The sequence below is a fragment of the Streptomyces sp. NPDC088124 genome, assembly GCF_040685895.1.
Taxonomy (GTDB): Bacteria; Actinomycetota; Actinomycetes; order Streptomycetales; family Streptomycetaceae; genus Streptomyces.
On the sequence record NZ_JBFBJB010000003.1, the window covers coordinates 55,358 to 167,756 of the forward strand.

Consider the following 112,399-nt stretch of genomic DNA (forward strand, 5'->3'; position numbering starts at 1 on the left):
TACGGGACATGCTCATCCGCTCCGGCCGGCTGACCGAGAGCGACCTGCCCCTGCCGGATCCGCAGCGGCTCCCGGGCGACCCGGGGTCCGGCCCGCACGAGGTGCGCCGGCTCACCATCGAGGAGGCCGCGATCGGGCTCGGTGTACCGGAGGAGCAGCGGGAGATGTTCATCAGGATCGCCGGGCAGTTCCTGCCGCCCCCGGCGGCCCGTGGCACGGACCGTACGCCGCTCGCCTCCGAGTGACCCGGGGGCGGGTCGGCCGGGCGCGGGGCCGGGGTCCGGGGCGTCCCGATCCGCTCTCCCTCCGGGCTACGGTCGGGTAGTAGGGTGATTCGGCCCGCGCGCGAGGCGAAAGAGGGACGGTGCGGTGGCCGAGGGGGAGGGAAAGACCCGGCAGCGGCGTGCCGACAGGCGGGGGCGCGGCAAAGCCGACCGCGTGAAGCCGCCGGGCCCGCCGAGTCCCGTGAATCCGCCGGCCTCAGCGAACCCGCCGAAACCTCCGGCCTCTGCGAATCCGCCGAATCCGTCGGTCACCGCTCATCCGCCGAGCCGTGGGGGCGCGCCGAATCCGTCGGCACCCTCGGCGCCGCTGGAGTCTCCCGAGTCCGGGGAGTCCTCGGAGCGTGCCCGGTCGGCCGACCCGGAGGCGGCGCTTCGGCGCCTGCTGGCCCGGCTCCACCAGCGCCTGGAGCGCCATCCGCCGGAAGATCTCCTGGTCCTGGCGCGTGACGAACTGGAGGAGCGGGAGATCAAGGCGTACGCGGACGGCTGGCGCGATGCCGTGGCCACGTACGAGTCCGCGCGGGAGCGGGCCGGCGCCCGGCCGGGGCCGCCGCGGCTGAGGCTGGTCCACCGGGAGAGCGCGGACCGGGGGGCGCCCCCGGACCCGGTGGCGGCGCAAGCCCCGGACCCGGCGGAGCCCCCGGACCAGGACCCGGCGGCGACTGCGGACCAGAACCATGCGGCGCCCCCGGACCGGAACCACGCGGCGACCCCGGACGCGGCTTCGCCCCCGGCGCCGCGCGGTGACGCTTCCCGGCCCGCCGCCGGTCTCGTACCGAAGAACCCCAGTTCGCGCGTGCCCACCATTCCCCGCCTCGGCCCTCCCCGTAGCCTGGGGAAGCGGGTGCGGCACGGGCCGGCCGGCGAGCCGCCCCGCTCCCGGGGCCGCCCCGGGGAGCGTGACCCCGAGGAGCCGTCCCCGAGCCGTCCGGATGGCTGAATCAGGCCTGGTCGTGAGGACCGTCCCGCGCGTGCCCCGTGCGTGGGCATTTGTTTTGACCGGAGTCGATGAGGTAGGTACGCTCAGACCTTGTGCCTGGGGTGTGCCTGGGCTCCTGTGCGTGTCCTCAGCCGCACGAGGAGTTCGAGTACGGGCCACCGCAATCTGCGCCTTCCTCGTTCTCGGCGAGGGCTTTGCAGTATTCGACACACCCGACCGCGTGGGTCGGTGGTGTTCCAGGTTAGTTCCACTGACGGCACACAGAAACCGGAGAAGTAGTGCCTACGATCCAGCAGCTGGTCCGGAAGGGCCGGCAGGACAAGGTCGAGAAGAACAAGACGCCCGCTCTTGAGGGATCCCCTCAGCGCCGCGGCGTCTGCACGCGTGTCTTCACGACCACCCCGAAGAAGCCGAACTCGGCGCTCCGTAAGGTCGCGCGTGTGCGTCTGACCTCCGGCATCGAGGTCACGGCCTACATTCCGGGTGAGGGACACAACCTGCAGGAGCACTCGATCGTGCTCGTGCGTGGTGGCCGTGTGAAGGACCTGCCGGGTGTTCGGTACAAGATCATCCGCGGTTCCCTCGACACCCAGGGTGTCAAGAACCGCAAGCAGGCCCGCAGCCGCTACGGCGCCAAGAAGGAGAAGTAAGAATGCCTCGTAAGGGCCCCGCCCCGAAGCGCCCGGTCATCATCGACCCGGTCTACGGTTCTCCTCTTGTCACGTCGCTGATCAACAAGCTTCTGCTCAACGGCAAGCGTTCCACTGCCGAGCGGATCGTGTACGGCGCCATGGAAGGCCTCCGCGAGAAGACCGGCAACGACCCGGTCATCACGCTGAAGCGCGCGCTTGAGAACGTCAAGCCCACGCTTGAGGTCAAGTCCCGCCGTGTCGGTGGCGCCACCTACCAGGTGCCGATCGAGGTCAAGCCCGGTCGCGCCGCCACCCTCGCCCTGCGCTGGGTCGTGGGTTACTCCCGCGCCCGTCGCGAGAAGACGATGACCGAACGCCTCATGAACGAGCTGCTCGACGCCTCCAACGGTCTCGGCGCCTCGGTCAAGAAGCGTGAGGACACGCACAAGATGGCCGAGTCCAACAAGGCCTTCGCGCACTACCGCTGGTAGTCGCACCCACATCGAGACCGAGAGAAGACTGAGCCTTATGGCCACCACTTCGCTTGACCTGGCCAAGGTCCGCAACATCGGGATCATGGCCCACATCGACGCGGGCAAGACGACGACCACCGAGCGCATCCTGTTCTACACCGGTGTGAGCTACAAGATCGGTGAGGTCCACGACGGCGCTGCCACGATGGACTGGATGGAGCAGGAGCAGGAGCGCGGCATCACCATCACGTCCGCCGCGACGACCTGTCACTGGCCGCTCGACGACGTCGACCACACCATCAACATCATCGACACCCCGGGTCACGTGGACTTCACGGTCGAGGTGGAGCGTTCGCTCCGCGTCCTCGACGGTGCCGTCACCGTGTTCGACGGTGTCGCCGGTGTGGAACCGCAGTCCGAGACCGTTTGGCGCCAGGCCGACCGCTACGGCGTGCCGCGCATCTGCTTCGTCAACAAGCTCGACCGGACCGGCGCGGAGTTCCACCGCTGCGTCGAGATGATCGAGGACCGCCTCGGCGCGGTCCCGATCGTCATGCAGCTTCCGATCGGTGCCGAGATGGACTTCAAGGGCGTCGTCGACCTCGTGACGATGAAGGCCTTTGTCTGGTCCGCCGAGGCCGCCAAGGGCGAGATGTACGACGTCGTCGACATCCCCGCGACGCACACCGAGGCGGCCGAGGAGTGGCGCGGCAAGCTGCTCGAGGTCGTCTCGGAGAACGACGACGAGCTGATGGAGCTGTACCTGGAGGGCGTCGAGCCCACCGTGGAGCAGCTCTACGCGGCGATCCGTCGTATCACCATCGCCTCCGGCAAGTCCGACGGCACCACCATCACCCCGGTCTTCTGCGGCACCGCGTTCAAGAACAAGGGCGTCCAGCCCCTGCTCGACGCGGTCGTGCGCTACCTCCCGACCCCCCTGGACGTCGAGGCCATCGAGGGCCACGACGTGAAGGACCCGGAGAAGGTCGTCGCGCGCAAGCCCTCCGTGGACGAGCCGCTGTCGGCGCTGGCGTTCAAGATCATGAGCGACCCGCACCTCGGCAAGCTCACCTTCGTCCGTGTGTACTCCGGCAAGCTGGAGTCCGGCACCGCGGTGCTGAACTCGGTGAAGGGCCGCAAGGAGCGCATCGGCAAGATCTACCGCATGCACGCGAACAAGCGTGAGGAGATCGAGTCGGTGGGCGCCGGCGACATCGTCGCCGTCATGGGCCTGAAGCAGACCACCACCGGTGAGACGCTGTGCGACGAGAAGAGCCCGGTGATCCTGGAGTCCATGGACTTCCCGGCGCCGGTGATCGAGGTCGCGATCGAGCCCAAGTCCAAGGGTGACCAGGAGAAGCTGGGTGTGGCCATCCAGCGGCTCGCGGAGGAGGACCCCTCCTTCCAGGTGCACAGCAACGAGGAGACCGGCCAGACCGTCATCGGCGGTATGGGCGAGCTCCACCTTGAGGTGCTGGTCGACCGCATGCGGCGCGAGTTCCGCGTCGAGGCGAATGTCGGCAAGCCGCAGGTCGCCTACCGTGAGACGATCCGCAAGACCGTCGAGCGCGTGGACTACACGCACAAGAAGCAGACCGGTGGCACCGGGCAGTTCGCCAAGGTGCAGATCATGATCGAGCCCATCACGGACGGCGACGTCCCGTACGAGTTCGTGAACAAGGTCACCGGTGGGCGTATCCCGAAGGAGTACATCCCTTCGGTGGACGCCGGTGCTCAGGAGGCCATGCAGTTCGGCATCCTGGCCGGTTACGAGATGACCGGCGTGCGCCTCACGCTCCTCGACGGTGGCTACCACGAGGTCGACTCCTCCGAGCTGGCCTTCAAGATCGCCGGTTCGCAGGCGTTCAAGGAAGCCGCCCGCAAGGCGTCTCCCGTACTCCTCGAGCCGATGATGTCCGTCGAGGTCACCACGCCCGAGGACTACATGGGTGACGTGATCGGCGACATCAACTCCCGCCGTGGGCAGATCCAGTCCATGGAGGACCGGGCGAACGCCAAGGTCGTCAAGGGTCTGGTGCCGCTTTCGGAGATGTTCGGCTACGTCGGAGACCTCCGCAGCAAGACCTCGGGTCGCGCAAGCTACTCGATGCAGTTCGACTCCTACGCCGAGGTTCCCCGGAACGTCGCCGAGGAGATCATCGCGAAGGCCAAGGGCGAGTAACTCGACCGAGTTGACGCTTTAGGCTTGTCACCGGCAAGCCCTGGGGCCTTCCCGCCGTACCGCTGAGTACGGAGGGGGAGCCCCGGGCCCCGGCATCCCAGCAAAGATCACCTGGCGCCGATGAGTAAGGCGTACAGAACCACTCCAGGAGGACCCCAGTGGCGAAGGCGAAGTTCGAGCGGACTAAGCCGCACGTCAACATCGGCACCATCGGTCACATCGACCACGGTAAGACGACCCTCACGGCCGCCATTACCAAGGTGCTGCACGACGCGTACCCGGACCTGAACGAGGCCTCGGCCTTCGACCAGATCGACAAGGCTCCTGAGGAGCGCCAGCGCGGTATCACGATCTCCATCGCGCACGTCGAGTACCAGACGGAGTCGCGTCACTACGCGCACGTCGACTGCCCCGGTCACGCGGACTACATCAAGAACATGATCACGGGTGCGGCGCAGATGGACGGCGCCATCCTCGTGGTCGCCGCCACCGACGGCCCGATGCCGCAGACCAAGGAGCACGTGCTCCTGGCCCGCCAGGTCGGCGTGCCGTACATCGTTGTCGCGCTGAACAAGGCCGACATGGTGGACGACGAGGAGATCCTTGAGCTCGTCGAGCTCGAGGTCCGTGAGCTGCTCTCCGAGTACGAGTTCCCGGGCGACGACCTGCCGGTCGTCAAGGTCTCCGCGCTCAAGGCCCTTGAGGGCGACGCCGAGTGGGGCAAGACCGTCCTCGAGCTGATGAAGGCCGTCGACGAGTCCATCCCGCAGCCCGAGCGTGACGTCGACAAGCCGTTCCTGATGCCGATCGAGGACGTCTTCACGATCACCGGTCGTGGCACCGTCGTCACCGGTCGTATCGAGCGTGGTGTCCTCAAGGTCAACGAGACCGTCGACATCGTCGGTATCAAGACCGAGAAGACCACCACCACGGTCACGGGCATCGAGATGTTCCGCAAGCTGCTCGACGAGGGCCAGGCCGGTGAGAACGTCGGTCTGCTCCTCCGTGGCATCAAGCGTGAGGACGTCGAGCGCGGCCAGGTCATCATCAAGCCGGGTTCGGTCACGCCGCACACCAGCTTCGAGGCCCAGGCCTACATCCTGTCGAAGGACGAGGGTGGCCGTCACACCCCCTTCTTCAACAACTACCGCCCGCAGTTCTACTTCCGTACCACGGACGTGACCGGCGTCGTGACCCTCCCCGAGGGCACCGAGATGGTCATGCCGGGCGACAACACCGTCATGACGGTCGAGCTGATCCAGCCCGTCGCCATGGAGGAGGGCCTCAAGTTCGCCATCCGTGAGGGTGGCCGGACCGTCGGCGCCGGCCAGGTCACCAAGATCAACAAGTAATTGCTGATCTGATCCGATCGGACTTGATCCGGTCCGATCTGACCTGGTAGCTCCTCGGAGCAACCTACGGAAGGGCCCGTACGACTTCGGTCGTACGGGCCCTTTCCGTTGCACGCTCCGCCGCGGGGCACCGAGTTGATGTTCCGGGCCGTTGTCAGTGGGCCCCGGTACGGTTCTGGGAAATGCCGCCGGCCGCGCGTCGTACGGGCCGGTACCGCACGACGCTAGGAATGCTCATGGAACCGGTCTTCGCCGACTTCTCCACCCGCCCGGCCAGGCTGTCGAACGCCGTCGTCGGTCACCACCGGTGCGGCATCGCCTCCTCGCATCTCGCGCTCGGCGCCGGCGGGTACATCAAGCTGGACTTCACGGTGGACGAGCGGGAGGACATCGCCGAGGCGGTCGTCACGGTCACCACGCTCGGCGGCGACGCGCCGATGGACGTCCGGCTCAACGGCAAGGTACTCAGCGGCGAGGAGTCCGGCGGCCCGTCGGCCGCTTCGGCGGGCCCGGGTCACGGCGCGCCCCAGGAGACCGTGCTCACCCTTCCGGGCGATCTGCTGGTGCCCGGCGACAACATCCTGGAGATACGCAGCCCGCGGGACGCGGAGGCGCTGCTCCGGCTGCGTGGCGTCACCGTGGACCCGGCGCACGACAGGGGCCGGGCCGAGCGGGCGCTGGCGGCCAGGACGGCCGGCCGCTCGGTCCTCGCGTTCAGCACCGAGCGCCGCGCCCGCGGCGCCGTCGCGTGGCAGCCCGCTCCCCGGCTCCTGTTCCACCTCGACGGCGGAGAGCGGGCCGTCCCCGCGCATCTCGGCTGGCGCGGCGCCGACGGCTCGGAGGCGGCGATCGGGCTCCGCACCGACCTGTCGGGGTTCGAGGGGCACTGGCGGGCCGCCGACGGGGCGCCGGCCGAGTACCGCGGCACGCTCATGGAGCGCTCCGCCTACCCCGAGGGCACGGCCGGCACCCCGCTCCACCTCTTCTCGACCGAGGAGGCCCGGGGCGAGAGCTGGGCCCCTTCCGGGGAGCTGAGGCTGCTGCTCGACGCCGGTGGGGCGCCCTTGGAGCGCGTGTCCTGGACCGACCGGCGCGGCAACACCGCGTCCATCACGCTGAGTTCCGCGGCCCCCGCCCCGGAAGCGGTCACCACCGGCGAGCTGCGCGACGTCACCCGTATGGTCACCGACGTACGGGCGAGCGAGGAGTTCGAAGCGGGCGGAGAGGTCGCGGAGAACCTGCTCCGCGGCTCCCGCGGCAAGTGGCTTGCGCACGAGGAGACCGCCGAGATCGAGTTCGTCCTCGACGCGCCCGCCGCGGTCTCGGCCTACCGGCTGACCTCGGCGAACGATGCTTCGGAGCGGGACCCGCAGGACTGGGAGCTGGCCGGCTCGTACGACGGGCACACCTGGTCGGACCTGGACTCCCGCCGTGGTGAGCGTTTCCGGGGGCGCCACAGGACGAACGAATACCACTTCACCAACACCACCCCGTACACCCGCTACCGCCTCTCCATCAGCCGTAACGCGGGCGGCGACGAGACACAGCTCTCCCGGGTCGAATTCCTCGCGGGCGAGACCACCACGCACCCGACCCCCGACGCCGCGGACTTCACGGGCTACCGCACGCCCGCCGGGGGCGAGCCCACCGGATACCGGGGTACGACCGTCCCCGGCCCGTGGTCGGACGCGGAGCCGATGGACGGTCATGTGGAGGAGCTGCTGGCCGGTGAACTGGGCGAGACGGCCCGCACCCTGGACGATGCGGCCCGGCTCATCGGCAAGCTGGCGGCCTACATGAGGAATTCCGGGTGAGGAGCCCAGGACTGACGCCGCCGCACACCGTAGGGCGGGGCAGAGCCGTGAGGCCCCGTCATGGGCCGCTTCCGCGCCGACGGGCCCGGCATTCCTGTCGGGTCCGTCGGCGCGGACCGGCGTGCGCGCGGGCGGGCGGGGTCAGGACTCCGGCTTGATCCACTCGCTGCCGCCCAGCGGATAGACGTACTCCGGTCGGCCGACGCGGGCGCTCGTGCGGAAGGGGGTGCCGTCGTTGTTGATCTGCACCGTGCCGCGGCGGTCGCCGCTGGACCACTCCAGGCTGAGGTCCCAGCGGACGTCGTGCGCCTGGACGCCCGCGGTGATGTAGAAGACCTCCGGGTCCGTCTCGCTGACCTTGTACGGGAAGTCGCGCTGGCCGCTCTTGGGGACGACCGTGGGGCTGCCCCGGTCGAGGTCGATGCTGAACGACTTGGTCTCGACGCCCCCGCCGCAGCCGTTCCCCATCTCGTAGTCGTTCCAGGCGAGCGGGGCGCGCTTGGAGACGACGCGTACGTGCAGTGACTGCAGGACGACCGTGTCCTGCCCGGTGCCCTGAATGGTCAGGGCGACCCACTGTTCCCCCGAGGAGACCGCGCCGTAGGCGGCGGCCCAGCGCGGCGCGGTCTGCTCGTCCGCGGGCGGGCCGACCTGCTCGGGTTCCTTGTCCACGAGGAAGTGCTGGCTGCACGGGTTCTCGTAGTAGTACGGGCGGACGGCGACGTTCAGCGGTACGGCGGTGCTGTCACCGCCGGCCCCCGCCCCGCCCGGCTTGCCGTCGGCCTGTTCGCCGGGGCCCTTCGAGGTGCTGGGCGTGGTCCTGGCGGACTCGCTGGGGGAGGCGGACGGTTCGTGGCTCGTATCGCTGGGAGAAGGGGAGGCGGAGTCTTCCGCCGAGGGGTCCGCGGTGGCCGCCACGCCCGTGCTCACCTCGCCACCGGGTGTCTCCTTGCCGCCCGCGTGCCTCTCGCCCCCGCCGGAGGGCAGGGTGAAGGCGAGCGCCACGGCTCCCACCACCGCGGCCACGACGAGGGAGGCGATCAGCGCGTTACGGCGCCGCCTCGGCGGCGCGGGCTCGCGCGGCCCGTCGACGAGGACCGGCTCACCGTCCTTGTCCTGTTGGTGAGTTGGCGCCGCGCCACCCGAATCGGCGCCGACCGGGCCACCATCGGCGGGCTCACCGCGCACGGGTCCGACGCCGGCGGGGCCGCCCCCGGCCGGCTCACCGTGCCGGCCGTGGCCGTGGCCGTGGCCGTGGCTCTGGCTCTGGCTCTGGTGGCCCTGGTGGTCGTGGGGCGACGTCGCGTCGGCCGAGTCCGCCGATCCCGCCGCCTGGGCCGGTTCTGTCTCCGGGCCCCTCTCCGGGGCGGGATCCGCGGTGATGCCGCCCGCGTTCCTCTCCCCGGCCGGCGCGGTCCGGTCCGGCCTGCCCTTCCGTGCCGCGTCCGCCAGGATCCAGTGCCGGTGCAGCTCCACCAGCTCCTGCGGCGTCGCCCGGCACACCCGTGCGAGGCGCTCGACCGGCGCGTAGTCGTTGGGCACCGCGGTGCCGTTGCAGTAGCGGTGCAGCGTCGACGTACTCATGTGCAGCCGCTTGGCCAGCGCCCCGTAGCTCAGCCCGGAGCGGTCCTTCAGCTCCCGCAGTCGCGCCGCGAACTCGTCCGCCGCCCCTGCCCCTGTTGTTTCCGGCACCCGTCCCACCCATCTCCCCGGTTCTGTCATCTCCCCCGCGTCCCATCCCCGCGTTCCAGGGTCACTTCGTTTCCCCTGGTCAGAGCCCGTTCCAGCATTCCAGCGTCCCGAACTCCGTGCCATGCGTGGCGGTTGGGACGGACGACCGCGCAAGCTGCAGTCATCCAAGCAGCACACCCACCCGTACATCCAAGGGGCGCTACCGCATGTCCAGTATCCGGAACTCCCGCACCCGTTTCCTCACCACCGCCGCGGGCGTCGCGCTCGCGGCGCTCTCCGTGACCGCGTTCAGCGCGGGAACGGGCGTGGCCGACACCGGGGCCCCGAAGGCCGTGTCCGCGAAGGCTTCCGCCTCCGCCGCGACGGTCACCTGCGAGGGCTCGGTCACCAAGACCACGGCGAAGCCGCTGAGCCGCCCGCTGAACCACCTGCTCCTCACCGTCACCAACACGGGCAGCAAGACCTGTTTCCTGTACGGCTACCCGGCCGTCCAGTTCGGCGAGGCCCAGTCCGTACCGCCGGTCATCAAGGAGTCGAAGCCGCAGGCCGTCGTGACCCTTGAGCCCGGTGAGTCCGGCTACGCCTCGGTGAGCCTGTCCGCCGCCGACGGCAGCGGCAAGAACGGTTACACGGCGAAGTCCCTGAACGTCTACTTCCAGGGCCGCTCGGGCTTCGAGAGCGGCGGCAAGGGGGCCAAGCCCGCGCTGCCCGCCAAGGGTGTGTACGTCGACGACTCCCTCCAGGTCACCTACTGGCAGCAGTCGATGGACGACGCCATCATCTGGTGATGTGCCGTTGACGATGTCCGGCCGCTGACAGGGCCGGGGCCGGGGCGCGTACGCCCGGCCCCGGCCCCGTCCTTGTCCTTATCCTTGTGCGCCTTGCGGTTCCTGCGGTCAGACCCAGTCCCAGCTCACGTTGATCCGGCCCGCGTTGAGGTCACCGATGCGGGAGAAGGCGGCGGGGCTGAGGTCCACGTCGTTCGTGGCGCAGCCGATGCACTTGTCCACGACCTTCACGGTGACCGAGCCGAGCGGTCCGTTGACGCGGATCTGCCGTCCGCACTGGGGCGAGTTGTTGGGGTTGGGGTAGTTGCCGTACAGCGCGGTCGAGATCGCCACGACCAGCTCGCCGTCGTTGTTGGACCAACCGCAGGCGCCGAGGCCGGTGTTGTACCAGGTCGCCTGGCCGGTGGCCCGCGCCCCGCTCGGCGCGGCGGCGGCCGGCGCGGTTGTCGCGCCGACCACGCCCAGTGCGAGCAGCGAGGAAGCCCCGGCCAGCAGGGCCGTGGTGCGGCCCGCGCGGAGGCGGCTGCGGGTGTTGTTCCGGGGTGTGGCTGTGGTGGGGGACATGCGATCACCCTTCGAACCGTAGGCAACGTGACTCTTGGTCTAGACCAAGAGTCCTGGGCGGGTGACCGCTTTCCCAGACCTTTTCCGGCTCACCCGCCGCACCTTCCGGCCACCCCGGTCCCACCCGCACCCGTATCGCCCCGGCCCCGCATGCTCGCTCAGCCGATCGTCTGGCGGGTCTTCCACCAGGAGGAGGGCGCGATGACGTCGGTGCCGGTGCCGCTCAGCGCCGTTCTGCTGCCCGGGTGGAGCCGGACGGAGCCGTTGGCGTGGACCGCCCAGATGTCGGGGATGCCGTCGCCCGTGACGTCCGGGGTACCCATGAGGTGAGGGATCGCGGTGCTGGACCAGCCGGACGCCGCGTACTCGGTGTCCTTGCCGGCTCCCGAATTCGCGGCCGCGGCGAGGGAGGCGAGGTCGACCCCGCCGGACACGGACTTGACGCCGGTACGGAGCAGCAGTCGGCCGGTCGCGTCGGAGCGGTAGACCAGGTCGGTGATGCCGTCGCCGGTGACGTCCAGGGCGATGACGGTGTCCCGGTCGGCCCAGGAGGCGCCGGAGAGGCGGGTGGCCTTCTCGATGGTCGCCCCGTTGTAGCCGGTGAGGACCCACAGCGCGTCCCCGACGGTGACGAAGAAGTCGGCTTTGCCGTCGCCCGTGGCGTCGCCCGCGGAGACGAGCTGGGTGAAGGTGGCGGGGTCGGGGGCGTCCGACGGGAGCAGGATCTCGCGGCGCTTGTCGATGTTCACGGCGCCGTAGCCGTCGCCGGGGTAGACCCAGAGCTTTCCGCCGACCCGCGCGACGACGTCCTGGAGGCCGTCGCCGCCGTAGATGTCGCCGTTGTGGGTGATGAGGGCCTTGTCGAAGTGCCCGGTGGGCGCGGCGACGAAGGCCGGCAGGTCATCGCCGTTGGGGTCCTTGGCGGGGTTGGCGCGGTACGCGCTCGGCATGGAGTAGCCCAGTTTCCCCGTGGCCCTGGTGAGGTCGGTGTTGGTCTGGGAGATGTACAGGCTGAGGTTCCCCTTCTCCGTGACGGTCAGGAGATCGGGCAGTCCGTCGCCGGTCATGTCGCCGGGGGCGTCGGCCGTGTCGCGAGGGCTGACGTAGAAGAAGTACTTGGCCGGCGTCGAGACGTTGCCCGCGCCGTCGACGGTCCGTACGTACAGTACGTTCGGCCCCGCGGCCGGCGGCCTGGCGTTCGCGAGCGTCGCGCTGGTGGTGGTCGCCGTACCGGCGGTACGGGCCAGGCTGAACGGGTAACTCGCCGAGTTGAAGCCGTACTCGTACCGTATGACGTCCTTGTCGAGGGCGCGCACGGTGAAGGAGCCGGGTGTGCCGAACTTCTTCGTGGACCAGAGCGAGTCCTCCGGCTGGTTGCCGAACCCGTTCTCGTTCTCGTCCGCGTTGGGGAAGTCGGCGGAGGAGACCTTGGGCGGCTTGGGCGCGGCGGTGTCCAGGACGAACCGGCAGGGGGTCTTCTTCGGGGAGTAGTCGGAGGACGAGCCCCTGGCGTCGAAGGCTTTCGCCCGCCAGGAGTACAGGGTGTTGTTCGTCAGCTTGCCGGTGTCGAAGCCGGAGGTGGTGACGCGGGCGCTGCCGGTGTCCTTGCCGACGGAGACCTTGCCCGTCGACTTGAGGAGGTCGCCGGTGGTCTCCCACTTTCCGGTCGGCCAGAGGTCGAAGTCCAGGTGGGTGAGGTTCTTGTCCTTGTCCGTGGCCGACGCGACGAAGGAGATCTCGCCCGCGCCCATCCGCGCGTAGGGCTCCGTGGTGGTGCATTTGGACTCGGGGTTGAGGTCGAGACCGGTGGGCGCGCCGGGGCGACGGTTGTAGTCGAGGACGAGTGAGGGGCCGTTCTCGCCGTTGGCGGCGAACTTCTTCCACGCGTACTGGGACTTCTCGCTCACCGCGCGCATGCCGAAGGTGATGGAGTCCCAGCCCTTGTCCGCCGCGCTCTGCGCGGACTTCCTGACGTCGAAGGTCTCGTAGGCGTCGCGGCAGTGGGACTTCCAGCCGTGCGCGAAGCTCTTGGTGGCGACCTTGTTGCCGTTGTGGAGCTTGGGGGCGTTCTTCCAGTTGGTCTTGGAGTCGATCTCGCCGGTGAGATGGACGCTCACGGCGCGTTCGCTGCACGACCAGGAGTACGTCTCCAGGACCCGCAGCCTGGCCTTGGTGATGACCGCGCCCTTCAGGGACTTGTCGAAGTCGATGTTGAAGAAGGAGCGGGAGGTGCCCCAGGTGTCGGACTCGAAGCCGACGCGGGCCTCGTGCGTACCGCCCTTGTTGAAGCCCTTGCCGTTGTAGAAGGTGGCGTTCGGGTAGCGGTTGTAGACGGTGGTCCAGTTCTGGGTGTGCTTGGTGACCGACGGGTCGATGAAGACCGGGAAGACCGTGGACGGGTCGGACAGCAGCTCGGCGTCCGGGGTGATGTGCCAGTTGGCGCCGGAGAGGTCCGCGTCGACCAGGGCTCCGTGGGAGTCCGGGGACGGCCCGTCGAGCCCCGGGAGGGAGAGGGTGGCGTCGGGGCCGGAGTGGGTGGGACCGGCCGTCGGCTCCGCCGGGGCGGGCGGGAGCGGCGACTCCGGGGTGTCCGGTACGGGTTCGTCACTCGCGGGGGGCAGGACTTCCTCGTACGGGTCGGACTGCTCGTCGGTCTCGCTGTCCGGTTCGCCGCCGGTGTCCGTACCGTCGCCGGGCGGGCTCTCGTCGTCGGAGGGGGACTCGTCCGGCTCGGGCGTCGGGTCGGCGGGGAGTTCCTCGGGCGCGGTGGGCTGGGCGGTGGCGCCGACCCCGCCGTCGGTGACGGCCGTGGCGCCCGCGCTGTCCCACATCACGGGCGTGGGCGACATGGCCACCTCGTCCCCGTAGGCGTTCTCGGCGACGACGATGCCGGAGAGCGGGTCGAGGCGGAAGGTGAGGGTGGGGGAGGTGAGACCGTAGGCGATCCGGGCGACGCGGGGGTCGGCCGCGGCGGTGCGGTTCTTCACCACGAGGAGCTGGGCGAACCCGTTGTCGTCCGCGGTGAGCACCAGGTCCGCGCCCGGGATGATCTCGGGGTACAGCGCCCGGTTGGCGTCGATGACCGGTTCGGGGACGGGGCCCGGCCAGGAGAGCTGGATGTCGTGGCCCTGCGAGCGGAGGGTGACCAGGGGGCTCCCGGGCTCGTCCGCGGCGGCAGCGGTCACGGCGGCGTTCACGGCGGCGGGGCCCTGGAGGAACGAGACGCGGCGCGCGGCAGGCGTACGGTCCGTACGGTGTGAGGAGCGCGACGCCCGTTCCTTTCCGTCGCCCTTGGATCCGGCGGAGAAGACCACTCCGGTGTTGCTGGCTCTCGGCTCCCAGCCCCGTTCCGTCCTGCGCAGGGACAGGTCGATCGGCTTCCACTCCCCGCCGACCTTGGCGCGGATCGGCGACACATGGATCTCGCGGGACATCAGGCCGTCACCACGCGCCCAGGTGGTGGAGTTGGCCGTACGGAGCGAGGTGACCTCCACCGGATTTCCGGTCCTCGACGCCCGGGTGATGGCTTCGCTCTCGCTCACCGCGGAAGTGGTCTTAGCCGCACGGGACTTGGCGTGGGCGTCGGGCTCCGTATCGGCCCAGCGCAACCCGGCGTAGGTCAGTCCGCTCGCGGCCACGCCGGCCGCGCAGACCATGGCGATGGCGCGCCGGCCGGGCAGGCGGTAGCGCTGGCCGGGCAGGCGGTACCGGCGTTGCGACATGAGCGAGTTCCCCCCTCGGTCCCGGCGTGCGGCGGATCGCCGACCGGAGCTACGAAGCCACTCGTACGGATCCGGATCGTCCGGGCACACGGAGTGAGCGAGCGAGCAGAGCATGACGCATTGGTGATCAGCTGTCACCCCAAAGTGATGATGATCACTTTCTGCACGTTTTCTCTGGTCAATCTTCTCAACTCCCCTACAGAATCGGCGCGTTCTGCATCCGGCCTGCATCCGGACCGCACTCCATCCGCACTCCATGTGGCGTCTCTGGGGGATCTGGCGTGTCTCGTCTGTCTGAAACTCGCCGTCGGCGACGTCGTGTTCGTCGCACTCTCGTGCCCGGGCTCGGCCTCGCCCTGCTGGTGGCGCTGCTGCCCGCACAGGCGGCGCTGGCGATCCCGCCCGACCCGGCAAAGGCGGGGCGCGAGGAACTGACCCTGGAGAAGCTCGATCAGGACCAGGCGGTGTCCGGCAAGACGGTCAACAGGAACCTGGACAGCCTGAAGACCGAGACCCCGGAGGACCTTCAGCAGGCACCCTCGGGCACGACCACCGTGCCGCCCGCCGACACCGGCTCGGTCACCTTCGGCTCCGGCTCGGGTGCCTCCGGCGCGGGTGCCAAGGCGGCTTCCGCCCCTGCCACCGCCGTGAACCTCGTGTCGGACGTGACCCCCGTGGCGGACCTGCCCGTCAGCCTGGGGCAGGCGCCGGGGGAAGCCGCGCCGACCGGCACCTGGGAGGTCACGGTCGCCGGCCGGACGGAGACGGTCGCGCGGGGACTCGACGGCGCGCTGCTCACCGTACGGCCCCCGGCCTCCGGAGCGGTGCCGGTCGCCGTGCGGTTCGACTACGAGAAGTTCAAGAATCTGTACGGCGCCGACTGGGCCTCGCGGCTGCGCCTCGTCCAGTTCCCCGCGTGCTACCCGACCACCCCTGACCTGGAGGAGTGTCAGGCGTACGAGGAGTTGGAGACGGTCAACGACACCGCCACCGGAACGGTCACCGCCACGGTCGACACAGAGGCAGGTACGGCGGCAGAGGGGGCGGCGCCGGAAGGGGCGGCGGATACGGCCGCGGACCAGTCGGCGGCTGACCGGACGGCATCCGCATCAGCCGCATCCGCAGCCAGTGGTGGCGTCGTGCTCGGCCTCACCGACTCCGGCGCGGGCACGGGCGGTTCCTTCACCGCGAGCCCGCTGGCCTCCAGCGGAACCTGGGCCGCGGGCGGCTCGTCCGGTTCCTTCTCCTGGTCGTATCCGCTGACCGTGCCCCCGACCCCGGCGGGCCCCTCGCCCAACATCTCCCTCGCGTACGACTCGCAGGAGGTGGACGGCAAGACGGCCGTCTCCTCGCCGCAGACCTCATGGATCGGCGAAGGCTGGGAGTACGAGCCCGGCCATATCGAGCGGCGCTACCGCTCCTGCAAGGACGACACCAAGACGCTGAAGGCCGGCACCCCCAACAACACCGCCAAGAAGGACCGGACGTCCGACCTGTGCTGGGTGTCGTACAACGCCGTGATGTCGCTGAACGGCCGCACCACTGAGCTGGTCAGGGAGGGCGACACCAACACGTACCGCCCGCAGAACGACGACGGCACGCGCGTCGAGCTGAAGACCGGCGCCGCCAACGGCGCCTACGACGGCGAGTACTGGGTGGTCACCACCCCGGACGGCACGACGTACTCCTACGGACTGAACGCGGTCGGCGGCGGCCATGCCACCACCAACTCCGTCTCCACCGTGCCCGTCTACAGCAACCACCCCGACGAGCCCTGCCACTCCGCCACCTTCGCGGGCTCCCGCTGCGGCGCGGGCAGTCAGATGGCGTGGCAGTGGGGCATGGACAAGGTCGTCGACGTCCACGGCAACGCGATGGTCGTCAACTGGAAGCAGGAGGCCAACTACTACGCCGTCAACAAGAAGACCAAGTCTCCGGAGAGATACGACCGGGCCGCCTATCCCGTCTCCATCGAGTACGGGATGCGCACCGCCGACCTGACCAAGCCGTCCGCCACCGTCGAGTTCGGCGTCCAGCAGCGCTGCCTGAAGTCGGCCACCGCCTGCGACCCGGCGAACTTCGCCAAGACCGACGACCCCGGCGCGTACCGCCCCTGGTGGGACACGCCCGGCAACCTCAACTGCAAGTCCACGTCGAAGCTCTGCCCCGCCTTCCCGTCCTTCTGGACCCAGCTCCGCCTCGACACGGTGACCACCAAGGCCGTCCGCGCCGACCAGAACGGCACCCGGACGGGACTTGGCAAGGTCGACACGTACACCCTCCACCAGTCCTTCCCCGAGGACTGGTACGACACGTCCCCCGGCCTGTGGCTCAACTCGATCACCCGCAGAGGCTTCGCCCCCGGCGACACCACCGGCACCCTCCAGTCGAAGGACGGCGTCAGCTTCGGCGAGTACCGGGTGGGCTCCTCCTCCCCGCTGCGCGCCCGCCTGAGGGACCGCCAGCTCCCCAACCGGGTGCCGACCGGACCGGGCGACCAGACCCCCGGCTTCACCCGTCCGCGCATCGGTACGGTCGCCACCGAGAACGGCGGCGACATCCAGGTCGAGTACACCGGCGGCTGCGCGGCCGAGCCCGCCACCGACAAGGGCAGGAACAACACCACCTGCTACCCGGTGCGTTGGTCCCCGGACGGGGAGGAGAAGACCCCGGCCAAGGCGTGGTTCAACAAGTACGTCGTCTCCTCCGTCACCGAGACCGACCGGGTCACCACGCACGGCAAGCCCGTCGTGACCGCGTACAAGTACACCTCCCCCGCCTGGCAGAAGGCCGACAACGAGTTTCTGCGGCCGGCGCTGCGCACGTACAGCGTGTGGCGCGGCTACCGGCAGGTCGCCGTCACCAAGGGCAGCAAGTCCACCTCCCAGCAGGGCGATCCGCAGTCCCAGTCGTACACCGTCACCCGTTTCTTCCAGGGCGCGGGCGGCCAGGTGAAGGACTCCCAGGACACCGTCGTCCTGCTCGCCGACGACGCACCGCAGTACGCGGGCATGACCGCCGAGACGCTCACCTACACGAACTCCGACAGCGAGCCCCTCACCCGCGCCCTGACCTTCCCCAAGTCGAAGGGAACGGCCTCCAGACCCCGCCAGGCCGAGGACGGCACCGACATCGATCCGCTGCTCGCCCACCGCACCTGGGTGGCGCGCACCGACACGATCCAGACGGTCCGTACAAGCTGGCGGGCGGTACGGACCGAGACGACCGTCGACGACACGTACGGGCTGCCCACCCAGCTGGAGATGTCGGTCGTCAAGCCCAACGGCACCGGCGAGACCCTCAGCGACCAGGTCTGCCTGCGGACCTCCTACGTCCACAACACGGCCGACTGGATCATCGGCAAGGCCAAGGAGACCCGCTCCACCGCCACGCCCTGCTCCCGCTTCGACACCGCCGACCCCGCTACCGAGCTGCTGAGTTCGGCCCGTACCTCCTTCGACGGCCAGGCGTGGGGAGCCGCCCCGACCAAGGGGCTGGAGACAACGATCGCGGAGCTCAACGGCGCGGGCTCGGCGCACTCCGTGACCACCACCACGTCGTACGACCCGCTCGGCCGCGTCCGGAAGGTCAGCACGCCGCTCACCGGCACCTCGGAGACGGTCTACACCCCGGGCGACAGCGGCGGCCCCGTCACCGCCGTCAAGCAGATCAACGCGAAGGGCCACGCCTCCACCACCGCCTACGACCCGGGGCGCGCCCTCGCCCTGACGGCCACCGACCAGAACGGGCGGGTCACCAGAACCGCGTACGACGCGCTCGGCCGCCTGGTCAAGGGCTGGTCGCCGGGCCGCTCCTCGGGCGACCAGTCCCCGGACACCCAGATCTCCTACCGCGCCGCCGTCGCCACGCCCGACGAGACACGCCCCGCGGCTGTCACCGTCAAGTCCCTCAAGGACGACGGGAGTTACGCGAACGAGGTCACCCTCTACGACGGCCTGGGGCGGACGGTGCAGACGCAGACCGAGGCCCACGGCGCCGGCCGGATCATCACCGACACCAAGTACAACGACCACGGCCTGGTCCTGGAGCAGACTGGCGGCTACCTCGCCCAGGGCGAGCCGGAGACTAAACTCTTCGCCCGCGTCTCGGAATCCCTCGTACCGAACAAGACCAAGACGCGGTACGACGGCCTCGAACGCCCGGTGCGCGCCTCCGTCTACCACGGCGCCGACTTCAAGTACGCGACGTACACCACCTACGGTGACGACTACGTCTATGTCGACCCGCCGGGCCAGACCGCCCCGACCACCCAGAGCTCCACCGACGCGCTGGGGCGGGTCACCTCGGTCCAGCACTACACCAAGGCCGGCGGCACCGGCACCAGCCGGACGACGAAGTACACGTACGACGCGCGGGGCAACCACACCAAGGTCACCGACCCGGCCGGCAACGCCTGGGAGTACACGTACGACGTCCGCGGGCGCCTGACCAGCTCCACGGACCCCGACACCGGTACCTCCACCTTCGCGTACGACGACGCCGACCGCAGGACGCGGGCCACCGACGCGCTCGGCAAGAGCGTCCACACCCAGTACGACGAACTCGACCGCGTGGTCGCCGTCCGTGCGGGCTCGGCGACCTCGGCGCCGGTCAAGGAGTTCACGTACGACACCCTGCCCGGCGCGACCGGCCTGCCCGTCGCCTCGATCCGGCACGACTCCACCGGCGACTACATCGACCGCGTCACCGGCTACGACACGGACTACCAGGTCACCGGGCGGGAGACGGTCATCCCGTCCCACGCGACGACCGCCGGGCTGTCCGGAACGTACGCCTACTCCTACGCCTACACGCCCACCGGAAAGCCACTGTCGGTCACCCTCCCCGCGAAGGGCGGCCTGGCCGCCGAGAAGGTCGTCATGCGGTACGACGACGACGGTCTGCCGGAATCCACCTCGGGGATCTCCTGGTACACCTCCGACATCACCTACTCCCCGTACGGCGAGCCGCTGCGCTCGGTCAGCGGGTCGCAGCCCTCGCGTGTCTGGACCACCAACTTCGTGGACCAGCACACCGGGAGCCTCCAGCGCACGGTCACCGACCGCGAGACCGCGGGCACCTACCGGGTCGCGGACAGCTACTACGCGTACGACGCCTCGGGCACCATCACCTCCAACGCCCGCAAGCTCACCGACGCGTCCGGCTCCACCTGGGACAACCAGTGCTACACCTACGACGCACTGGGCGAGTTGGTCCACGCCTGGACATCGAGCCTCACCCCCGGCACCTCGGGCACCGGCTGCCGCTCGTCCGGCGGCACCGACTGGGGCTACCGCGCCGACGGAGAACCGTCCAGCGGCCCCGTCGCGGACGCGCCCACCACGGCGACCGACACCACAACTCCCAGCGCCGGCCTGACCACCTCACTGGCCGCGGCGGCGCCCGCGGCGACGACGGTCTCGACGGGCACCACGGCGTACCGCCAGTCCTTCACGTACGACTGGCTGGGCAACCGGGCCACGCTGACGGACCACGACCCGGCCGACGCGACATCGAGCGTCACGTACACCTCCCGGTACGGCCGCCAGGTCACCGGCAAGGGCCTGGTCCAGCCGCACACGCTCACCTCGGTGTCCGCCACGGCGGGCGGCAAGGGCAGCGCCTACACCTACGACGACGTCGGCAACACCACGGTCCGCGACCTCCCCGCCACCACCCAGAACCTGGCCTGGACGGCGGAGAACAAGCTCGACACGATCACCGACGACGGCGTGAAGACGCGGTACGTGTACGACGCGGCGGGCAACCGGATCCTGGAGAACTCACCCACCGGCTCCACTCTCTACCTCGGCGAGACCGAGCTGACCACGGACGCCACCGGCAAGATCACCCGCGCCTCCCGCGCGTACTCCCAGCCGGGCGCCCCGACGGTCGTTCGCACCACGGTCAACGGTGCCACCACGGGCCACACCCTCAACGCGCTGATCTCCGACCACCTCGGCACCGCCAATACGACGGTCGAACTGGGCGCGTCCCAGACGGTCACGCGCCGCGCCTTCAAACCGTACGGCGAGGCCCGCGGCCCGAAGCCGGCCCTCTGGCCGAACAAACGCGGCTACCTGGGCACCGGCATCGACGACGCGGCCACGGGCCTGACCCACCTCGGCGCCCGCGAATACGACCAGGCGGCGGGCCGCTTCCTCTCGGCTGACCCGGTCATCGACGTGACCGAGCCGCTCCAGATGAACGGCTACGCGTACGCGGGGAACAGCCCGGTCAGTTCGAGCGACCCTACGGGGCTGTGCCCGGCGGAGATCTGCGGCGCGGGGAAGGCGAACCCGGGCAGCGGCGCGGGCCAGGCGGAGGCGGCCAAAGCCGCGAAACGCCAGGAGAAGGAAGGCTCCAACCCGTACAAGGGCGCGACGGTCACGTACACGATCACCAAGACGGTCACGGTGACCAAGCCCGCCCCCTGCGACTTCATCTGCAAGGCCAAGGGCTTCTGGAAGAAGTACAAGACCGAGATCATCACCATCACCACCGAAGTGGTGGTGGGCGTGGCCTGCGGCTCGGTAGCGGTCGGCGCGGGCGTGGTGACGGGTGGAGTCGGCGCCGTGGCGGTGGGAGCGTCCTGCGGAGCCATCGCGGGCGGCGTGGCCGGAGCGGTCGGCAATGCGCTGGACTCCGAGGCGGACAAGAGCCTGGGCGGCTTCGCGAAGGCGGCCGGCAAGGGAGCCGTGGTCGGGGGAGTCACCGGGGCGGCCGGCGGAGCGATCGGCAAGGCGGTCGCCAAGGGTGCCAAGGCGGTCGCTTCCAAGGTCGTCAAACGGGGAAGCGGGGGCGGCAGCCCAAAGGGCAGCGGCGGCGGAGCGACGGGTGGCGGTGGCGGCGGTGGTTGCAAGTCGCCGAACAGCTTCCTCCCGAAGACGGAGGTCCTGCTGGCGGACGGCACCCGAAAGAAGATCGCCGACGTAAAGGTCGGAGACCGGGTTCTCGCCACGGACCCGAAGACCGGCGAGACGGTCGCGAAGCCGGTCACTGCCGAGATCATCGGCAAGGGCACCAAGAATCTGGTCAGGGTCACCATCGACCTGGACGGCAAGAAGGGCGACAGAACCGCCTCCGTCACGGCAACGGGCAAACACCCCTTCTGGGTCCCGGAACTCGACGAGTGGATCAACGCCAGGGACCTCCACCCGGGCCAGTGGCTCCGCACCAGCAGCAGCGTCCACGTCCAGATCACCGCGATCAAAACCTGGACCCAGCCCGCCACGGTCCACAACCTCACCGTCGCCGACATCCACACGTACTATGTGCTGGCTGGGGCCGCGCCGGTTCTCGTTCACAACTGCAACGAAGTCCCCGACACCCTCTATCACTACACGACCGAGGATGGGATGAACGGAATTCGCGAAAGTGGCGAGCTTTGGCCGTCCACAAAGGCAGCAAGGCCGACTGACGCAAAATACGGTGATGGCCAATACTTCACAGATGTCAAGCCGGGAACCAAGCGTCCTGGTCAGCTCGCCAGGGCCTTGCACGGAACTCCGTGGGGCGGGCAGAGGTACAGCCACTACGTTGCGATCGATGTTCGTGGACTCAATGTGGTGAAAGCTCCGGATCGCGAGGGTGTCTTCGTTCTCAACGGCGGTGTACTCGACGTGTCGAGCAGGATCGTAGGTCATGGTAGGGGGCCGATAGGGCCATGAGGTACCTCAAGGTGGTATGGCATCACGACTTTCCTGACGAGCCTGTGACCCTCTTCAGCGAAATCGATGACGAGCGATACGAAGTGCGTAAGGTCGATGTTTATCGGGATGGCCGATATGACTTTGCTGATTCGGTCACTTCGAAGGGGACGACGATGCTTGGGGAGATAGCTACGCCGAGCATCGAGGAGCTTGCCGCACTAGATGAATTCACTCCGTCTGAAATAGAAGTCGGAGAATTCGAGGCCGTCTGGCGGCGTGCCACGCGAAATTAGTCCCCGATTTCGTTTTCGACGAAATTGAGCCCCTCCCGGAAGTTGTTCTCGGGAGGGGCTCTTGGGGTGTCTGACGGCAACGGTGACGGCAACGTCAGCGGACGGTGGCTGTGGTGGGTGGGTCGTCGGGGCCGTCGTTGCCCCGGCCGAGGGCTTCTCCGAGGGTGTCGATGGCCTGGCGTTGGAGGCGGAGCCGGACGTGGGCGTAGACGCCGGCAGTGACGCCGATGTGGGCGTGGCCGAGGAGTTCCTTGATGACGACGAGGTCGACGCCCTGTTCCAGGAGCAGGGTGGCGGTCGAGTGCCGGAGATCGTGGAAGCGGATCGTCCGGAGCCCGGCCTTGTTGAGGAGGCGGCGGAAGCGGCGGGTGAGGTTGCCAGGGTCGAGCGGCCTGCCCTTCGGGGTGGTGAAGACGAGCCCGTTGTCCGTCCAGCCCGTTCCGGCCGCCTGGCGCTCTTCCTGCTGTCGTTCCCGGTGGATCTTGAGGGAGCTGATGCACTCGGTGGGGAGGGCGATGCGACGTTCGGAGGCGAGCGTCTTGGTGTTCAGGACGGTCAGGCCCTGGCTGCGGGTGCGCTGGAGGGAGCGGTGGATGGTGGCGGTGCCGCCGTCGAGGTCGAGGTCTTCCCAGTGGAGGCCGAGAAGTTCGCCTTTGCGGAGTCCGGTGCGCAGGGCGAGTTCGTACAGGGCGTGAAGCCGGTCGTCGGCGGCGGTCCGGAGGAATTGACGGGCTTCGGCGGCGGTGAGCGGCTGGAAGCGCCGGGAGCGGGGCGTGGTGGTCTTGACGTTGCGGGCGACGTTGCGCGGGAGTTCGTCCTCGCGGACGGCGTGTTCCAGGGCGGACTTGAGGACGGCGTGGACGTACGTCACGGTCAGCGGGGACAGCCGCTTGTCGCAGCACTGGCCGATGGCGCAGCAGGACCTCCGAACAGTGTCCCGGTTCTGGGCGCAGCACTGGCAGGTGGTGCGGAGTCCGTCGAGGAAGGTGCGGACGTCGCGGGTGGTGAGCCGGGCGAGCTTCTTGGTGCCGAGGCCGGGGTTGAGGTGGAGGCGGATGGAGGCGGCATAGCGGGTGTGGGTGTTCTCCCGCAGGTGGTGCACGGCGACGCCGTCGAGCCAGTACGCGAGGTAGGCGCTCACGGTGCTGTCGGCCGCCGCAATGGGGAGGCCAGGCGTACCAGATCAGGCAGGTTGGTTCGACTGAATACCATGCCACCGGTGGTGGAACGCAGGTTTGGGCCGACGGTCTCGATATCAATAATTCCGAACTGTTGGACGCCAAGTACGTTGGCAGTTCAGGTCGGAGTCCTTTCGTGCCAGGCGGGAAGGTGCCTGGATTTATCCAGGCGAAGATTGACGCCAAGATGGGCGACGAATTTTCGCGATATGCGACGGTTATCAACGATCCGGGGAATCCGTTGACCGGGTTGCGAGTCGTTACCAACGAGCCGGGCGCCGTACCGTACTTTACAGACCTGATGCAGCAATATGGTGTACCCGGATCTGTAGTCTTGAGCCCATAGGAAAGGAGTGGGTCAGTGACGTATCTAGCCATCTTTGAGGGTCGGAGTCGCGGGGTTCGGCGCTCGGATCTGATTGCTGCCTTGGAGCGCGACTGGCCGACCGCTGTGATCCATGAACGCCAAGGATCGCAGGAGTCGAGGGATGTGGTTTGGAGCTATTCGGAGGGCAGTCAGGAGCTGGAGGGCTACTCCCATGCGGACGGAACTTGCATCTACCTCGATTCCCCTCTCGGCTTGGCCGCGCGGTTTTCTATCTGGTTCCGTGAATTGATTCCGGAAGATATTGATTTGGTTTTTTGTGATGATGAATATAACTTCAGTGGAAATATTGAGACAGGTATGAGAGTTGATAAAGTTGCCGTCATCGCTGCTGATTTCTAATCTTTCTTGACAAAGGTGCGGTGGGAAGTGGCATCGCATTTCTTCGCGAATTCAGAGATCCCGCGGCAGTTGTCGACGGCAACGTCAGCGGACGACGCCCCGGTCCCAGCCATCGGCTGTACCGGTTGCTCTGCGTGCCGGTGGTTCCAGTACGGCCGCAGTCGAAGGCCACGGGACGAGAGACGTCCAACCGACCACGGGCATCGTCTCGTTGTAGTGGGGCGCGAACTCCGCGGTGATGATGGGCGGCATCCGATAGCCCTGGCCGCGTACGTGTTCCGTGAACGCCTCGGGGAGCGCGACGTGATGGGTCTCGACATAGTGTGGGAAGTCCTGGCGCCAGAGCCAGGTGCCGTCCGTGAGCAGTGATGAGCAGCCCGCGGAGTGCCGGTGAGGGAGCCCGGTGATGACGTCGTGGCCGAATTCCATGACGTCGATGAGGTAGTGGCCGGCATCCAGGTAGGCCGCCAGGTCCGGCTCGTCCGGCTCGCCTGTGGGGCGGATCGCGTCGTGCAGGGAGCCGTTCGGTTGGCCGGGGTCGTCGTCGAGTTCGTCGTAGAAGCCCAGCAATCCCAGCACCGTGTCTCTCTTTCGTTGGCGGGCCTTCTCGTGCTGTCGGAAGGCAAGTTGGCAGAGGGGGACCGTAGTTCATGTAAGGGACCGTGGAGGGTCGCGGGGGGGCTGTGGTGGTCGCCCGCAGGGGTGATGGTTCGAGGTTTGCGTCACGCTGCGTGGCCGGATGTGCGTAGGGTCGCGCGTAATAGCGCGCCTACGGATGGTTGTCAGCCTGTTTGGTGAGGTGTGTCCGTCCGGTGTCCCTTCGTGGGCGACCGCGTGCTGAGCCGGTGCGGTGACTGACGTCGATCTCGGAGGTGCGCGCGGTGGGTGCGGGCAGGAGCGGTATGGACGGAGTGGACCGGGCGGACGGGCCCGAGTGGGGGCCGGACTTCGAGGACGACGACTCGGGGGCCGTCGTCGCGGCGCTCGGGCGGCAGATCAAGCTCTGGCGGACGGCGGCCGGGCTGAGTCAGGCCGAGTTCGGTGCGGCGATCGGCTACGGCGAGAACCAGGTCTACAAGGTGGAGGCCGGCAGCCGCATCCCACGGCCGGAGTTCCTGGATCGGGCGGACGAAGTGCTGGGCGCGGGCGGTCGGATCGCCGCGATGAAGGAGGACATGGCGGAGGCGCGCTACCCGAAGAAGGTCCGGGGCGTGAAGAAGCTGGAGGATGAGGCCGTCGAGCTGCTGGCCTACAACAACTCCGTCATCGAAGGGCTGTTGCAGACCGAGGAGTACGCGGAGGCCGTGTTCGGCAACCGACGGCCGCCCTTCTCCGAGGAGGAGGTGGAGCGGAGGATGGCCGGGCGTACGGCGCGGAAGCAGATCCTCGGCTCACCGACCGCGCAGCCCGTCTTCAGCTTTGTTCAGTGCGAGGCCACGCTCCGCCGCGAGATCGGGGGCAGAATGGTGCTGCGACGCCAGCTCGAACACCTTTTGGGGGTGGGGCGGTTGCGTAATGTGGATCTCCAAGTGCTGCCGTTGAGCTGCGCGGAGAACTCTGGTCTCGGAGGGTCGTTCCGGCTGCTCAGGCTGAAGGACGGGACGACGATCGCGCTGAACGAGATCCAGCTCCTCAGCCGCGTGATCTCCAACCCCAGGGAGGTCCAGCTCCTGGACATCCGCTACGGGGTGCTCCGGGCGCAGGCACTTACTCCTCGGGATTCGCTGGCCTTCATCGAAAAACTGCTGGGAGAGACATGACCCTCAAGCCTTCCGCCGGAGACGCCGCAAACCTGGCGTGGTTCAAGAGCAGCTACAGCACGGACGACGGCCCATCGTGCGTCGAGGTCGCCGCCACCCCGCGCACGGTCCATGTCCGTGACTCCAAGGACGTACGGCTGCCCTCCCTCGGCTTCGCCGCCGCCGCGTGGGCCGACTTCGTCCCGTATGCCTCCGAGAGCTGAAACTGGGCGCTGCCCGGCCTTCTCCGCTCTCTCTGCTGGGGTGATGCCCCCCGAGGGGGGTTACGGGGCCGTGTACTCCTCATCCAGGCGCTCGCGGTAGAAGTGGATCCGCTCCCGGCAGTCCCTGATGATCTCGTCCCATGTTCGGACCCACATGCGGTACGTGGGATGGGAGACCGCGCACCCCGGAGCCCGGTCCCGCTGGTGGGTCAATTGCGTGATCGTGTCGTCCAGCTCCTTACCGATGAGCCAGAAGTCCCAGGTCACGGGGGTGTCTCTGAACCTCGGGTCCTCCCTCACGGCGCGCGCGTAGGTGCATGCCCGCGCGAAGTCGGCCATGTCCAGCGTGAGGTCCACTCGTTTGACCTCGGCTATCAGGTGGTGCCGTTCGCCGTGCCGCAGCAGGGCCGCTCGCGACAGCATGCGGCCGGCGGCGTCGCCGTGACCGTCCGTCCTCGGGGGCGCGGGCGCTGGCGCGCGTACCGGCAGGCCCAGCAGAGGGGAGTGCCGGTACGCGGTCTCCGTCAGGGCCCGGTCGCTCACATGCAGCCCGTACTCCTCGCCGAGGACCCAGCACTCGCCTTCGAGGATGTGGCGCAGAGTGATGTGCCGCTCGGCTCCACCCTTGACCTGGGGATCGAATGCCAGGCGCTCAAGGGCCGCCAGGATGTGGAGACGCCGCGCAGGGTCGGTTGACGCCTCGGTGGGGGTCGAGTGATGGCGGACACGCCCGGCGGGGCCCTCCCGCTCCTGTTCGGCGGGAGCGGAGAACTCCTGTGGTGGCTTCGGCATGGGCGCCCCGGGCCTTTCGTGCGCCGAGCGGGTACGAGGTGAGCGTAGCGCCCTGGCGGCACTCTCCGTGGCGGAACGGTCGCCGATGGTCGCCGGGTGTGCGGTGAGGGAATGGTCCGACCGGTGTCGATCGGCGCCGAAGATTCGGCGATCGCGGCGTGGGGTACGCTTTCCGGCCCGATTGGCCAGGGTCAAGGGCCCTGTGGCACACTGTTCAGGTTGCTCGGTTGAGTGCCAATGCTGCGCGCCTCCCGCCGGGAGGACCGGAAGCGAGTCCCACAGTACTCGTCGTCTCCAACTGCCTTACGGGGCAGCGCTGGGGCCGGACGTACGGGAATCTTCCGGGAAGTGTCAGCGGGGTACCGGCCAGGCTCCCGGTGGCGGAACGCGATGTACCCGCGGTTCTCCCCGGCTCGCGGACGTTGGGCCCGCACCCCTTGCAGGGAAAATCCTTCGGGAGATTTTCATGGACGGGGCGGCGACACGCCCGACCGCGTGGGTCGGAGAAGAGCCCGGAACCACCGGGTCCCAGAGCGTTACGAGAGACAGGACTACGAAGCAGCCATGGCGGGACAGAAGATCCGCATCCGGCTCAAGGCCTACGACCACGAGGTCATCGACTCCTCGGCGAAGAAGATCGTCGAGACGGTGACGCGTACTGGTGCGTCGGTCGCGGGCCCGGTGCCGCTGCCCACTGAGAAGAACGTGTACTGCGTCATCAAGTCGCCGCACAAGTACAAGGACTCGCGCGAGCACTTCGAGATGCGCACGCACAAGCGCCTGATCGACATCCTCGACCCGACGCCCAAGACCGTTGACTCGCTGATGCGCCTGGACCTTCCGGCCGGCGTTGACATCGAGATCAAGCTCTGAGAGGCGCGGAAGAGATGGCAAAGCAGATCAAGGGTGTCCTGGGCGAGAAGCTCGGCATGACCCAGGTCTGGGACGAGAACAACCGTGTCGTCCCGGTGACCGTGGTCAAGGCCGGACCCTGCGTCGTTACCCAGGTCCGTACGAATGACTCCGACGGCTACGAGTCGGTCCAGATCGCCTTCGGCGAGATCGACCCGCGCAAGGTGAACAAGCCCCTCAAGGGCCACTTCGCCAAGGCCGACGTGACCCCCCGCCGCCACCTGGTGGAGCTGCGGACCTCCGACGCGAGCGAGTACACGCTCGGCCAGGAGATCACCGCCGCCACGTTCGAGTCCGGCGTCAAGGTCGACGTCACGGGCAAGAGCAAGGGCAAGGGCTTCGCCGGTGTCATGAAGCGTCACAACTTCAAGGGCCTCGGCGCCGGTCACGGCACCCAGCGCAAGCACCGCTCTCCCGGTTCCATCGGTGGCTGCGCCACCCCGGGCCGTGTGTTCAAGGGCCTCCGCATGGCGGGCCGCATGGGCAACGAGCGGGTCACCACCCAGAACCTGACCGTTCACGCCGTTGACGCGGAGAAGGGCCTGCTCCTGATCAAGGGTGCGGTTCCTGGTCCGAACGGCGGCCTCGTCCTGGTCCGTACCGCGGCCAAGGGGGCCTGAGGTAACTGATGAGCACCGTTGACATCCTTTCGCCGGCAGGCGACAAGGCCGGGACCGTCGAACTCCCCGCGGAGATCTTCGACGCCAAGGTCAGCATCCCGCTGATCCACCAGGTCGTTGTCGCCCAGCTGGCCGCTGCCCGACAGGGCACGCACAAGACCAAGACCCGCGGCGAGGTCCGTGGCGGTGGCAAGAAGCCGTACCGCCAGAAGGGCACCGGCCGCGCCCGTCAGGGTTCGACCCGCGCTCCGCAGTTCGCCGGTGGTGGCGTCGTCCACGGCCCCGTGCCGCGTGACTACTCGCAGCGGACCCCGAAGAAGATGAAGGCCGCCGCCCTGCGCGGTGCCCTCACCGACCGGGCCCGTCACTCCCGTATCCACGTCGTCTCCGGCGTGGTGGACGGGACGGTCTCCACCAAGGCCGCGAAGACGCTGCTCGGCAAGATCTCCGAGCGCAAGAACGTGCTCCTGATCGCCGAGCGCTCCGACGAGGCCGCGTGGCTCTCCGCCCGCAACCTGCCCCAGGTGCACATCCTGGCGCCGGGCCAGCTGAACACGTACGACGTGATCGTCTCCGACGACGTGGTCTTCACCCAGGCCGCTTTCGAGTCCTTCGTGTCTGGCCCCAAGGCCGACAACAACGAAGGGGACGAAGCCTGATGGCCGAGATCACCAGCAAGTCCTTCCACGACCACCGCGACATTCTTGTCAAGCCGGTTGTGTCCGAGAAGAGCTACGCGCTGCTCGACGAGAACAAGTACACGTTCATCGTGGCGCCCACGGCCAACAAGACCCAGATCAAGCAGGCCGTGGAAGCGGTCTTCTCGGTCAAGGTCGCCGGGGTCAACACGATCAACCGCCAGGGCAAGCGCAAGCGCACCCGCACCGGTTTCGGTAAGCGCGCCAACACCAAGCGCGCCATCGTGACCCTCGCTGAGGGCGACCGTATCGACATCTTCGGCGGACCGACCTCCTGACGGAGGTCGAGACGTCCAGGATCCGGAATTCTTCCGAGGACTGAGAGACAATGGGTATCCGCAAGTACAAGCCGACGACCCCGGGCCGTCGTGGCTCCAGCGTCGCCGACTTTGTCGAGATCACGCGGTCCACGCCGGAGAAGTCGCTGGTCCGCCCGCTGCACAGCAAGGGCGGCCGTAACAACGCCGGTCGTGTGACCGTTCGCCACCAGGGTGGTGGCCACAAGCGCGCCTACCGCGTGATCGACTTCCGTCGTCACGACAAGGACGGCGTGCCTGCCAAGGTCGCGCACATCGAGTACGACCCGAACCGCACCGCGCGCATCGCGCTGCTCCACTACGCGGACGGCGAGAAGCGCTACATCATCGCCCCCCGTGGCCTGGCGCAGGGCGCCCGTGTCGAGAACGGTCCGGCCGCCGACATCAAGCCCGGCAACAACCTGGCGCTGCGCAACATCCCGGTCGGTACGACCATCCACGCCATCGAGCTGCGGCCCGGCGGCGGCGCGAAGTTCGCCCGCTCCGCGGGTGCCTCCGTGCAGCTGCTGGCGAAGGAGGGCTCCATGGCCCACCTGCGCATGCCGTCCGGCGAGATCCGGCTGGTCGACGTCCGCTGCCGCGCCACCATCGGCGAGGTCGGCAACGCCGAGCAGTCGAACATCAACTGGGGCAAGGCCGGCCGTATGCGCTGGAAGGGCGTTCGCCCGACCGTCCGCGGTGTCGCGATGAACCCGGTCGACCACCCGCACGGTGGTGGTGAGGGCAAGACCTCCGGTGGTCGCCACCCGGTCAGCCCGTGGGGTCAGAAGGAGGGTCGTACTCGCTCGCCGAAGAAGGCATCGAGCAAGTACATCGTCCGCCGCCGCAAGACGAACAAGAAGCGCTAGGAGCGGGTTTAGATGCCGCGCAGTCTCAAGAAGGGGCCCTTCGTCGACGGACACCTCATCAAGAAGGTGGACGTACAGAACGAGGCAGGCACCAAGAACGTCATCAAGACCTGGTCCCGTCGCTCGATGATCGTCCCGGCCATGCTGGGTCACACCATCGCGGTGCACAACGGCAAGATCCACGTCCCGGTGTTCGTCACCGAGTCGATGGTCGGCCACAAGCTCGGCGAGTTCTCGCCGACTCGCACCTTCCGCGGCCACGTCAAGGACGACCGGAAGTCGAAGCGCCGCTAACGCGGGGTGACTGACTATGACTTACACCGAAGGGACAACCATGGAAGCCAGGGCCCAGGCGCGGTACATCCGCGTCACGCCCATGAAGGCCCGCCGCGTGGTGGACCTCATCCGTGGCATGGATGCCACGGAGGCTCAGGCGGTCCTGCGCTTCGCCCCGCAGGCCGCGAGCGTGCCCGTCGGCAAGGTGCTGGACAGCGCCATTGCCAACGCCGCGCACAACTACGACCACACCGACGCCAACTCGCTGGTCATCAGCGAGGCGTACGTGGACGAGGGTCCGACCCTGAAGCGGTTCCGGCCGCGCGCCCAGGGCCGTGCCTACCGGATCCGTAAGCGGACCAGCCACATCACCGTGGTCGTCAGCAGCAAGGAAGGAACCCGGTAATGGGCCAGAAGGTTAACCCGCATGGGTTCCGGCTCGGTATCACCACGGACTTCAAGTCCCGCTGGTATGCCGACAAGCTGTACAAGGACTACGTCAAGGAAGACGTCGCCATTCGTCGCATGATGACGAAGGGCATGGAGCGGGCCGGCATCTCCAAGGTGGAGATCGAGCGCACCCGCGACCGCGTCCGGGTCGACATCCACACCGCGCGTCCGGGCATCGTCATCGGCCGCCGCGGCGCCGAGGCCGACCGCATCCGCGGCGAGCTGGAGAAGCTGACCGGCAAGCAGGTCCAGCTGAACATCCTCGAGGTCAAGAACCCCGAGGTGGACGCTCAGCTCGTGGCCCAGGCCGTGGCCGAGCAGCTCTCCTCGCGTGTCTCCTTCCGTCGCGCCATGCGCAAGAGCATGCAGTCGACGATGAAGGCCGGCGCCAAGGGCATCAAGATCCAGTGCGGTGGCCGTCTCGGCGGCGCCGAGATGTCCCGCTCGGAGTTCTACCGCGAGGGCCGCGTGCCCCTGCACACGCTCCGCGCCAACGTGGACTACGGCTTCTTCGAGGCCAAGACGACCTTCGGCCGTATCGGTGTGAAGGTCTGGATCTACAAGGGCGACGTCAAGAACATCGCCGAGGTCCGCGCCGAGAACGCCGCGGCGCGCGCCGGCAACCGTCCCGCCCGCGGTGGCGGCAACGACCGTCCCGCCGGCCGTGGTGGCCGCGGTGGCGAGCGTGGCGGACGTGGCCGCAAGCCGCAGCAGAGCCCGGCTGCCGAGGCCCCCAAGGCCGACGCCACCGCCGCTCCTGCCGCCGAGGCGACGACCTCTTCTAACGGCGGAACGGAGGCCTGACCGAAATGCTGATCCCCCGTAGGGTCAAGCACCGCAAGCAGCACCACCCGAAGCGCAGCGGAATGTCCAAGGGTGGCACGCAGGTTGCGTTCGGCGAGTACGGCATCCAGGCGCTGACCCCCGCGTACGTGACGAACCGGCAGATCGAGTCCGCTCGTATCGCCATGACCCGTCACATCAAGCGTGGCGGCAAGGTCTGGATCAACATCTACCCGGACCGTCCGCTCACGAAGAAGCCCGCCGAGACCCGCATGGGTTCCGGTAAGGGTTCCCCCGAGTGGTGGATCGCCAACGTCAAGCCCGGTCGGGTGATGTTCGAGCTGTCCTACCCGAACGAGAAGATTGCGCGTGAGGCGCTTACCCGCGCTGCTCACAAGCTTCCGATGAAGTGCCGGATCGTTCGGCGCGAGGCAGGTGAGGCGTGATGGCGGCCGTGACCAAGGCGTCCGAACTGCGCGAGCTGGGCAACGAGGAGCTTGTCGACAAGCTCCGCGAGGCCAAGGAAGAGCTGTTCAACCTCCGCTTCCAGGCGGCGACCGGCCAGCTCGAAAACCACGGGCGGCTGAAGCTCGTGCGCAAGGACATCGCGCGGATCTACACCCTGATGCGTGAGCGCGAGCTGGGCATCGAGACGGTGGAGAACGCCTGATGACTGAGAACAACGTGACCGAGACCAACGCCACGACCGACCGCGGCTTCCGCAAGACCCGCGAGGGCCTGGTCGTCAGCGACAAGATGGACAAGACCGTCGTCGTCGCCGTCGAGGACCGCGTCAAGCACGCCCTGTACGGCAAGGTCATCCGCCGTACGAACAAGCTCAAGGCCCACGACGAGCAGAACGCCGCCGGCATCGGCGACCGCGTCCTCCTGATGGAGACCCGGCCGCTGTCCGCCACGAAGCGGTGGCGCATCGTCGAGATCCTCGAGAAGGCCAAGTAAAAACCCTCCGAGGGGGTTTCCTCTCGGAACAGTTCCGCCAGGCTCCGGGGGCCGTTCGGTGAACGGCCCCCGGGGAACCGGCAGACGATCAGGAGATAGACGTGATCCAGCAGGAGTCGCGACTGCGCGTCGCCGACAACACGGGTGCGAAGGAAATTCTCACCATCCGTGTTCTCGGTGGCTCGGGTCGCCGCTACGCGGGCATCGGTGACGTCATCGTCGCCACCGTCAAGGACGCGATCCCCGGTGGCAACGTGAAGAAGGGTGACGTCGTCAAGGCGGTCATCGTTCGCACCGTCAAGGAGCGTCGTCGTCAGGACGGCTCGTACATCCGCTTCGACGAGAACGCCGCTGTCATTCTGAAGAACGACGGCGACCCTCGTGGCACCCGTATCTTCGGCCCGGTGGGCCGTGAGCTGCGCGAGAAGAAGTTCATGAAGATCATCTCGCTCGCGCCGGAGGTGCTGTAAGCATGAAGATCAAGAAGGGCGACCTGGTTCAGGTCATCACCGGCAAGGACAAGGGCAAGCAGGGCAAGGTCATCGTGGCCTACCCCACGCAGGACCGTGTTCTCGTCGAGGGTGTCAACCGGGTCAAGAAGCACACCAAGGCCGGCCAGACGGCTCGCGGTTCGCAGACCGGTGGCATTGTGACCACCGAGGCCCCCATCCACGTGAGCAACGTTCAGCTCGTCGTGGAGAAGGACGGCAAGAAGGTCGTTACCCGCGTCGGCTACCGCTTTGACGACGAGGGCAACAAGATCCGCGTTGCCAAGCGGACCGGTGAGGACATCTGATGACTGCGACCACTACCGCGCCGCGTCTGAAGCTGCGCTACCGCGAGGAGATCGCCGGCAAGCTGCGTGAGGAGTTCTCGTACGAGAACGTCATGCAGATCCCCGGCCTCGTCAAGATCGTGGTCAACATGGGTGTGGGCGACGCCGCCCGCGACTCCAAGCTGATCGAGGGTGCCATCAAGGACCTCACCACGATCACCGGCCAGAAGCCGTCCGTCACCAAGGCCCGCAAGTCGATCGCGCAGTTCAAGCTGCGCGAGGGGCAGCCGATCGGCTGCCACGTCACCCTCCGCGGTGACCGCATGTGGGAGTTCCTGGACCGTACGCTGTCGCTCGCGCTGCCGCGTATCCGTGACTTCCGCGGCCTGTCGCCCAAGCAGTTCGACGGCCGTGGCAACTACACCTTCGGTCTCACGGAGCAGGTCATGTTCCACGAGATCGACCAGGACAAGATCGACCGGGTCCGGGGCATGGACATCACCGTGGTGACCACGGCGACCAACGACGACGAGGGTCGTGCCCTCCTTCGTCACCTCGGCTTCCCGTTCAAGGAGAACTGACCGTGGCGAAGAAGGCTCTGATCGCTAAGGCCGCCCGCAAGCCGAAGTTCGGCGTACGCGGCTACACCCGCTGCCAGCGCTGCGGCCGGCCCCACTCCGTCTACCGCAAGTTCGGCCTGTGCCGCGTGTGCCTTCGTGAGATGGCCCACCGTGGCGAGCTGCCGGGCGTGACCAAGAGTTCCTGGTAGTCCTGAATCCAGTTCGTCGGCCGAAGGCCGCCCTTGAGGGGCGGCGGTCGGGCGACGGGTGGGCAGAACTGCTCGAACTCTCGGTAAGCAATTTGGTTGGCGGGAGCCCTCCCTCACATGCCGTAGGCTTGTGGGGTTGGGCGCCTGCCGTCCATGACTGACTTACTACGCCGTAGGTCCCCGCACCGCACCCGTCCCGGCTCTGACCGGGGAGAGGGATGGCGCATACAGGAAACCCCGGCGAGAGAGGCCGAAGGCCAATTCATGACCATGACTGATCCCATCGCAGACATGCTCACGCGTCTGCGCAACGCGAACTCGGCATACCACGACGAAGTCGTGATGCCGCACAGCAAGATCAAGTCGCACATCGCGGAGATCCTCCAGCAGGAGGGCTTCATCACCGGCTGGAAGGTCGAGGACGCCGAGGTCGGCAAGAACCTCGTCCTGGAGCTGAAGTTCGGCCCGAACCGCGAGCGTTCGATCGCCGGCATCAAGCGCATCTCCAAGCCGGGTCTGCGTGTGTACGCGAAGTCCACCAACCTGCCGAAGGTCCTCGGTGGCCTGGGCGTGGCGATCATCTCCACGTCCCACGGTCTCCTGACCGGCCAGCAGGCAGGCAAGAAGGGCGTAGGTGGGGAAGTCCTCGCCTACGTCTGGTAGTCGGGAACGGAGGAAAAGCTCATGTCGCGAATCGGCAAGCTCCCCATCCAGGTTCCCGCCGGTGTGGACGTCACCATCGATGGCCGCACGGTCGCGGTGAAGGGCCCCAAGGGTTCCCTCTCGCACACCGTCGCCGCGCCGATCGAGGTCACCAAGGGCGAGGACGGCACCCTCTCGGTGCTGCGCCCCAACGACGAGCGTCAGAACAAGGCCCTGCACGGCCTGTCCCGCACGCTGGTGGCGAACATGATCACCGGCGTGACCACGGGATACATCAAGGCGCTCGAAATCAGCGGTGTCGGTTACCGCGTCCAGGCGAAGGGCTCCAACCTGGAGTTCGCCCTGGGCTACAGCCACCCGATCCTCATCGAGGCCCCCGAGGGCATCACCTTCAAGGTCGAGACGCCCACGAAGTTCACCGTCGAGGGCATCGACAAGCAGAAGGTCGGCGAGGTCGCCGCTAACATCCGCAAGCTGCGGAAGCCCGACCCGTACAAGGCCAAGGGCGTCAAGTACGCGGGCGAGGTCATCCGCCGCAAGGTCGGAAAGGCGGGTAAGTAAGCCATGGCATACGGTGTGAAGATCGCCAAGGGTGACGCGTACAAGCGCGCCGCCATCAAGCGCCGCCACATCCGCGTGCGCAAGCACGTCTCCGGCACGCCGGAGCGTCCGCGCCTCGTCGTGACGCGCTCCAACCGCAACATCGTGGCCCAGGTCATCGACGACATCGCGGGCCACACGCTCGCGTCCGCGTCGACCCTGGACACCTCGATCCGCGGTGGCGAGGGCGACAAGAGCGCCCAGGCGCAGAAGGTCGGCGCCCTGGTCGCCGAGCGCGCCAAGGCCGCGGGTGTCGAGGCTGTCGTGTTCGACCGTGGTGGCAACAGGTACGCCGGGCGCATTGCCGCTCTGGCTGACGCCGCCCGCGAAGCCGGGCTGAAGTTCTAGGCCCCGGTTCCGGGACTAACGGACGTAACAGAGAGAGGTAAATCCAATGGCTGGACCCCAGCGCCGCGGAAGCGGTGCCGGTGGCGGCGAGCGGCGGGACCGGAAGGGTCGCGACGGTGGCGCTGCCGCCGAGAAGACCGCTTACGTTGAGCGTGTCGTCGCGATCAACCGTGTCGCCAAGGTTGTGAAGGGTGGTCGTCGCTTCAGCTTCACCGCGCTGGTCGTGGTGGGCGACGGTGACGGCACCGTGGGTGTCGGTTACGGCAAGGCCAAGGAGGTGCCGGCCGCCATCGCCAAGGGTGTTGAGGAGGCCAAGAAGCACTTCTTCAAGGTCCCCCGTATCCAGGGCACCATCCCTCACCCGATCCAGGGCGAGAAGGCCGCGGGCGTCGTCCTGCTCAAGCCGGCGTCCCCCGGTACCGGTGTTATCGCCGGTGGCCCGGTGCGTGCCGTGCTGGAGTGCGCGGGCGTGCACGACATCCTGTCGAAGTCGCTCGGCTCGGACAACGCGATCAACATCGTGCACGCGACGGTGGCGGCCCTCCAGGGCCTGCAGCGTCCCGAGGAGATCGCGGCCCGCCGCGGTCTGCCCCTTGAGGACGTCGCGCCTGCCGCTCTGCTCCGTGCGCGTGCGGGAGCGGGTGCGTGATGGCCCGTCTCAAGATCACGCAGACGAAGTCGTACATCGGCAGCAAGCAGAACCACCGCGACACGCTGCGTTCGCTCGGGCTGAAGCGCCTGAACGACGTGGTGGTCAAGGAGGACCGTCCCGAGTTCCGCGGCATGGCGCAGACCGTGCGGCACCTCGTCACGGTCGAGGAGGTCGACTGACATGGCGGACAACAGCAACCCGCTGAAGGCACACGACCTCCGTCCTGCCCCGGGCGCCAAGACCGCCAAGACCCGTGTGGGTCGTGGTGAGGCGTCCAAGGGTAAGACCGCTGGTCGCGGTACCAAGGGCACCAAGGCCCGCTACCAGGTTCCGGAGCGCTTCGAGGGTGGGCAGATGCCCCTCCACATGCGCCTCCCGAAGCTGAAGGGCTTCAAGAACCCGTTCCGCACCGAGTACCAGGTCGTGAACCTGGACAAGCTCTCCGCTCTCTACCCCGAGGGCGGCGAGGTCACGGTGGCCGATCTGGTCACCAAGGGCGCGGTGCGCAAGAACAGCCTCGTCAAGGTCCTGGGCCAGGGCGAGATCACCGTGGCGCTGCAGGTTTCGGTCGACGCCGTCTCCGGCTCCGCCAAGGAGAAGATCGCCGCCGCGGGCGGCACGGTCACCGAGCTGGTCTGAGTTCGGCTGACTCCAGGGCCTGGGCTGTACCTCACGTCAGAGGTACGGCCCAGGCCTTTTTCGGTCGCGCCGCCGGGTCGTCGCCGCGTCGCCAGGGGGCGCTGCCCGCTCTCCGGCGGAGGCTGAGGCCCCGCGGGCCGTGTACGTACCCTCTCGGTGGCTCCACGAGCCCCGTGGGCCCGGCGGGGACACGCGAACACCGGTCCGCCGCCCGGAGGGGCGCAGAGCCCCGGCAGCGCGTCGGCGCGGGCGGCACGCAGTCGTCAGGAGGCCGCCGCGGCGATAACCGGATGACCACAGAGCGCAGTGGATGTTCTGGAAGAGCGTGGTCCCCGGTAGGGTGTCAGACGCTGTCGCATGCCTCAAGGCCGTCGGCGGCGGTGGTGACACCGCTGACTGCGGTACCGGGCGGCGCGGCAGGCTTCGCAGACACCTATCCATCGAAACCTCAGACCGTCACCTCTGGCGCAGTAGCGCGGGGGTCGCAGGAGGCACCGTGCTCACCGCGTTCGCCCGGGCGTTCAAGACACCCGACCTGCGCAAGAAGCTGCTCTTCACGCTCGGCATCATCGTGCTGTACCGGCTCGGGGCGCATGTACCCGCACCGGGTGTCAGTTACGAGAATGTCCAGATCTGTGTCGATGCGGCCCAGAAGGGCAACAACAGCCTGTTCGGCTTGGTGAACATGTTCAGCGGCGGGGCGCTGCTGCAGATCACGATCTTCGCGCTCGGCATCATGCCGTACATCACCGCGAGCATCATTCTGCAGCTCCTGACCGTGGTCATCCCCCGGCTGGAAGCCCTCAAGAAGGAGGGGCAGTCCGGCCAGGCGAAGATCACCCAGTACACGCGTTATCTGACGATCGCCCTGGCGGTCCTTCAGGGCACCGGCATCGTGGCCGCCGCCCGCAGCGGCTCGCTGTTCAGCGGCTGCCCGGTCGCGACACAGATCATCCCGGACCGCTCCATCTTCACCACGGTCGTCATGGTGATCACCCTGACCGCGGGCACCGCGGCCGTCATGTGGCTCGGTGAGCTGATCACCGACCGCGGTATCGGCAACGGCATGTCCATCCTCATGTTCATCTCGATCGCAGCCGGCTTCCCCGGCGCGCTGTGGGCCATCAAGCAGAGCGGCGAGCTCGCGGACGGCTGGATCGAGTTCGGCACGGTCATCCTGATCGGCTTCGTGATGGTCGGCCTCGTCGTCTTCGTCGAGCAGGCCCAGCGCCGGATCCCCGTGCAGTACGCGAAGCGCATGATCGGCCGCAGGTCCTACGGCGGTACGTCGACGTACATCCCGCTGAAGGTGAACCAGGCGGGTGTCATCCCCGTCATCTTCGCGTCGTCGCTGCTCTACATCCCGGCCCTGGTCGCGCAGTTCTCCAGCGGGAACTCCGCGTGGAAGACCTGGATCGAGGCCCACTTCGTCAAGGGCGACCACCCGTACTACATCGCGACGTACTTCCTGTTGATCGTCTTCTTCGCCTTCTTCTACGTGGCGATCTCGTTCAACCCCGAAGAAGTCGCGGACAACATGAAGAAGTATGGTGGGTTCATCCCGGGTATCCGGGCAGGCCGGCCCACGGCCGAGTACCTGAGCTACGTGCTCAACAGGATCACTTGGCCGGGCTCGCTGTACCTGGGGCTGATCGCTCTCGTACCGACGATGGCGTTGGCTGGCTTCGGCGGTGCCAACCAGAACTTCCCGTTCGGCGGGACAAGCATCCTGATCATCGTGGGTGTGGGGCTGGAGACCGTCAAGCAGATCGAGAGCCAGCTTCAGCAGCGCAATTACGAAGGGTTCCTCCGCTGATGCGAATCGTCCTCGTCGGACCGCCCGGTGCCGGCAAGGGAACGCAGGCCGCGTACCTTGCCAAGAACCTGTCGATCCCGCACATCTCCACGGGCGACCTCTTCCGCGCCAACATCAGCCAGGGCACGGCCCTCGGCAAACAGGCGAAGGCGTACATGGACGCCGGGAATCTCGTGCCCGACGAGGTCACCATCGCGATGGCGCAGGACCGCATGGCTCAGCCGGACGCCGAGAACGGTTTCCTGCTGGACGGCTTCCCGCGCAACGTGTCGCAGGCGAAGTCGCTCGACAAGGCGCTCACGGCGGACGGCGTACGGCTCGACGCAGTGCTGGACCTGGAGGTCCCCGAGGACGAGGTCGTGAAGCGGATCGCCGGCCGGCGCATCTGCCGCAACGACAGCGCGCACGTCTTCCACGTGACGTACAGCCCGCCGGAGCAGGAGGGCGTCTGCGACGTCTGCGGCGGCGAGCTGTACCAGCGGGACGACGACTCCGAGGAGACGGTACGGACGCGGCTGGAGGTCTACCACACGCAGACCGAGCCGATCATCGACCACTACCGGGCGCAGGACCTGGTTGTGACGATCTCGGCGCTCGGCAAGGTCACCGAGGTGACCGAGCGTGCGATGGCCGCGCTGGAGCGCGATCCGGCCTCGCGGGCCTGAGGGATCTCAGTACGAGAAGCAGTAGTACGGCCGTGGTGTCCCAAGGGGCGCCACGGCCGTACTGTTGAGCAGTCAATTTGAGCAGGCGATCGCGGGGTGGAGAGCCCGGCGTATCGGTTCTCCGGACAGTCGAAGGCGGAAGGCACAGGCATGGTGGAGATCAAGACCCCCGAGCAGATCGCGAAGATGCGCGAGGCGGGGCTGGTCGTCGCCGCGGTGCACGCGGCCACCGGCGAGGCGGCCGTGCCCGGCGCCACCACCCGGGATCTGGACCAGGTCGCCCGTAAGGTGCTCGCCGAGCACGGCGCGAAGCCGAACTTCCTCGGGTACGGCGGTTTCCCGGCGACCATCTGCACCTCGGTCAACGAGGTCGTCGTCCACGGCATCCCCGACGACCGGACCGTCCTCAAGGACGGCGACATCATCTCGATCGACGCCGGCGCGATCATCGACGGCTGGCACGGCGACGCCGCCTTCACCGCGTTCGTGGGCACCGGTCACGCTCCGGAGCTGGTCGAGCTGTCGCGGGTGACCGAGGAGTCGATGTGGGCGGGTATCGCGGCCATGCGCAACGGCAACCGGCTCGTGGACGTCTCCCGCGCGATCGAGACGTACATCAGGCGCCAGCCGCGTCCCGGCGGTGGCAAGTACGGGATCATCGAGGAGTACGGCGGCCACGGTATCGGCACCGAGATGCACATGGACCCCCACCTGCTGAACTACGTCACCCGCAAGCGCGGCAAGGGCCCCAAGCTGATCCCGGGCTTCTGCCTGGCGATCGAGCCGATGGTGTCGCTCGGCACGCCCCGTACGCAGGTGCTGGAGGACGAGTGGACGGTCATCACGACCGACGGCACCTGGTCCTCGCACTGGGAGCACTCGGTGGCGCTCACGGAGGAGGGCCCCCTCGTCCTCACGGCCCCCGACGGCGGCCGGGCGAGGCTCGCGGAGCTGGGCGTCACGGCGGCGCCGGACCCGCTGGCGTCGTAGCGATTCTGCTTAAAAATCTTCCGCGGTGGGCAAACTGAACGGATTCGTCTTTTCGAGTGCGCTCCCGTAGACTGACGCGTCGGCTCTGGTGTACCCGTGTGTCCTCATGCGACAGCCAGAATCGATCAAGGTAGCCGATTCGAAGGGCGAAGCGTGGCCAAGAAGCAAGGTGCCATCGAGATCGAGGGCACCGTGATCGAGTCCCTCCCGAACGCCATGTTCAAGGTGGAGCTGCAGAACGGTCACAAGGTCCTCGCGCACATCAGCGGAAAGATGCGGATGCACTACATCCGTATCCTCCCCGATGACCGGGTCGTGGTGGAGCTGTCTCCGTACGACCTGACGCGTGGCCGGATCGTCTACCGATACAAGTAGATCTTGTGGACGTCCCCTCACCGGGGCGTGTGCACTGACCCGGAGAACCTCAATCCCATGAAGGTCAAGCCGAGCGTCAAGAAGATCTGCGACAAGTGCAAGGTGATCCGCCGTCACGGCCGGGTCATGGTCATCTGCGACAACCTGCGCCACAAGCAGCGCCAGGGCTGACGCAAGACCCCGCACCTCGCAGTACTTCGCGCGACGCGAGCAAACGTAATGACGCAGTGTCCGGCTCCCCGCGAGGGGACCGACACCTCCGGCGGAGGCCGGAGACCCGGACCGTACGGACCCCGTACGGCGGCCGGGACAGACACTGCGGTAGACCTCCGACATCATCAGGAGCCATGAATGGCACGCCTCGCAGGCGTTGACCTCCCGCGCGACAAGCGCGTCGAGGTCGCCCTCACCTACGTCTTCGGTATCGGGCGCACCCGGTCCAAGGAGACCCTCGCCGCCGTCGGCGTCGACGCCAACGTCCGCGTCCGCGACCTTGCCGAGGAAGACCTCGTCAAGATCCGCGAGTACGTCGACGCCAACCTCAAGACCGAGGGTGACCTCCGTCGCGAGATCGCCGCCGACATCCGCCGCAAGGTCGAGATCGGCTGCTACCAGGGTCTGCGTCACCGCCGCGGCCTGCCGGTGCACGGTCAGCGCACCAGCACGAACGCTCGTACCCGCAAGGGTCCGCGTCGCGCCATCGCCGGTAAGAAGAAGCCGGGCAAGAAGTAGTCCTCAGCGGACGCTCATCAGCGGTCTTCGCTGTAGGACCGACCACCTCCACCGCAGGAGTTTAAGGAATGCCTCCTAAGGGCCGTCAGGGTGCAGCCAAGAAGGTGCGCCGCAAGGAAAAGAAGAACGTCGCTCACGGGCACGCCCACATCAAGAGCACGTTCAACAACACGATCGTCTCGATCACGGACCCCTCGGGCAACGTGATCTCCTGGGCCTCCGCCGGCCACGTCGGCTTCAAGGGCTCGCGCAAGTCCACCCCCTTCGCCGCGCAGATGGCCGCCGAGTCGGCCGCCCGCCGCGCGCAGGAGCACGGCATGCGCAAGGTCGACGTCTTCGTCAAGGGTCCCGGCTCCGGCCGTGAGACCGCGATCCGCTCGCTCCAGGCCACCGGCCTGGAGGTGGGCTCGATCCAGGACGTCACCCCCACCCCGCACAACGGCTGCCGCCCCCCCAAGCGGAGGCGCGTCTGACTTCAGGTGCGTTACGCATCTGTGGTTGATGTGGGATATGGGCGGCTCGGCGCTTTCGCGCCGTGCCGCCCGTACTCTTGAGAGTATTGATGGACGTCAAATAGCGGGCGTCCCCAACTGAAGGATCGCACCATGCTGATTGCTCAGCGCCCCTCGTTGACCGAAGAGGTCGTCGACGAATACCGCTCCCGGTTCGTGATCGAGCCGCTGGAGCCGGGCTTCGGCTACACCCTCGGCAACTCTCTCCGCCGTACGCTCCTCTCCTCGATCCCCGGTGCCGCCGTCACCAGCATCCGGATCGACGGGGTCCTGCACGAGTTCACCACCGTGCCGGGCGTCAAGGAGGACGTCACCGACCTCATCCTCAACATCAAGCAGCTCGTCGTCTCCTCGGAGCACGACGAGCCGGTCGTGATGTACCTGCGCAAGCAGGGTCCCGGCCTGGTCACGGCCGCCGACATCGCCCCGCCGGCCGGTGTCGAGGTGCACAACCCGGACCTCGTCCTGGCCACGCTGAACGGCAAGGGCAAGCTGGAGATGGAGCTGACCGTCGAGCGCGGTCGCGGCTACGTCTCCGCCGTCCAGAACAAGCAGGTCGGCCAGGAGATCGGCCGTATCCCGGTCGACTCCATCTACTCGCCGGTGCTCAAGGTCACGTACAAGGTCGAGGCGACCCGTGTCGAGCAGCGCACCGACTTCGACAAGCTGATCGTCGACGTCGAGACCAAGCAGGCCATGCGGCCGCGCGACGCCATGGCGTCCGCCGGTAAGACGCTGGTCGAGCTGTTCGGCCTGGCGCGCGAGCTGAACATCGACGCCGAGGGCATCGACATGGGCCCGTCGCCGACGGACGCCGCGCTCGCCGCCGATCTCGCCCTGCCGATCGAGGAGCTGGAGCTCACCGTTCGGTCGTACAACTGCCTCAAGCGTGAGGGCATCCACTCCGTGGGTGAGCTCGTGGCGCGCTCCGAGGCGGACCTGCTCGACATCCGCAACTTCGGCGCCAAGTCGATCGACGAGGTCAAGGCGAAGCTGGCCGGCATGGGCCTCGCGCTCAAGGACAGCCCGCCCGGATTCGACCCGACCGCCGCCGCGGACGCCTTCGGCGCCGACGACGACGCGGACGCGGGCTTCGTGGAGACCGAGCAGTACTGATTTTCGCTTCCGCGGGGCGACCGCCTCGCGGGAACTGACACCGGTACCTGATACGGCCGGTGCAGACACAAGGAGAAACACCATGCCGCAGCCCACCAAGGGTGCCCGTCTGGGCGGCAGCGCCGCGCACGAGAAGCTGCTCCTCGCGAACCTCGCGAAGTCGCTCTTCGAGCACGGCCGCATCACCACGACCGAGGCCAAGGCCCGCCGCCTGCGTCCGGTCGCGGAGCGCTTCATCACCAAGGCGAAGAAGGGCGACATCCACAACCGTCGCCTGGTGCTGCAGTCGATCACGGACAAGAGCGTCGTCCACACGCTCTTCACCGAGATCGCGCCGCGGTACGAGAACCGCCCCGGTGGTTACACCCGCATCACCAAGATCGGCAACCGTCGTGGCGACAACGCCCCGATGGCGGTCATCGAGCTGGTCGAGGCGCTGACCGTGGCGCAGGAGGCCACCGGTGAGGCCGAGGCCGCGACGAAGCGCGCGGTCAAGGAAGACGCCCTCAAGAAGGACGAGGCTCCGGCCGAGACCGTCGAGGACGCCAAGCCCGACGCCGAGGCCAAGGACGCCTGAGTCCCGCTGTCGGCTGTACGGACGGGTCCGCTCCCCCAGGGGGGCGGACCCGTTCCGTTTGGAGCGGATCGGGTGGAGAGGAACGGACAGAGGTGCAGGTGAGCGAGAACCTCAGGAGCGCGGCGGACCCCGAGGGCCCGGCGGCCGGTCACGTACGGGTACGGCTGGACCTGTCGTACGACGGCAAGGACTTCTCCGGCTGGGCCAGGCAGCGCACCCGGCGCACCGTCCAGGGCGAGATCGAGGACGCGCTCCGTACGGTGACGCGCTCCTCGCGGACGTACGACCTGACCGTGGCCGGGCGCACCGACGCGGGCGTGCACGCGCGCGGGCAGGTCGCCCATGTGGATCTTCCGCTGGACGTCTGGGAGGAGCACGAGGAGCGGCTGCTGCGGCGGCTCGCCGGGCGGCTCCCGCACGACGTACGGGTGTGGCGGGTCGCGGAGGCGCCGGCCGGCTTCAACGCGCGCTTCTCGGCGGTCTGGCGGCGGTACGCGTACCGCGTCACCGACCACCCCGGGGGCGTCGACCCGCTGCTGCGCGGCCATGTGCTGTGGCACGACTGGCCGCTGGACGTGGCGGCGATGAACGCGGCGTCGGCCGGGCTGCTCGGCGAGCACGACTTCGCCGCGTACTGCAAGCGGCGCGAGGGCGCGACGACCATCCGTACGCTCCAGCGGCTGGAATGGGTGCGGGACGCGAGAGGGGTCGTCACCGCGACCGTGCGGGCCGACGCCTTCTGCCACAACATGGTGCGCTCGCTGGTCGGCGCGCTGCTCTTCGTGGGCGACGGCCACCGGCCCGTGGAGTGGCCGGCGAAGGTCCTGGCGGCGGGCGTACGGGACTCGGCGGTGCATGTCGTACGGCCGCACGGGCTGACGCTGGAGGAGGTCGGCTACCCGGCCGACGAGCTGCTGGCCGCCCGCAACCGCGAGGCCCGCAACAAGCGGACGCTGGGCGGGGCCACGGGCGGCGGATGCGCGGGCTGCTAGGGCCTCTCGTTTGGATCATGCTGGGCTCGCGTGCCCTGGCACCGCGCCTCGCGGCGTTGTCGTCAGTCATCCCCAAGGTCTCGGCTTCGCTCGACCAGGGGAGACCCCATCCGCTCCTGCGTCGCCTCCCTCCTCCGCCTTGCGATCCACGGCACCAGACCCCGCTCCCTGATCCAGCCTGATCCAAACGAAAGACCCTAGCGCCTGACGCGAACGGAAGACCCTAGGCGCGATGCGTTGCGCCGCGTAGCCGGTGGGTCACCCGGTGCAGCAGTATGCGGGTCCTGGGGGCGGCCGGCCGGGGTGTGGTCACGCGGAAGGACAGGTCCTGGCCGGGTGTGGTCCGGTACGGGGTGACCCCGTCGGCCGTCGGCAGCTCCTCGGGCAGGTCGGGGGTGCGGTGCGCGCCGAGCCGGGCCGTCTTCGTCCAGCCGAGCGCGGTGAGGCGTACGGAGGCGTCCCAGACGCCGTCGCGCAGGCCGGCCGCGGCGAGGGGCGCCGTGCCCGTGATGCTCAGCCCGCTGCCCCCGGTGTAGGCGACGGTGGACTCCGTGGGCAGCCGGTGTTCCTTGCCGGTCCCGCGGTCGCGCAGGACGAGGACGGCCGACGCCCGGTCGGGGTGTGCGCTCCTGGTGAGCGGTTCGCGGGCGAACCGTTCACGCAGGGGCCGGGAGAGTCCCACCGGGGCCAGCGACCGCCGCGCCTCTCCGTCCGGCAGCGTGACGTCCAACGGGCCCTCGGCCGCGTGCAGGTGCGCGGTGAAGGTGATCCGGAGCACCCCGTCGTCCCGGCGGGTCACCCGGTCCAGGCGGGCACGGCAGCCGATCGAGGTCTCCCAGCGCGCCAGCGTCACCAGCTCGGCCAGGAGGCCGTCGGCGATCAGACCGGCCGCGACCCGGCGCTCGACGGGCAGCCCCGCGACGGCGGTGGGGGAGACACCGTCCCTGACGACCTCCCGGATCGCGTCGAACAGCGCGCTCCGCGCGGAGTCGTCCAGGGCCGGCAGCGCGCTCCCGGTCAGCGGGCCCAGCAGCTCCAGGCGCAGCCAGCGCCGGTGCAGCCGGTCACGGGCCGCGCCCGGCCCGGTGCGGGCGTCGGCCCTGGCCATGACCGCGCGCAGCGCCGGGTAGAACGCGCCGGGCGGGACGGCGGGGCCGTCCGGAGCCGGGCCGTAGCGGTAGCAGACATAGCTGCCGAGGACCGCGGTGCGGCTCGCCAGGAGGGTCGCCTCGGCGGTGAAAGCCTGCTCGGCCAGGCTCTCCCGGCCGCCGGTGCCCGCCTCCGGAGCCGCCGCCCCGAAGCGCAGCCCGTGCTCGGCCAGGAACGCCCGGTCGAAGAGCTTGTCCGCGCCGAGGCTGTCGGCCAGCGGGTCCTTGGCGAGGGTCGCCCGGGGCCGGTCCCGGGCGAAGAGCGCCCGCGGGACGGGTCTGCCCCGGCCCGCGGGCTTTCCCGCGACGATGTCGGCGTCGTGCTCGACGCCGTACGCGTACAGCCGCTCCAGCGCCTCGGTGCCCAGTTCGGTGCCGGGCTCCAGGAAGAGGACGTACGCGCCGGTCGCGCCGGCGAGCCCGGTGTCGCGCTCCTCGGCCCTGATCACCTCGAAGGCGCCCCGGGGCAGGGTCTGGGCGGCCAGGGAGTCGAGGGTTGCGCGTACGGCGTCCTCGGCGGCGCCCGCCGTCCGTACGACGACGCTGACCTGGAGGCCGGCCGGGGGCGGGTCCGTACGCCGTACGGTCAGGGGCCGGCCCTCGGCGTCGAGCACGGTCGCGTAGCGGTCGAATCCGGCGCCGCTGAGCCGTACCCGTACCTCCCACGCGCCGTCGTCCAGCGGGCGGCCGCCCGCGGCGCGCAGCGGGTCCACGGCGAAGGCGCCGTGGACGACGGGGCGGACCAGGACCGTACCGTCGTGATCCTCGGAGGCATTGGCGGCCCCGGCGGCCTCCTGCTCCTCCAGGGTGAGTGAGGTCTCGCGTGCCACCGGCCAGACGTGGGCGCTTTCCGTGTGCCGCAGCAGCACGTCCGCCTTGAACGTCCCCAGCGCGTCGGTCACGTCGACGGGTTCCGCCAGCACCCCGTCGGTCAGGGACGGGGCGAGGAAGTACCGCTCGCCGCGCCGGGCCAGCAACAGCCCCGGGCCGCCCGGGTGTTCCTCGAAGCGGGCGGTGAAGGACGCCTTGAGGCGGCCCCGGTTCCAGTGGGTGGGCCCGGCGGCGCAGTGGGCCCGCAGTCGGCTCTGGCGCCGGGTGAACTCCGTCAGTTCCGCGGGTCTGTTGGCGCGTAACAGCGTCGAGCGGACGCGGTGCAGGACCGGCAGCCCGTCGTGCACGCCGTCCGTCATGAACTCGTCGGCCAGCTCCCGTACGGCGTCGAACGGGTCGTCCCGGAACGGCGGGTCGTTCGGCAGGCCCTCGGGCTCCACCCCGAGCCGGTGCAGCATCTCGACCCGGTAGAAGCGGCGCAGCAGCCGGTCGCGGGCGGGGCCCGGCTCCGTACCCGCGACGACGGTGGCGAGGATCTGGCGCAGGTTGCGGTAGAAGCCGCGCGGGTCGATGGCCGCGGTACCGGCGTTCTCGGCGTCGTCGCGGGCCCAGTACGTGTAGCAGACGTAGTCGCCGAGGACGGAGACGACGGACGCCTTGAGGTAGGCGCGGGCCATGAAGAGCTGGTCCTCCAGGATCCAGGGCCCTTCGGGGTGCACGATGCCGTGTTCGCGCAGGAACGCGGTGCGGAACATCTTGTGCGGGGTGAGGCTGTCGATGAGCGGCGCGTCCCACACGGTGCAGGACTCGCGCGTACGGCTCATCAGGCCGTACGGGACGCCCCTGGCGCGGAAGTTGCTCGCGACCTTGCCGATGAGGATGTCGGAGCCGTTGCGCTCGGCCATCGCGTACAGCCGCTCCAGCGCCTCGGGCGCCAGCCGGTCGTCGTGGTCGGCGAACTGCACGTACGCGCCGTTCGCCCGTGCCACGCCGACGTTGCGGGGGCGGCCGGGCCAGCCCGAGTTGGGGAGGGAGACGGTGTGGAAGTGGGGGTGTTCGGCCGCGAGGGCGGCGAGGCGCGCCGGGGTCCCGTCGGTCGAGCCGTCGTCGACGAAGAGGACCTCGAACGCGTCGCGCGGCATGGTCTGCCGGAGCAGCGAGTCGACGAGCGGCTCGATGTGGGGTCCCGAGTTGTAGGTCGGTACCACCACTGTGATCTTGACGGCCGTCACCGGCCCACCCCCATGGTCAACCTGTGCAGTTTTCGTGAAACATACCCAGGTGAACGCGGGAGGGGCTACTGAGTTACGGGCTCCGTGGCCGCCGCCGAGGCCTGGGCCTGGCCCCGGCCGAGGATCTGACGGAAGGTGAACTCGGCGACGTCGTCACCGATCGTGTAGACGTCCTCGTCGGTCTTGGCGACGTCCTTGCCGCTGGTGAAGCCGCCGACGGTGAAGTAGACGTACCTGCCGTACGAGTTGGTGGTCTTGCGGCAGACCGAGGGCGCCCGGCAGAAGGTGTCGACCCCGGAGCCGGAGAGCGAGGCGATGCCGCCCTGCGCCTGGTCCTTGGCCTTCAGCGCCTGGGCCTCCCGCTCGAAGACGGCGACGCCGACCGTGACGGCGACGCCGTCCTTGTGGTACGTGGCGCGGATGACCTGGTCGCAGCTGTTCGACGCGAGTACGGAGCCCAGCGCGCCCTGTGTGGCGGCGGCGCAGTTGGTGGTGACGGTCGTGGCGGCCTTGAGGTAGACGCGGTCGCCCATGGCCAGCTTCTTGCCGGGGAACAGGGTGTCCTCGCTGAGCGGGGCCTTGTCCTTGTCGGCGCTGGATATGAAGTCCTTCGGGTCCGCGGGCGGCAGCGGCGCGGCCGACGGGAAGGACGGGACGGGGTCGGCGTTCTGGTTCGGCACGTCGTTGCCGGGGGTGGGGAGTTGACCCGAGGCGTTCTCCGTGCCGCCGGCCCCGTTGCCGCCGCCGCCGTTCATCGACACGACGGCCGTCGCGACGATCGCGGCGACGGCGCCGGTGGCGAGCACCCCGCCGCCGACCAGCAGCCAGCGCTTGCGTCGGCCGCGGGCGGCGGACGCGTCGGCCAGCGCCGCCCAGTCGGGTGTCTGTGTGCCGTAGGAGTCGCGTTCCGGGGGCTCGTACGGGTCCTGGTGTCCGTACCCGCCCCGCGCCTGCTGTGACCCGTAAGGATCCTGGTCCGGTGAACCGGGGTCGCCCCACGAAGGGCCCGGCCCCCCCTGCCCATGCCCAAAGCTCATGCCGCGCAGTTTAAGCCCCGCGGGGCGTCGCGCGCGCCCGCGTGCCGCCGGTTCCGGGCCCGGCCCCGGACGCAAACGGTTTGGGCTCCGGGCCCACCTGCGCCGACAATGCGGGGCATGGGACATCTAGAGGCCGCGCACCTGGAGTACTACCTCCCCGACGGGCGGGTGCTGCTCGCCGACGCGTCGTTCCGCGTCGCGGAAGGCGGCGTCGTCGCCCTCGTGGGGGCCAACGGCGCGGGGAAGACCACCCTGTTGCGGATGATCGCGGGAGAGCTGCAGCCGGGCGCCGGGACGGTGACCGTGAGCGGCGGCCTGGGGGTGATGTCGCAGTTCGTGGGGTCGGTACGGGACGACGGCACGGGACGCGACGAGCGTACGGTGCGTGACCTGCTGGTCTCGGTCGCGCAGCCCCGGATCAGGGAGGCCGCGGAGGCCGTCGACCGGGCCGAGCACGCGATCATGACCGTCGACGACGAGGCCGCGCAGATGGCGTACGCGCAGGCGCTGAGCGACTGGGCGGAGGCGCGCGGCTACGAGGCGGAGACGCTCTGGGACATGTGCACGACGGCGGCGCTCGGCATCCCGTACGACAAGGCCCAGTTCCGGGCGCTGCGCACGCTCAGCGGCGGCGAGCAGAAGCGGCTGGTGCTGGAGGCGCTGCTGCGCGGCCCCGACGAGGTGCTCCTGCTCGACGAGCCGGACAACTATCTGGACGTCCCGGGCAAGCGCTGGCTGGAGGAGAAGCTGAAGGAGACCCGCAAGACGGTCCTCTTCATCTCCCACGACCGCGAGCTGCTGGCCACGGCGGCCGAGAAGATCGTCAGCGTGGAGCCGGGCCCCGGCGGCTCCGACGTGTGGGTGCACGGCGCCGGGTTCGGCACGTACCACGAGGCGCGGCGGGAGCGCTTCGCGCGGTTCGAGGAGCTGAAGCGGCGCTGGGAGGAGAAGCACGCGCAGCTCAAGCGGCTGGTGATCAATCTGCGGCAGGCGGCCTCGGTCAGCCACGAGATGGCGTCCCGGTACGCGGCGGCTCAGACCCGGCTGCGGAAGTTCGAGGAGGCGGGGCCGCCGCCGGAGCCGCCGCGCGAGCAGGAGATCACGATGCGGCTGCGCGGCGGCCGTACCGGCGTACGGGCCGTGACCTGCACGGACCTGGAGCTGACCGGCCTGATGAAGCCGTTCTCGCTGGAGGTCTTCTACGGCGAGCGGGTGGCCGTACTCGGCTCGAACGGCTCCGGGAAGTCGCACTTCCTGCGGCTGCTGGCCGGCGAGGACGTCCGGCACGGCGGGGAGTGGAAGCTCGGCGCGCGGGTCGTGCCGGGGCACTTCGCGCAGACGCACGCCCACCCGGAGCTGATGGGGCGGGCGCTCGTCGACATCCTGTGGACCGAGCACGCGAAGGACCGGGGCGGCGCGATGAGCGTGCTGCGCCGGTACGAGCTGGAGCGCCAGGGCGACCAGCCCTTCGACAAGCTCTCCGGCGGCCAGCAGGCGCGCTTCCAGATCCTGCTCCTGGAGCTGGCGGGGACGACGGCGCTGCTGCTGGACGAGCCGACGGACAACCTGGACCTGGAGTCGGCGGAGGCGCTCCAGGAGGGTCTGGAGGCGTACGAGGGGACGGTGCTGGCGGTGACGCACGACCGCTGGTTCGCTCGTTCGTTCGACCGGTACCTGGTCTTCGGCTCGGACGGGGTCGTACGGGAGACGTCGGAGCCGGTGTGGGACGAGCGCCGGGTGGTGCGGGCGCGGTAGCGGGGCGGCCCGGGGGCGGCAGGCGGGGCGGGGGTGGCCGCCGGGTGGGGTGCGCGGGCCCGTGGGCCCCGTTTTGACCCGTACGGGGCGGCGGCGGTATTCTGCTGGTTCGTTATGCGTATTGGCTTGGTCGTTCTCACGCGAGGGGCCCTTACGCCGGTTCACCGGGCCGATGGACAGCGGCAGGTGCACGGGTTGCGTCCCCGTCGTACCGCCAGGGCTGTCGTGATCGTCCGGGTGGCCTTGTCAGGACCCGTCCCACATCCCCTCGCGGGCTGCGGGAACCTCATCACTGAAGAAGCGAAGGCATACGACCGTGCGTACGTACAGCCCCAAGCCCGGCGATGTGACGCGCCAGTGGCACATCATCGACGCGCAGGACATCGTCCTGGGCCGTCTGGCGACCACCGCCGCCAACCTTCTGCGCGGCAAGCACAAGCCGATCTACGCGCCGCACGTTGACACCGGTGACTTCGTCATCATCATCAACGCGGACAAGGTGCACCTGTCCGGCAACAAGAAGACCCAGAAGATGGCGTACCGCCACTCCGGCTACCCGGGTGGTCTGCGTTCCGTCCGCTACGACGAGCTGATGGCGAAGAACCCCGAGAAGGCCGTCGAGAAGGCCATCAAGGGCATGATCCCCAAGAACTCCCTGGGCCGTCAGATGATCTCCAAGCTGAAGGTCTACTCGGGCGACCAGCACCCGCACGCTGCCCAGCAGCCGGTGCCGTTCGAGATCACCCAGGTCGCGCAGTAGTTCCGGCCACCCCCTAAGACGAAAAGAAATCTGAGGAGCATCGTGGCCGAGACCACTGCAGAGACCCCCGTCGAAGGCGCCGAGGCCGAAGAGACCTTCGACGCCGTGACGACGTTCGAGTCGGAGGTGCCCCTGGAGGGCGAGTACACCTCCGAGTCGCTCGCGGGCCGCTTCGGCGACCCGCAGCCGGCGGCCGGCCTGGGCCGTCGCAAGAACGCCATCGCCCGCGTCCGGATCGTCCCGGGCACCGGCAAGTGGAAGATCAACGGTCGCACCCTTGAGGACTACTTCCCCAACAAGGTGCACCAGCAGGCTGTCAACGAGCCCTTCAAGGTGCTTGAGCTCGACAACCGCTACGACGTCATCGCCCGTATCTCGGGTGGCGGCGTCTCCGGCCAGGCCGGCGCGCTGCGCCTCGGCGTGGCCCGTTCGCTGAACGAGGCGGACGTGGACAACAACCGCGCCACGCTGAAGAAGGCCGGCTTCCTGAGCCGCGACGACCGTGCGGTCGAGCGCAAGAAGGCCGGTCTCAAGAAGGCCCGCAAGGCGCCGCAGTACAGCAAGCGCTAAATCGCGCTCGGCCTGTTCAGGCTGTTCACAGCCTTTCGGCCTACCGAACGCCCCGGCGGCACTCCGTGCCGCCGGGGCGTTCGTTTATCGCGAGCCTCGGGCGTATAACAGCATGCAGGGTGCATGAGCGTGCATCCGATGCTCAATGGCTTTACGCGGGTGTTCAGGGTTTCGCGTTTTCGGATCATTTTCGGATCGCTTGCGTTTTCGCTTGCGTTCTCGGAGCGCTTTCGTTCGGGGTGGCACTGGCGCTGCTCCGGCGTTTCTCGGAGGGAGAGCTGTGGGACGACTCTTCGGTACGGATGGCGTGCGCGGTGTCGCCAACGCCGATCTGACGGCTGAGCTGGCGCTCGGCCTGTCGGTCGCGGCGGCGCACGTGCTCGGTGAGGTGGGGACCTTCGAGGGACACCGGCCCACGGCCGTGGTCGGCCGGGATCCCCGGGCCTCGGGCGAGTTCCTGGAGGCCGCCGTGGTGGCGGGTCTCGCGAGCGCGGGCGTGGACGTCCTGCGCGTCGGTGTGCTGCCCACCCCCGCGGTGGCGTATCTCACCGGTGTGCTGGGCGCCGACCTCGGCGTGATGCTCTCCGCGAGTCACAACGCCATGCCCGACAACGGCATCAAGTTCTTCGCGCGGGGCGGGCACAAGCTCGCGGACGAGCTGGAGGACCGTATCGAGACGGTGTACGAGCAGCACAGCACCGGCGAGCCGTGGGCGCGGCCGACCGGTGCCGGCGTCGGTCGGGTCCGTACGTACGACGAAGGTTTCGATCAGTACGTGGCACACCTGATCGCCGTGCTGCCCAACCGGCTCGACGGCCTCAAGGTCGTCCTGGACGAGGCGCACGGCGCCGCGGCCCGCGTCTCGCCCGAGGCGTTCGCCCGCGCGGGTGCCGAGGTCATCACGATCGGCGCGGAGCCGGACGGCCTCAACATCAACGACGGCTGCGGCTCCACCCACCTCGGCCTGCTGAAGGCGGCGGTCGTCGAGCACGGCGCGGACTTCGGCATCGCCCACGACGGCGACGCGGACCGCTGCCTCGCCGTGGACGGCACGGGCCAGGAGGTCGACGGTGACCAGATCCTCGCCGTACTGGCCCTCGCGATGCGCGAGGCGGGCACCCTGCGGGGCGACGCCGTGGTCGGCACGGTCATGTCGAACCTCGGCTTCAAGATGGCCATGGAGCGCGAGGGGATCCGCCTCGTCGAGACGGCGGTCGGCGACCGATACGTCCTCGAATCCATGAAGGAGCACGGCTACGCCCTCGGTGGCGAGCAGTCGGGCCATGTCATCGTCCTCGACCACGCCACGACCGGCGACGGCACGCTGACCGGCCTGATGCTGGCGGCCCGCGTCGCCGCGACCGGCCGGGCGCTCGCCGACCTGGCGGGCGTCATGCGCCGGCTGCCGCAGGTGCTGATCAACGTCCCCGACGTCGACAAGTCACGGGTGACGACCTCGGCGGAACTGGCCTCGGCGGTGACCGAGGCGGAACGCGACCTGGGCACCACGGGCCGCGTCCTGCTCCGCCCCTCGGGCACGGAACCGCTGGTACGGGTCATGGTCGAGGCGGCCGACATCGAACAGGCCCGCACGGTCGCGGGCCGCCTCGCGGACGCGGTGAAGGCGGCGCTGGGGTAACCGGGGCGGGGGAAGTGAAGCGGGCAGTGCCGGCTCAGCCGCTCGGCTGGGCCGGGCCCGTGGCCGGTGGCCAGCTCCGCAGGGCCATGTCGGCCACCTGCTGGAGGTCGTCGCGCGTGGCGCCGCCGGCGGCCTGGACGGCGATGCCGTTCGCCACGGTCATGAGGTAACGGGCGAGTACCCCGGGGTCGGTGCCCGGGGGCAGGTCGCCCTCCTCGACGGCGCGCCGGAGCCGGTCGCGGAGGAACGAGGTGTGCTCGTTGCGCCAGGCGGCGAGGTCGTCGCGGGCGTTGCGACCCGGGGTGCCGGCGGCGAGGGACCCTTGGACGCCGAGACATCCGGTGGGGCAGCCGGGGCGGGTGGTGGCCCGGACGGAGCCGTTCAGGAACGCGGTGGCCACCTGGCGCGCGGTCGGCTCCCGCACGGCACGCGCTCCGTACGAGGCGGGGCCCTCGGTGTAGCGCTCCAGAGCCTTGCGGAACAGGTCCTCCTTGTTGCCGAAGGCCGCGTACATGCTGGTGCGGGTGATGCCCATGGCCTTGGTCAGGTCGGTGAGGCTGGCTCCTTCGTAGCCCTGTTCCCAGAAGACCCGCATGGCCTGTTCAAGGGCTTGCTCGGTGTCGAAGCCTCTCGGCCGGCCGATCGGCGCCTTCTGTCGTGTCTCCATGCAGGGGATCGTACCCCTTTTGTACTGGTCGGTGCGGAAGGTGTCGCGGCCTCGTTCAGTATCGATGGTTCTTTTATTTGTGCAGGTCAGGTGGATGAGGCGGCGTTCGGGTATGACCGCCTGCGGCCCTGGCCGCTCGGCCGGGCTGTCCGGCCGAGTGCCTCGGGTCAGCGTGGTTGTCGGATGCCGTCGATGATGCGGGTCCAGTTGTCGCCGCCGTGTCCGTCCTCGATCGCGCGCCGGTAGTGGGCCTGTACGGCCAGGGGGAGCGCGGGGTCGAGGCCGAGGGAGGTGCTGGTCTCGACGATGTGGTCGGACGTGGCGCCCATCATGGTGACCGTGCTGAGGTCGCCGGGGTGCTCTCCGGCGTCCAGCGCCGCGCCCGGGGTTTCCTCGCCTGCGCGCAGGATGGCGCCGGTCGAGTCGGCGGAGGCGAGCAGCTCCGGCAGGGCGTCCCTGGCGTTCATGCCCGCGGTGCCCAGCATCGCGGTGGCGTGCATCAGGGCGGACAGGGTGGTGAGGAACACTGTGAGCTGGGCCTGGTACATCATCTGGGCCAGGCCAGGGTCCCCGCCCAGATACCTCGGTGTGCCGAGGTGCGCCAGCACCGCTCGGTGGTCCTCCATCGCCTCATCGGAGCCGCTGTAGTAGACGTACGCCGCCTCCGTACCGACCATCGGCGCCGGGACCATGACACCGCCGGTGAGGAAGGCGGCGCCGTGGCCGGCCGCCCAGGTCGCTGCCTCGCGGGTGCGGTCGGGGGTGTCCGAGCTGAGGTTGACGAGCGCCCGGCCGGTGAGCGAGGCGGTGGCGGGGTCGAGGATGTCGTACATCGCCCGGTAGTCGGTGAGGCTGAGGATCACGAGGTCGCTCGCTCCGACCGCCTCGCGGGGTGTCGCCGCGAGCCGTGCCCCGTCGGCGACGACGCCGTCGGCCCGGTCGGCGGTGCGGTTCCAGACGGTGACCGGGTGGCCCGCGCCGAGGAGGGTACGGGTCATCGCCCGGCCCATCGGGCCCAGCCCGATCACGGTGACGGCGCTCTTCTGCTGTTCGTGTCGTTCGTTCACCTCTCCATGCTCGAAGAGCCCCGCTATTCTCGGAAGTACCCACTATTTACTGCGGTACTTACCTTTTAGTAAGGGGGCGGCGATGGCCAGGGCGCCGAGGAACGGGCCGTACATCTGCGGCATCGACGCCGGGCTCGACGTGGTGAGCGGCAAGTGGAAGGGGCTGATCCTGTGGGAGCTGGACGCCTATGGGGTACGCCGCTTCGCCGAACTCCGGCGCGGGCTGCCGGGCGTGAGCGAGAAGATGCTGACCCAGCACCTGCGGGAGATGGAGGAGGACGGTCTCGTTCACCGGAAGGTCTACGCCCAGGTGCCGCCCCGGGTGGAGTACTCCCTGACCGAGCACGGGCACACCCTCAACCAGGCGCTCGGACCGCTCGGGGCCTGGGGAGTCGAGCGGATACGTCGTGAGGGCGCCGAGGTGGTCGACGTGGCCGGGAACCTCGCAGACGTGGCCGGGACCTCGCACAACGAGCGGCTCGCCCCACCGGAGTGGGACGAGCCGCCGGCCGATCCCGCGTCCGCTACTTCGGGTCGCGGTTGAAGAGCGACGTGGACCAGAGGTAGCCGAGCACGGAGAGGGCCAGGCACCAGGCCACCGCGAGCCACCCGTTGTGGCCGATCTCGGTGCCGAGCAGCAGTCCGCGCAGGGTCTCGATGGCGGGGGTGAACGGCTGGTACTCGGCGATCGGCCGGAACCAGCCCGGCATCGCGTCGACCGGGACGAACGCGCTGGAGAGGAGCGGCAGGACCATCAGCGGCATGGCGTTGTTGCTGGCCGCCTCGACGTTCGGGCTGGACAGTCCCATCCCGACCGCGATCCAGGTGAGCGCCAGGGAGACGAGCGCCAGCAGGCCGACGGCCAGGATCCACTCCAGGGCGGTGGCGTCCGTGGTCCGGAACCCGATGGCCACGGCGACCGCCCCGACCACGACCACGCTCATCACACACTGCAGCACACTGCCGACGACATGCCCGATGAGTACGGAACCGCGGTGGATCGCCATCGTACGGAAGCGGGCGATGATGCCCTCGGTCATGTCCATCGAGACGGACACCGCGCTGCCGATCGTGCTGCCGCCGATGGTCAGCATCAGGATGCCGGGGACGAGATACGCGAGATACGCCGACCGGTCCGCCCCGCCGCTCCCGATGCCCGCGCTCATCACGTCGCCGAAGATGTAGACGAAGAGCAGGAGCAGCATGACCGGGGTGAGCAGCAGGTTCAGGGTGAGGGAGGGGTAGCGCCGGGCGTGCAGGAGGTTGCGGCGCAGCATCGTGTTCGAGTCGCGTACGGCGAGGGAGAGGGTGCTCATCGGACTGCCTCCTTGGGCTGGCCAGGAACGGTGGTGCCGGTCAGGGCGAAGAACACGTCGTCGAGGTCGGGGGTGTGGACGGTGAGTTCGTCTGCCTCGATGCCGGCGGTGTCCAGCCGGTCGAGGATGGCGCGCAGGGCGTGCTGGCTGCCGTCGCTGGGGATCTGGAGGGACAGCGCCTCGTCGTCCCGGGTGATGTCGTGGAGTGCGGTGGCGGCGGTGCGGTAGGCGGAGGGGTCGGAGAAGCGGAGTCGTACGTGACCGCCGGGGATGAGCCGTTTCAGCTCGTCGGCGGTGCCCTCGGCGGCGATCGTGCCGTTGTTCAGTACCGCGATGCGGTCGGCGAGTTCGTCGGCCTCCTCCAGGTACTGGGTGGTGAGGAAGACGGTGACGCCGCCGGAGACCAGTTCGCGGATGATCTGCCACATGCTGTGGCGGCTGCGCGGGTCGAGGCCGGTGGTCGGCTCGTCGAGGAAGATGATGCGCGGGCCGCCGACGAGGGTCATGGCGATGTCGAGGCGGCGCTTCATGCCGCCGGAGTAGGTGGAGGCGGGCTTCTTCGCGGCCTCCACCAGGTCGAAGCGCTCCAGCAGTTCGGCGGTGGTACGGCGTCCCTCGCTGCGGGAGAGGTGGTGCAGGTCGGCCATGAGGAGCATGTTCTCCTCGCCGGTGATCAGGCCGTCGACGGCGGAGAACTGTCCGGTGACGCCGATCGCGGCGCGTACCCCGTCCGGTGCGGTGGCGATGTCGTGGCCCGCGACCTGGGCTTGGCCGCCGTCGGCGGTGATGAGCGTCGAAAGGATCTTCACCACGGTGGTCTTGCCGGCGCCGTTGGGCCCGAGCAGCGCGAACACGGACCCGGCCGGGATGTGCAGATCGATGCCGTCGAGGACGGTCTTGTCCCCGTACGACTTGCGCAGACCGGCGGCGGAGACGGCGGCCGGCGACGGGTGGTCGCCGTCCTGGATGGATGTGGGCATGACAGATGAAGGCATGGAGCCCTCCTGTGTTAAGGGTGGGATGACATGGGCTGCGCGCGTGCGGGAGCGGGGGAGCGGGGGAGTGGAGGAACAGGGGAGTGCGCGGGGCCGGCGCTCAGTCCCGGGCGCGGCGGATGTCGATGTTGCCGTGCCGGGTACGGGCGCGGACCTTGACGGTGTCCTCGGTCTGCTCCGGGGTGTCGGACGAGGTGAGCGAGTTGCGCACCTGGCCGGAGCCCGAGCTGACGTCGAGCCAGGCGGCGGTGCCCTGGCGGATGCCGACCTCGATGGCTCCGTACGAGGTCTCCAACTGGACGGTGCCGCGGGCCACTTCGCTCACCCGCAGGGTGCCGTGGGCGGTGGTGGCGGTGACCGAGTCCTCGGCGCGCGCGATGTCGATGTCGCCGTTGGCGCCGCTGACCCGCAGCTCACCGGTGGCGGCGCCGACGGTCGTGGTGCCGTGCGAGTTCTTCAGCACGGCGGAGCCGTCGACGAGGCCGACGCGCAGGCTGCCGGAGCTGGTGGTGATCTCGGCCGGGCCCTCGACCCGGTCCACGGTGATCGAGCCGTGCGACGCCTTCAGGTGCAGCGGGCCGGTGGTGTCGAGGCGGACGTCGCCGGACGAGGTCTTCACGCGGACCTCGCCGAGCCGGCCCTCGCCGAGCACCTGGGTCCAGGCGCCGGTCATGTCGACGCGCGAGCCCGCGGGCAGTTCGACCGTCACGTCGACGGTGCCGGTGCGGCCGAGCAGATTGGGCTTGGGCGTCCTGACGGTCAGCACCCCGCTCGCGTACGTGACCTCGGTCTGCTCGGCCGTCCGCAGGTCCAGGTCCCGCTTCGGGTCGCGGGGGCGCACCTCGACGACGGTGTCGACGCGGTCGCCCGCGGTGAACTGGATGGAGCCGGCTTCCACATGTGCGGTGGTGGAGATCGCCAGGGGAGTGTCGAAAGAAGGCATGGCTGTCCCGTCCTCTTGGGTCTTCGGGGCGTCCCCGCTGGTGGGGACGTGATGTGGATGAAGTGATGCGTGCGGCGGGGCGCGGGGTACGGGGTGCCGGCTAGCGCACCCACCCCGTGAAGCTCTGTCCGATGGCGCGGGTCTTCTCCGTCGTACGGGGCCGCGTACCGCCGTCGACCGCGGCCGACACGGCCCGCACCAGCCAGGCGTTGACCGACAGGCCCTCCCGGCCCGCGGCCTCCTCGGCGCGCGCCTTGAGGTGGGCCGGCAGACGCAGATTGACGCGGGCGGTGCCCCCTTCGTCGCCGTCGGCCGGGGCCGGGGCGCTGAGCGGTTCGACGGGCGCGGTGGCCGCTTCCGTGGTGCCGCCGTCGGCGGGCGGTGGTGTCACCACGAAGTCGGGGTCGAGCCCGCGCAGCCGTACATCGACCGAGCCGGGGGCCAGCTCGCGGGTGATCTCGTCCATCGCGGCGGAGAGCACATTGAGCATGGTCAGCCGGGTCGCCGACTCCAGCGGAGCGGTGAGCCGCTCGGCCAGTTCGCGGGCGTCTTCGCCGCCGGCCTCGGCGGCCACCGCGAGTTCGCGGCGGAGGGTGTCGACATACGGGGTGAGGTCCATGACGCCATCATGGCACCGTTGTGGCGCCACGCGCAAGCCTGAATGGCATCGTTCGTGGGTGCATGTGGTGCCACCCTCGTTCACCTGCGGAAACGTAGGAAGGGTGGGGTGGATCGTGGTGGCGGAGTACGTACTCGTGCTCCGTGGCAGGCATGAAATGGCACCGGATGGCACCACACGGCACCGTGTGGCGCCATCCGGTGCCATGCGGGGGATGTGCAGCTGCCGTGCGCCCCGCAGGGCGAACCGTCCCGCGCGTCCGGTCGCGGTCCCGGCGGGCTGTATCCGTATCCCAGCCCCAGGGCGGCGAGCAGTGCGGCGATCGCCAGGCAGGTCATGGTGGCGTCCAGCAGTGCCCGACGCGGGTCCGGCGGGGCGGTGTGCGGGTGAGGCCTCACCGTGGGGCGTCCTCGCGGGGCGGGCACTCGGGTACGCACACCCACAGCCGGAAGACGAAACCCCGGTACCGCGCCTCTCCGAGCACGCGCCCCCTGGGCCCCAGCCGGCGCTCGCACCGTACGCACTCGATGGCCATCTGCTGCCGTGCCGTCAGCCGTGCCGGATCAGGGAGTTGGTCTCCCGGCCGCCCGCTCACTCCCCGCCGCCCGAGTCGGTGCGCAGCTCCACCCACACCTGCTTTCCCCACCGCAGGACCTCCGTCCCCCACCGGTCGGCCAGCGCCTGGACCACGACGAGGCCGCGCCCGTCCTCCGCGCTGTCGTCCACGGTCCGGGGCGCGGGCGCGGTCCGTGACTTGTCGACGACGGCCACCCGGACCCGCCCCGGCTCGGGCAGCGAGACCAGCACGCGCACGAGATGGCTGCCGCTGTGCCGGACGGAGTTGCCGATCAGCTCGGACACGACCAGCGCGGCGCTGTCCGTGAGCCCCGGCAACCCCCAAGCGGTACACGCGGCGCTCACCAGCAGCCGGGCCCGGCGTGCCGACTCGGGGGCGCAGGGCATGGTCTGGCTGTAGGCGGGATGTCCGAGGGGGGAGGGAAGAACGGCGCCGGGTTCCATGGCGGTCTTTATGCGGGGGCTCTGGGCGGGGCGGCGCATGGGGTTGGTGGGGGGAAGCGACATGGGAGTCTCCCGGCGGCGGTTCTGGTGCTTGGGCGCACGCGCCTGAGGTGGCAACGCACGCGCCGGTTACCGTTGGTGATGGAGCGGTAACTCCATTCAGCGTGGGGTGTGGCCTAGCGGCGAGCAACTTGGTGCGGGAATTCCGCGCTAATTGGTATATGCGATCGAACGGGGTAAAGCCTGTGCAAGCGGGACTTGAGGCGTGACACTCGTAACACGCCCTGTGATGAGGCAGGCTTGACCGCCAAGGAGGCACGCTCGTGGCAGCACCCACAGGACCGACGGTCCGGCGCATTCAACTCGGTTACGAGCTGAAGCGGTTACGGGAAAAGGCCGGATTCACCCTGGCTCAGGCGGTGGAGGGGTTGACGTTCTCTCCGTCCAAGCTGCACCGCACGGAGGGCGGGGCGACTGGTCTGCCCAAGGTGCAGGACCTGCGGGACCTGCTCGATCGGTACGGCGTCCACGACGAGGAGGACGTGAATTTCCTGGTGGAAGTTCACCGGGACTCGCTCAACCGGGGGTGGTGGTCCACCTATCGCAGCGTCCTGCCGTCGGGCATGGGGATGTACATCGGCCTGGAGAGTGGTGCCCGCAGCAGTCGCACCTGGCAACCACACGTGGTCTTCGGTCTCTTGCAGACCGAACGCTACGCACGGGAGATGTTCCTCAACGCGAAGCCGGTCGACGAGACGACAACCGAGTTCGTGGAGCGCCACATCGAGATCCGTATGGGGCGGAAGGAAGCTCTGACCCGTAGGGAAAGCCCGCTGGAGTTGTGGTCCATCCTGGACGAGGCCGCCCTGCGCAGGGTGGTGGGCAGTCCGGAGGTAATGCGTGAGCAGTACGAGGAGATTGTCAACCTCACTCGGGGCGACAACGTCACGGTCCAGATCCTGCCAATGAGTTCGGCGACTTACCGGACCGGGACCGACTTCAGTCTGCTCGATCTCGGAAGTTCACTGCCCACGATTGTCGAAGTGGACGGCCATGGTGGTGGCCCGACCCTCAGTGACAAGGACACCAACATCTGGTCCTTCACCCGCAAGTTCGACGCCCTGCGTGCGGGCGCCCTTGCCCCGAGTGAGACGCCCGCCTTCCTGCAACGACTAGCACGGGAGATCTGACGATGACTCACCGCACAGCACTCGGAGTCGCCCCCGAGGAAGCCTGGTTCAAGTCTTCCTACAGCAATAACGAGGGTGGTGTATGCGTCGAGGTCGCCGACCTCACCCCCACCGCCCAGGTGGGCGTCCGCGATTCCAAGCACAAGGCCGGCCCCGCGCTCGTCGTCCCGGCCGCCGCCTGGGCCGCGTTTGTCGCGGGTGCCCGGTCCGGTTTCTGACATGGCAGGCGGGCCGCCCCGTCGGGCGGCCCGCCTGGTCCGGTGCCGTCGCCGTGCGGGTCAGCGGCCGTCCCGGAGCCGCGTCGCCGCCCAGAACGCCTTCTGCGCGAGCAGCGTGAGCGTTCCGGCGGCGACGATGCCCGCCAGGTTCAGCAGGAGCTGGCCGGTGGAGCCCCAGACCTGGCCGAAGTCGCCGTAGCCGAGGGCGACCGCCGCGTTGGCCGCCGCCGGGACCGTCGTCACGGAGATGGCGACGCCGACCAGCGCGCCCGACTTCGCCGAGGTCAGCGAGAGCATGCCCGCCGCGCCCGCGAGCGCCGCGACCACCAGCGAGAAGAGGTCGGGGTTCCAGATGAACGAGGTGTTCGGGCGGTCCGCCTCCAGCATTGACTCGGAGAAGAGCCCGAAGCCGTCCATCATCAGGCCGAACACCGTTGTCAGCGCCATGGCCACCGCGAACCCGACGAGCACCGCCACCAGCGAGCGCCACGCCAGGCGCGGGGCGCGCTGGACCAGCGCCGTACAGATGCCCGCCAGCGGGCCGAACTCCGGGCCCACCGCCATCGCGCCGACGATCAGGATCGCGTTGTCGAGCACCACACCGCACGCCGCGATCATCGTCGCGAGGGTGAGGAACGCCAGATAGGTGACCGAGAGGGTGGACTCCTCGTGTGTCACGTCCTCCAGATGCTCCCACAGCACGGCGTCGGCCCCCTCGCCCGGCGCCGCCTTCTCCGCCTCGTCGCCGCGCTTCGAGAGCGACAGATGGACGTCCTCCACGGAGATCGAACCGAACTCGTCGGCCCCGAGGCGGCACAGCTCCGAGATCAGCTCGTCGCCCGCCTCGCGCGCCACGTCGCACAGGATCAGGTCCCCGTGCGGGTCGCGTGCCGCGCCGGGGACGACGGCGAGATGCGCGGTGCCGACGGTGGACTCGACGGCCCGTACCACCTCGTCGGTACGGTCGGCCGGTACGAGCAGACGCAGATGCAGCACGTCGGCCGCTCCTCAGGTGCTGGATGGGGCAGGTCAGAGTATGCGCGGGTCGGAATTTGCGCGGGTCGGAGTGTGCGCGGGTCAGAGTTTGCGCAGGGAGAGCCGCTGGACCTTGTGGTCCTGGTCCTTGCGCAGGACCAGGGTGGCGCGGCCCCGGGTGGGTGCCACGTTCTCCAGCAGGTTGGGCTTGTTGATGGTCCGCCAGGTCGTACGGGCGTACTCCAGGGCCTCCTCCTCGGAGACCTGGGTGTACTTCCTGAAGTACGACGACGGGTCCTGGAACGCCGTCTCGCGGAGCTTGCGGAACCGGTTCAGGTACCAGCTCTCGATGTCCTCGGGCCGCGCGTCGACGTACACGCTGAAGTCGAAGTAGTCGGCGAGCGCCACCCGCGTCCTGCCGTCCTTGCCGGGCAGCGCGGGCTGGAGGACGTTCAGCCCCTCCACGATGAGGATGTCGGGGCGCCGTACGGTGAGCAGTTCGCCGGGGACGATGTCGTAGATGAGGTGCGAGTAGACGGGCGCGGTGACCTCGTCCTTGCCCGCCTTGATGTCCGCGACGAAGCGGGTGAGGGCCCGCCGGTCGAACGACTCCGGGAACCCCTTGCGCGACATCAGCCCGCGCGCCTGCAACTCCCTCATCGGGTACAGGAAGCCGTCGGTGGTGACCAGTTCGACCCGCGGGTGCTCCGGCCAGCGGGCCAGCATCGCCTGGAGGAGCCGCGCCACGGTCGACTTGCCCACGGCCACGCTCCCCGCGACCCCTATCACGAACGGGGTGCCGCGCTGCGCGCCGTGCCCGTTGCCCGCGTCCCCGAGGAAGGTGTTGAGGGCGCCGCGCAGCCCGGCGGTGGCCTGCACGTACAGGTTGAGCAGCCGGGAGAGCGGGAGGTAGACGTCCCGTACCTCGTCCAGGTCGATGACGTCCCCGAGCCCGCGCAGCCGCTCGACCTCCTCGGCGGTCAGCGGCAGCGGCGTCCTGTCGCGCAGCGCGCTCCACTCGGCCCGGCTGAGGTCGACGTAGGGGGTCGGCCCGTGGTCGGTCCGGCGGGCGGGGCCCCGTGGCGGCGGTGACGTCGGCGTGGTGATCACCCGGCCATTGTCCGGGGCGCGCGGAGGCGCGCGGGAGTCCGCCGGGGGTGGGGTCGGTCACGTGGCGTGTACGCGAGGTCCCCGCGCACCGGTGCGCGGTCTGCGACGATGCCGCCCGGAAAGAGGGGAAAGGCGGGAAAGCGGTCAGCGCGATGGAAAAGCCAGGAACAGCCAAGAACAGCAAGGAAGGGAACGGTATGTGCGGAATCGTGGGTTACGTGGGCGGACAGTCGGCGCTCGATGTGGTCATCGCGGGACTCAAGCGCCTGGAGTACCGGGGGTACGACTCCGCGGGGGTCGCCGTCCTCGCCGACAGCGGGCTCGCCGCCGCCAAGAAGGCGGGCAAGCTCGTCAACCTGGAGAAGGTGCTGGTGGAACACCCGCTGCCGGGCGGCGTCACCGGCATCGGCCACACCCGCTGGGCCACGCACGGCGGCCCCACCGACGCCAACGCCCACCCCCACCTCGACAACGCGGGCCGCGTCGCCGTCGTCCACAACGGGATCATCGAGAACTTCGCCGCCCTCCGCGCCGAGCTGGCCGGGCGCGGTCACGACCTCGGCTCCGACACCGACACCGAGGTCGTCTCGCACCTCCTCGCCGAGGCGTTCTCCTCCTGCGGCGACCTCGCCGAGTCGATGCGTCAGGTCTGCCGGCGGCTGGAGGGCGCCTTCACGCTCGTCGCCGTCCACGCGGACGCGCCCGATGTCGTCGTCGGCGCGCGCCGCAACTCGCCGCTGGTCGTCGGGGTCGGGGAGGGCGAGTCGTTCCTCGCCTCCGATGTGGCCGCGTTCATCGCCCATACGCGCTCGGCGATCGAGCTGGGCCAGGATCAGGTCGTGGAGGCGCGCCGCGACGGCGTGACCGTGACCGACTTCGACGGTGCCCCGGCCGTGGTCCGCTCGTACCACGTGGACTGGGACGCCTCCGCCGCCGAGAAGGGCGGCTACGCCTCCTTCATGCTCAAGGAGATCGCCGAGCAGCCGAAGGCCGTCGCGGACACCCTCCTCGGCCGGATCGACGCCGAGGGCGCGCTCACCCTCGACGAGGTGCGCATCCCGGCGGCCGTGCTGCGCGAGGCGGACAAGGTCGTGATCGTGGCGTGCGGGACGGCCTTCCACGCCGGGCTGATCGCCAAGTACGCCATCGAGCACTGGACGCGGCTGCCCTGCGAGGTGGAGCTGGCCAGCGAGTTCCGCTACCGCGACCCGATCCTGGACCGGCGCACGCTCGTCGTCGCGATCTCCCAGTCCGGGGAGACGATGGACACGCTGATGGCGCTGCGGCACGCGCGCGAGCAGGGCGCCAAGGTGCTGGCCATCTGCAACACGAACGGGTCGACCATCCCCCGGGAGTCCGACGCGGTCCTCTACACGCACGCGGGCCCGGAGGTCGCCGTCGCCTCCACCAAGGCGTTCCTGACCCAGCTCGTGGCCTGCTATCTGGTCGCGCTCTATCTGGGCCAGCGGCGCGGCACGAAGTGGGGCGACGAGATCCGCGACGTCGTGCGCGACCTGGGGCGGATCGCGGGCGAGGTGGAGCGCGTCCTGGCCACGATGGAACCCGTACGAGCACTCGCGCGCACCCTGAAGGACAAGGGGACGGTGCTGTTCCTGGGTCGGCACGTGGGGTATCCGGTGGCCCTGGAGGGCGCCCTCAAGCTCAAGGAACTCGCGTACATGCACGCGGAGGGGTTCGCGGCGGGCGAGCTGAAGCACGGCCCGATCGCTTTGGTCGAACAGGATCTGCCGGTGGTGGTCGTCGTACCGTCGCCGCGCGGGCGCTCGGTGCTGCACGGCAAGATCGTCTCGAACATCCAGGAGATCCGGGCCCGGGGCGCGCGCACCATCGTGATCGCGGAGGAGGGGGACGAGGCGGTGGTGCCGTACGCGGACCATCTCATCCGGATCCCCGCGACGCCTACGCTGCTCCAGCCGCTGGTCGCGACGGTGCCGTTGCAGGTGTTCGCGTGTGAGCTGGCGACGGCCCGGGGCAACGAGGTGGACCAGCCGAGGAATCTGGCGAAATCGGTCACGGTGGAGTAGCCGCCGTGGTGGAGTGAAGCGGAGAGAGGGAGTTCAGTGATCATCGGGGTGGGGATCGACGTCGCGGAGATCGACCGGTTCGGGGAGTCGCTGCGGCGCACCCCGCAACTGGCCGACCGGCTCTTCCTGGAGAGCGAGTTGCTGCTCCCCGGCGGCGAGCGGCGCGGTACGGCCTCCTTGGCGGCGCGGTTCGCCGCGAAGGAGGCCGTGGCCAAGGCGCTCGGCGCGCCCGGGGGGCTGCACTGGACGGACGCCGAGGTGTACGTCGAGGAGACCGGGCGGCCACGGCTGCGCGTGACGGGCACGGTGGCCGCGCGCGCCGCCGAGCTGGGCGTACGGAACTGGCACGTCTCGCTCAGCCACGACGCGGGGGTGGCGTCGGCCGTGGTGATCGCGGAGGGTTGAGGCGAGAGGAACGGCCGTGGAGCCGGAGAGCCGCTGAGGAGAGAGCAGGGCTGATGCGTACCGCCTACAGCGTGGAGACCGTGAGGAACGCCGAGCGCGAGCTGATGGCGCGGCTGCCGGAGGGCGCGCTGATGCAGCGCGCCGCCGCCGGTCTCGCCGCTGCCTGCGCCGGGCTGCTGAAGGACCTGCTCGGACGGGTGTACGGGGCACGCGTCGTCCTGCTCGTCGGCAGCGGTGACAACGGCGGCGACGCCCTGTACGCCGGCGCCCGGCTGGCCCGCCGGGGCGCGGGGGTCGCGGCGGTGCTCCTCGCACCCGGCCGGGCGCACGCGGGCGGGCTGAAGGCGCTGCTCGGCGCGGGCGGCCGGGTCGCGGACGACCCCTATGAGGTGCTGGCCGCCGCCGACCTGGTGGTGGACGGCATCACCGGCATCGGCGGCCACGGCGGGCTGCGGCCCGACGCGGTGCCGGTGGTACGGGCGGCGGGCGCCGCGGACGCGGTGATCGTCGCCGTCGACCTGCCGAGCGGGGTCGAGGCGGACAGCGGGGAGGTCGAGTCGGCGGAGCGGGCGGTGCGCGCGGACGCGACGGTCACCTTCGGCGCGTACAAACCGGGCCTGCTCATCGACCCGGCGCGCGAACACGCGGGCGCGCTGCGGCTGGTGGACATCGGCCTCGCCCCGCACCTGCCCTCCGTCCCCGAGCTGGAGGCGCTGCAGCACGCGGACGTGGCGCGGCTGCTGCCCGCGCCGACCGCGGAGAGCGACAAGTACCGGCGCGGCGTCGTCGGCGTGGTCGCCGGCTCGGCGCGCTACCCGGGCGCGGCGGTCCTCGCCGTCTCCGGCGCGCTGCGCGGCGGCGCGGGCGCCGTACGGTACGTGGGTCCCGGCAGCGAGGCGGTCCTCGCCCGCTTCCCGGAGACGCTGGTGCACGAGGGCCCGCCCTCGGAGGCCGGCCGCGTCCAGGCGTGGGTGGTGGGCCCCGGGCTCGGCGAGGGCTCGTGGGCCCGCTCGGCGGTGGCGGAGGTCCTGGCCTCGGACGTCCCGGTCCTGGTCGACGCGGACGGCCTGCGCCATGTCACCCCGGAGGCGGTACGCCCCCGTACGGCCGGCACGCTGCTCACCCCGCACGCGGGCGAGGCGGCGGCGCTGCTCTCCGTCCCCCGCGCAGAGGTCGAGGCGGGCCGGCTCGCGGCCGTACGGGAACTGGCCGCCCGGTACGGCGTGACGGCCCTGCTGAAGGGCTCGACGACCCTGGTCGCCGCCCCGGACCCGTCGGCCCCGGTCCGCGTCAACCCCACGGGCACCCCCTGGCTGGCCACGGCGGGCAGCGGCGACGTCCTCTCCGGCCTCGCGGGCTCCCTCCTCGCCACCGGCCTCCCCGCCCGCGACGCCGCCTCGGCCGCCGCCTACCTGCACGGCCTGGCGGCCCGCCTGGCCTCGCACGGCGCACCGGTGGCGGCGGACGACGTGGCGGCGGCCGTGGGGGAGGCGTGGCGGAACGTGGTGGCGGACAGGGGCTGACGGGCGGCTCGCTCCGAGCCGGTGAGACGGGACGCCGGGTGCCGGGGCGGGCGCTCGCCGTACCGTGATCGCACGGGCGGCCGGGGAACTGAGAGACTGGGCCCGATGACCGGAATCATGCAGACCTCGGCCACCCCGCGGGCGCGGGCCGAAGTCGATCTCGCCGCCCTGCGGGGCAATGTGCGCGCGTTGCGTTCCCGGGTCGGGGACGACGTCGCGGTGATGGCTGTCGTGAAGTCCGACGCGTACGGACACGGCATGCTGCCCGTCGCCCGCGCCGCCCGCGCCGCCGGGGCCGCCTGGCTGGGGGCGGCCACGCCGCAGGAGGCGCTCGCGCTGCGGGCCGCCGGGATCGGCGGGCGGGTGCTGTGCTGGCTCTGGACGCCCGGCGATCCCTGGCGGGAGGGGATCGAGGCCGATCTCGACATGTCCGTCAGCGGGCTGTGGGCGCTGCGCGAGGTGACCGCCGCCGCGCGCGCGGCGGGGCGGCCCGCGCGGATCCAGCTCAAGGCCGACACCGGGCTCGGCCGCAACGGCTGCCAGCCCGCCGACTGGCCGGAACTCGTCGGTGCCGCGCTCGCCGCGCAGGCCGCCGGGGAGGTGCGGGTCACCGGGCTCTGGTCGCACTTCGCCTGTGCCGACGAGCCGGGACACCCGTCGATCGCCGCCCAGTTGGAGGTCTTCGACGAGGTGGTGACGTACGCCGAGAAGGCGGGCGTCGAGCCCGAGGTACGGCACATCGCCAACTCGCCGGCCACGCTCACCCTCCCCGAGTCGCACTTCGACCTCGTGCGGACGGGCATCGCCATGTACGGCATCTCGCCCAGCCCGGAGCTGGGCACCCCCGAGGAGTTCGGCCTGCGCCCCGTGATGACGCTCTCCGCCTCCGTGGCGCTGGTCAAGCAGGTGCCGCCGGGGCACGGGGTCAGTTACGGCCACCACTACGTCACCCCGGGGGAGACCACCCTCGGCCTGATCCCGCTCGGTTACGCGGACGGCATCCCCCGGCACGCCTCCGGGCGCGGCCCCGTGCTGGTCGGCGGGGTGCGGCGGCGGGTGGCCGGACGGATCGCGATGGACCAGTTCGTCGTCGACCTCGGCGGCGACACGCCGGAGCCGGGCGCGACCGCCGTCCTCTTCGGCCCCGGCGACCGGGGCGAACCGACCGCCGAGGACTGGGCGCAGGCCGCGGGGACCATCGCGTACGAGATCGTCACGCGCATCGGATCCCGCGTGCCCCGCGTCTATGTGAATGAGCGTGGGCATGCTGAGCCGGGCGGTCCGGCGACGGGACCGACCGGACCGACAGGACCGACAGGACCGACAGGACCGACAGGACCGACGGCACCGACAGGACCGACGGCACCGACTGGGCCGACGACGGGGGACGCACCGTGACGGAGAGCGGCAACTGGCGCAGGGCGGGCTTCGCCGGCGCCGCCATCGGCGTGATCGCCGCCGGGGCCGCCGCCGGTGTGGCGATCGAGAGGATGACCGTCGGGCGCGGCATACGCAGGAAGGCCCGGCTCGCGCTGGACGCGTCGGGACCGTACGGCACCCTGCGCGGCACCCCGGGCCGGGCCCTCGCGGACGACGGTACGGAGCTGTACTACGAGGTCGACGACATCACCCCGGAGGCGGCGGCGGAGGCCGGGGCGAAGGGCACCGGCGCGTCGGCCGCCCCGCGCCGGCGGCGGCTCTTCGGCCGGAAGGCGCCCGCGCCCGTCACCGTCGTCTTCAGCCACGGTTTCTGCCTCAACCAGGACGCCTGGCACTACCAGCGCGCCGCGCTGCGCGGCCTCGTCCGTACCGTCCACTGGGACCAGCGCAGCCACGGCCGCTCCGCCCGGGGCGTGGCCCAGCGCGGCCCCGACGGCGCCCCGGTCACGATGGACCAGCTCGGCCGCGACCTGAAGGCCGTCATCGAGGCCGCCGCGCCCGACGGCCCCGTGGTGCTGGTCGGCCACTCCATGGGCGGCATGACGATGATGGCGCTGGCCGACCAGTACCCCGAGCTGATACGGGACCGGGTCGTCGGCGTCGCGTTCGTCGGCACGTCGAGCGGGAAGCTCGCCGAGGTCACCTACGGGCTGCCGAGCATGGGCGTCAACGCCGTACGCAGCGTGCTCCCCGGCGTGCTGCGGGCGCTCGGCTCGCAGGCGGAGCTGGTCGAGCGCGGACGGCGGGCCACGGCGGAGATCTCCGCCGGGCTGATCAAGCGGTACTCCTTCAGCTCGAAGGACGTGGACCCGGGCGTCGCGCGGTTCGCGGAACGGCTCATCGAGTCCACCCCGATCGATGTCGTCGCCGAGTTCTACCCGGCCTTCACCGAGCACGACAAGGCGACCGCGCTCCCCGCCTTCCTGGAGATCCCGGCGCTCGTACTGGCCGGGGAGAAGGACCTGGTGACCCCCAGCACCCACAGCGAGGCCATCGGCGATCTGCTGCCGGACGCGGAGCTGGTGCTCGTCCCGGACGCCGGGCACCTGGTGATGCTGGAGCACCCGGAGGCCGTCACGGACCGGCTGGCCGACCTGCTGATACGGATCGGGGCGGTGCCCGCACCGTCTAACGTTGGTACGCATGGAAGCACCGCACAGCCCGGCGTCTGACGCCGCCCGTCCCGACGTCACCCTTACGGCCGAGACCCGCACGGTCGTCACCGTCGATTCGCCCGAACGGATGACGGAGCTGGGCCTGCGCCTCGCCGCGCTGCTCCGCCCCGGCGACCTGGTAATGCTCACCGGTGAGCTGGGCGCCGGCAAGACGACCCTGACGCGCGGCCTCGGCGCGGGCCTGGGGGTCCGGGGCGCCGTCACCTCCCCGACGTTCGTGATCGCCCGCGTCCACCCCTCGCTGACCGGCGGACCCGCGCTGGTCCACGTCGACGCGTACCGGCTCGGCGGCGGCCTCGACGAGATGGAGGACCTCGACCTCGATGTCTCGCTGCCGGACTCCGTGGTGGTCGTGGAGTGGGGTGACGGCAAGGTCGAGGAGTTGTCGGACGACCGGCTGCACGTCGTCATCCACCGGGTCGTCGGCGGGACCGCCGTCGCGCCGGAGGGCGGGGCGGACCCCGCGGCGACGGCCGAGGACGACCGCCGCACCGTCACCCTGACCGGCCTCGGCGCCCGGTGGGCGGAGACGGATCTGGCCCCGCTGGCCGCGCCGGCCGCGTAGCCCCCGCGGCTCCGGCGTACCACCGCCCTGCCGCCCCGCCCGCCGACCGGGCACCGGCCGGGTCGGCGATTCGGTCAGCCGTTCCGTACATTCCGACAAGACGTCGGCAAAATGTTGCGCGTGCCCTGCCGTGCGTGGTCACATGGTAGGGAGACTTGGTTAGGTCTACCTAACCATGCCTGCCCCCGGAGCCTCAGGAGGCACCCATGCCGGCGCCCGAGCGTGATATCCGTCCGCGGCCCTCGTCGTATCCGGCGCGGACGCCGTCGCCGTCGTCCGTCCCCATGCACGATCTGCTCGCGTCCTGCGCCGCCGCGGCGGCCGTCTCGACGCCCCCGCGCGCGCCGGAGCCCGACGCGGAGCGGGACCAGGAGCAGGACCCGGCGGTGGAACTGCGAAGAGAGAGCGGCGAGCAGGCCGGACAGCAGTGCGGCGCCGCGCACGAGCGCGACGCCGCGTAATCGAACCGGACCGGGAACAGAGGTCCGGGAACAGAGATCCGGGAACAGGGGACCGGGGACAGAGGTCCGGGAACCGGGAGCTGAGGGCCGGGGTCCGGAACTACGGGATGACTTCCACCTTCGAGCCGACCGTCGCGAAGGTCCACATCGCGTTCCCGTCCGCCACCCGCATCCTGACCCCGCCCGTCTTCAGCGTCGGGTCGGGGCTGGTGAGCGTGCCGTCCACCGCCGCGCTGAACCCGATCGCCACGTTGTCGACGGTCGTGAACCGCACCACGTGCTCGATCCGTACGCCGTCCGAGCCGGTCACGGAGCCGGACCGCGAGGTCACGGTGTACGAGCCGGGCGTCGGGTTGACCGTGCTCGGCATGACCGTGAACGTCCGCGTCGACCTGCCCTTCTCGTCCACCAGCCACACCCGCCGGTCGGCCAGTGCGTAGACGACCCGCATCCCCGAGCCCGAGTCGGCCGGCAGGGCCGTCGGGTCCTTCGGCTTCTGCGCGGGGGCGCCGCCGGCGGCGGGCAAGGAGCTGGGGGCCGCTTTTGTGGGCTTCCCGAGAGTGTCGGGGACGTTCGCCGATGCCTGGAAGGCGAGGAAACCGACCACGGCGACAGCCGCTGCGGTGAGCCCGGCCACGATTCCCGAGCTGCTCCTGGACACCTTGATCCACCTCTCGTACGTATGACTCCGTGGTGACGTTAGCAGCAGCGGGATGACGGGGCGGGGCGCCGTGCCCCGGCGCCGGGAGCCGTAGGCTGTTTGCGTGCTTCTGCTCGCCGTTGATACCGCCACGCCCGCCGTCACCGTCGCTCTCCACGACGGTTCCTCCGCCCTGGCCGCCGAGCGTCTGGTCGACGCGCGCCGCCACGGGGAGCTGCTGCTGCCCGCCGTCGACCGGGTCCTCGCCCGCGCCGGACGGAAACTCGACGCCGTGACGGATGTGATCGTCGGGGTCGGGCCAGGACCGTACACCGGGCTCCGGGTCGGCCTGGTGACGGCGTCGACCTTCGGCTCGGTGCTCGGCGTCCCGGTGCGCGGGCTCTGCACCCTGGACGGGCTGGCGTACGCGTCCGGCCTCACGGAGCCGTTCGTGGTGGCTACGGACGCCCGCCGCAAGGAGGTCTACTGGGCGCGGTACGCCGACTCCCGTACGCGGCTGACCGAGCCCGCGGTGGACCGCCCCGCCGACCTCGCGGACCGGTTCGGGGACGAGCTCGCGGGCCTGCCCGTGGTGGGCGCGGGGGCGCTGCTGTACCCGGAGGTCTTCCCGGACGCTCGGGCCCCCGAGCACCAGTCGGCCGAGGCGCTGGCCGCGCTGGCCGCCGAGCGGCTGGCCGCGGGCGGGGAGTTCCTGGCGCCGCTGCCGCTCTATCTGCGGCGGCCCGACGCGCAGGTGCCGAAGAACTACAAGGTGGTCACCCCGAAGTGACCGCTTCATCGGATTCCGCTTCTGTGGTCCTGCGGGAGATGCGCTGGTGGGACATCGAGCCTGTGCTCGCCCTCGAACGGGAGCTGTTCCCCGAGGACGCCTGGTCACCGGGGATGTTCTGGTCGGAGCTGGCGCACGCGCGCGGCCCGGCGGCGACGCGCCGCTACGTCGTCGCCGAGACGGCCGCAGTGACGGACGCCGGGACGGCCGCGGCGGGCGCGTGGCGGATCGTCGGGTACGCCGGGCTCGCCGCCGCCGGTGGCCTCGGTGACGTACAGACCATCGCCGCCGCCCGCGACCGGTGGGGCACCGGCCTCGGCTCCCGGCTCCTCACCGAGTTGCTCCAGCACGCCACCGCCTTCGAGTGCGACGAGGTGCTGCTGGAGGTACGGGTCGACAACACGCGGGCGCAGAAGCTCTACGAACGGTTCGGTTTCGAGCCCATCGGCTTCCGGCGCGGCTACTACCAGCCGGGCAACGTCGACGCGCTCGTCATGCGCTTCCGGGCGCGGGCCGCCGAGGACACAGTTGGAACAGAGACGCAGGGAACTGAGAACCATGGCTGACGAACCGCTCGTCCTCGGCATCGAGACCTCCTGCGACGAGACCGGCGTCGGCATCGTGCGCGGGACGACGCTGCTCGCCGACGCCGTCGCGTCCAGCGTCGACGAGCACGCCCGCTTCGGCGGTGTCGTGCCGGAGGTCGCCTCCCGCGCGCACCTGGAGGCGATGGTCCCGACGATCGAGCGCGCGCTGAAGGACGCCGGGGTCACCGCGCGCGACCTCGACGGGATCTCCGTGACGGCGGGTCCGGGGCTCGCCGGGGCGCTGCTGGTGGGGGTCTCGGCGGCCAAGGCGTACGCGTACGCCCTCGGCAAGCCGCTGTACGGCGTCAACCACCTGGCCTCGCACATCTGCGTCGACCAGCTCGAACACGGCCCGCTGCCCGAGCCGACGATGGCGCTGCTGGTCAGCGGCGGGCACTCGTCGCTGCTGCTCGCGCCCGACATCACCAGCGACGTACGGCCGATGGGCGCGACGATCGACGACGCGGCGGGCGAGGCGTTCGACAAGATCGCGCGCGTGCTGCACCTCGGCTTCCCCGGTGGCCCGGTGATCGACCGGCTGGCGCGGGAGGGCGATCCGGCGGCCATAGCGTTCCCGCGCGGGCTGACCGGGCCGCGCGACGCCGCGTACGACTTCTCCTTCTCCGGGCTGAAGACGTCCGTGGCGCGCTGGATCGAGGCGAAGCGGGCCGCGGGCGAGGAGGTGCCCGTACGGGACGTGGCGGCCTCCTTCCAGGAGGCGGTCGTGGACGTACTGACGCGCAAGGCCGTCCGCGCCTGCAAGGACGAGGGCGTCGACCATCTGATGATCGGCGGCGGCGTCGCGGCCAACTCCCGGCTGCGCGCGCTCGCGCAGGAGCGGTGCGAGCGGGCCGGGATCCGGCTGCGGGTGCCGCGCCCGGGGCTGTGCACGGACAACGGGGCGATGGTGGCGGCGCTGGGCGCGGAGATGGTGGCCCGCGGGCGGCCGGCCTCGGACTGGGAGCTGTCGGCGGACTCGTCGCTGCCGGTGACCGAACCGCATGTGCCGGGCGGCCCGGACGACGGCCACGGGCACGGCCACACCCACCCGCACGATCACGATCACGTTCATGAACTCGCGAAGGACAACCTGTACTCATGAGGCTCGCATGACACCCATGACACCCATGACCGTCGCGCTGATGTGGGAGGCCAAGGCCGCGCCCGGCCGGGGCGCGGAGCTGCTGGCGTGGGCCGGGGCGTACGAGCTGGCGCCCGCGCCGCTGCGCCGTGAGCTCTTCCGCGCCCCGGGGGAGGCCGGGGACCGGGTCCTCGTCATCACCTGGTGGGAGGGTTCCTACGACGCCGAGGTCCCCGAACTGCCGGACCCGGCGCCGGACATGATCGCCCGGCCGGTCCACCGCTGGCGGTTCGAGGCGCTCGGCGCGGAGTGAGGCCCGGCGGCTGAACCGGCTACCAGCGGACGGGCAGCCGGTTCAGCCCGCGCAGCAGACCGGGACGCCACTCGGGCGCACCGGCACCGGCTCCGTCGCCCGCGGCGCCCGTCTCGTCCAGGGCGAGGCCCGGGAAGCGCTCCAGCAGCGTACGCAGCGCGACGGCGCCCTCCAGGCGGGCCAGCGGGGCGCCCAGGCAGTGGTGGATGCCATGGCCGAAGGAGAGATGGCCCCGGGTGACGGCCGGGTCGCGGCGGATGTCGAAGCGGTCCGGGTCGGGGAACCGCTCGGGGTCCCGGTTGGCCGCCGCGATCGAGAACATGACGGGCTCGCCCGCGGCGATCCGGGTCCCGCCGAGGGTGACGGGCTCGGCGGTGTGACGGTACGACGTGGCCTGTACGGGCGGCTCGTACCGCAGCGTCTCCTCGATCGCGCCGTCCAGCAGCGTCCAGTCGGCGCGCAGCGCGGCGAGCTGGCCGGGGTGGCGCAGCAGATGGTGGACGGCGCTGGAGATCAGGTGCGCGGTGGTCTCGTGCCCGGCGACCAGCAGCACGAAGGCCATGCCGAGGAGTTCCTCGGTGTCGAGCCGCGCGCCGTCCCCGTCCCCGTTCTCATCGGTGGAGTGGATCACCGCGTGCAGCAGATCGCTCTCCGCGGCCCCGGCCGGCAGGGCGCGCTTCTGCTCGATGAGGCCGAGGAAGTACTCCGTCATCTCGCGGTTGGCCCGCTGCCCGGCCTCCGGGTCGGTCACCGCGACGATCTGTGCCGACCAGGCGCGGAACGGCTCCCGGTCGCCGGCCGGGACACCCAGCAGCTCGCAGATGACCGTGACCGGCAGCGGAAAGCCGTACGCGTCGACGAGATCGGCGCGGCCGTCCGCCGCCACGGCGTCGAGCAGCCCGTCGGCGATCTCCTGCACGCGGGGGCGCAGCGCCTGCACCCGGCGCTGCGTGAACTCCCTGGCGACCAGGCGGCGCAGCCGGGTGTGGTCGGGCGGGTCGACCTGGAGCATGTTGCGGCCGACGGCGTGGCCTCCGTCGCTCTTCCAGGAGGAGGAGTGGCGGATGTCGTTGCGCAGCCGCTCGGTGTCGGTGAGGGCGGCGCGGGACGTGGCACCGTCGGTGACGAGCCACTGCGGCGCGCCGAGGGGGAGGCTCACGGGGTGGACGGCGCCGGCCGCGCGGAGCCGCGCGTAGCGCGGGTACGGGTCGGCGGTGAAGCCGGGCCAGTCGCCCAGGGCGAGGTCCTCGGCGCCGGCGTCCCCGGCGCGTACCCCGTCACCGGTAGGGGAACCGGCAGGGCCGGTGGAGGTGGAGGTGGAGTCGGTGGGCATGGTGGTCTCCCGGATCCCTGCGAGGGCGAAGTAAAGCGGGGAGTCCTCCCCGTTTATCGCTCTCGACGATAACAGGGAAACCGGAAAGCGGGGAGTACTCCACACTTGTCGGCGCCACGGTACGGTACGGCCGTGAGACAGGACGCGCAGCGCAACCGGGAACGGGTGATCGCCGCCGCCCGCGCGGTCTACGCGGAGCAGGGCGTCGAGGCCCCGCTCGATGTGATCGCCCGCAGGGCCGAGGTCGGCAACGCCACGCTCTACCGCCGCTTCCCCGACCGGGCCGCGCTGATCGAGGCCGTCTTCGGCGACGGGCTCGCGGCGACCATCGAGGCCGGGGAGCGCGCCCGGGAGGCGGCGGATCCGTGGGCGGGGCTGGTGGCCTATCTGGAGCGGACCTTCGAGGGGCTGGCCACGGACCGGGGCGTCACGGACCTGATGACGACGGCCATGCCGGGCGTGCCCACGCTGGAGGCCCTGCACGTCCACAACGCCGCGACGATCGGCGCCCTGCTGGCGCGGTGCCGCGAGGACGGCACCGTACGCGACGACGTGTCGGTGGCGGACGTGCTCTTCGCGCTGGCGGCGCTGGGCCGTGCCGTACCGGCCGCCGAGACGGCCGCGTCCGGGTCCTGGCGGCGGCTGCTCGCGCTCTTCCTCGACGGGCTGCGCGCGGAAGGGGCCCGCCCGTTGCCGGGCGAGCCCCTCACTTCCGACGCGCTGCGGACGGCGCTCGGTGAACTGCACGGCCCCGGGCGCCCGGACGCGGCCGCCCCCCGCCCGTAACGGCCTCCGCCCGTAACAGCCTCCGTCCGTACGGCCTTACGGCTGGTCAGCCGCCCTGCTGCGACAGCTCCTTGGCCCGCTTCTCCGTGACGAACTTCCAGGCCCCGCCGTCGCCGTCGGTGCACTTCTTGACCACGAGCGGCGCGTCCGGGCCGTAGTCGTCGACGTTGGGGTCGGGGCGGCTCAGCTTCAGGCACATGTTGTCGCTGGCGAGGTTGCGTATGTAGTAGTGCGACAGGGTGTCGTTGCCGTTGTCCTGGAGGTCGAGCCACCAGAGCTGGTTGTCGCTGGTGGTGCCGTCACAGGGGAACTCGGCGACCGGGGTCCCGGGGTCCACACCCTCGTAGCCGCCCAGGTCCATGCACAGTTCGTCCGTGACGTTCCGGATCTGGAAGACGCTGGTGCCGTTGGGGGCCTTGTTCTTGTAGCGGACCTCAAGGTTCCAGAGCTGGTTGTCCTCGTCCGGGGGGTTGCAGTACGAGTGCTGGACCACCCCGTTCGGGGCGCCCTTCTCGCGGCCGAGGATGTCGGCGCACTTGTCGGTCCGCACGTCCCTGACCTGGACGCGGGTACGCGACGCCGGGTCCTTCTTCTCCTTGGGCTCGTCGCCGCCACCGCCACCGCCACCGCCGTTGTCACCGCCCCCGTCGTCCGGATCGGGCTTCGGTTGCTCCGGGGTCTCCGCGGAGGGGGCCGGTTCGGGCAGCTTCGGCGCCGCGGGCTCGGAGGGCTTGATCGCCTCGGCGGCGACCGACTCGATCTTCTCCTTGGCCAAGCTCCGCACATTCGGCTTGAAGTTGAACCAGAGGATCAACCCGGTGACGGTGAGCACCAGCAGCAGGCTCATCACCGTCATCAGCCAGTACGGCATGACGCTGCGCTGTACGTACGTCCCGTCCACCGGCGTCGGCTCCGCGCCCGACCTGCGGATGTCGAGCGTGTACGGCCGCTCCTGCTTCTGCCCGGCCCAGGTGATCTGGCGCGGCTTGAGCGTCGTCTTCACGAACGCGGCGCGCCCCGGCTCGATCTGGATGCTGCCGGGCAGGATCTCGTAGCTGAGCTGATCGCCGTTGTCGCTGCCGCTGATGGACGCGGTGAGTTTCACGTTGCCGAGGTTGTCGACGGCCAGCTTGGGCCGGCCCCGGAACCGGCCCTTGACGGTCGGCGGCACGATCTCGGCGCGCAGCTCCGAGAAGGGGGCGATGGTGATGTTGCCCTCGGCGACCGTCGTGGCGTCCGGGTGCTCCGTGGGCACGACCTGCACACCGTACGGATGCGGTCCCGCGGTGGAGTCGGGGGTGCGCGGCGGCGCGAAGGTGACGGTGACGGTGCCGGTGGTACCGGGGTAGAGCCGGAGGGTCGCGGGTTCGACGGTGGCGTACGGCGCGAGGTCGCCGACCGGGACGAAACGGTACTCGTCGACCACGTCACCGGTATTGCGCAGCCGCAACGTCACGGATCTGGTCGCACCCGCGTCCATGGTCGTCGAGGCAGGTTCGAGGGAAGTCCATAGGCTCACTTCCCCGACCCTAGAGGCGGCCGGGCACGATGAGCAGCGGCGCGGGGGCACGATCGCCGTCCGGGAGGGCCCGGCGCGCTGCCCGAAGGCGCAACGGGGCCCCGGCCGAAAGATCTTCGAAAGATTTTCCCGGCGTGTGTCGATCCGGGCGTCTCCCGTTCGACGTAAGGGTGAGAGGCGGGAAACAGCCCGCCCCCACACCTGAGGAGTCACTATGCCGCGCTTTCTGTCCCTGGTACGTATCGACGAGGCCACCGCACCGGCCGGCGGCCCGAGTCCCGAGCTCCAGCAGCGCATGGGGGCGCTGCTGGAGGAGATCACCAAGGCCGGCGTCATGCTCGACACCGCCGGGCTGACGCCGACCTCCGAGGGGGTGCGGGTCCGGCACGAGAAGGGCGGGAAACTCACCGTCACCGACGGGCCGTTCACCGAGGCCAAGGAGGTCATCGGCGGGTACGCGCTCATGCAGGCGAAGGACAAGGCGGAGGCCGTCGAGTGGGCGCGGCGCTTCGTCGAGGTGCATGGGGACGAGTACGACGTGACCTGCGAGGTCCGGCAGATCGCCGAGTAGGGCGGGGCCCGACGGGCTCGCCGCGCCCCTCGCGGGCGTGTGTGTTCTGATGGGTGCCCGTGAGGGCAGACGAGCCGGACGGACCGCACGGCGCGGCCGGGGCGGACCGCGCGGACCGTGTGAATGGCGCGGACCGCGCGGAGCGCGCGCTGGCGGCGGTCTTCAGGATCGAGTCCCCGAGGATCATCGCGGCGGTCGCCCGTATCGTGCGCGACATCGGCATCGCCGAGGAGATCGCGCAGGACGCGCTCGTCGCGGCGCTGGAGCGGTGGCCGGGGTCGGGCGTCCCGGACCGGCCGGGGGCCTGGCTCATGGCCACGGCCAGGCACCGCGCCATCGACCTCGTACGCCGCCGGGAGACGTACGCCCGCAAGCTCGCCGAGGTCGGCCGGGCCCTGGCGGACTCTCCCGGGCCGGAGACCCCCGAGGCGGCGGTGCTCGGCACCGGCACCGGCGGCGGAGACACCGGCGGAAGCTTCCGGGGAGGCAGCGGCGGAGACATCGGGGAGGAGATCGACGACGACCTCCTCCGCCTCATCTTCACCGCCTGCCACCCCGTCCTCTCCACCCCGGCCCGCATCGCGCTCACCCTGCGCCTCCTCGGCGGACTCACCACCGACGAGATCGCCCGCGCCTTCCTCGTCCCCGAGGCGACCGTCGCCCAGCGCATCGTGCGCGCCAAGCGCAGTCTCGCCGCGGCGGGCGTGCCGTTCGAGGTGCCGTACGGTGCGGAGCGCGCGGCGCGGCTCTCCTCCGTACTGGAGGTCATCTACCTGGTCTTCAACGAGGGGTACTCGGCCACCGCGGGGGACGACTGGCTGCGCCCCGGGCTCTGCGAGGACGCCCTGCGCCTCGCCCGCGTACTCGCCGGCCTGATGCCCGGCGAACCCGAAGCGCACGCGCTCGCCGCCCTGCTGGAGCTCCAGGCGTCCCGGACACCCGCCCGTACGGGACCCGACGGCGCGCCCGTCCTGCTCGCCGACCAGAACCGGGCCCGCTGGAACCAGCTCCTCATCCACCGCGGCTTCGCCGCCCTCACCCACGCGGGCTCCCTCGCCGCGCGCGCGGGCGCGGCGCCGGGGCCCTACGCCCTCCAGGCGGCCATCGCGGCCTGCCACGCCCGCGCGGTGACGTACGAGGAGACGGACTGGCGCGCGATCGCCGTCCTGTACGGCAGGCTCGCCGCGCTCACACCCTCCCCGGTGGTCGAACTCAACCGCGCCGTCGCCGTCTCCCTGGCCGAGGGCCCGGCGGCCGGACTCGCGCTCGTGGACGCCCTCGCCGACGACCCGGCGCTGAAGGCGTACCACCTGCTCCCCAGCGTCCGGGGCGACCTGCTGGCCAGGCTGGGACGCAGGGAACAGGCGCGGGCCGAGTTCGAGCGGGCGGCCGGGCTCACCCGCAACGCGCGCGAGCGCGAACTGCTCCGGCGCCGCGCCGCCGAACTCGGGGCGCCCGAACGCCCTTAGGGTCTCGCGGCTCAACTCCGCCAGACGGCCAGCGCGAGCGAACCGCCCAGCGCCAGCACGGCCAGCACATACGCGACTTGCTGCGCGCTCGGGCTCACCGCGACACCGCCAGCCGGTCCTGCAGCCGCGTGCGGAGCAGGGGTGGCCCGATCTCGTCCACCGAGGTCCAGCGCGCCCGGCCCAGCGCGGCCATCGCGGGGACGAGGACGCGCGAGTGGGTCCGGAAGAGATAGCGGAAGCCGTACCGGACGCGGCGTCCGTCCTCGGGGGCGGCGGGCGAGGTGTCGACCAGGATCGGGCCCTCCTCGCCGGGCGCCGTCCAGACGTTCTGGACGCCCGCGAACTCCTCCAGCACGCGTGTCGCGGTCCGGCTGAGCGACTGGTCCGAGGGGTCGGGCGCGCCCTCGGCGAACCCCCAGGCGTCCCCGTACCGCAGGGCGAGCGCCCGCCCCTGCTCGTCCATCAGAATGGCGCCCGCCCGGACCACCGGGCAGCTCCCGTGGTGCAGACACAGACCTTGCCTGGAGTGATCGAGCAACGCGTCGAAAAGGGGCATCGTCGCCGTCGTCTCGTCGGGGTGGCCAAGCAGGTAGTGGTTCAACTCCTTGATGATGGCGCTCTCTTTGACAGCCACGGTCAGCTCAACTCCTTGCGCTCTCAGACCTGGGCCCGGACCCGGACCGGAATTCGGCCCCCGTCCCGGTTCCGGATACGGATACGGCCCCCGGCTTTTCGGCGACCGGCAATGGAATCGCGCACCTGATGTCCTTTCCGGACGCGGTGAGTACGGTCTCCCAGTGCTCGGTCGGCTCCTCGATCAGGATCAGCCCTCTGCCGTCCTCCGCCGTGGAGGAACGGGCTCGCTTCGCTGGAACGGCCGTAGTGAAATCACTGACGGTGACGGTCAGATGGGCCTCGGTCGGTGTGACGAGGAGGCCACAGCGGCCACCGGCGTGTTTGTGAACGTTGGTCAGCAGCTCCGTCACGACCAGAACCGCCACCTCCGAGACTGCTTCGCAGCCTCATGTCACCAACGTTTCTACCAGTTCACGACGGATACGTCCCAGTCCGTCCGGGTGGACGGTGAAGTCGATTCTCAGTTCCCGTTCGATGCCGGCCGCGCTCACCATGGCTCCTCCTGCGCAACCTTGAGGGCCGCGCGATCGATCGACAGCGAGTCACCACGAGGGTGGCGCCGTGTCTCGGCATGATGGTGCGGGGAGAAGGATCGAAGAGGCAAGATATTCCTTATCCACTTCACGCTGACGAGTGAATCCACCCCGGGGGCATCTCTATGCGGAGAAGTGGCCCGCCACTATGTGCTCATGGCTCACAACGACATGCCCACGATGCGCAGCAAACGGCTCGGCAACGAGTTGAAGCGGCTCCGCGTCGAACGGGCGTACAAAGTCCAGGACATCGCCGACAAGCTGCAGTGCGGGCAGCCGAAGATCTCCCAGATCGAGAACGGCAAGCGCGGCATAAGGCCGCTCGACCTGACGGTGCTGCTGGAGTTCTACGGAATCGACGACGCGGCGTATGTGGCGAGCATCAAGCGGCTCGCCAAGGAGATCCACAAGGTGGACTGGTGGAGCAGCGAGGGCCCCTTGCTCCATGACGAGCTTCGGGACTATCTGACCCTGGAGGCGGACTCGGAGCTGGTGCGTGAGTACGACCCCGCGGTGATCCCGGGGCTGCTCCAGACCGGGGCGTACATGCGGGAGATCTTCGAGGCCCGCTACCCCGTGGAGAAGATCGCGCCCTTGGTGGAGACCCGGATCAAACGACAGGAACTCCTCGGCCCGCACCTTGACTTCCGCCTGCGCACGATCATCGAGGCGTCCGTCCTCCACCGCATCAGCAAGTCCGGTGAGGTGGTCCGGGAGCAGTTGGAGCATCTGTTGCAGATGGGCAGGCGGAGCAACGTCAACATCCAGATCCTGCCCCTCGACGCGGCGATCCCGGCCGAGCAGTACACGCCGTTCACGCTCTTCTCCCTGCGCGGTGAACCCTCCATCGACGTCACGTGGTTGGAGCACGTCACCGGGGGTACGTTGTTGGAGCAGCGGACCGATGTCCAGGTGTACGCACAGGTATGGGACGAGTTCACCGCCGCGGCCCTTTCGCCGTCCGCCTCACAGAAGTACATCCGCGATCTCCTGTAGGGCAGTGGACAGTGATCTCCGAGGTCTCCGGCGAGTTCGACGGCGCGCTCTGGCACAAGAGCACATACAGCGGCAGCAACAACGGCTGCGTCGAGCGCGGCCGTTTGCGCGGCGGACGCCAGGCGGTCCGTGACACCAAGGACCGCGCGCTGGGGGCGGCCGTCTTCGAGCCTGCCTCCTGGCAGACCTTCGTGGACGCGGTCCGCGCCGGGGCCCGCTTCGACACTTGAGCGTCGGGGGTCGGGTTTCGAGCCCCTTTTCCAAGGAATGGGTGGGTGGTTGAACCCGCCCACCCACCCTTTTCATCCCGCCCGGCCAGCCGGGATGACTTTTCGTGATCGGGTCGCCACGGTGCGCTGTCGCCGTGTAGCGTGCGCTCCGTAAACGTAGAACGGCCCCCGCAGGTGCTACCAACACCGAGACGAGGGCCTGACCGTTCGAGATCGCTATCGCTGGAGACCGATCCCAATGGCTACTCAGCAGCCTACTGCTGTCCCGCGCCCGCACGCCCATCCCCACGCCAACCCGGGGTACGGAAAACGGCTCGCGCCCGAGCAATCCCCCCGCCGTGCCGACGACTTCGCACATCTGCCCAGGCGCGAGGCCGCGATCGCCGGATATATCGACCGGCTGCCGGAGGGCGCCGACATCTCGGTGAAGACGCTCGCGCGCCACCTCGCCGACTACGGCCAGTGCGCCGTACGGACCGCGCTCAACGGCCTCTCCTGCGCGGGCCACCTGCGCCGCCACCGGGAGGCCGTCCTCACCGGGAACGGCACGCAGCGCTGGGTGTGGCGCACGTACTGGTCGCGGGGCGCGCGGGACGACGACTGGTGGACGGCGTTCACCACGGGCGCCGCCGTACCGTCGTCCGGCCCACAGCCTGTCCGGACTCCCTCGGCGCTGGCCCGTACCGCCGCGTACGACGTCCTCGCACGGCTCGGCCGTATCGACCCGCGCCTGACGCTCTCCGAACCCGAATGCGGGGTGCTGGAGGAGGTGGCGGCGGAGTGGTTCGAGCGCGGCGCCGGTCAGGCCCAGCTCGTACAGGCGCTCACGGCAGGCCTTCCCGCGCAGGTGTCGGCCCCGTACGCCTTCGTACGCGCCCGGCTCCTCGCCAAGCTCCCTCCGGAGCCACCCTGCCCGCGCCGGACCATGGAGTGCACGGACTGCGGCGTGCCCGCCGAACCGGCCCAGCTCCCGGGCGGCCTGTGCCGCACCTGCCGAGGCGCCCCGGCCCCCGCTGCCCCGGGCGGGACCCTGCCACCGGAGCGCGTCCAGCACCACGCGGCCCGGCTGCGCACGGCTTTACGGACACCACTCGATCGGACCTCTGAGGAGAAGCAGCCATGAGCCTTCTGCACGCGCCGCCTGAAACCCGGGCAGGATGGAGGGGAGGAGGCGAGGCCATGACCCCGAACACCACTGACCGACCCCAGATGACGGTCGAGCAATTCGAGCAGATCGCGCACTCGGCGCCCGAGGGCGTTCGGCTCGAATACTTCAACGGAAAGATCGAGGCCAAGCCCGTGCCGGACGGTAACCACGACGAGATCGTCATGTGGCTCCTGGAACAGTGCATGCAGCATCGTCCCGACCTGAGGCTCTACCCCGAACGTGGGCTCAAGATCGAGGCGTACCGCGGGGGCCGGGCGCGGACCGATGGCACGCTCGCCCCTCGCAGGCACTTCACCGGGGCGGGCGAGTGGGCCGAGCCCGACGGCGTGCTCATGGCGGTCGAGGTCACCTCGCACGACCGGGACACGGACCAGCGCGACCGGATCGACAAGCCGGACGGCTACGCCGCCGCTGGGATCCCCGTCTACCTTCTCGTGGACCGCGACACCGACAGCGTCACCGTCCACTCCGACCCCGAGGGCGGCCGGTACCGCTGCTCGACGACCCGGCCGTTCGGTGCCGTCGTCGAGCTGCCCGACCCCGTCGGTATCAAGCTGGAGACCGAGGAACTGAAGGAGTTCGCCGACTGACGGCCCGTGGCGTGGGTGCGGGTGAGGGCGTGGCCGGTCGTCCGGTTGCCGGTCGATAACCTCGTGCACATGTCACGTCGTACGCCGCTGCCCCCGCCCCCGCCCCCGGAGCACCTGCGCTCCTGGCCGGACCGCGCGGCCCTGCTCGCGGACCGGGCCCGGGCGCTCACGTATCTCGGCGGTCGCAGCCTCGGGCCGGCCGCGCTGGTGCGTTTCTGGCTGCTGGTGGTGGGGGTGCAGTTCGGGTGGTTCCTGGTTGGGGAGTTGCTGGTCTCGCTCGCCGACGGGGTCGATCCCCTCGGCGTCGTGTTCGCCGTGCCCTTCCTCGCGATCGGGCTGGGTGTGCTGGTCACAGCGGTGGTCTTCCTCGGGCTGTCCGTCCGTGAGGAGCGCGCGATGCGCGGCCTGATGACACAGTGGGCGGCGCTGGACCTCGACCCGCGGGCCGATGCGGGGCTGCGGATGGCGGGACGCAGCCTGAGCTGGCTGCTCACGTCGTTCGTGGCGGGCGCCACGGGGCTGGCCATCGCGTTCGTCGTACCGGCCATGGCCGAGCGGGGTGAGGACACGTACGCGGAGGTCGCGTACGGGATGGGGGCGGGCACCGTCCTGTGGATCGCCGGGCTGATCGGGGTGGTCCGGGCGGTGGGGCACTACCGGTGGGCGGTACGGCTGATCCTCCCGGCGAAGGCCCGCTGACGTACCCGGCGCCGGGTACGACGCGGTCAGGCGCCCGGACGCAGCCGCTCCCCGCCGCCCCGCTACCCTCTGCCGCATGATCAACCGCCGGCCGCTGCCGCCGTCCCCGCCGCCCGAGGAGCTGTGCTCCTGGCCCGACGACGCGGCGCGCCTCGCCGACCGGTCCACGGCCCTGGTGGAGCTGAGCAGACGCGGCCTGGGGATCGTACGGCTGGTGCTGCTGTGGCTGACCGGGGCGGTCACGGTGCTCGGCTGGGCGTGCGTCGGGCTGGCCGTCCAGAGCTTCGGGGAGGTCGGCTTCGACCCGGTGAGCGGGGTCGTGGCGCTGATCCTCGCGGCGGTCCTGCTGGTGCCCGCGGCGATCGCCCTCGGCTTCTGGCTGCACCGGGGCCATGTCATACGGCGGCGCCTGGAGGCGTGGGCGGCCCTCGACCCGGCGCCGGTGAGCGAGGCGCAGTCCCTGGCGCACCGGAGGTCGGTGCTGTGGCTGCTGCCCTCGGTGGCGCTGTGCCTGGCGGGGGTGGTCCTGGTCGGGGCTGCCCTGGCCGAGGCCTCGTCGCGGACGACGAAGGTGAGCAGTACGACGTACCTGATCGGGCTCGGGACCACGGTCCTGCTCACCGGGATTCTCGGCCTCGCCCAGTCGTTCTCGCAGCGGCGCTGGTCAGCGCAGTTGCGTCATCGCGTCCCGGTTCGCCGGGGCGGAGGCGCGCATCGCTGAGGCTGTTCCCACCGGCGCCGTCCTATCCTGAAGAGGGAACGCATACGCCATTCAGGTGTAAGGGGCGGCCGATGGAATGGCTTTGGTGGATTTTCGTCTTCTTCATCGTGGGCGGGTTCGGCTGGGTGGCCGACACGGGCCGGACCGCCCTCAGGACCCGGCATGAACGAAAAATCGAACGCTTCAAGCTGGCGGAGGGCGAGCGCCAGGCCGAGCGTCAGGCTCTGGAAGAGGCCCAGAAGCTCCCGGAGCCGATCTGCGGCTGCTCGCACCACCTGGCGAAGCACGACCGGCAGGGCAAGTGCCACGAGGACGTCGAGACCCCGACGGAGTGGGACGAGAACAAGAAGCCACTGCGGTACGAACTGAGGCAGTGCAACTGCCAGCGGTATGTGGGCCCGCAGCCGCTCTCCCAGATCTACGCGGACGAACTGACGGATCTGGACTGACCGGGCCGAGCCGGGCCGACGCGACCGGACCCGGTCGGCCTGTCGCGGACCGCGGCGGTGGCGGTGTGGGTGGGGCTTGTGAGGATCGACACCGAGGGCGCTCGTCAGCAGGGATGAACGGAATCAGTTGAGCGCACGCAGCACCAGCCGGACAACCGCTGTTATTCCTCGCCAGATCCACTCGAACAGTCCTGCGGGTACGGCCAGATCGGCGGCGCCGTCGACTACGGTCTCCCGGCCGGCCCCCGAACGGCACCGGGAGCAGGAGCGGGGCCAACGGCGCTTCTGCCCACCGCATTTCTTGCACATCGTCATGGTCATAGCCTCGTTCTTCCCTTCCACCCCACCGCTCCGCGGCGGCGTCCCGAACCTCGTAGTGGCTGGCCGGACCGTGAAGGAACGACCATCCAGGGCGACCACTCCGCCGTACCCCTTGCGCGGGTTCCGTACGTCGATCATGTGGGAAAGGCTAGGGGTGGCGCCGGGGCGCGCGCAGTCCTCCAAAGTCGCGTCCGGCGTCCACTTTCGGCGCGTGGCGTGGCGGGGACGCCCCCTGGTACTACCGTCGCCCGATCAGGGCGCATCGGCTGGCGCCGAGGCTATTCCGCCGAGTCCCCGGGGGCGGTGGCCGGGTGGCCCAGGAGCATGGTGGGGGCGCCTGCCACGCGGGTCAGGAAGACCGTGGCCGTGTGCGGGCCCTTGAGCTTGAGGCGGCGGCGCAGCTCTTCCGGTTCCACCGCCGAGCCGCGCTTCTTCACCGTCAGGACGCCTACCTCGCGGGCCCGCAGCAGGGCCTTCAGCTTCTTGAGGTTGAAGGGGAGTTCATCGGTGATCTCGTAGGCGGTGGCGTACGGGGTGGGGCGCAGTCCGTCGGCGGTGACGTACGCGATCGTCTCGTCGATCAGCCCTCCGTCCAGCTCCTCGGCCACCTCCGCGACGAGATGGGCGCGGATGACGGCGCCGTCCGGTTCGTACAGGAAGCGGCCGACCGTGCGGACGGGCGGGTCGGGCAGGCCGCGGCCCGTGAGGGTGATCGGGGCGTCGGTGGGTGCCCGGGGGGAGAGGAGCGTCGCGCGGCGCGTGCCGGGGGTGACAGGGGCGGGAGAGGTGGCGGATGGGGTGAGGGATGCGGTGGAGGATGGGGTGGGGGGTTCCGGTGCCCGATCCACGGCGTGCCAGAGCACCGCCTCCTTGACGTCGCCGCCGTCCGAGATCCACTCCGCCTCGAAGTCGTCCGGGACCAGCTCGTGCGGAATGCCCGGCGCGATCTTGATCGCGCCCGCGCCCACCCGCCGTACCGCCTCCACCGCCCAGGACAGCGGTGGCGAGTACGCCTCCGGATCGAAGATCCTGCCCCGCCCGCCGCGCCGCGCCGGGTCGATGAAGAGGGTGCCGGCGCCGGTCAGGTCGTACTCCAGGACGTCCGCGCGGGTCACCGTCACGGGCGGGGCGCCGGGGGCCAGGGTGCGTACGTTCGTACGGGCCATCTCGCAGGTCAGCGGGTCGAGATCGACGGCGGAGACGGCGAAGCCCGCCCGCGCCAGTTCGATCGCGTCGCCGCCGATGCCGCAGCAGAGGTCGGTGACCCGGGGCGCGTCCCCGTCCGCCGGCGCCGCGAGGGCGCGGAACCTGACCGCCCGGTAGGCGGCGACGGAGCCGCGCGTGGCCTGTTCGACGCCGTTCGGCGTGAAGTACATGCGGTACGCGTCCGTCGCGCCGAACTTCGCCACCGCGCGCTGGCGCAGCCGCGCCTGGGCCAGCGCCGCGGAGACCAGTTCGGCCGGGTGGTCGCGGCGCAGCCGGGTCGCGAGGGCGAGTTCATCTGCGGGGTCGTGGTCGCGCAGTTCGGCGAGGAGGGCCTGGCCCTCGGCGGAGAGCAGCGGCGCGAGAGAAGGGGAGGCGGGGGCGCGGTCGGTCACCCGGTCCATTGTGGGCCAGGCGGGGGATGGCGCGCGCCGGGCGGCGGTGTCGGACGGGCGGAGGTGCCGGGCGCTGACAGGATGCGGCGCCATGCAGCTAGTAAGACAAAAAGAACAAAAGGAAATGGTAGAGGTACGGGTCGCCCCGAAGGAGCCCCGGAACCTCCGGGCGTCCCGGCGGCGCGGCAAGCGGTGCGTGGCCGCCCTGGCGACGCTGCTCGTCGCCGCGATCGGCTCGGGTTGCGCCGCCGGGACCGGTGCCCCGGGGCACTCCGCCTCCGCCGGGCACGGCCGGCCCGGTGAACACGACGCACACGGCGAGCACGGTGAACATGGCGAGCGCGGCCAGGAGGGCGAGCGCGGCCAGGTGGCCTCCGGCGCGCCCGGCGGGCAGCAGGAGGGCGGCGCGGGGACGCTCTCGTACGCCGAGCAGACGCGCCGTACACAGGCCGCGCGCGCCATCGCGGCGCAGAAGTGGGGACTCGCCAGTACGCCCCTGGCCGCGCCCCCCGCGCCCGCGGTCAAGCCGGAGATCACCAACCGCAAGGGCTTCGAGATCGAGGACGAGGGGGAGGGCGAGAACCTGCCGCCCGTCTTCACCACCGTCCCGGTCAAGGACCGGGTCGTCTTCCTGACGATGGACGACGGTGCGGAGAAGGACCCCGAGCTGCTGCGGATGATGACCGAGCTGAAGATCCCGTACACCGCCTTCCTCAGCGACTACGTCATCAACGACGACTACGGCTACTTCCAGCAGATGCAGGACCGCGGGGTCACCATCCAGAACCACACGCTCAACCACCCCTACCTGCCCGGGCTCTCCTACGAGGAACAGCGGACGGAGATCTGCGACCAGCAGGACAAGCTGGGCAAGCGGTACGGGAAGCGCCCCACGCTGTTCCGGCCGCCGTACGGCAACTACAACCACGACACGCTGCGCGCCGCCAAGACCTGCGGGGTGCGGGCCGTGCCGCTGTGGACGGCCGAGGCGTACCCCGACCACATGGAGTGGCGCGAGTGGGACCGGGACCTGCACCCCGGCGACATCGTCCTCACGCACTTCCGTGGCCGCGAGGACTGGAAGGGCACCATGCCCGACATGATCCGGCACGCGATGAAGGTGATCACGGACAAGGGATACGCCGTGGCCAGGCTGGAAGACTACGTATGAGACCCGGGCACCGGCTGCTGGCCGGAGTGCTGGCGGCCGGTGCGCTCCTCACCGTCGGCTGCGCGCAGTCGGTGGACCCCATCGAACGGCTCGGGCGCAAGGCGGCGCAGAGGGTCGGCCCGCGGGCGTGGCAGGCCCCGCCGGTCGCGGGGGTCTCGCGCGGACCCGGTGTCCCTGGTGTCCCCGGTGCTCCTGGTGTTCCTGGATTCTCCGGTGTCCCCGGTATTCCGCGCGTGGCGGTTCCGGAGCCCGTCTCGCGTGCCGTCGTCGTACGCCGGAAGTGCGGGCGGCCCGCGCCGCCGGGGCGGACGGGGAAGCGCACCGCGAAGTGCCGGGGGCCGGCGCGCCCGGCCCGTGGCGTACCCGGAACGCCGACCCGCGCGCCCCGTGTTCCCGGCGTACCCGACACGCCCGACACGCGCTGACCGCGCCCGAACTCGTGTCCGGAACCATGCCCTCTCCGCTCGCGTTTCCCTCTCGGGAGTTCACGCCGCGCCCGTCCGTATTTGGCACTCCGCTTGACCGAGTGCTAATCGCGGTCATAGTCTCAGGCCTGGCACTCCCCACTGGAGAGTGCCAAAGCGCGACTGACGGATCCGGCACCCGCGACGACGGGTCCATCTGGTCGCCACCCTCAGACAGTTAACCCCGTGAGATCTCCGAAGGGGGAGGTCGGATCGTGACGACCGCCAGCACCAAGGTTGCCATCAAGCCGCTTGAGGACCGCATTGTGGTCCAGCCGCTCGACGCCGAGCAGACCACGGCCTCTGGCCTGGTTATCCCGGACACCGCCAAGGAGAAGCCCCAGGAGGGCGTCGTCCTGGCCGTGGGCCCGGGCCGTTTCGAGAACGGCGAGCGGCTCCCGCTCGACGTTTCCGTCGGCGATGTCGTTCTGTACAGCAAGTACGGCGGCACCGAGGTGAAGTACAGCGGCGAGGAGTACCTCGTCCTCTCGGCTCGCGACGTGCTCGCGATCATCGAGAAGTAACTCACCGAAGATTTACTTTTGCTTTTGAGCTGCGCCCCTGGCCCCCCTGCGAATGCCGGGTGGACAGGGGCGCAGCTCATTTGAGAGGACAGAGAAGCTCCCATGGCGAAGATCCTGAAGTTCGACGAGGACGCCCGTCGCGCCCTTGAGCGCGGCGTCAACAAGCTTGCCGACACGGTGAAGGTGACGATCGGCCCCAAGGGCCGCAACGTCGTCATCGACAAGAAGTTCGGCGCCCCCACCATCACCAACGACGGTGTCACGATCGCCCGCGAGGTCGAGCTCGACGACCCGTACGAGAACCTCGGCGCCCAGCTCGTGAAGGAGGTGGCGACCAAGACCAACGACATCGCGGGTGACGGCACCACCACCGCCACCGTGCTGGCGCAGGCGCTGGTCCGCGAGGGTCTGCGCAACGTCGCCGCGGGCGCTTCCCCGGCCTCCCTGAAGAAGGGCATCGACGCCGCGGTCAAGGCCGTCTCCGACGAGCTGCTCGCGACCGCCCGCCCGATCGACGACAAGTCCGACATCGCCGCCGTCGCCGCGCTCTCCGCGCAGGACGAGCAGGTCGGCGAGCTCATCGCCGAGGCGATGGACAAGGTCGGCAAGGACGGTGTCATCACCGTCGAGGAGTCCAACACCTTCGGTCTGGAGCTGGACTTCACCGAGGGCATGGCCTTCGACAAGGGCTACCTGTCCCCCTACATGGTGACCGACCAGGAGCGTATGGAGGCCGTCCTCGACGACCCGTACATCCTGATCCACCAGGGCAAGATCGGTTCGATCCAGGACCTGCTCCCGCTGCTGGAGAAGGTCATCCAGGGCGGCAGCTCCAAGCCGCTGCTGATCATCGCCGAGGATGTCGAGGGCGAGGCGCTCTCCACCCTCGTCGTCAACAAGATCCGCGGCACGTTCAACGCCGTCGCGGTCAAGGCCCCCGGCTTCGGTGACCGCCGTAAGGCCATGCTCGGCGACATCGCCACCCTCACCGGTGCGACCGTCATCGCCGAGGAGGTCGGCCTCAAGCTCGACCAGGCCGGTCTGGACGTGCTGGGCTCCGCCCGCCGCGTCACCGTCACCAAGGACGACACGACCATCGTCGACGGCTCCGGTGCCGCCGACGAGATCACCGGCCGCGTCAACCAGATCAAGGCCGAGATCGAGACCACGGACTCCGACTGGGACCGCGAGAAGCTCCAGGAGCGCCTCGCGAAGCTGGCCGGCGGCGTGTGCGTGATCCGCGTCGGCGCCGCCACCGAGGTGGAGCTGAAGGAGAAGAAGCACCGTCTGGAGGACGCCATCTCCGCGACCCGCGCCGCGGTCGAGGAGGGCATCGTCTCCGGTGGTGGCTCCGCTCTGGTGCACGCCGCCAAGGTGCTGGAGGGCAACCTCGGCAAGGAGGGCGACGAGGCCACCGGTGTCGCGGTCGTCCGCCGCGCCGTCGTCGAGCCGCTGCGCTGGATCGCCGAGAACGCCGGCCTTGAGGGCTACGTCATCACCTCGAAGGTGGCGGACCTGGACAAGGGCCACGGCTTCAACGCCTCCACCGGCGAGTACGTCGACCTGGTGAAGGCCGGCGTCATCGACCCGGTCAAGGTCACGCGCTCCGCCCTGGAGAACGCCGCGTCCATCGCCGCGCTGCTGCTCACGACCGAGACCCTGGTCGTCGAGAAGCCGGCCGAGGAAGAGGCCGAGGCGGGCCACGGCGGCCACGGCCACAGCCACTGACGTCCTTCGCGGCTCAACCGTGAGTACCTGAGGTGACAAGCGGCCGGGCCCGGTACCCCCTGGAGGGGTGCCGGGCCCGGCTGTTGCCGTGGTGCCGGGTCACTGCGGGCCGTACTTGCGCCCCGCCTTCGAGGTGATCCCGCCGAGCAGCCCGCGCGGGGCCAGTTTCGCCGCACCCATCAGCGCCTTGTAGCGCGGATCCGGTACGGACACGGTCTTCCCGCGCGCCAGATCCGCCAGCGCGGCCGCCACCAGCTTGTCCGCGTCCAGCCACATCCACCCCGGGATGTTGTCCGTGCCCATCCCGGCCCGGTCATGGAACTCGGTCCGTGTGAAACCGGGGCACAGCGCCATCAGCCGCACCCCTGTGCCGGCCAGATCCCGCGCCGCGCCCTGGGTGAACTGCACGACCCACGCCTTCGAGGCGCCGTACGTCCCCCTCGGCAGGAACGCGGCGACCGACGCCACATTGACGACTCCGCCCCGCCCGCGCGTCCGCATCCCCGAGACACCGGCCGACGTCAGCCGCAGCACCGCCTCGCAGTGCACCTTCAGCATCGTCAGCTCGTCCTCCATCGACACGTCGAGAAAACGGCCCTTGCTGCCGAAACCCGCGTTGTTGACCAGCAGGTCCACCGCGTGAATGCGGTCCGAGAGCCGCTTCTCCACCGCCTCGATCCCGGCGTCCGTGGACAGGTCGGCGGTGAGCACCTCGGCCTCGATGCCGTGCAGATCGTGCAGTTCCGTGGCCTGGTCCCGCAGGCGCTCGGTGTCGCGGGCCACGAGCACGAGATTGTGCCCGTCCGCCGCCAGCCGCCGCGCGAAGGCAGCGCCGATACCCGCCGTCGAGCCCGTAATCAGAGCAGTCGTCATACGCGCACGGTAATGCCTGTGCCGTGGCGGCCCGGGCCCCGGCGGGGCAGGGGGACTCCCGTCAGGGTCATGCCGGACCGCCGGACCGCCGGACCGCCGGGCTGCCGGACCCGCCCGATCGGGACGGCGGCGCCTACACGAGACCGCCGTGCTTCGCCACATATGCCCGCGCGGCCCGCAACTCCTCCCCGTGCAGCGCCTCCCCGGCCGCGAGGATGCGCGGCAGCAGCTCCCGCTCCGTCGTACTCGCCCGGAACGCCAGGGCCACCGTCACCTCGTGGTCCGGCCGGTGGACCACCTCGATCGGGTCACCCGCGCTGATCTCCCCCGGAGTGATGACCCGCAGATAGGCGCCGGTCACCGCCCGCCGCGTGAAGCGCCTGACCCAGCCCGCCTCACCCAGCCACGCCTGGAACGTACGGCACGGGATCCGGCCGCTCGTCGCCTCCAGCACCACCTCGGAACCGATCCGCCAGCGCTCCCCGATCAGCGCCTCCGTCATGTCGAGGCCCGATGTCGTGAGATTCTCACCGAAACTGCCGTTGGGGAGGGGCCGCCCCAACTCCCGCTCCCAGTGGTCGAGATCCTCCCGCGCGAACGCGTACACCGCCTGGTCGCTGCCGCCGTGGTGGCGCAGGTCGCAGACCGCGTCACCGGAGAGTCCGCTCGCCCCCTCGCCCTTGGGGCCCGGGTCGGCCACCCGGACGGGGCCCTCCGCCGGGCGCTTGTCGATACCCGTGAAACCGCCGGGCGCATCCGTGTACTCCACGGACTTCGGCCGTCCCACATTCACGGTCAGAAGCTTCATGCCGCCACGCTAGTCACCCCGGCTCAAGTGATCCACTCGTCACTGGCGCGCACGGTGCGCCGTGAGCCTTCCTGGGCCGCGCGCTCGTATCACTGCCCCGCACGGGTACGAGAGACGTGCAGGAACGTTTCTTCCTTTGGGGGGAGGATGCGTTCAGTCGCCCTGCTGATGGTTTCCCGACCCGGCTCCCCCGGCCGGCCCCGGCCCGGAGCCCGATGTGGCGGAGTGTGCCGTGATCAGCCGGGTGCGCGCCCGTCCCATCAGCTCTTCCCGCTCGTCCTCCGTCAGCCCGCCCCACACTCCGTACGGCTCCCGTACCGCCAGTGCGTGGGCCGCGCACTCCGCGCGGACCGGGCACCGCATGCACACCTCTTTCGCCGAGTTCTCACGCGCGCTTCGTGCCGCGCCCCGTTCCCCCTCCGGGTGGAAGAAGAGCGAACTGTCCACACCGCGACAGGCGGCGAGCAGCTGCCAGTCCCACAGATCTGCGTTCGGTCCGGGAAGGCGGGAGAAATCTGCCATTGCTCATGTCCCCTTGAAACCGTGCTGAGGCGGATACGCGCCGCTTGGACGCCGGGTACGAGCCCGGCGCGTACTCGCTCCGGTGCTCCCGACCGTACATCTACTATGTAAGTAGATGTAAATATGACTCATTGCGAATCTAGCTACAGACACCAGCAAAAGTGAAGAAAAGCCGCTAAATGGGGCATGGCTCCGATGGGGTACCGAAAGACGCACGCCGCTCTCCTCCGTGTGCGCCTCCTCACGGGGAGTGCCGAACCGGGCTGTCGGACCCGTAACTCTTTCGAGTGACCGTCGTTGAATGTGCGAGGCGGTTGAGAGAACGAGCGATCGGGCACATGTCCGAGAGCGTCAATCGCACAGGTGACGACATGTATCCAGCCTGGAGGCTCAAGGTGACGCGCACTAGCTGCGGAGGACGGTCATGACATCCGTCCTCGTCTGCGACGACTCCCCGCTTGCCCGAGAGGCGCTCCGCCGCGCGGTCGCGACCGTGCCCGGCGTCGAGCGCGTGACGACCGCGGCCAACGGCGAGGAAGTCCTCCGCCGCTGGGGTGCCGATCGGTCGGATCTGATTCTGATGGATGTACGGATGCCCGGTCTCGGCGGGGTCGAGACCGTCCGCCGGCTGCTCTCGGCCGACCCCGGCGCCCGGATCATCATGCTCACGGTCGCGGAGGATCTGGACGGGGTCGCGCTCGCGGTCGCCGCCGGCGCCCGGGGCTATCTGCACAAGGACGCCTCGCGCGCCGAGTTGCGCGCGACGGTCACACAGGCGCTCGCCGACCCGACCTGGCGGCTCGCCCCGCGCCGGCTCCGGTCCGCCGAGATGGGCGCCGCGCCGACGCTCACCGCGCGCGAGATCCAGGTGCTCGAAGGCATGAGCCACGGCCGTTCCAACGCCGAGATCGGCCGTGAGCTGTTTCTTTCGGAGGACACGGTCAAGACGCACGCCCGGCGGCTCTTCAAGAAGCTGGGTGCCTCCGACCGCGCGCACGCGGTGGCGCTCGGTTTCCGCTGGGGCCTGGTCCGCTGACGTACATGCGGCCTTGAACCCTCGCCCGCCGGCGTTCCCCGACGGCGGGCGAGGGTGTGTTCCCGGCGCCGCGTACGGTGCTTTCCGGGCGAAGGGTGAGACAACGTACGCCCGTACACACCCGTTTCCCGCGCTATGCCGCATCCTTGAGATGTGGACTTCCACGGGGACGAGTCGGACGAGCGCGAGGGGAGAGCGCAGGAGATGAGTTCTGCCGCACCCGCTCATAACGCTTCGGTGCACAACTACGGACGCAGTGCCACCGATCAGCAGCCGCCAAGGCACCATGGACCGATGCGTGAAGACGAGCCCACGGTGATTGGTGCGCTCGTTCACCGCGCCGTCGACGGCGACGAACGGGCGACCCACGATCTGCTGGCCCGCGTGCACCCGCTCGCGCTGCGTTACTGCCGTACGAGACTCAACCGGCTGCCGGGTGACGCGCGCCACTTCGTCGAGGACCTCGCGCAGGAGGTCTGCGTCGCCGTGCTGATGGCGCTGCCGCGCTACCGCGACACCGGACGGCCCTTCGAGGCGTTCGTCTTCGCCATCGCCGGACACAAGGTCGCCGACCTCCAGCGGGCCGCCATGCGCCACCCGGGATCCACGGCCGTACCGTCCGACGAGATGCCCGAGCGCCCCGACGACTCGCTGGGCCCCGAGGAGCGCGCGCTGCTCAGCAGCGACGCCGAATGGGCCAAGAAACTGCTGGCCAACCTGCCGGAGAACCAGCGCGAGCTGCTGGTCCTGCGCGTCGCCGTCGGGCTCACCGCGGAGGAGACCGGGCAGATGCTGGGCATGTCCCCGGGAGCGGTACGGGTCGCCCAGCACCGCGCGCTGAGCAGACTGCGGGCCCTCGCCGAGCAGTGAGGCGGAGCCTCCCCGGACGGCGCGCGCGGTGACGAGGGGGCGGACGCGGGTACGGGGAGTGCCCGGCCCGCGTACGGGGAGTGCCCGGCGCGGATACGAGGAGTGCCCGGCGCGGATACGGGGAGTGCCCGGGGCGTACGGGGCCGTTTGCCGTACGAACGTACAAAGCCGGATCGGTGATCTCAAGCGTGGAATGAGAGGCCCGCGGAGGCCGTTAGCATGGACATCCGCACCGATCAAGGCCATTTGGGGAAGGTGTCATGACTGCAAACGTCGACGGAGTGCCCGAGAAGTTCGCGACGCTCGGGCTGACATACGACGACGTGCTGCTGCTGCCGGGCGCCTCGGAAGTGCTGCCGAACCAGGTGGACACCGCGTCTCTGGTCTCGCGGAACGTCAAGGTGAACATCCCGCTGCTCTCCGCCGCGATGGACAAGGTCACCGAGTCCCGCATGGCGATCGCCATGGCCCGTCAGGGCGGTGTCGGTGTGCTGCACCGCAACCTCTCCATCGCGGACCAGGCCAACCAGGTCGACCTGGTGAAGCGCTCCGAGTCCGGCATGGTGACCGACCCGATCACGGTCCACCCGGACGCGACGCTCGCCGAGGCGGACCAGCTCTGCGCGAAGTTCCGGATCAGCGGCGTCCCGGTCACCGACCGCGCGGGCAAGCTGCTCGGCATCGTCACCAACCGTGACATGGCCTTCGAGGCGGACCGTACGCGCCAGGTGCGCGAGGTCATGACCCCCATGCCGCTGGTCACCGGCAAGGTCGGCATCTCCGGTGTCGACGCCATGCAGCTGCTGCGCCGCCACAAGATCGAGAAGCTGCCGCTGGTCGACGACGCGGGCATCCTCAAGGGTCTGATCACGGTCAAGGACTTCGTCAAGGCAGAGAAGTACCCGCACGCGGCCAAGGACGCCGAGGGCCGGCTGCTCGTCGGCGCGGCCGTCGGCGCCAGCCCGGAGGCGCTGGAACGCGCCCAGGCACTGGTCGCGGCGGGCGTCGACTTCCTCGTCGTGGACACCTCGCACGGCCACAACAGCAACGCGCTGAGCTGGATGTCCAAGATCAAGTCGAGTGTCGGCATCGACATCATCGGCGGCAACGTCGCCACCAGGGACGGCGCCCAGGCGCTGATCGACGCGGGCGTGGACGGCGTCAAGGTGGGCGTGGGCCCCGGCTCGATCTGTACGACCCGCGTCGTCGCCGGCATCGGCGTTCCGCAGGTCACGGCGATCTACGAGGCGGCCGTGGCGTGCCAGGCGGCCGGGATCCCGGTCATCGGCGACGGTGGCCTCCAGTACTCCGGCGACATCGGCAAGGCGCTCGCCGCCGGGGCCAGCACGGTCATGCTCGGCAGCCTGCTCGCCGGGTGCGAGGAGTCGCCGGGCGAGCTGCAGTTCATCAACGGCAAGCAGTTCAAGTCGTACCGCGGCATGGGTTCGCTCGGTGCGATGCAGTCGCGCGGCCAGGGCCGCTCCTTCTCGAAGGACCGCTACTTCCAGGCCGAGGTCGCCTCCGACGACAAGCTCGTCCCCGAGGGCATCGAGGGCCAGGTCCCGTACCGCGGCCCGCTCGCCGCCGTACTGCACCAGCTGGTCGGCGGACTGCGCCAGACCATGGGGTACGTGGGTGCGGCGTCCATCGACGAGATGGAGCGCAAGGGCCGCTTCGTACGGATCACGTCGGCGGGGCTCAAGGAGAGCCACCCGCACGACATCCAGATGACGGTCGAGGCGCCGAACTACACGGGCCGCTGACGATACGATTGCGGCTCTTCGCCGAGAGGGGTCTTTGATGCTCTACGCCGTGAAGTACAGCGAGGAAGCCGCCCGAGTACGTGACGGCCTGCCGGCGGACCGCCGGGCCCTCTTGGAACGTGGCCTCGCCGTGCTGGCGCAGGAGCCCCGTCCGAAGATTTCGGTGGCGCTCTCGGGAGACGAGTCGACGCGCTCGCTCGCGCTGACTCCGAACATCGGAATCGAGTACCTGGTCAGTGATGGCCTTCTCCTTGTACTCGTCGTCCACGTGGTCGACTTCACCCAGGTCCTCCTGGAGGAGTGACCGCGGGGATACTGGCACGGCAGACATAAAGGGAAAGGCCACACATCGTGACTGAGATCGAGATCGGGCGCGGCAAGCGCGGCCGCAGGGCGTACGCCTTCGACGACATCGCCGTCGTCCCCAGCCGGCGCACCCGGGACCCGAAGGAGGTCTCGATCGCCTGGCAGATCGACGCCTACCGGTTCGAGCTGCCGTTCCTGGCGGCTCCGATGGACTCCGTGGTCTCACCGAGCACCGCCATCCGCATCGGCGAGATGGGCGGTCTGGGCGTCCTCAACCTGGAGGGTCTGTGGACCCGGTACGAGGACCCGCAGCCGCTGCTCGACGAGATCGCCGAGCTGGACGAGTCGAGCGCGAATCGCAGGCTCCAGGAGATCTACGCCGAGCCGATCAAGGAAGAGCTGATCGGGCTGCGCATCAAGGAGGTGCGGGACTCGGGCGTCGTCACGGCCGCCGCCCTCTCCCCGCAGCGCACCGCGCAGTTCTCCAAGGCGGTCGTGGACGCCGGGGTCGACATCTTCGTCATCCGCGGTACGACGGTCTCCGCCGAGCATGTCTCGGGAGCGGCCGAGCCGCTGAACCTGAAGCAGTTCATCTACGAGCTGGACGTCCCGGTCATCGTCGGCGGCTGTGCCACGTACACCGCCGCGCTGCACCTGATGCGGACCGGCGCGGCGGGCGTGCTGGTCGGCTTCGGCGGCGGCGCGGCGCACACCACCCGTAACGTGCTGGGCATCCAGGTCCCGATGGCGACGGCCGTCGCGGATGTCGCGGCGGCCCGCCGTGACTACATGGACGAGTCCGGCGGCCGGTACGTCCACGTCATCGCGGACGGCGGCGTCGGCTGGTCCGGCGACCTGCCGAAGGCGATCGCCTGCGGCGCGGACTCGGTGATGATCGGCTCCCCGCTGGCCCGGGCGACGGACGCGCCGGGCAAGGGGCGCCACTGGGGCATGGAGGCCGTCCACGAGGACGTGCCGCGCGGCAAGCTGGTGGACCTGGGCATCGTCGGCACGACGGAGGAGGTCCTGACGGGCCCCTCGCACATCCCGGACGGGTCGATGAACTTCTTCGGCGCGCTGAAGCGGGCGATGGCGACGACGGGCTACAGCGAGCTGAAGGAGTTCCAGCGCGTCGAGGTGACGGTGGCGGACTCGCAGCACCGCCGCTGAGGACGCGCTCCTCTCCACCACCTGTTGTCCGTCTGTGTTGTCCGTGTGCGTGAACAGGCCACCTCCTGAGGAGGTGGCCTTTCTCGTGTCCCGCGCTCGGCGTCCACTCCCGGTGTGGCGCACATCACTCCGTAGCGAGAACCCTTTCGGAAGGCCCGGCGTCTGGCTCGTGTGAGAGCACGCAGGAGATCACCGGACCAGCTCGACGAGGAACGCCTCGTCCGCCGGGTGAGCAAGGGCGACCGCGAGGCGTTCGACGAGCTGTACCGGCGTACGTCGCCGTGGCTGGCGGTGCGTCTTCGCCGCCGCTGCGCGGACGAACAGATCGTCGCCGAGGTCATGCAGGAGACGTATCTGGCCGTGTGGCGCGCCGCGGGCGCGTTCGCCGGGAGCGCGGTCGACGGGACCGCCGCCGGGTGGCTGTGGACGATCGCGGCACGCCGCCTGGTGGACGCCTTCCGGCGCCGCGCCCACCACGCCGACGTACCGGCCGAGGTGTTCGAGCAGGCGAGCGCGCCCGCCGCGGAGGAGGTGGCGCTGGCCAGGACCGTGGACGGCGATGTCGGTGACGCCCTGCGGCGGCTGGCGCCGGAACTCCGGCAGGTACTGCAGGCCACGGTGCTCGACGGGTTCTCCGTGAGGGAGACCGCCGTACTGCTCGGGCTGCCCGAAGGCACGGTCAAGACCCGGGCCCGCCGCGCCCGGATCGCGATGCGAAAGGCGCTGACATGAGCGTGGAGCACGCTTCCGCACGGCTGATCCACCAGTACGCGCGGGGTGACGTCCTGACCGCCACCGACGAGGTGTGGGCCCTGGAGTCGCACCTGGAGGGCTGCGGGTCCTGCCGGGAGCGGCTGGCGGCCGCGGTCGCCACGGAGTCGCCGGAGCTCACGTCGCTGCTGAGCACCGTGCGTTCCGGCCTGGAGCCCCTGCTGGACGAGGCCGTTCCGATGCCGCACCGGCGCCGGTGGGCGCGGCTGTCGGCGTGGCTGACCCCGGTGCTGGCCCCGTGGCTGTTCATGCCCCTGTGCCTGACGCTGATCGCGCTGCTGCTGGAGGCCGCCGCCCCGGACTTCGGGGAGGTGTCGCCGCTGCTGCTGCTGGCTCCCGTCCTCCCGCTGGCCGGTGTCGCCGCTTCCTGGTCACGTCATCTGGACCCGGCGCACGAACTGACGGCCGCCACGCCGCGGGCCGGGCTGTATCTGCTGCTGCGACGCACCACGTGCGTGCTCGCGCTGCTCATCCCCGTACTGCTGGTGGGCGGAGTGGTGACGGGGGTCGCCGCCGCGCAGTGGCTGCTGCCCGCGCTGGCCTTCGCGGCGGCGGCCCTGGCACTGGGGAGCGTCATCGGGGTCAACCGTGCCGTCGTCTCCCTGGGGGCCGTGTGGGGGGCGGTGATCCTGGCGCCCGCCCTGATCACCAGCCGTATGCCGTTCGTTCTCCGGCCGGAACAGCTCCGGGTGTGGGGGCTACTTCTGGTCCTCGGCGTCGGGGTCCTGATCGCCCGCAGGGGCGTGTACTCCGCACGGGGCGGCTCCCACTGACACGGGGCCGCTCACCCGTGGGCGGCTCACCTGCGGGCCGTTCACAAGGAAGCGGCTCACCTGCGGGCCGTTCCCATGGAAGCGGCTCACATCGAACACGAGGAAGGGGCACCGTATGACAGCCGCAGCCGCGGCGAGCTCGGCCGACATCGCGCCGAAGACGTACGCGTGGGAAATCCAGGCGAAGGATCTGAAGGTACGGGCCGGGCGGAAGAAGATGGCCGTCGACGGCCTCGATCTCTCGCTCGGCGTCGGGGCCCACGGCCTCCTCGGCCCCAACGGGGCGGGAAAGACCACCCTGATCCGGGCGCTGTCGACCGTACTGCGACCCGCCGCGGGCGAACTGGCCCTGTTCGGGACCTCCGTGGGCGGGATGACCGACCTGCGGGCGCTGCGTCGCCGTATCGGCTATCTGCCGCAGGAGTTCGGCTACTACAAGCGCTTCACCGTGCGGGAGTTCGTCGAGTACATGGCATGGCTGAAGGAGGTGCCGAAGAGGGACATTCCCGCCGCCGTCCAGCGGGCCGTGGAACGGGTGGGTCTCGCGGACCGCGCCGACCAGCGGATGAAGGCCCTCTCCGGCGGCATGGTGCGACGGGCCGGGATCGCCCAGGCCATCGTCAACGACCCCACCCTGCTGCTGCTCGACGAGCCCACGGTGGGCCTCGACCCGGCCCAGCGGCTGCGCTTCCGCGAACTGCTGCAGGAACTGGGCCGTGAGGCGTGCGTGGTCGTCTCCACCCACCTGGTCGAGGACGTCGCCGCCGCCTGCTCCGACGTGGTCCTCTTCGCCGACGGCCGCCTCGTCTTCCAGGGCACCCCGGACGAGCTGGCCGCGGCGGGCGACGCGAAGCAACCCGGCGACAGCCCGCTGGAGCGCGGCTACTCGGCGCTGCTCAGCGGCTCCGGGCAGGAAAGGAACACCTGGTGAACGGCCGCGTACTCCGTATCGAGCTGAGGCGTTCCGCCGCCCTGTGGGCCGGTGCGTTCGTCGCGGCGGGCGGCTTCACGCTGCTCTGGCTGCTGGACGACCGGTGGCGGGGGGAGAGCGCGCCGGGTACGTGGCAGTGGACCCCGATGGCGATGCTGACCCGTACCGCGCTGTACTACATCTGGCCGGTGGTCGTGGGCCTCGGGGCGCTGCAAGGGCTGCGTGACGCCCGCTCCCGTACGACCGAACTGCTGACGACCACCCCACGGCCCGCGTGGAGCCGCGCGATGCTCCCGGCGGGCGCGACCGCGATCACACTGGTGTCGGCCTTCGGTCTGCTCACGCTCTGGGGTGGCGTCCAGCTGTTCGCCGGCGCCACCTCCTACACCCACCTCGGCTGGCTGCCGATCTCCCTCGTCGGGGTGCTTGCCCTGGTGGCGGGGGCCCTGTTCGGCATGGGGGCCGCCCGTCTCCTGCCTTCCGTCCTCACCCCGCCGGTCCTGGTGGTGGCCTGCCTCGCGGGGATCATCCTGACCCAGCAGAACACGGACGGGACGGTGCCTTCGGGGAACGTGCCGAACCGGCTCTCCCTGCTGTCACCGGCGATCCCGCAGCCGCGGGAGATGCTGCTGACCCTCGCCGGCCAGGTCCACCTGGGCCAGGCGCTCTGGCTGCTGGGGCTGCTGGCCACCGGGTTCGCGCTGCTGGTGGCGGTGGGCCGCCGGGCGCGGATGCTCGCGTTGGCTCCCGTCCTGGCGGGCGCCGTGCTCGCCGTGACCGTTCTCCCGGCCGAGTCGCGCGACGCGTACGTCGTCGACACGGCCGCGGCGGCACTGGTCTGTGACGGGCCGGTGTGCGTGACGCGGGCGCACGCGGCGCGACTGGACGAGATGGGGCCACGGGGCAAGGAGGCGCTGCGGGTGCTGCGCCGGGCACTGGGCGACAAGGCCCCGGACTCGGTACGGGAGGAGACCGCGCTGCGCGGCTCCGGCGACAAGCGGCAGCTCTCCGCCGGCACGGTGCTCGTGGACTTCGACGACACGCTCCTCGCCGGACGCGGGGGAGCGGAACTCACCCGCTACCTGGTCGCCCAGGGGCTGGCGCCGAACTGCCGCGGGCGTACGGCCTGGGAGGGCGGCGGAGACGCCGTCCTGGAGAGCATCGTCGCGGGCTGGGCGCTGGGCGACCGCACCCTCCAACCGCTGGAGGAGAAGAGCGACGACAAGTACTCGCGCGAGGAATGGAAGGAAGGGGAAGCCGCGTGGGACAGCCTCTCCGCGGCGGAGCCGGCCGAGCAGCGGGCGCGGATCGCCGCGGTGCACGAGTCGTCCCTGGCCTGCGGGTACGACGGTATCGAGGTGCTGACGGGGGGCGCGGCCCGGTGAGGTGGCTCCTCCTCCACGCCCGGGCGCGGCAGGTACCGGCGTCGGCCGCCGCCCTCGCCCTCACCACGCTGGTGGTGTGGTACTTCACCCACGGGGACGGGGACGGGGAGGCGGCCGCCGACCCGCGCGTCGCGCTGCTCACCATCGGTATGGGGGTGACCGCGGCCGCCGTCGGGCTCGGCGGGGCGGACGTCGCGCTGGAGCGTACGGCCGCGATCCGGTGGTCGGTCCGCAGAACGGCGCATGTGCTGCTGATCGCCACGCTCGTCGGCGCCGCACTGCTGCTCTCCGGGGCGGCGGGCGCGGAACTCGCTCCCGTCGCGTTCATCGTCCGGGACGCGGCCGGCCTGACCGGTCTGGCGGCGCTGGGGGCGACCGTATGCGGGGCGCCCTACGCGTGGGCTCCGCCGATGGGCTGGCTCGCGATCGCCCTCTTCCTGCCCGCCCCGTCCGGCACCGCGGGGGAGATCGCCGGCTGGATGCTGCTGCCACCCGGTACGGAAGTGGCCACCTGGACCGCGTCGGTTCTGCTGGCCGGGGGCACCGCGCTCTACGCCGTGATGGGGGAGCGGCGGTGACGCGGAGGCCGGGTACGCGGGGGACGGGGCGGGGGCGGTGCGGTGATGCCGCCCCCGGGGCCGGGCCGGCGGCCTCAGAGGCGGTAGGCCGCCCCGGCCGGGCTCGCGCCGCGCGTGTCCAGCAGGAGCTGCGCCTTGACCGCCAGGCCCTGGAGGTCGTACGTGCGGTGGTGCTGGAGAAGCACCGTCAGATCGGCGTTGGCGGCGGCCTCGTAGAGGGAGTCCGCGCGGGGCACGGGCTGTTCGCGTACGCGCCAGTCGAGGACGTACGGATCGTGGTAACTGACCGCCGCGCCCAGGTCCGTCAGCCGGCAGGCGATCTCCGTCGCCGGTGAGCTCTGCTGGTCGGCGAGGTCCGGCTTGTAGGTGACGCCCAGCAGCAGCACCCTGGCCCCGCGCGCCGACTTGCCGTGCTCGTTGAGAAGGGCGGCGCAGCGCTGGATGACGTACTGCGGCATCCGGTCGTTGATCTCCTGGGCGAGGCCGACCATCCGCAGCGGATGGCCGGGCGTACGGCCCGCGCGCGGCAGATAGCCGGGATCCATCGGTACGCCGTGCCCGCCGACGCCCGGGCCCGGCCGGAACGCCTGGAACCCGAAGGGCTTGGTCTCCGCGCAGCGGATGACGTCCCAGAGGTCCACGCCGAGGTCGTGGCAGAGCACGGCCATCTCGTTGACGAGGGCGATGTTGACGTGCCGGAAGTTGGTTTCGAGGAGCTTGACCGTCTCGGCCTCGCGCGGGCCGCGCGCCCGTACGACCTTGTCGGTCAGCCGGCCGTAGAAGGTGGCGGCGGACTCGGTGCAGGCGGGGGTGAGGCCGCCGATCACCTTGGGGGTGTTGGCGAAGCCGTGGGTACGGTTGCCGGGGTCGAGCCGGCCCGGCGAGTACGCGAGGTGGAAGTCGCGGCCGGCGCGCAGCCCCGAGCCCTCTTCGAGGAGGGTGCGGAGGAAGCCCTCCGTGGTGCCGGGCGCGACGGGTGACTCCAGCAGCACCGTGGTGTGCGGGCGCAGCCGGGCGGCGAGGGCGCGGGCCGCTGTGCCGACGGCGGTGAGATCGGGGGTGCGGTCGGCGCCGAGGGGGGTGGGCGCGCAGATCACGGCGGTACGGACCCGGCCCAGCTCGGCCGGGCTGGTGGTGGGCCGGAAGCCGCCGGCGAGCATCCGGCGGACGTCGGAGGCGGTGAGCGGGCCGTCGACGGGGGTGTGGCCGGCGGCGAGTTGCGCGACGGGGCGCGGGTCGGTGTCGAAGCCGACGGTCTGGATCCCGGCGGCTACGGCGGCCTGGGCGAGGGGCAGTCCGAGATGACCGAGTCCGATGACGGCGAGATCTGCGGGCATGGCGGTGGCCGTCCTTCCCTTAGCCGGAGTGGACAGTGAGCGCAAGCCCTGTGGACAGAACGAGCGAGCGCACTGTCAGACTAGGCGTAAATATGACCGTTATGCGGCATTGCGTGGCCGGGGAGTCGCGCCGTTCGTGCGGTGTCCGCTCGCTAGTCGTACGGCGCCGGCATCCCGTGGGCGGGGTCCGGCCGGGGTTATCCACAGCCAGTGGCTGAAGTCGGTGAGTGCGGACAGAATCGAGATGTGAGCCCGACCACGTGGGGGACGACGGGAGGCAAGCGGTGAGGACAGCGACACTGGGACCCGCGGAGCGCGTCCAAGCGCTCGCGGCGATGGCCGAGCGCGAGTTGGACGTACTGGTCGTGGGCGCGGGTGTGGTCGGAGCGGGGACCGCGCTCGACGCCGCGACCCGCGGTCTGGCGACGGGACTCGTGGAGGCGCGGGACTGGGCCTCCGGCACGTCGAGCAGATCGAGCAAGCTGATCCACGGCGGTCTGCGCTATCTGGAGATGCTCGACTTCGCGCTCGTGCGGGAAGCCCTCAAGGAACGGGGGCTGCTGCTGGAGAAGCTGGCGCCCCACCTCGTCAAACCGGTGCCGTTCCTGTATCCGCTGAAGCACAAGGGCTGGGAGCGGTTCTACGCGGGCTCGGGCGTCGCGCTGTACGACGCGATGTCCGTCTCGTCCGGGCACGGCCGGGGCCTGCCGGTCCACCGCCACCTCTCCCGGCGGGGCGCCCTGCGGGTGGCCCCCTGCCTGAAGAAGGACACCCTGATCGGCGCCCTGCAGTACTACGACGCCCAGATGGACGACGCGCGCTTCGTGGCCACCCTGGTCCGTACGGCGGCCACGTACGGCGCGCACGTCGCCAGCCGGGCGCGCGTCACCGGCTTTCTGCGGGAGGGCGAGCGGGTGGTCGGTGCCAGGGTGCGGGCCGTCGACGGGGCCGTGGCCGGCGGGGAGTACGAGATCCGGGCGAAGCAGGTCGTCAACGCGACCGGGGTGTGGACGGACGACACCCAGGCACTGATCGCCGAGCGCGGGCAGTTCCATGTCCGCGCGTCCAAGGGCATCCATCTCGTCGTCCCCAAGGACCGGATCCATTCGACCACGGGGCTGATCCTGCGGACGGAGAAGTCGGTGCTCTTCGTCATCCCCTGGGGCCGTCACTGGATCGTGGGCACCACGGACACCGACTGGGACCTGGACAAGGCCCATCCCGCGGCCTCCAGCGCCGATATCGACTACCTGCTCGAACATGTCAACGCGGTGCTGCACACGCCGCTGACGAGGGATGACGTCCAGGGGGTGTACGCGGGGCTGCGTCCGCTGCTCGCCGGGGAGTCCGACGCGACGAGCAAACTGTCGCGGGAGCACACGGTCGCGCATCCGGTGCCCGGCATGGTCGTCGTCGCGGGCGGCAAGTACACGACCTACCGGGTGATGGCCAAGGACGCGGTGGACGAGGCGGTGCACGGCCTCGACCAGCGGGTGGCGGAGTGCGTCACGGAAGACGTGCCGCTGCTCGGCGCCGAGGGGTATCACGCGCTGTGGAACGGGCGGGCGAGGATGGCGGCACGGACCGGTATCCACGTGGCGCGGGTGGAGCACCTCCTCAACCGCTACGGGACCCTGGTCGAGGAGGTGCTGGAGCTGATCGCCGCGGATCCGGGACTCGGCGAACCGCTGGGCGGCGCGGACGACTACCTGCGCGCGGAGGTGGTGTACGCGGCGTCGCACGAAGGGGCCCGCCACCTCGACGACGTACTGACGCGGCGGACACGGATCTCGATCGAGACCTTCGACCGGGGGACGCGCAGCGCCCGGGAGTGCGCGGAGCTGATGGCGCCGGTGCTGGGGTGGGACAAGGGCCAGATCGAACGGGAGGTGGAGCACTACGAGAAGCGGGTGGAGGCGGAGCGGGAGTCGCAGCGGCAGCCGGACGACCAGACGGCGGACGCGGCGCGGCTGGGCGCGCCGGACATCGTGCCCACCTGATTTCGGGGTGTTTCAGCCGTTGCAGAAGTGACGGGAGCAACGGGAGTTGAGTCATCGGCGGCTCTCCGCCGTACTGACCACAAGCGCGTGTGGGCAGCGCGCGCCGAGGGTGGTCGGGTGTGTCACCTCGCCCTCGATTGAGACGGGAGGGGGGACATGGGAGATACTCCCGTAACTCCCCTCGGGCTCCACACGTCACATCATGCTCAGTCGTTACCGGGTATCTGTGCCGTTTTCCGAACGGGTGCTTGACCGGCGGGGTGCTGGGCCGGGCCCGGGGTAGTGGCAGGGTGGGGGCCCGGGAGCAGTCGTCGTCCCGGAGTGAGGGACAATGAAGGCTCTGCCAGGGCGCGTTACGGCACCGCGTGGTGAGGGCAGTCGCGGGCCAGGATCAGGGATCGCAGAGGGGACGCATGTCGGAGTCGGAGCAGTCGCGGGACACGGCGGAGGAACCTCGGCAGGACGCGGGGAAGAGCGCCGACGGCAGCCCGGAAGGGCGCCTGCTCGCGGGCAGGTACCGGCTCGGCGGGGTGCTCGGGCGCGGTGGCATGGGCACGGTGTGGCGGGCGCTCGACGAGACGCTCGGCCGCACGGTCGCGGTGAAGGAGCTCCGCTTCCCCTCCAGCATCGACGAGGACGAGAAGCGCCGGCTCATCACCCGCACGCTGCGTGAGGCCAAGGCAATCGCCCGGATCCGCAACAGCGGCGCGGTGACGGTCTTCGATGTCGTGGACGAGGACGACCGGCCGTGGATCGTCATGGAGCTGGTCGAGGGCAAGTCGCTCGCCGAAGCCGTGCGCGAGGACGGACTCCTGACGCCGAGACGGGCCGCCGAGGTCGGGCTCGCCATCCTCGACGTGCTGCGCTCGGCGCACCGCGAGGGCATCCTGCACCGTGATGTGAAGCCGTCCAACGTACTGATCGCCGAGGACGGCCGCGTCGTCCTCACCGACTTCGGGATCGCGCAGGTCGAGGGCGACCCGTCGGTCACCTCGACCGGCATGCTCGTCGGCGCCCCGTCCTACATCTCCCCGGAGCGTGCCCGCGGCCACAAGCCGGGTCCCGCCGCCGACCTCTGGTCGCTCGGGGGGCTGCTGTACGCGTCGGTGGAGGGCTGCCCGCCGTACGACAAGGGCTCGGCGATCGCCACGCTGACCGCCGTGATGACCGAGCCGCTCGACCCGCCGAAGAACGCGGGCGCGCTCACCGAGGTCATCTACGGGCTGCTCGCCAAGGATCCTGAGCAGCGGCTCGACGACGCGGGCGCGCGGGCCTTGCTGGAGGACATCGTCCAGGCGCCGGAGGCGGAGCCCGAGCCGCCGCTCGACGCCACCCGGGCCGTCCCGATGCCGGTGCTGCCCGAGGAGCCGGCCGAGCGCCCGGGCCGTAAGCCCGCCGGGGAGTCGGCGGGCGACCGGGTGCGCGGCGCGCTCCGCACGGCCCGGAAGGCTCCGGTGCCGGCCTCGGCCGCGGCGGCCTCCGTCGGCTCGGCGGCGACCGCCTCGACGTCGGCGGGGCCGGCGCCGGAGCCCGCGGGCGCCCCCTACCGGCCGGCCACGCAGCGCGCCTCCATCACCGACGTGGTGCCCCGGCGCACGCTGGTGATCATCGCGGTCGTCGCCGCGGTCGCGCTGATCTCCACGGTCCTGATGGTCGCCCTGACCGGCGGTGACGAACAGGACGCGGGCGCGGGCAAGGCGGGTGACCGTAACAGCGAGGCGCCGGCCGTCCCCAAGGCCGCCGGTGCGAGCGGCAGTCCGGACGAGGGCAAGAGCCCGGCGGAGAACGGCAAGGACACCGCCGCCACGGGTGGTTCGCACTCCGACGACGACTCCGGCTCCGGCTCCGACGAGGGCTCGTCGGACGACTCCGGCGACGACGGCAAGCGCGGCGGCGACAAAGAGGACGACGCCGACGGCTCGGAGGCGGGGCTGCCCGACGGGTACACCACGGTGAGCGACGGCCGGTTCCGCTTCACGATGGCGATGCCCGAGGACTTCAAGCGGACCGCCATAGCCGGCGCGAACTCCGGTGGCATTTACAACGAGTCCAACGGCGCCTTCCCGCGCGTCCAGGTCGACTTCAACGCCAGGCCCACGGACGACGCCGCGGCCGCGTGGCGGGGGGCCGAGCCGGCGGTCGCGGGCAGTAGCAGCAACTACAAGCTCCTCGGTATCAAGGAAGTCGAGTTCAACGGCTACCCGACCGTCGCCGACTGGGAGTTCGAGCGTCAGCAGGGCGGCGAGCGGATACGGGTGCTCAACCGGGGCTTCAAGATGGACGGCACGCACGGTTACTCGATCATGGTGAGCTGCAAGGCGAGCGAGTGGGACGACACCGAGTGCAGGACCCTCCGCGAAACAGCGCACGCGACGTTCGCGTCCAAGGACTGAGCGGGAAGAACGGACGGGTGAGTTCCGGCGGCGGACGGGAAGGATGCGGAATACCGGATGCGAACGTTCCGCAGCGGGTTGCCGAGACCCTGCGGCATGTTCCCCCGCCGCCACGTATCGTGAGAACTCGCGAACCGTACGCATCCACAATGAGCCGGTAAACGACCGGAATTGGCGGTTACGCGGGTCTCCGTGACCAGGAGACGGCCTGTTTGTGGGGAGGCGTCGTGGACGAATACGCGGGTCGAGTGCTCGCAGACCGCTATCGCCTGCCGTTGCCGCCCTCCGACGAGTACGAACTCGTCGAGACGCGCGCGTTCGACACGTACAGCGGACAGGAAGTCCTCGTCAGGCAGGTGCCGCTGCCGGAGGTCGTGGAGGCCGAGGTCGTGGAGACCGACGGCGGAGCGTCGCGGCGCGTCCACGGGCGTTCCTCGGCACGAAGGCATACGGATCCGGCGGTACGGCGGGCCATCGAGGCCGCGCAGAGCGCCGCCCAGATCCCCGATCACCCGCGCCTGGACCAGGTCTTCGACGTCTTCGCGGAGTCCGGTTCGCTGTGGATAGTGAGTGAACTGGTCGCCGCCAGGCCGCTGGCCGCGCTGCTCGCCGAGAAGCCGCTCAATCCCTACCGGGCGGCCGAGATCGCCTCCGACGTGCTCACGGCCGTACGCGTGGTGCACGCGCACGGCTGGACGCACCGGAACATCACCGTCCGCACCGTGCTCGTCTGTGACGACGGGCGGGTCGTGCTGACCGGGCTCGCGGCGGGCGCGGCCGAGGAGGCCCTGTGCGGCTACGCGCCGGTGCCGGAACCGCCGGATCCCGACCCGGAGCCCGCCCTCGAACCGGATCCTGACGCCTACTCGGGTCAGGGACAGGGCCTGGGGCAGGGGCGGGATTCCGATCCGGTCGACGGGACGGGACGGCTGGGGGCCCAGGGACACGTCGGCCCGGACGGGCAGCTCGGCTCCGAGGGGCGGCTCGGACTGCCCGAAGGGTTCGCGCCGTCCGGCGCGGTGCCCGGCGCCACCCACCAGGGACCGGCGTACGACCCGGGGCCGACGGCGGGCCTGCCCGGCTCCTCCGGCCGCGCCGAGCTGGAGAAGGCGCGCCCCGAGTCCCCGTACCGGGAGGGCGCCTCGTCCGGTACGTCCGGTGCCTTCCCCCGGCCGCAGGGCGCGACCCCGGGGGTGCCCGCCCCGTTCGGCGGTCAGCCCGCGCTGCCGAGCGGTAACGCCTCGGGGGACATCCGCGCCGCGCGCGCCGGAGCCATCGCCGCGTACCGCGCGGGCGCCCGCGCCGCCGCGCGGGCCGGCGAGGACCAGAGCACCGGCAGGACCGCGGTGCCCCCGCTCCCCGAGCCCGGCACCGGGACCGGCACCGTGAGCACCGGGACCGGCACCGGCTCCGTGAGCACCGGGACCGGCGCGGGTTCCGGTGAGGGCGGAACGGCGGACAGCGGCACGCGGAACGGGCCCCAGGAGGCGCCGCGCGTCGCCGGCCCCGAGCCGGACTGGTGGGCCCAGCCGCGCGGCTTCTCGGCCGCCGATCCGGACGGTGACGCCGACGCGGACGAGGAGGACGACGACCCGCCCACCCCCTACCGCCCCCAGCTCGCCGGGACATGGCGCGACGGCCCGGCGCCCTGGAACGACGCCTCGGGCTCCGTACCCGCCGGCGGCGGTCTCCCGGGCGGCGGCCCAGGGCCGTACGGCACGGGCGGCGCCTCCGGGCTGCCCGCGCGCGGCGACGCGGACCACCGGCCCGGTACCGACCTGGTCATGGCCCGGGGCGGCGACACCCCGTACTCCGGCACCGGTCCGGGTTCCGGCGCGGGCTCCCCGGCAGGCTCCGGGGCCGACGCCGGGGCGGGCCATGTCGGGGCAGCCCGGACGAGCCTCGGCACCGGCCGGTGGGACGAGGTCATGTCCCACAGCGCCTCGCCCGCCTACCGCGGCCCGGCGACACCCCTCGCGGCCGAGCGCGCCCGGCAGGCCCGGATCGCCGTCGTCGGCGCCGTCACGGAGCGCTGGTCGCCCGAGCAGGCCGGTCCCGTACACGAGAACTGGCAGCTCGCGCCGCCCATCGGACCCGCCACCGACCTGTGGGCGCTCGGCGCGCTGC

The 112,399-nt window shown here is 70.3% G+C and carries 115 protein-coding genes and 1 pseudogene (2 of these 116 cut by a window edge); 89 read left to right on the forward strand and 27 right to left on the reverse strand.

Annotation, left to right across the window (positions count from 1 at the left end; genetic code table 11):
• The 7 genes from AB0P17_RS02945 to AB0P17_RS02975 all read left to right on the forward strand — a co-directional run.
• Positions 1–245, forward strand: partial view of a helix-turn-helix domain-containing protein gene (locus AB0P17_RS02945; protein ID WP_365807025.1) — the 3' portion only. Its footprint begins 214 nt before the window's first position; the window shows 245 of its 459 coding nt (coding positions 215–459); its start codon lies beyond the left edge, outside the window; the stop codon is at positions 243–245.
• A 220-nt stretch (positions 246–465) separates the two neighbouring features.
• On the forward strand, positions 466–1,224 hold the full coding sequence (locus AB0P17_RS02950) for a hypothetical protein (RefSeq protein ID WP_365807027.1): 759 nt from the start codon (positions 466–468) through the stop codon (positions 1,222–1,224).
• Between the two features lie 278 nt (positions 1,225–1,502).
• Entirely contained in the window at positions 1,503–1,874 is a 372-nt protein-coding gene (gene rpsL, locus AB0P17_RS02955; protein WP_003948652.1) for a 30S ribosomal protein S12, read from the forward strand.
• Between the two features lie 2 nt (positions 1,875–1,876).
• Entirely contained in the window at positions 1,877–2,347 is a 471-nt protein-coding gene (rpsG, locus tag AB0P17_RS02960) for a 30S ribosomal protein S7 (protein WP_030351427.1), read from the forward strand.
• A gap of 37 nt (positions 2,348–2,384) precedes the next feature.
• Positions 2,385–4,511, forward strand: a complete 2,127-nt coding sequence (gene fusA, locus AB0P17_RS02965) for an elongation factor G (RefSeq protein WP_365807029.1) — start codon at positions 2,385–2,387, stop codon at positions 4,509–4,511.
• Positions 4,512–4,669: 158 nt separating this feature from the next.
• Complete coding sequence (tuf, locus tag AB0P17_RS02970; protein WP_365807031.1) at positions 4,670–5,863, forward strand: elongation factor Tu; 1,194 nt, start codon at positions 4,670–4,672, stop codon at positions 5,861–5,863.
• A 236-nt stretch (positions 5,864–6,099) separates the two neighbouring features.
• On the forward strand, positions 6,100–7,677 hold the full coding sequence (locus tag AB0P17_RS02975; protein ID WP_365807033.1) for an alpha-1,2-mannosidase: 1,578 nt from the start codon (positions 6,100–6,102) through the stop codon (positions 7,675–7,677).
• A gap of 141 nt (positions 7,678–7,818) precedes the next feature.
• On the opposite strand, the gene AB0P17_RS02980 is transcribed toward AB0P17_RS02975, so the two are convergent.
• The gene (locus AB0P17_RS02980) at positions 7,819–9,399 is read right to left on the reverse strand and encodes a helix-turn-helix transcriptional regulator (RefSeq protein ID WP_365807035.1); all 1,581 of its coding nucleotides are present in this window, start codon (positions 9,397–9,399) and stop codon (positions 7,819–7,821) included.
• Between the two features lie 176 nt (positions 9,400–9,575).
• Between AB0P17_RS02980 and AB0P17_RS02985 the strand changes: the two genes are divergently transcribed.
• Positions 9,576–10,157, forward strand: a complete 582-nt coding sequence (locus AB0P17_RS02985; RefSeq protein WP_365807036.1) for a DUF4232 domain-containing protein — start codon at positions 9,576–9,578, stop codon at positions 10,155–10,157.
• A gap of 108 nt (positions 10,158–10,265) precedes the next feature.
• Here the strand turns inward: AB0P17_RS02985 and AB0P17_RS02990 are convergent, their stop codons facing one another.
• Together AB0P17_RS02990 and AB0P17_RS02995 are read right to left on the reverse strand one after the other, a co-directional pair.
• The gene (locus tag AB0P17_RS02990; RefSeq protein WP_365807038.1) at positions 10,266–10,721 is read right to left on the reverse strand and encodes an RlpA-like double-psi beta-barrel domain-containing protein; all 456 of its coding nucleotides are present in this window, start codon (positions 10,719–10,721) and stop codon (positions 10,266–10,268) included.
• Positions 10,722–10,879: 158 nt separating this feature from the next.
• Positions 10,880–14,443 (reverse strand): DNRLRE domain-containing protein, encoded by a 3,564-nt coding sequence (locus AB0P17_RS02995; protein ID WP_365807040.1) that lies wholly within the window; start codon positions 14,441–14,443, stop codon positions 10,880–10,882.
• 335 nt (positions 14,444–14,778) lie between these two features.
• Between AB0P17_RS02995 and AB0P17_RS03000 the strand changes: the two genes are divergently transcribed.
• Positions 14,779–22,113, forward strand: coding sequence for an HYD1 signature containing ADP-ribosyltransferase family protein (locus AB0P17_RS03000; protein ID WP_365807042.1), 7,335 nt, complete (start codon positions 14,779–14,781; stop codon positions 22,111–22,113).
• Positions 22,110–22,388 carry a hypothetical protein gene (locus tag AB0P17_RS03005; protein ID WP_365807044.1) on the forward strand — a complete coding sequence of 93 codons (279 nt, stop codon included), beginning with the start codon at positions 22,110–22,112 and terminating at the stop codon, positions 22,386–22,388. Before AB0P17_RS03000 ends, AB0P17_RS03005 begins: the two co-directional genes overlap by 4 nt.
• A gap of 94 nt (positions 22,389–22,482) precedes the next feature.
• Here AB0P17_RS03005 and AB0P17_RS03010 read toward each other — a convergent pair.
• Positions 22,483–23,559 (reverse strand): annotated as a pseudogene (locus AB0P17_RS03010) (tyrosine-type recombinase/integrase); the annotation flags it as partial.
• Between the two features lie 11 nt (positions 23,560–23,570).
• Here AB0P17_RS03010 and AB0P17_RS03015 point away from each other — a divergent pair.
• Both AB0P17_RS03015 and AB0P17_RS03020 read left to right on the forward strand, forming a co-directional pair.
• Positions 23,571–23,912 (forward strand): restriction endonuclease fold toxin-2 domain-containing protein, encoded by a 342-nt coding sequence (locus tag AB0P17_RS03015; RefSeq protein WP_365807320.1) that lies wholly within the window; start codon positions 23,571–23,573, stop codon positions 23,910–23,912.
• Positions 23,913–23,927: 15 nt separating this feature from the next.
• The gene (locus tag AB0P17_RS03020) at positions 23,928–24,293 is read left to right on the forward strand and encodes a hypothetical protein (RefSeq protein WP_365807045.1); all 366 of its coding nucleotides are present in this window, start codon (positions 23,928–23,930) and stop codon (positions 24,291–24,293) included.
• 84 nt (positions 24,294–24,377) lie between these two features.
• On the opposite strand, the gene AB0P17_RS03025 is transcribed toward AB0P17_RS03020, so the two are convergent.
• Positions 24,378–24,872 (reverse strand): hypothetical protein, encoded by a 495-nt coding sequence (locus AB0P17_RS03025; RefSeq protein WP_365807047.1) that lies wholly within the window; start codon positions 24,870–24,872, stop codon positions 24,378–24,380.
• Between the two features lie 323 nt (positions 24,873–25,195).
• Here AB0P17_RS03025 and AB0P17_RS03030 point away from each other — a divergent pair, with 323 nt between their 5' ends.
• Entirely contained in the window at positions 25,196–26,053 is an 858-nt protein-coding gene (locus AB0P17_RS03030; RefSeq protein WP_365807048.1) for a helix-turn-helix transcriptional regulator, read from the forward strand.
• A complete protein-coding gene (locus AB0P17_RS03035) occupies positions 26,050–26,256 on the forward strand; it encodes a DUF397 domain-containing protein (protein ID WP_365807050.1) in 207 nt (68 codons plus the stop codon). The genes AB0P17_RS03030 and AB0P17_RS03035 overlap by 4 nt, the downstream gene beginning before the upstream one ends.
• 60 nt (positions 26,257–26,316) lie before the next feature.
• Here the strand turns inward: AB0P17_RS03035 and AB0P17_RS03040 are convergent, their stop codons facing one another.
• Positions 26,317–27,048: a hypothetical protein gene (locus AB0P17_RS03040; RefSeq protein ID WP_365807052.1), complete on the reverse strand. Its 732-nt coding sequence runs from the start codon at positions 27,046–27,048 to the stop codon at positions 26,317–26,319.
• A 564-nt stretch (positions 27,049–27,612) separates the two neighbouring features.
• Here AB0P17_RS03040 and rpsJ point away from each other — a divergent pair.
• The 31 genes from rpsJ to truA all read left to right on the forward strand — a co-directional run bounded on the left by rpsJ (position 27,613) and on the right by truA (position 45,133).
• A complete protein-coding gene (rpsJ, locus tag AB0P17_RS03045) occupies positions 27,613–27,921 on the forward strand; it encodes a 30S ribosomal protein S10 (protein ID WP_003948644.1) in 309 nt (102 codons plus the stop codon).
• A 14-nt stretch (positions 27,922–27,935) separates the two neighbouring features.
• Positions 27,936–28,580, forward strand: a complete 645-nt coding sequence (rplC, locus tag AB0P17_RS03050; protein WP_329828610.1) for a 50S ribosomal protein L3 — start codon at positions 27,936–27,938, stop codon at positions 28,578–28,580.
• Positions 28,581–28,588: 8 nt separating this feature from the next.
• Positions 28,589–29,239 (forward strand): 50S ribosomal protein L4, encoded by a 651-nt coding sequence (rplD, locus tag AB0P17_RS03055; protein ID WP_365807054.1) that lies wholly within the window; start codon positions 28,589–28,591, stop codon positions 29,237–29,239.
• Positions 29,239–29,556: a 50S ribosomal protein L23 gene (gene rplW, locus AB0P17_RS03060; RefSeq protein WP_365807055.1), complete on the forward strand. Its 318-nt coding sequence runs from the start codon at positions 29,239–29,241 to the stop codon at positions 29,554–29,556. Before rplD ends, rplW begins: the two co-directional genes overlap by 1 nt.
• Positions 29,557–29,606: 50 nt before the next feature.
• Entirely contained in the window at positions 29,607–30,443 is an 837-nt protein-coding gene (gene rplB, locus AB0P17_RS03065; protein ID WP_129770859.1) for a 50S ribosomal protein L2, read from the forward strand.
• A 12-nt stretch (positions 30,444–30,455) separates the two neighbouring features.
• A complete protein-coding gene (rpsS, locus tag AB0P17_RS03070) occupies positions 30,456–30,737 on the forward strand; it encodes a 30S ribosomal protein S19 (RefSeq protein ID WP_003966956.1) in 282 nt (93 codons plus the stop codon).
• 40 nt (positions 30,738–30,777) lie between these two features.
• Entirely contained in the window at positions 30,778–31,125 is a 348-nt protein-coding gene (rplV, locus tag AB0P17_RS03075; RefSeq protein WP_026249422.1) for a 50S ribosomal protein L22, read from the forward strand.
• Positions 31,125–31,973: a 30S ribosomal protein S3 gene (gene rpsC, locus AB0P17_RS03080; protein ID WP_365807057.1), complete on the forward strand. Its 849-nt coding sequence runs from the start codon at positions 31,125–31,127 to the stop codon at positions 31,971–31,973. Before rplV ends, rpsC begins: the two co-directional genes overlap by 1 nt.
• Positions 31,974–31,978: 5 nt before the next feature.
• On the forward strand, positions 31,979–32,398 hold the full coding sequence (gene rplP / locus AB0P17_RS03085) for a 50S ribosomal protein L16 (RefSeq protein ID WP_073220207.1): 420 nt from the start codon (positions 31,979–31,981) through the stop codon (positions 32,396–32,398).
• The gene (gene rpmC, locus AB0P17_RS03090) at positions 32,398–32,622 is read left to right on the forward strand and encodes a 50S ribosomal protein L29 (RefSeq protein WP_365807059.1); all 225 of its coding nucleotides are present in this window, start codon (positions 32,398–32,400) and stop codon (positions 32,620–32,622) included. Before rplP ends, rpmC begins: the two co-directional genes overlap by 1 nt.
• Positions 32,622–32,912 (forward strand): 30S ribosomal protein S17, encoded by a 291-nt coding sequence (rpsQ, locus tag AB0P17_RS03095; RefSeq protein ID WP_365807061.1) that lies wholly within the window; start codon positions 32,622–32,624, stop codon positions 32,910–32,912. The genes rpmC and rpsQ overlap by 1 nt, the downstream gene beginning before the upstream one ends.
• Positions 32,913–33,013: 101 nt before the next feature.
• On the forward strand, positions 33,014–33,382 hold the full coding sequence (gene rplN / locus AB0P17_RS03100; protein ID WP_003966950.1) for a 50S ribosomal protein L14: 369 nt from the start codon (positions 33,014–33,016) through the stop codon (positions 33,380–33,382).
• A 2-nt stretch (positions 33,383–33,384) separates the two neighbouring features.
• Positions 33,385–33,708, forward strand: a complete 324-nt coding sequence (gene rplX / locus AB0P17_RS03105) for a 50S ribosomal protein L24 (RefSeq protein ID WP_249948330.1) — start codon at positions 33,385–33,387, stop codon at positions 33,706–33,708.
• Positions 33,708–34,268, forward strand: a complete 561-nt coding sequence (rplE, locus tag AB0P17_RS03110; protein ID WP_030351443.1) for a 50S ribosomal protein L5 — start codon at positions 33,708–33,710, stop codon at positions 34,266–34,268. Before rplX ends, rplE begins: the two co-directional genes overlap by 1 nt.
• Positions 34,269–34,270: 2 nt before the next feature.
• Positions 34,271–34,456, forward strand: a complete 186-nt coding sequence (locus tag AB0P17_RS03115; protein ID WP_003948630.1) for a type Z 30S ribosomal protein S14 — start codon at positions 34,271–34,273, stop codon at positions 34,454–34,456.
• Positions 34,457–34,720: 264 nt separating this feature from the next.
• Positions 34,721–35,119, forward strand: coding sequence for a 30S ribosomal protein S8 (gene rpsH / locus AB0P17_RS03120; protein ID WP_365807064.1), 399 nt, complete (start codon positions 34,721–34,723; stop codon positions 35,117–35,119).
• A gap of 21 nt (positions 35,120–35,140) precedes the next feature.
• Positions 35,141–35,680, forward strand: a complete 540-nt coding sequence (gene rplF / locus AB0P17_RS03125) for a 50S ribosomal protein L6 (protein WP_365807066.1) — start codon at positions 35,141–35,143, stop codon at positions 35,678–35,680.
• A 3-nt stretch (positions 35,681–35,683) separates the two neighbouring features.
• Positions 35,684–36,067: a 50S ribosomal protein L18 gene (rplR, locus tag AB0P17_RS03130; protein WP_114659653.1), complete on the forward strand. Its 384-nt coding sequence runs from the start codon at positions 35,684–35,686 to the stop codon at positions 36,065–36,067.
• Between the two features lie 46 nt (positions 36,068–36,113).
• Positions 36,114–36,716, forward strand: coding sequence for a 30S ribosomal protein S5 (gene rpsE / locus AB0P17_RS03135; RefSeq protein WP_030351447.1), 603 nt, complete (start codon positions 36,114–36,116; stop codon positions 36,714–36,716).
• Positions 36,716–36,898: a 50S ribosomal protein L30 gene (gene rpmD, locus AB0P17_RS03140; RefSeq protein WP_267012760.1), complete on the forward strand. Its 183-nt coding sequence runs from the start codon at positions 36,716–36,718 to the stop codon at positions 36,896–36,898. The genes rpsE and rpmD overlap by 1 nt, the downstream gene beginning before the upstream one ends.
• A 1-nt stretch (position 36,899) precedes the next feature.
• The gene (gene rplO, locus AB0P17_RS03145; RefSeq protein WP_365807068.1) at positions 36,900–37,358 is read left to right on the forward strand and encodes a 50S ribosomal protein L15; all 459 of its coding nucleotides are present in this window, start codon (positions 36,900–36,902) and stop codon (positions 37,356–37,358) included.
• 496 nt (positions 37,359–37,854) lie between these two features.
• The gene (gene secY, locus AB0P17_RS03150; RefSeq protein ID WP_365807070.1) at positions 37,855–39,174 is read left to right on the forward strand and encodes a preprotein translocase subunit SecY; all 1,320 of its coding nucleotides are present in this window, start codon (positions 37,855–37,857) and stop codon (positions 39,172–39,174) included.
• Complete coding sequence (locus AB0P17_RS03155) at positions 39,174–39,839, forward strand: adenylate kinase (RefSeq protein ID WP_365807072.1); 666 nt, start codon at positions 39,174–39,176, stop codon at positions 39,837–39,839. Before secY ends, AB0P17_RS03155 begins: the two co-directional genes overlap by 1 nt.
• A 150-nt stretch (positions 39,840–39,989) precedes the next feature.
• The gene (map, locus tag AB0P17_RS03160) at positions 39,990–40,829 is read left to right on the forward strand and encodes a type I methionyl aminopeptidase (RefSeq protein WP_365807074.1); all 840 of its coding nucleotides are present in this window, start codon (positions 39,990–39,992) and stop codon (positions 40,827–40,829) included.
• A gap of 153 nt (positions 40,830–40,982) precedes the next feature.
• Positions 40,983–41,204 (forward strand): translation initiation factor IF-1, encoded by a 222-nt coding sequence (gene infA / locus AB0P17_RS03165; protein WP_003956442.1) that lies wholly within the window; start codon positions 40,983–40,985, stop codon positions 41,202–41,204.
• Positions 41,205–41,261: 57 nt separating this feature from the next.
• On the forward strand, positions 41,262–41,375 hold the full coding sequence (rpmJ, locus tag AB0P17_RS03170) for a 50S ribosomal protein L36 (protein WP_003956441.1): 114 nt from the start codon (positions 41,262–41,264) through the stop codon (positions 41,373–41,375).
• Between the two features lie 180 nt (positions 41,376–41,555).
• Complete coding sequence (gene rpsM, locus AB0P17_RS03175; protein WP_114659649.1) at positions 41,556–41,936, forward strand: 30S ribosomal protein S13; 381 nt, start codon at positions 41,556–41,558, stop codon at positions 41,934–41,936.
• Between the two features lie 68 nt (positions 41,937–42,004).
• Entirely contained in the window at positions 42,005–42,409 is a 405-nt protein-coding gene (rpsK, locus tag AB0P17_RS03180; RefSeq protein WP_003956432.1) for a 30S ribosomal protein S11, read from the forward strand.
• 132 nt (positions 42,410–42,541) lie between these two features.
• The gene (locus AB0P17_RS03185; RefSeq protein WP_003956430.1) at positions 42,542–43,564 is read left to right on the forward strand and encodes a DNA-directed RNA polymerase subunit alpha; all 1,023 of its coding nucleotides are present in this window, start codon (positions 42,542–42,544) and stop codon (positions 43,562–43,564) included.
• An 82-nt stretch (positions 43,565–43,646) separates the two neighbouring features.
• Positions 43,647–44,141: a 50S ribosomal protein L17 gene (rplQ, locus tag AB0P17_RS03190; RefSeq protein ID WP_365807077.1), complete on the forward strand. Its 495-nt coding sequence runs from the start codon at positions 43,647–43,649 to the stop codon at positions 44,139–44,141.
• 98 nt (positions 44,142–44,239) lie between these two features.
• A complete protein-coding gene (truA, locus tag AB0P17_RS03195) occupies positions 44,240–45,133 on the forward strand; it encodes a tRNA pseudouridine(38-40) synthase TruA (protein ID WP_365807079.1) in 894 nt (297 codons plus the stop codon).
• Positions 45,134–45,356: 223 nt separating this feature from the next.
• Here truA and AB0P17_RS03200 read toward each other — a convergent pair whose 3' ends face one another.
• Complete coding sequence (locus tag AB0P17_RS03200; RefSeq protein WP_365807081.1) at positions 45,357–48,344, reverse strand: glycosyltransferase family A protein; 2,988 nt, start codon at positions 48,342–48,344, stop codon at positions 45,357–45,359.
• A 65-nt stretch (positions 48,345–48,409) separates the two neighbouring features.
• The gene (locus tag AB0P17_RS03205; protein WP_365807083.1) at positions 48,410–49,381 is read right to left on the reverse strand and encodes a hypothetical protein; all 972 of its coding nucleotides are present in this window, start codon (positions 49,379–49,381) and stop codon (positions 48,410–48,412) included.
• Between the two features lie 108 nt (positions 49,382–49,489).
• On the opposite strand from AB0P17_RS03205, the gene AB0P17_RS03210 reads away from it, so the two are divergent.
• From AB0P17_RS03210 to glmM, 4 genes are all read left to right on the forward strand, one after another.
• The gene (locus tag AB0P17_RS03210) at positions 49,490–51,136 is read left to right on the forward strand and encodes an ATP-binding cassette domain-containing protein (protein WP_365807085.1); all 1,647 of its coding nucleotides are present in this window, start codon (positions 49,490–49,492) and stop codon (positions 51,134–51,136) included.
• A gap of 316 nt (positions 51,137–51,452) precedes the next feature.
• Positions 51,453–51,896, forward strand: coding sequence for a 50S ribosomal protein L13 (gene rplM, locus AB0P17_RS03215; protein WP_365636707.1), 444 nt, complete (start codon positions 51,453–51,455; stop codon positions 51,894–51,896).
• 42 nt (positions 51,897–51,938) lie between these two features.
• Entirely contained in the window at positions 51,939–52,466 is a 528-nt protein-coding gene (rpsI, locus tag AB0P17_RS03220; RefSeq protein WP_365807087.1) for a 30S ribosomal protein S9, read from the forward strand.
• 280 nt (positions 52,467–52,746) lie between these two features.
• Positions 52,747–54,105, forward strand: a complete 1,359-nt coding sequence (gene glmM, locus AB0P17_RS03225) for a phosphoglucosamine mutase (protein WP_365807089.1) — start codon at positions 52,747–52,749, stop codon at positions 54,103–54,105.
• A 34-nt stretch (positions 54,106–54,139) separates the two neighbouring features.
• Here the strand turns inward: glmM and AB0P17_RS03230 are convergent, their stop codons facing one another.
• Both AB0P17_RS03230 and AB0P17_RS03235 read right to left on the reverse strand, forming a co-directional pair.
• Positions 54,140–54,772: a TetR/AcrR family transcriptional regulator gene (locus tag AB0P17_RS03230; protein WP_365807091.1), complete on the reverse strand. Its 633-nt coding sequence runs from the start codon at positions 54,770–54,772 to the stop codon at positions 54,140–54,142.
• Between the two features lie 167 nt (positions 54,773–54,939).
• Positions 54,940–55,839 (reverse strand): NAD(P)-binding domain-containing protein, encoded by a 900-nt coding sequence (locus AB0P17_RS03235; protein WP_365807092.1) that lies wholly within the window; start codon positions 55,837–55,839, stop codon positions 54,940–54,942.
• A gap of 82 nt (positions 55,840–55,921) precedes the next feature.
• On the opposite strand from AB0P17_RS03235, the gene AB0P17_RS03240 reads away from it, so the two are divergent.
• The gene (locus tag AB0P17_RS03240; protein WP_365807093.1) at positions 55,922–56,383 is read left to right on the forward strand and encodes a helix-turn-helix domain-containing protein; all 462 of its coding nucleotides are present in this window, start codon (positions 55,922–55,924) and stop codon (positions 56,381–56,383) included.
• Here the strand turns inward: AB0P17_RS03240 and AB0P17_RS03245 are convergent.
• The 5 genes from AB0P17_RS03245 to AB0P17_RS03265 all read right to left on the reverse strand — a co-directional run bounded on the left by AB0P17_RS03245 (position 56,364) and on the right by AB0P17_RS03265 (position 60,795).
• Positions 56,364–57,155, reverse strand: coding sequence for an ABC transporter permease (locus AB0P17_RS03245; RefSeq protein ID WP_365807095.1), 792 nt, complete (start codon positions 57,153–57,155; stop codon positions 56,364–56,366). The genes AB0P17_RS03240 and AB0P17_RS03245 overlap by 20 nt on opposite strands.
• Positions 57,152–58,135: an ATP-binding cassette domain-containing protein gene (locus AB0P17_RS03250; RefSeq protein ID WP_365807322.1), complete on the reverse strand. Its 984-nt coding sequence runs from the start codon at positions 58,133–58,135 to the stop codon at positions 57,152–57,154. The genes AB0P17_RS03245 and AB0P17_RS03250 overlap by 4 nt, the downstream gene beginning before the upstream one ends.
• A 115-nt stretch (positions 58,136–58,250) precedes the next feature.
• On the reverse strand, positions 58,251–59,093 hold the full coding sequence (locus AB0P17_RS03255) for a DUF4097 family beta strand repeat-containing protein (RefSeq protein ID WP_365807097.1): 843 nt from the start codon (positions 59,091–59,093) through the stop codon (positions 58,251–58,253).
• Positions 59,094–59,193: 100 nt separating this feature from the next.
• On the reverse strand, positions 59,194–59,712 hold the full coding sequence (locus tag AB0P17_RS03260; protein ID WP_365807098.1) for a hypothetical protein: 519 nt from the start codon (positions 59,710–59,712) through the stop codon (positions 59,194–59,196).
• A gap of 591 nt (positions 59,713–60,303) precedes the next feature.
• Positions 60,304–60,795, reverse strand: coding sequence for an ATP-binding protein (locus tag AB0P17_RS03265; protein ID WP_365807100.1), 492 nt, complete (start codon positions 60,793–60,795; stop codon positions 60,304–60,306).
• Between the two features lie 260 nt (positions 60,796–61,055).
• Between AB0P17_RS03265 and AB0P17_RS03270 the strand changes: the two genes are divergently transcribed.
• Both AB0P17_RS03270 and AB0P17_RS03275 read left to right on the forward strand, forming a co-directional pair.
• The gene (locus tag AB0P17_RS03270) at positions 61,056–61,922 is read left to right on the forward strand and encodes a helix-turn-helix transcriptional regulator (RefSeq protein ID WP_365807102.1); all 867 of its coding nucleotides are present in this window, start codon (positions 61,056–61,058) and stop codon (positions 61,920–61,922) included.
• Between the two features lie 2 nt (positions 61,923–61,924).
• The gene (locus tag AB0P17_RS03275) at positions 61,925–62,140 is read left to right on the forward strand and encodes a DUF397 domain-containing protein (RefSeq protein WP_365807104.1); all 216 of its coding nucleotides are present in this window, start codon (positions 61,925–61,927) and stop codon (positions 62,138–62,140) included.
• A 60-nt stretch (positions 62,141–62,200) separates the two neighbouring features.
• Here the strand turns inward: AB0P17_RS03275 and AB0P17_RS03280 are convergent, their stop codons facing one another.
• Both AB0P17_RS03280 and coaA read right to left on the reverse strand, forming a co-directional pair.
• Positions 62,201–63,136, reverse strand: a complete 936-nt coding sequence (locus AB0P17_RS03280; protein ID WP_365807105.1) for a DUF389 domain-containing protein — start codon at positions 63,134–63,136, stop codon at positions 62,201–62,203.
• Between the two features lie 81 nt (positions 63,137–63,217).
• Entirely contained in the window at positions 63,218–64,222 is a 1,005-nt protein-coding gene (gene coaA, locus AB0P17_RS03285) for a type I pantothenate kinase (protein WP_365807324.1), read from the reverse strand.
• A 200-nt stretch (positions 64,223–64,422) separates the two neighbouring features.
• On the opposite strand from coaA, the gene glmS reads away from it, so the two are divergent.
• The 7 genes from glmS to AB0P17_RS03320 all read left to right on the forward strand — a co-directional run bounded on the left by glmS (position 64,423) and on the right by AB0P17_RS03320 (position 71,839).
• A complete protein-coding gene (glmS, locus tag AB0P17_RS03290; protein WP_365807107.1) occupies positions 64,423–66,270 on the forward strand; it encodes a glutamine--fructose-6-phosphate transaminase (isomerizing) in 1,848 nt (615 codons plus the stop codon).
• A gap of 36 nt (positions 66,271–66,306) precedes the next feature.
• The gene (locus tag AB0P17_RS03295) at positions 66,307–66,675 is read left to right on the forward strand and encodes a holo-ACP synthase (protein WP_365807109.1); all 369 of its coding nucleotides are present in this window, start codon (positions 66,307–66,309) and stop codon (positions 66,673–66,675) included.
• Between the two features lie 53 nt (positions 66,676–66,728).
• Positions 66,729–68,198 (forward strand): NAD(P)H-hydrate dehydratase, encoded by a 1,470-nt coding sequence (locus tag AB0P17_RS03300; protein ID WP_365807110.1) that lies wholly within the window; start codon positions 66,729–66,731, stop codon positions 68,196–68,198.
• A 117-nt stretch (positions 68,199–68,315) separates the two neighbouring features.
• Positions 68,316–69,596: an alanine racemase gene (gene alr, locus AB0P17_RS03305; protein WP_365807326.1), complete on the forward strand. Its 1,281-nt coding sequence runs from the start codon at positions 68,316–68,318 to the stop codon at positions 69,594–69,596.
• Entirely contained in the window at positions 69,593–70,810 is a 1,218-nt protein-coding gene (locus tag AB0P17_RS03310) for an alpha/beta hydrolase (protein ID WP_365807112.1), read from the forward strand. Before alr ends, AB0P17_RS03310 begins: the two co-directional genes overlap by 4 nt.
• Positions 70,782–71,378: a tRNA (adenosine(37)-N6)-threonylcarbamoyltransferase complex ATPase subunit type 1 TsaE gene (tsaE, locus tag AB0P17_RS03315; RefSeq protein ID WP_365807114.1), complete on the forward strand. Its 597-nt coding sequence runs from the start codon at positions 70,782–70,784 to the stop codon at positions 71,376–71,378. The genes AB0P17_RS03310 and tsaE overlap by 29 nt, the downstream gene beginning before the upstream one ends.
• A 206-nt stretch (positions 71,379–71,584) precedes the next feature.
• Positions 71,585–71,839: a hypothetical protein gene (locus AB0P17_RS03320; RefSeq protein ID WP_365807116.1), complete on the forward strand. Its 255-nt coding sequence runs from the start codon at positions 71,585–71,587 to the stop codon at positions 71,837–71,839.
• Positions 71,840–71,939: 100 nt separating this feature from the next.
• On the opposite strand, the gene AB0P17_RS03325 is transcribed toward AB0P17_RS03320, so the two are convergent.
• Positions 71,940–72,500 carry a hypothetical protein gene (locus tag AB0P17_RS03325; protein ID WP_365807118.1) on the reverse strand — a complete coding sequence of 187 codons (561 nt, stop codon included), beginning with the start codon at positions 72,498–72,500 and terminating at the stop codon, positions 71,940–71,942.
• A 103-nt stretch (positions 72,501–72,603) separates the two neighbouring features.
• Between AB0P17_RS03325 and tsaB the strand changes: the two genes are divergently transcribed.
• Genes tsaB through AB0P17_RS03345 form a run of 4 tightly spaced genes read left to right on the forward strand, consistent with a single transcriptional unit; the run spans position 72,604 to position 75,250 of the window.
• Positions 72,604–73,269: a tRNA (adenosine(37)-N6)-threonylcarbamoyltransferase complex dimerization subunit type 1 TsaB gene (gene tsaB, locus AB0P17_RS03330; RefSeq protein ID WP_365807120.1), complete on the forward strand. Its 666-nt coding sequence runs from the start codon at positions 72,604–72,606 to the stop codon at positions 73,267–73,269.
• Positions 73,270–73,307: 38 nt separating this feature from the next.
• Entirely contained in the window at positions 73,308–73,835 is a 528-nt protein-coding gene (locus tag AB0P17_RS03335) for a GNAT family N-acetyltransferase (RefSeq protein WP_365807328.1), read from the forward strand.
• Positions 73,828–74,958: a tRNA (adenosine(37)-N6)-threonylcarbamoyltransferase complex transferase subunit TsaD gene (tsaD, locus tag AB0P17_RS03340; protein WP_365807122.1), complete on the forward strand. Its 1,131-nt coding sequence runs from the start codon at positions 73,828–73,830 to the stop codon at positions 74,956–74,958. The genes AB0P17_RS03335 and tsaD overlap by 8 nt, the downstream gene beginning before the upstream one ends.
• Positions 74,959–74,983: 25 nt before the next feature.
• Entirely contained in the window at positions 74,984–75,250 is a 267-nt protein-coding gene (locus AB0P17_RS03345) for a hypothetical protein (RefSeq protein ID WP_365807330.1), read from the forward strand.
• Between the two features lie 19 nt (positions 75,251–75,269).
• Here AB0P17_RS03345 and AB0P17_RS03350 read toward each other — a convergent pair whose 3' ends face one another.
• The gene (locus AB0P17_RS03350) at positions 75,270–76,583 is read right to left on the reverse strand and encodes a cytochrome P450 (protein WP_365807124.1); all 1,314 of its coding nucleotides are present in this window, start codon (positions 76,581–76,583) and stop codon (positions 75,270–75,272) included.
• A gap of 132 nt (positions 76,584–76,715) precedes the next feature.
• Between AB0P17_RS03350 and AB0P17_RS03355 the strand changes: the two genes are divergently transcribed.
• Entirely contained in the window at positions 76,716–77,369 is a 654-nt protein-coding gene (locus tag AB0P17_RS03355) for a helix-turn-helix domain-containing protein (protein ID WP_365807126.1), read from the forward strand.
• A 46-nt stretch (positions 77,370–77,415) separates the two neighbouring features.
• Here the strand turns inward: AB0P17_RS03355 and AB0P17_RS03360 are convergent, their stop codons facing one another.
• Positions 77,416–78,888, reverse strand: a complete 1,473-nt coding sequence (locus AB0P17_RS03360) for an RICIN domain-containing protein (RefSeq protein WP_365807128.1) — start codon at positions 78,886–78,888, stop codon at positions 77,416–77,418.
• A 214-nt stretch (positions 78,889–79,102) separates the two neighbouring features.
• Here AB0P17_RS03360 and AB0P17_RS03365 point away from each other — a divergent pair, with 214 nt between their 5' ends.
• Complete coding sequence (locus AB0P17_RS03365; RefSeq protein WP_365807129.1) at positions 79,103–79,459, forward strand: YciI family protein; 357 nt, start codon at positions 79,103–79,105, stop codon at positions 79,457–79,459.
• Between the two features lie 119 nt (positions 79,460–79,578).
• A complete protein-coding gene (locus AB0P17_RS03370; RefSeq protein ID WP_365807332.1) occupies positions 79,579–80,928 on the forward strand; it encodes a sigma-70 family RNA polymerase sigma factor in 1,350 nt (449 codons plus the stop codon).
• Between the two features lie 94 nt (positions 80,929–81,022).
• Here AB0P17_RS03370 and AB0P17_RS03375 read toward each other — a convergent pair whose 3' ends face one another.
• A complete protein-coding gene (locus AB0P17_RS03375) occupies positions 81,023–81,562 on the reverse strand; it encodes an NUDIX domain-containing protein (protein WP_365807131.1) in 540 nt (179 codons plus the stop codon).
• 7 nt (positions 81,563–81,569) lie between these two features.
• A complete protein-coding gene (locus AB0P17_RS03380; protein WP_365807132.1) occupies positions 81,570–81,914 on the reverse strand; it encodes an ATP-binding protein in 345 nt (114 codons plus the stop codon).
• Positions 81,915–82,253: 339 nt separating this feature from the next.
• Here AB0P17_RS03380 and AB0P17_RS03385 point away from each other — a divergent pair, with 339 nt between their 5' ends.
• The 7 genes from AB0P17_RS03385 to AB0P17_RS03415 all read left to right on the forward strand — a co-directional run bounded on the left by AB0P17_RS03385 (position 82,254) and on the right by AB0P17_RS03415 (position 86,950).
• Positions 82,254–83,093, forward strand: coding sequence for a helix-turn-helix transcriptional regulator (locus AB0P17_RS03385; RefSeq protein WP_365807134.1), 840 nt, complete (start codon positions 82,254–82,256; stop codon positions 83,091–83,093).
• A gap of 11 nt (positions 83,094–83,104) precedes the next feature.
• On the forward strand, positions 83,105–83,323 hold the full coding sequence (locus AB0P17_RS03390) for a DUF397 domain-containing protein (RefSeq protein ID WP_365807135.1): 219 nt from the start codon (positions 83,105–83,107) through the stop codon (positions 83,321–83,323).
• A gap of 238 nt (positions 83,324–83,561) precedes the next feature.
• Positions 83,562–84,446, forward strand: coding sequence for a hypothetical protein (locus tag AB0P17_RS03395; protein WP_365807137.1), 885 nt, complete (start codon positions 83,562–83,564; stop codon positions 84,444–84,446).
• Positions 84,447–84,502: 56 nt separating this feature from the next.
• Positions 84,503–85,081 (forward strand): Uma2 family endonuclease, encoded by a 579-nt coding sequence (locus AB0P17_RS03400; protein ID WP_365807139.1) that lies wholly within the window; start codon positions 84,503–84,505, stop codon positions 85,079–85,081.
• Between the two features lie 69 nt (positions 85,082–85,150).
• Positions 85,151–85,780: a hypothetical protein gene (locus AB0P17_RS03405; protein WP_365807140.1), complete on the forward strand. Its 630-nt coding sequence runs from the start codon at positions 85,151–85,153 to the stop codon at positions 85,778–85,780.
• A gap of 76 nt (positions 85,781–85,856) precedes the next feature.
• Complete coding sequence (locus AB0P17_RS03410; protein WP_365807142.1) at positions 85,857–86,501, forward strand: hypothetical protein; 645 nt, start codon at positions 85,857–85,859, stop codon at positions 86,499–86,501.
• A gap of 71 nt (positions 86,502–86,572) precedes the next feature.
• A complete protein-coding gene (locus tag AB0P17_RS03415; RefSeq protein WP_365807143.1) occupies positions 86,573–86,950 on the forward strand; it encodes a hypothetical protein in 378 nt (125 codons plus the stop codon).
• Positions 86,951–87,549: 599 nt separating this feature from the next.
• On the opposite strand, the gene AB0P17_RS03420 is transcribed toward AB0P17_RS03415, so the two are convergent.
• A complete protein-coding gene (locus AB0P17_RS03420) occupies positions 87,550–88,878 on the reverse strand; it encodes a class I SAM-dependent methyltransferase (protein ID WP_365807333.1) in 1,329 nt (442 codons plus the stop codon).
• Positions 88,879–88,993: 115 nt separating this feature from the next.
• On the opposite strand from AB0P17_RS03420, the gene AB0P17_RS03425 reads away from it, so the two are divergent.
• The 3 genes from AB0P17_RS03425 to groL all read left to right on the forward strand — a co-directional run bounded on the left by AB0P17_RS03425 (position 88,994) and on the right by groL (position 92,756).
• Positions 88,994–90,040 carry a polysaccharide deacetylase family protein gene (locus AB0P17_RS03425; protein ID WP_365807145.1) on the forward strand — a complete coding sequence of 349 codons (1,047 nt, stop codon included), beginning with the start codon at positions 88,994–88,996 and terminating at the stop codon, positions 90,038–90,040.
• Positions 90,041–90,719: 679 nt separating this feature from the next.
• Positions 90,720–91,028, forward strand: a complete 309-nt coding sequence (groES, locus tag AB0P17_RS03430; protein ID WP_023539274.1) for a co-chaperone GroES — start codon at positions 90,720–90,722, stop codon at positions 91,026–91,028.
• 102 nt (positions 91,029–91,130) lie between these two features.
• Positions 91,131–92,756 (forward strand): chaperonin GroEL, encoded by a 1,626-nt coding sequence (gene groL, locus AB0P17_RS03435; protein WP_365807147.1) that lies wholly within the window; start codon positions 91,131–91,133, stop codon positions 92,754–92,756.
• A gap of 99 nt (positions 92,757–92,855) precedes the next feature.
• Here the strand turns inward: groL and AB0P17_RS03440 are convergent, their stop codons facing one another.
• From AB0P17_RS03440 to AB0P17_RS03450, 3 genes are all read right to left on the reverse strand, one after another.
• Positions 92,856–93,629, reverse strand: coding sequence for an SDR family oxidoreductase (locus AB0P17_RS03440; protein ID WP_365807149.1), 774 nt, complete (start codon positions 93,627–93,629; stop codon positions 92,856–92,858).
• A 133-nt stretch (positions 93,630–93,762) separates the two neighbouring features.
• Positions 93,763–94,437, reverse strand: coding sequence for an MOSC domain-containing protein (locus AB0P17_RS03445; RefSeq protein WP_365807150.1), 675 nt, complete (start codon positions 94,435–94,437; stop codon positions 93,763–93,765).
• A 153-nt stretch (positions 94,438–94,590) separates the two neighbouring features.
• A complete protein-coding gene (locus AB0P17_RS03450; protein ID WP_365807152.1) occupies positions 94,591–94,959 on the reverse strand; it encodes a WhiB family transcriptional regulator in 369 nt (122 codons plus the stop codon).
• Between the two features lie 424 nt (positions 94,960–95,383).
• On the opposite strand from AB0P17_RS03450, the gene AB0P17_RS03455 reads away from it, so the two are divergent.
• From AB0P17_RS03455 to AB0P17_RS03500, 10 genes are all read left to right on the forward strand, one after another.
• The gene (locus tag AB0P17_RS03455) at positions 95,384–95,995 is read left to right on the forward strand and encodes a response regulator transcription factor (RefSeq protein ID WP_003948568.1); all 612 of its coding nucleotides are present in this window, start codon (positions 95,384–95,386) and stop codon (positions 95,993–95,995) included.
• Between the two features lie 294 nt (positions 95,996–96,289).
• Positions 96,290–96,865: a sigma-70 family RNA polymerase sigma factor gene (locus AB0P17_RS03460; RefSeq protein ID WP_329828701.1), complete on the forward strand. Its 576-nt coding sequence runs from the start codon at positions 96,290–96,292 to the stop codon at positions 96,863–96,865.
• Positions 96,866–97,125: 260 nt separating this feature from the next.
• On the forward strand, positions 97,126–98,628 hold the full coding sequence (guaB, locus tag AB0P17_RS03465; RefSeq protein WP_365807154.1) for an IMP dehydrogenase: 1,503 nt from the start codon (positions 97,126–97,128) through the stop codon (positions 98,626–98,628).
• Positions 98,629–98,665: 37 nt separating this feature from the next.
• Positions 98,666–98,932 (forward strand): hypothetical protein, encoded by a 267-nt coding sequence (locus tag AB0P17_RS03470; RefSeq protein ID WP_365807156.1) that lies wholly within the window; start codon positions 98,666–98,668, stop codon positions 98,930–98,932.
• A 47-nt stretch (positions 98,933–98,979) separates the two neighbouring features.
• Positions 98,980–100,104 (forward strand): GuaB3 family IMP dehydrogenase-related protein, encoded by a 1,125-nt coding sequence (locus AB0P17_RS03475; protein ID WP_365807158.1) that lies wholly within the window; start codon positions 98,980–98,982, stop codon positions 100,102–100,104.
• Positions 100,105–100,275: 171 nt separating this feature from the next.
• Positions 100,276–100,836, forward strand: coding sequence for an RNA polymerase sigma factor (locus tag AB0P17_RS03480; protein WP_365807160.1), 561 nt, complete (start codon positions 100,276–100,278; stop codon positions 100,834–100,836).
• The gene (locus AB0P17_RS03485; RefSeq protein ID WP_365807161.1) at positions 100,833–101,648 is read left to right on the forward strand and encodes a zf-HC2 domain-containing protein; all 816 of its coding nucleotides are present in this window, start codon (positions 100,833–100,835) and stop codon (positions 101,646–101,648) included. Before AB0P17_RS03480 ends, AB0P17_RS03485 begins: the two co-directional genes overlap by 4 nt.
• A gap of 115 nt (positions 101,649–101,763) precedes the next feature.
• Positions 101,764–102,579 carry an ABC transporter ATP-binding protein gene (locus AB0P17_RS03490; protein ID WP_365807163.1) on the forward strand — a complete coding sequence of 272 codons (816 nt, stop codon included), beginning with the start codon at positions 101,764–101,766 and terminating at the stop codon, positions 102,577–102,579.
• Positions 102,576–103,964, forward strand: a complete 1,389-nt coding sequence (locus AB0P17_RS03495; protein ID WP_365807164.1) for a hypothetical protein — start codon at positions 102,576–102,578, stop codon at positions 103,962–103,964. The genes AB0P17_RS03490 and AB0P17_RS03495 overlap by 4 nt, the downstream gene beginning before the upstream one ends.
• On the forward strand, positions 103,961–104,542 hold the full coding sequence (locus AB0P17_RS03500) for a hypothetical protein (RefSeq protein WP_365807166.1): 582 nt from the start codon (positions 103,961–103,963) through the stop codon (positions 104,540–104,542). Before AB0P17_RS03495 ends, AB0P17_RS03500 begins: the two co-directional genes overlap by 4 nt.
• Positions 104,543–104,616: 74 nt before the next feature.
• On the opposite strand, the gene AB0P17_RS03505 is transcribed toward AB0P17_RS03500, so the two are convergent.
• Positions 104,617–105,879, reverse strand: coding sequence for a nucleotide sugar dehydrogenase (locus tag AB0P17_RS03505; RefSeq protein ID WP_365807168.1), 1,263 nt, complete (start codon positions 105,877–105,879; stop codon positions 104,617–104,619).
• 284 nt (positions 105,880–106,163) lie between these two features.
• On the opposite strand from AB0P17_RS03505, the gene AB0P17_RS03510 reads away from it, so the two are divergent.
• The 3 genes from AB0P17_RS03510 to AB0P17_RS03520 all read left to right on the forward strand — a co-directional run.
• Positions 106,164–107,879 carry a glycerol-3-phosphate dehydrogenase/oxidase gene (locus AB0P17_RS03510; RefSeq protein ID WP_365807169.1) on the forward strand — a complete coding sequence of 572 codons (1,716 nt, stop codon included), beginning with the start codon at positions 106,164–106,166 and terminating at the stop codon, positions 107,877–107,879.
• A gap of 413 nt (positions 107,880–108,292) precedes the next feature.
• Positions 108,293–110,272: a serine/threonine-protein kinase gene (locus AB0P17_RS03515; protein WP_365807171.1), complete on the forward strand. Its 1,980-nt coding sequence runs from the start codon at positions 108,293–108,295 to the stop codon at positions 110,270–110,272.
• Positions 110,273–110,499: 227 nt separating this feature from the next.
• On the forward strand, positions 110,500–112,399 hold the 5' portion of the coding sequence (locus tag AB0P17_RS03520) for a protein kinase (RefSeq protein ID WP_365807173.1). 1,361 nt of this gene lie beyond the right edge of the window; the window shows 1,900 of its 3,261 coding nt (coding positions 1–1,900); its start codon is at positions 110,500–110,502; its stop codon lies beyond the right edge, outside the window.

Bases quoted from the DNA above. Each gene is read 5' to 3' on its own strand.
- rpsG (WP_030351427.1), top strand. From the start codon at position 1,877: ATGCCTCGTAAGGGCCCCGCCCCGAAGCGCCCGGTCATCATCGACCCG.
- fusA (WP_365807029.1), top strand. From the start codon at position 2,385: ATGGCCACCACTTCGCTTGACCTGGCCAAGGTCCGCAACATCGGGATC.
- AB0P17_RS02975 (WP_365807033.1), top strand. From the start codon at position 6,100: ATGGAACCGGTCTTCGCCGACTTCTCCACCCGCCCGGCCAGGCTGTCG.
- AB0P17_RS02980 (WP_365807035.1), bottom strand. From the start codon at position 9,399: ATGACAGAACCGGGGAGATGGGTGGGACGGGTGCCGGAAACAACAGGG.
- AB0P17_RS02985 (WP_365807036.1), top strand. From the start codon at position 9,576: ATGTCCAGTATCCGGAACTCCCGCACCCGTTTCCTCACCACCGCCGCG.
- AB0P17_RS02990 (WP_365807038.1), bottom strand. From the start codon at position 10,721: ATGTCCCCCACCACAGCCACACCCCGGAACAACACCCGCAGCCGCCTC.
- AB0P17_RS02995 (WP_365807040.1), bottom strand. From the start codon at position 14,443: ATGTCGCAACGCCGGTACCGCCTGCCCGGCCAGCGCTACCGCCTGCCC.
- AB0P17_RS03005 (WP_365807044.1), top strand. From the start codon at position 22,110: ATGAGGTACCTCAAGGTGGTATGGCATCACGACTTTCCTGACGAGCCT.
- AB0P17_RS03030 (WP_365807048.1), top strand. From the start codon at position 25,196: ATGGACGGAGTGGACCGGGCGGACGGGCCCGAGTGGGGGCCGGACTTC.
- AB0P17_RS03035 (WP_365807050.1), top strand. From the start codon at position 26,050: ATGACCCTCAAGCCTTCCGCCGGAGACGCCGCAAACCTGGCGTGGTTC.
- AB0P17_RS03040 (WP_365807052.1), bottom strand. From the start codon at position 27,048: ATGCCGAAGCCACCACAGGAGTTCTCCGCTCCCGCCGAACAGGAGCGG.
- rpsJ (WP_003948644.1), top strand. From the start codon at position 27,613: ATGGCGGGACAGAAGATCCGCATCCGGCTCAAGGCCTACGACCACGAG.
- rplC (WP_329828610.1), top strand. From the start codon at position 27,936: ATGGCAAAGCAGATCAAGGGTGTCCTGGGCGAGAAGCTCGGCATGACC.
- rplD (WP_365807054.1), top strand. From the start codon at position 28,589: ATGAGCACCGTTGACATCCTTTCGCCGGCAGGCGACAAGGCCGGGACC.
- rplW (WP_365807055.1), top strand. From the start codon at position 29,239: ATGGCCGAGATCACCAGCAAGTCCTTCCACGACCACCGCGACATTCTT.
- rplB (WP_129770859.1), top strand. From the start codon at position 29,607: ATGGGTATCCGCAAGTACAAGCCGACGACCCCGGGCCGTCGTGGCTCC.
- rpsS (WP_003966956.1), top strand. From the start codon at position 30,456: ATGCCGCGCAGTCTCAAGAAGGGGCCCTTCGTCGACGGACACCTCATC.
- rplV (WP_026249422.1), top strand. From the start codon at position 30,778: ATGGAAGCCAGGGCCCAGGCGCGGTACATCCGCGTCACGCCCATGAAG.
- rpsC (WP_365807057.1), top strand. From the start codon at position 31,125: ATGGGCCAGAAGGTTAACCCGCATGGGTTCCGGCTCGGTATCACCACG.
- rplP (WP_073220207.1), top strand. From the start codon at position 31,979: ATGCTGATCCCCCGTAGGGTCAAGCACCGCAAGCAGCACCACCCGAAG.
- rpmC (WP_365807059.1), top strand. From the start codon at position 32,398: ATGGCGGCCGTGACCAAGGCGTCCGAACTGCGCGAGCTGGGCAACGAG.
- rpsQ (WP_365807061.1), top strand. From the start codon at position 32,622: ATGACTGAGAACAACGTGACCGAGACCAACGCCACGACCGACCGCGGC.
- rplX (WP_249948330.1), top strand. From the start codon at position 33,385: ATGAAGATCAAGAAGGGCGACCTGGTTCAGGTCATCACCGGCAAGGAC.
- rplE (WP_030351443.1), top strand. From the start codon at position 33,708: ATGACTGCGACCACTACCGCGCCGCGTCTGAAGCTGCGCTACCGCGAG.
- rpsH (WP_365807064.1), top strand. From the start codon at position 34,721: ATGACCATGACTGATCCCATCGCAGACATGCTCACGCGTCTGCGCAAC.
- rplF (WP_365807066.1), top strand. From the start codon at position 35,141: ATGTCGCGAATCGGCAAGCTCCCCATCCAGGTTCCCGCCGGTGTGGAC.
- rplR (WP_114659653.1), top strand. From the start codon at position 35,684: ATGGCATACGGTGTGAAGATCGCCAAGGGTGACGCGTACAAGCGCGCC.
- rpsE (WP_030351447.1), top strand. From the start codon at position 36,114: ATGGCTGGACCCCAGCGCCGCGGAAGCGGTGCCGGTGGCGGCGAGCGG.
- rpmD (WP_267012760.1), top strand. From the start codon at position 36,716: ATGGCCCGTCTCAAGATCACGCAGACGAAGTCGTACATCGGCAGCAAG.
- rplO (WP_365807068.1), top strand. From the start codon at position 36,900: ATGGCGGACAACAGCAACCCGCTGAAGGCACACGACCTCCGTCCTGCC.
- AB0P17_RS03155 (WP_365807072.1), top strand. From the start codon at position 39,174: ATGCGAATCGTCCTCGTCGGACCGCCCGGTGCCGGCAAGGGAACGCAG.
- map (WP_365807074.1), top strand. From the start codon at position 39,990: ATGGTGGAGATCAAGACCCCCGAGCAGATCGCGAAGATGCGCGAGGCG.
- rpmJ (WP_003956441.1), top strand. From the start codon at position 41,262: ATGAAGGTCAAGCCGAGCGTCAAGAAGATCTGCGACAAGTGCAAGGTG.
- rpsM (WP_114659649.1), top strand. From the start codon at position 41,556: ATGGCACGCCTCGCAGGCGTTGACCTCCCGCGCGACAAGCGCGTCGAG.
- rpsK (WP_003956432.1), top strand. From the start codon at position 42,005: ATGCCTCCTAAGGGCCGTCAGGGTGCAGCCAAGAAGGTGCGCCGCAAG.
- AB0P17_RS03185 (WP_003956430.1), top strand. From the start codon at position 42,542: ATGCTGATTGCTCAGCGCCCCTCGTTGACCGAAGAGGTCGTCGACGAA.
- rplQ (WP_365807077.1), top strand. From the start codon at position 43,647: ATGCCGCAGCCCACCAAGGGTGCCCGTCTGGGCGGCAGCGCCGCGCAC.
- AB0P17_RS03205 (WP_365807083.1), bottom strand. From the start codon at position 49,381: ATGAGCTTTGGGCATGGGCAGGGGGGGCCGGGCCCTTCGTGGGGCGAC.
- AB0P17_RS03210 (WP_365807085.1), top strand. From the start codon at position 49,490: ATGCGGGGCATGGGACATCTAGAGGCCGCGCACCTGGAGTACTACCTC.
- AB0P17_RS03230 (WP_365807091.1), bottom strand. From the start codon at position 54,772: ATGGAGACACGACAGAAGGCGCCGATCGGCCGGCCGAGAGGCTTCGAC.
- AB0P17_RS03240 (WP_365807093.1), top strand. From the start codon at position 55,922: ATGGCCAGGGCGCCGAGGAACGGGCCGTACATCTGCGGCATCGACGCC.
- AB0P17_RS03245 (WP_365807095.1), bottom strand. From the start codon at position 57,155: ATGAGCACCCTCTCCCTCGCCGTACGCGACTCGAACACGATGCTGCGC.
- AB0P17_RS03250 (WP_365807322.1), bottom strand. From the start codon at position 58,135: ATGCCCACATCCATCCAGGACGGCGACCACCCGTCGCCGGCCGCCGTC.
- AB0P17_RS03255 (WP_365807097.1), bottom strand. From the start codon at position 59,093: ATGCCTTCTTTCGACACTCCCCTGGCGATCTCCACCACCGCACATGTG.
- AB0P17_RS03260 (WP_365807098.1), bottom strand. From the start codon at position 59,712: ATGGACCTCACCCCGTATGTCGACACCCTCCGCCGCGAACTCGCGGTG.
- AB0P17_RS03265 (WP_365807100.1), bottom strand. From the start codon at position 60,795: ATGTCGCTTCCCCCCACCAACCCCATGCGCCGCCCCGCCCAGAGCCCC.
- AB0P17_RS03275 (WP_365807104.1), top strand. From the start codon at position 61,925: ATGACTCACCGCACAGCACTCGGAGTCGCCCCCGAGGAAGCCTGGTTC.
- glmS (WP_365807107.1), top strand. From the start codon at position 64,423: ATGTGCGGAATCGTGGGTTACGTGGGCGGACAGTCGGCGCTCGATGTG.
- AB0P17_RS03300 (WP_365807110.1), top strand. From the start codon at position 66,729: ATGCGTACCGCCTACAGCGTGGAGACCGTGAGGAACGCCGAGCGCGAG.
- alr (WP_365807326.1), top strand. From the start codon at position 68,316: ATGCAGACCTCGGCCACCCCGCGGGCGCGGGCCGAAGTCGATCTCGCC.
- tsaE (WP_365807114.1), top strand. From the start codon at position 70,782: ATGGAAGCACCGCACAGCCCGGCGTCTGACGCCGCCCGTCCCGACGTC.
- AB0P17_RS03320 (WP_365807116.1), top strand. From the start codon at position 71,585: ATGCCGGCGCCCGAGCGTGATATCCGTCCGCGGCCCTCGTCGTATCCG.
- AB0P17_RS03335 (WP_365807328.1), top strand. From the start codon at position 73,308: ATGCGCTGGTGGGACATCGAGCCTGTGCTCGCCCTCGAACGGGAGCTG.
- tsaD (WP_365807122.1), top strand. From the start codon at position 73,828: ATGGCTGACGAACCGCTCGTCCTCGGCATCGAGACCTCCTGCGACGAG.
- AB0P17_RS03345 (WP_365807330.1), top strand. From the start codon at position 74,984: ATGACCGTCGCGCTGATGTGGGAGGCCAAGGCCGCGCCCGGCCGGGGC.
- AB0P17_RS03350 (WP_365807124.1), bottom strand. From the start codon at position 76,583: ATGCCCACCGACTCCACCTCCACCTCCACCGGCCCTGCCGGTTCCCCT.
- AB0P17_RS03365 (WP_365807129.1), top strand. From the start codon at position 79,103: ATGCCGCGCTTTCTGTCCCTGGTACGTATCGACGAGGCCACCGCACCG.
- AB0P17_RS03385 (WP_365807134.1), top strand. From the start codon at position 82,254: ATGGCTCACAACGACATGCCCACGATGCGCAGCAAACGGCTCGGCAAC.
- AB0P17_RS03395 (WP_365807137.1), top strand. From the start codon at position 83,562: ATGGCTACTCAGCAGCCTACTGCTGTCCCGCGCCCGCACGCCCATCCC.
- AB0P17_RS03400 (WP_365807139.1), top strand. From the start codon at position 84,503: ATGACCCCGAACACCACTGACCGACCCCAGATGACGGTCGAGCAATTC.
- AB0P17_RS03405 (WP_365807140.1), top strand. From the start codon at position 85,151: ATGTCACGTCGTACGCCGCTGCCCCCGCCCCCGCCCCCGGAGCACCTG.
- AB0P17_RS03410 (WP_365807142.1), top strand. From the start codon at position 85,857: ATGATCAACCGCCGGCCGCTGCCGCCGTCCCCGCCGCCCGAGGAGCTG.
- AB0P17_RS03415 (WP_365807143.1), top strand. From the start codon at position 86,573: ATGGAATGGCTTTGGTGGATTTTCGTCTTCTTCATCGTGGGCGGGTTC.
- AB0P17_RS03420 (WP_365807333.1), bottom strand. From the start codon at position 88,878: ATGGACCGGGTGACCGACCGCGCCCCCGCCTCCCCTTCTCTCGCGCCG.
- AB0P17_RS03425 (WP_365807145.1), top strand. From the start codon at position 88,994: ATGGTAGAGGTACGGGTCGCCCCGAAGGAGCCCCGGAACCTCCGGGCG.
- groL (WP_365807147.1), top strand. From the start codon at position 91,131: ATGGCGAAGATCCTGAAGTTCGACGAGGACGCCCGTCGCGCCCTTGAG.
- AB0P17_RS03440 (WP_365807149.1), bottom strand. From the start codon at position 93,629: ATGACGACTGCTCTGATTACGGGCTCGACGGCGGGTATCGGCGCTGCC.
- AB0P17_RS03445 (WP_365807150.1), bottom strand. From the start codon at position 94,437: ATGAAGCTTCTGACCGTGAATGTGGGACGGCCGAAGTCCGTGGAGTAC.
- AB0P17_RS03450 (WP_365807152.1), bottom strand. From the start codon at position 94,959: ATGGCAGATTTCTCCCGCCTTCCCGGACCGAACGCAGATCTGTGGGAC.
- AB0P17_RS03455 (WP_003948568.1), top strand. From the start codon at position 95,384: ATGACATCCGTCCTCGTCTGCGACGACTCCCCGCTTGCCCGAGAGGCG.
- AB0P17_RS03460 (WP_329828701.1), top strand. From the start codon at position 96,290: ATGCGTGAAGACGAGCCCACGGTGATTGGTGCGCTCGTTCACCGCGCC.
- guaB (WP_365807154.1), top strand. From the start codon at position 97,126: ATGACTGCAAACGTCGACGGAGTGCCCGAGAAGTTCGCGACGCTCGGG.
- AB0P17_RS03470 (WP_365807156.1), top strand. From the start codon at position 98,666: ATGCTCTACGCCGTGAAGTACAGCGAGGAAGCCGCCCGAGTACGTGAC.
- AB0P17_RS03485 (WP_365807161.1), top strand. From the start codon at position 100,833: ATGAGCGTGGAGCACGCTTCCGCACGGCTGATCCACCAGTACGCGCGG.
- AB0P17_RS03490 (WP_365807163.1), top strand. From the start codon at position 101,764: ATGACAGCCGCAGCCGCGGCGAGCTCGGCCGACATCGCGCCGAAGACG.
- AB0P17_RS03505 (WP_365807168.1), bottom strand. From the start codon at position 105,879: ATGCCCGCAGATCTCGCCGTCATCGGACTCGGTCATCTCGGACTGCCC.
- AB0P17_RS03515 (WP_365807171.1), top strand. From the start codon at position 108,293: ATGTCGGAGTCGGAGCAGTCGCGGGACACGGCGGAGGAACCTCGGCAG.